This is a genomic window from Dactylosporangium sp. NPDC000521 (assembly GCF_042898305.1).
Lineage (GTDB): Bacteria > Actinomycetota > Actinomycetes > Mycobacteriales > Micromonosporaceae > Dactylosporangium.
This window is the reverse complement of the sequence record NZ_JBIAYW010000032.1, coordinates 1-92950: the sequence shown is the minus strand read 5'-3', so window position 1 is coordinate 92950 and position 92950 is coordinate 1. Positions and strand designations below refer to the sequence as shown.

The window sequence follows — 92950 nt, the reverse complement described above, 5'->3', positions numbered from 1 at the left end:
CCACCTATTTTTGTGCTTTTTGATTGTTTGTGCTTGGTTTTAATCCCTATTTATGGTCAACCCGGGGCCAAAAGGCCCGGGTTGGGGCCGCCTGCTTTTTCAAACCCGCGGGCGCCACGATCCAACAGGCCACTAGAGGGCCTGGTCGAGCCTCCGGAACGCCTCGTCGAAGCCGGCCAGATCGCGCCGGTCCATGCTGCGGGAACGGGCCTCGAACGCGCGCATCAGAGCCCGCTTGACCTGACCGAACACGAGCATGTCCGAGGAACTGAACAACGTGACCCGCACGCCCAGGTGGTGGCCCACCAGGTGCAGCGTCCGGGGTGTGAGCGCCCGCGACGTCGAGCCGACCATCGGCGGCGCGACGATCGCGGCGAACGCGAACAGAAACTCGCCGGCCGAATCGATCAACGGCCAGGCGACGAGCACCGCGAGGACAGCAAGAACTCCGAGCACCATGAGAACGATCCGGGCCGGATGCATCGAACCGCGGACGACGTGCACCCCCTGCACCTCGTCCAGCACGTACACCTGCGGCTCCGGCGACCAGAGGACGAAGATCTCCTCAGTGATCATCAGGTCGGGACCTCGGTAATACACCGTCGCTGACATTGCTCCCCCTCCCTCTTCGGGCAAGTCATCGCGGTCGTCCGTGCTGCGAGGCATTCAACGGGTCCCCATCCGCATGCGAATCGCCCGCGCAGTCAGAGTCGGCTGTCGATCACATTCCCGGCCCCCACCGGAGACTCTGGCCGTCCATCCGCCTCATCAGTATGGATGAGGCGTCTCACAGATCGCCAGACTTCAACCTGCCATATCGCAGATTGACGTACAACGAGTGGCCGTCAAGCAACCAGCTGCGTACGGACGGTTACAGAGAGATGTACCAGAGAACGACCCCGGAGGAGGGCGGGATCAAAGAGCCGGGCGGACGGCACGCACAGTCTTGCCGTCGTCGGCGACGGCGGAGACCCAGCCGCCGACCCGCCCCAGCCGCAGCAGGACGTCGGCCCGGGCCGGAAGGTCGGCGGTCTCGCCCGGCGTGGGCGGCCAGGCCTGCCGGGCCGCGTGGCCGGGCGTCAGCCACGGCACCAGGGTGGTGATCGGGTCCGCACCGTCGAGGGCGGCCCGCGCCGCGGCCAGGTCGGCGAGCACCGCGTCGAGCGCGTCCAGGACCGCCTCCGCATTGCCGCCGCACATGGCCGCGGTCAGCTCGGGGCGGGCGGCGGCGACCCGGGTGCCGTCGCGGAACGAGCCGGCGCCGAGCGTGCCCGCCAGCGGGTCGGTGCCGATCCGGGCCGCGACGGCGGCGGCGACCAGGTGCGGGACGTGGGAGATCGTCGCGACCGCTCGGTCGTGCTCCTCGGCGGTGGCCGGGACGACCCGGGCGCCGAGCCCGGTGACGAGCGCGGCGAGCTCGATCCAGTCACGCAGACCGGCGCCGTCCTCCTCCAGGCACAGCACCCAGGCGCAGCCGTCGAAGAGGCGCGGGTCCGCGGCGGTGAACCCGGAGGTCTCGCGGCCGGCCATGGGGTGACCGCCGATGAACGTTGCGAGGGACTGCCCGCCGGTGCGGAGCCGGTCGAGGGCGAGGTCGCGGACGGGGCCCTTGACGGAGGTGACGTCGGTGACGACGCCGACGTACGCCAGCGACGCCAGCTCGTCGAAGACACCCCCGACGGCTGGGAGCGGCACGGCGACGATCGCGAGGTCGGCGTCGCGGACGGCGTCGGCGACCGTGGCGGTGACGTGCCAGCGGGCGTCGGCGGGCGCCTGGGCCGCGGCGGTGCGGGCGGTCGCCCTGGTGGCGGGGTCGGCGTCGTAGCCGGTGGCACGGTGCCCACGCGCCGCGAGGGCGCGTAGGACCGATCCGCCGATCAGTCCGAGGCCGATCACCGCCACGTTCAACGTCGCATCGCGCACTGCGGAACTCTCGCACACCCGCCGATCACCCGTTCGGCTCGGGACGACCACCGAACAGTCTTAAGGCGAAGATTCAGGCCGATTTGGGCGGTTACAACCCGTTAGCGTGCTTGCATGCGACTTTTCCGGCAATTCGTGAGGACCGCCCTCGTGGCGGCGGCCGCCACGGCGGTCTACGGGCTCTCCGGCGGCGGCCAGGCGCACGCCGCAGTGGTCGAGAAGACCCCGCTGCTGTCACCGTCGTTCGACGGCACCGTCTGGGCCGTGGCCTACTCCTCCGACGGCGGGACCGTCTACGTCGGAGGATCGTTCAGCAAGGCGATCGTCAATGGAAAGAGCATCGCGCGGAGCCGGCTCGCGGCGATCAACACCCGCACCGGCGCGCTGCTGGACTGGGCCCCCGTCGCCGACAACACGGTCCGGGCACTGGCGGTCAACGGTAACTCTGTGTATGCGGCCGGTGACTTCTCGAAGGTCGCGGGAGTCAAGCGAGACTCGCTCGCCGAGCTCGACGCGACCACCGGCACGGTGAACGCGTTCAGCCACGAGGTGTCCGGCACGCCGGTCACGCTCGGGGTCGGCAGCGGCCGCCTGTACATCGGCGGCAAGTTCAGCACGATCGACACGACCAAACGGACCAACCTCGCCGCGTTCAGCCTCGCGACGGGCGAGCTCGACGCGGGTTGGGCGCCGACCACCGACGACAAGGTGGAGGCGCTCGCCGTGACGAGCAGCCGGGTGTACCTCGGCGGCTCCTTCCACAAGACCAACGGGGTCAGCAACGCCTTGCGGCTCACCGCGGTCGACTCGGTGGACGGCAAGCTGGACAAGACCTTCATGCCGCGGCCGTCGGCCATCGTGCTGGCGCTGGCGGTCGGCCCGGACGGCGTCTACGCGGGCATAGGTGGGCAGGGCGGACGTGCGGTCGCCTACACCACCGCCGGCAAGGCCAGGTGGACCCGGGTCTTCGACGGCGACGTCCAGGCGGTCACGGTGCTCGACGGCGTCGCGTACGTCGGCGGGCACTACGACAAGGCGTGCACCACGAGCAGCAACGGCGCGCAGGGCGCGTGCACCGACGGGTCGGTGTCGAGGGTGAAACTCGCCGCGATCGACGACCGCGGCAAGCTGCTCGACTGGGCGCCGCAGGGCAACGGCGTCGCAGGGGTGCGGGCCATGGCCGCCAACCAGGCGCTCGGCCAGGTCGTCGCCGGCGGCGAGTTCACCACCATCGGCGGCGTGACGCAGAAGCGGATCGCACTGTTCAACTGAAGTTCGAGACCAGACATCGGTAGGTCGCTGCGCAGCCCGGTCGTCCCTCTGGGACGGCCGGGCTAAGCTCTTTTTCGTGGCAGTGAACGAGTCGCCGTGGAGCTCGCCGGACGCGTCGCGCCCCGTGAGCCCGGCACCGGCGTTGCCCAGCAGCCCCGCGACCTCGGCACCCGGGTTGCCCAGCGGCCCCGCGACCTCGGCACCCGGGTTGCCCAGCGGCCCCGCGACCTCAGCACCCGGGTTGCCCAGTGGTGCCGGGGCCCCGGCACCAGGGCTGCCCAGCGGCCCCCGGCCGGTCGCGCCGGGGTTGCACAGCAGCTCCCATCCCGTCCCGCCGCCCCCGCACGGGGCGCCGGGCCTCACGGCCGGCCGGCCGTGGCCGGGCGCCAGTGGGCCGCCGGTCATCGGTCCCCCGCCGCGTCTGAACGCCGGCGGTCCGCCGGTCGTCGGCCCGCCACCGCGCCTGAGCGCCACCCGCCCGCTCACCCCCGCCGCGTCCTATGGCGCCTGGCAGGGCGTGCTGCGGCCGCCGCCGTTCGTGGTCACCCATGGGCCGCCCCGGCCCACGTACCGTGAGCCGCTGCCGGTCCGCAGCCCGATGGTCACCGCCGGCGCCGGCGCGGGGGCCGCCTGGATGCTGCTGTTCGGCCTGCTCGCCACGGGCGCCCGCGGCTACATCTGGCTGACGGTGATCGCCGGGGTGCTCGCCTGGGCAGCGTCGTTCATCCTTGCGAGGTTCGGCGACCGGGGTGTCGCCGTCGGTGTGGCGATCTCCAGCGGCATCGCCGTGGCGATCGCCGGCATCGTCGTGGCGTACCGGCTGGCGGGCGGCGACTGGGTCCTGTGGTGAGGCGCGGGCACCGCTGAGAAGCGTCGACCGAACACGTTCGGTAGCTGGCACAAGGACTTTTCCCGCACAGTCTTGACGTGGATTGCGGCGAGGATCACTCTCAGCAACATGGCTTTGAGGCTGCAGCGGCTCGATCCTGAGCGGCGTCGTCGGCGGCTCGCGCTGCTGGTCGAGCTCGCGGACGCGAAGGCGCTTCGCGAGCGGCTCCATCCACGCCGTCTCCGCGCCGACCGGATCCGCGAGCTCATCGCGAATCGCCGACGACTCGCCGACTAGCCCTGCGCCAACCGCCGATCTGCTCGAATAGTGTTCTCGGGTAACGACGAACACCGACCGGGGGGACCGTGTCGCACTTCGCTGCCGCTGTCACACGCGGCTCCAAGAGCTGGGCCGCGGCCGAGCTCGATCTCAGTGGCGTCGCCGACGTCGAGGAGGTCACCGAACGCCTACGCGACACCGACCCGGACGCGACGGTGTCACTGCTGTTCGTCGAGTCCGACGACGCGTATCTGGTGATCCTCCGCCTCGACGACGGCGAGGATCTGCGGATCTTCGGCTCCGACTCCATCTTCGCCACCGAGTCGCGCCTCGGCGCCATCCTCCTCGGCGACATCGAGGAGCAGCTGCCGGAGATCGTCGACGAGGAGGTCGACACCGACGAAGATGACGAGGAGCGGCCGTCGGCCGAGCCCGACATCGAGCCCGTCGGCGATCCCGAGCTCCTCGCCGACCTGGGGCTGCCCGGCGGGCGGCTGCTGGAGCTGTGCGCCCAGGAGGGCATGCTCCCGGCCGACCTCACCGCGGAGATCTGCCAGGCGATCGGTGCCGGCGACGAGATCGAAGAGCTGCGCGAGGCCTGAGGCGTTGCGCCAGCGCTGGGAGCCGGCGATGCGGCGGGCCCTGGCGGTCGCCGCGTCAGCCGGCGCCGACGTGCCGATCGGGGCGGTCGTCCTCGGCCCCGACGGCACGGAGCTCGGCGCCGCCCACAACGAGCGGGAGGCCACCGGCGACCCGACCGCGCACGCCGAGATCCTGGCGCTGCGCCGCGCCGCCGTGCGCCTCGGCGCCTGGCGGCTGGAGGACTGCGCCCTGGTGGTCACCGTCGAGCCGTGCACGATGTGCGCCGGCGCCCTCGTGCTCGCCAGGATCGGCACCGTGGTCTTCGGCGCGTGGGAGCCCAAGACCGGCGCCGTGGGCTCCCTGTGGGACGTCCTCCGCGACCGCCGCCAGACCCACCGTCCGGAGGTGTTGGCAGGTGTACTGGCAGCAGAGTCCGCGACCCTGCTCCGCACGTTCTTCCACGACCAACGCTGAGGGCTTCCACGACCAGCGCCGAGAGCTCCCACGACCAGCGCCGAGGGCTCCCACGGCCAACGCCAAGGCTCCCACGGCCAGCGCCGAGGGCTCCCACGGCCAGCGCCGCGCCGCCGCGAGCCGCTGCGCGTCCGGCGCCGGTGCGGACTTGGACAGGATGTAGACCAGCACGGTGCGGTAGAGCAGACCGATGTCGCCGCGCAGCTCGGAGAAGGTGCTGAGGCTGTCCACGTGGTGCGCCTCGATCGTGCGCACGCCGCTGCGCATGCCGAGCATCGTGGTCAGCGACGCGGTGCCGATGACGGGCGCCGCCAGGGCGACGACACCGACCACGAGAGCGTTGCGCGCGTTGAGGCCGCAGTCCGCCAGCAGGCCGGTGAGCCGTCCCCGCGGCACGGTCACCTGGATGCCGGCCCGACGCTGCATCGTGAGGAGCCTTCCGTCCGGCGGATATGACGGACGGATCGGCGACGACGCTCAGGAACTGAGCAAGGTGCTCGCGTGGGCGCGGGCGTCCTCGCTCCACGGCGCGGGGCGGAGCGTGCGCGGGTCGAGCTTCACGTTGACGCGCCGGCCCTCCGCGTGGACGGTCAGGCCGTCGGCGGACAGGATGCGGAAGCGGTAGACGGCGCTCGTCTCGCCGAGCGTCTCGATCCAGAAGTGGACGCCGATCTCGCCGGTGCCGCGGACGGGTGCCTTGTAGGAGATCGAATACTCCGCGACGGCGTGCATCACGTCCGACGTGGTCGGCCGGCCGCCGGCGTAGGAGTGGCCGCGATCGGCCCACCACTGCGACAGGGCCCGCTCCAGGAACACCGCGTAGCGGGCGTTGTGCACGATGCCCATCGCGTCGAGGTCGTCGAAGTGCACGACGAACGGGGCGACGTGGCCGGGCAGCACGGCAGCGGTCATTGCGATCCTCCAGGGACGGAATCCAGGTGCGGGACCAGGGCCAGGGCGCGCAGCCGCTCCAGGGCGGCCGTCCGCGCGTACGTGTAGATCTCCTCCGCCCGCAGCAGCCGCGACTCGTAGACCGCCGCGGTGCCCAGCGCGTTGAGCTCGAACGCGAGCCGCGGCGGGTGGACGTCGGCGGGCAGCTCGCCGAGCTCGACCGCCTCGGTGATCAGCCGCTCCAGCAGGGTGTGCCAGGCGGCGAGGGCGGCACTCAGCGCGTCGCGGACGCTGCCTGGCCGGACCGTGAACTCGAACTGCGCGTTGGTGAAGAAGCAGCCGCCGGGCAGCGCGCCGCCCGCCATGTCGGCGAGCCGGCTCTCCTGCAGTGCCCACAGCCGGCGGATGCCGCGCGGGGCCCGCAGCGCCGGTCGCACGACCACCTCGGTGAAGCGCTGCTCCGCGTGGGCGACGGCGGCGAGCTGCAGCTCCTCCTTCGTCGACCAGTGCGCGAACAGGCCCGACTTGCTGACTCCGGCCCGCTCCGCGAGCTGGCTGAACGAGAGCCCGTCGAGCCCGGACTCGGTCGCCAGGGCGACCGCGACGTCGAGGGTCGCGGTGCGGGCGCGTTCGCCGCGCGCCAGGCGGCCGTCGACGGTAGGCATGCCCCGACGGTACCAACTAAACGACCGACCGATCGGTTAGTTTGTGTGTGGGCAGGGTCACCGTGACGATGAGCCCCCCGCCGTCGCGGGGGCGCGCGTCGACCCGCCCGCCGTGCGCGACCGCGACCGAGCGCACGATCGACAGCCCCAGCCCCGTCCCCTGGGCGGAGCCGGTGCGCCCGCGCAGCCGCCGGAACGGCTCGAACAGCCGCGGCACCTCGTAGGCGGGGATCGCCGGGCCGGTGTTCTCCACCACGAGCTCGACCCGCGCGCCGGTCGTCCGGGTCCGGACCCACACCGCGCCGTCCGGCACGTTGTAGGCCACCGCGTTGTCGACGAGGTTCTGCACGATCCGCTCCACCAGCACGGGGTCACCGACCGTCACGGCGGGCTCCAGCTGGAGGTCGCCGGAGAGACCGGCCGTGACGTGCCGGGCGATCTCCGCCACGTCGACGGGCTCGTGCACGGTCAGCGCCTGTTCGGAGGCGACCAGGGTGAGCAGCCCGTCGATCAGCCGCTCGTGCCGCGCGTTGACCGCGAGCAGCGTCTCCCCGAGGTGTACGAGCTCCGGCGGGGGCGACGGACGGCCCAGCGCCACCTCGATCAGCGTGCGGTTGATGGTCAGCGGCGTGCGGAGCTCGTGCGACGCGCTCGCCACGAAGCGCCGCTGCCCGTCGAACGCGCCGTCGAGGCGCTCCAGCATCGAGTCGAACGTGTCCGCCAGCTCCTTGATCTCGTCGGCCGGCCCCTGCAGCGCGATCCGCTCGTGCAGGCTGCCGCCGGCCACCCGGCGTGCCGTCTCGGTGATCCGCCCGACCGGCCGCAGCGCCCGCTCCGCCATCAGCCAGCCGAACCCGACGCCGATCACCGTCACCACGCCGAGCGCGATCGCGCCCTGGGTGATCAGCGTGTCGAGGGTGTCCTGCTCGATCCGCGCCTGGCGGGCCTGCAACTGCGCGATGAACTGGTTGATCTCAACGTCGCCGAACTTGATCTCCGCCGGCAGGTCCGCGGCCGTGCCCGCGCCGCGCTGGTGGATGTTCTGCTTCACGAGGATGTACGTGACGCCGAGCAGGATCGCCCCACCGAGGAGGAAGAGCACGCCGTACAGGACGGTCAGCCGCGTCCTGATCCCGAGATTGCTCATCGGATCTGGTACCCCACGCCGGCCACCGTCTCGATCACCGGTGGGTCGCCGAGCTTGCGCCGCAGCGTCATCACCGTCACCCGCAGCACGTTGGTGAACGGGTCGATGTGCTCGTCCCAGGCGCGTTCGAGGAGCTGCTCGGCGCTGAGCACGGCGCCGCCGGCCCGCAGCAGCTCCTCCAGGACCGCGAACTCCTTGCGGGTCAGCGCCACGAAGTGCCCGGCGCGGAACACCTCCCGCCGGTTGGGGTCCAGGCGCAGGTCGCCGCGCTCCAGCACCGGCGGGGTCGCCGCCCTGGCCCGCCGGCCGAGCGCCCGGACCCGCGCGACCAGCTCGGCGAACGCGAACGGCTTGCCGAGGTAGTCGTCGGCGCCGAGCGACAGCCCGTCGACCCGGTCGAGGACGGCGGAGGCGGCCGTCAGCATCAGGATCCGGGTCTCCGGCAGCTCAGCGCTCACCCACCGGCAGACGTCGTCGCCGCCGACCGACGGCAGGTCCCGGTCGAGGATCAGCACGTCGTACTCGTTGACCCCGAGCCGCTCCAGCGCGCCGTCGCCGTCGTAGGCGACGTCGACCGCGAACGACTCCCGGCGCAGCCCCTCGGCGACCGCGTCGGCCAGCAGCTGCTCGTCCTCGACCACCAGTACCCGCACGCGATCCATGGTGCCCGTCCGCCGCATAAGCCCGGGATAAGCCCGTAGGTTCACGACCCGCTTATCGCGGAAGGCGTCTGCTGCTCGCATGAGACGAATCCTGCTGACGACGGCGCTGCTGCTGGCCGCCTGCTCGTCCACCACCGGCCCGTCCGTGGCCACGGCGGGCGGCGGCGCCGCCGCGTCCGCGTCGCCGTCCATCAGCCAGGCCGAGGCCAACCGGCAGTTCGCGCAGTGCATGCGGGAGCACGGCGTCGACGTGCCCGACCCGGGCCCTGACGGAAAGCTGGAGTTCGGCCCGGGCGTGGACCGCGCCAAGGTCACCGAGGCGATGCCGGCCTGCCAGCGGCTGCTGCCCAACGGCGGCACCCTGAGCGACCTCACGCCCGAGCAGCTCGAGCAGGCCCGCCGGTTCGCCGGATGCATGCGCGAGCACGGCATCGACATGCCCGACCCCGACCCCGCGACGGGCGTCGGCGACATGCTCGCACTCGCCGGCAAGCCCGGCTTCCAGGAGGCTGCCAACGCGTGCAAGGGGGTCGTGGGCCGGTGAGGCGCACCCTGCTGATCGCCCTGCCCGTCCTCGCGCTCGCCGGCGCCGGCGGGTGGGTGCTGCTCGACCGCGACCCGGCGCCGGCCGCGGACCGGCCCCCGGCGGCCACCACGAGGATCACCCGCGGGACGCTCACCGAGACCGAGGACGTCGACGGGACCCTCGACTTCGGCCCCGCGACCACCGTGGTCGGCCGGCTGCCCGGCATGGTCACCGGCCTGCCCGCGGAGGGGGCCGTCGTCGAGCGCGGCCAGCCGCTGCTGCGGGTCGACGGTCTGCCGGTGCTGCTCATGTACGACGCGGCGCCGCTGCACCGGTCGCTTCGTGCGGGCGACTCGGGCGCGGACGTCGCGGCGTTCGAGCGCAACCTCTCGGCCCTCGGGTACAAGGGGTTCACGGCCGACGACACCTACACGTCCTCGACGGCGTCGGCGGTGCGGGACTGGCAGAAGCGGCTCGGCCTGCCCGAGACCGGCGTCGTCGAGCTGGGCCGGGTCGTCATGGCGCCCGGGCCGGTCCGGGTCGGCGCCGTCAAGGCCCACCTCGGCGACGACGCCACCGGCCCGCTCCTGGAGTGGACCGGGCGGACCCGGCAGGTCACGGTCAGGCTCGACGTCACCAAGCAGCGCCTCGCCTCGGTCGGCGACCAGGCCACCGTCAAGCTGCCCGACGGCGCCACCGTGCCCGGGACCATCACCGCGATCGGCGCCGTCGCCACGGCACAGCCGGGGCCGCCGCCGGTCGTGACCGTCGACGTGACCGTGACGCTGCCGTCCCAGGATGCGCTCGGCGCCTACTCGTCGGCGCCCGTCGACGTCACGCTGGTCTCGCAGCGGCGCGACGGCGTGCTCATCGTGCCGGTGGGGGCGCTGGTCGCGCTCGCCGAGGGCGGCTACGGGCTGCAGATCGTCGACGGTGCCGCGATGCGCACGGTCGCCGTCACCACCGGACTGTTCGCCGGCGGCAGGGTCGAAATCTCGGGCCCCGACGTCCGCGAAGGGCTCACCGTCGGGACCGTCGGATGATCCGCCTGGAGGACGTGCGGAAGTCGTACACCGGCGGCATCACGGCACTGGACGGCGTGTCACTGTCCGTCGAGGCGGGCGAGATGCTCGCGATCGTGGGTCCGTCCGGCTCCGGGAAGTCGACGATGCTCAACCTCATCGGCACGCTGGACCGGCCGACCAGCGGCTCGGTCGTGATCGACGGCCTCGACGTCGGGACGCTCTCCGACGACCGGCTGTCACGGCTGCGCGCGACGACGATCGGCTTCGTCTTCCAGCAGTTCCACCTGGCGGCCGGCGTGCGCGCGGTCGACATCGTCGCCGACGGGCTGCTCTATGCCGGGGTCGGGCTCCCTGAGCGGCGCCGGCGGGCGTTGTCGTCGCTGGAGCGCGTCGGGCTCGGGCATCGGGTCACGCATCGGCCGCACGAGCTGTCCGGTGGCGAGCGGCAGCGGGTCGCCATCGCCCGGGCCGTCGTCGGCGGGCCGGCGCTGCTGCTGGCCGACGAGCCGACCGGCAACCTGGACTCGGCGGCCGGCGGCGCGATCCTGCGGCTGCTGCTCGACCTTCACGCGGACGGCACCACCGTCGTGGTGATCACCCACGACCTGGACATCGCGGCCGCCCTGCCCCGCCGGGTGCGGATGCGCGACGGGAGGATCCTGTGAGGCTCTCGTTCCTGAATGTCGTGCGCGCGGGCGCCGCCAGGCTCTCGTTCCTGGATGCTGTGCGCGTGGGCACCGCCGGGCTCCGGACGCGGCCGTTGCGGGTGGTGCTGTCGGCGCTGGGCATCGCGATCGGGATCGCGGCGATGGTGGCCGTGGTGGGGATCTCCACGTCGAGCCGGGCTTCGCTGGACCGGTCCCTGGATGCCCTGGGCACCAATCTCCTGACCGTCGGCCCGGGGAAGTCGTTCTTCGGCGAGGATTCGCACCTGCCGTCGACGGCGCCGGCGATGGTGTCCCGGATCGGGCCGGTGACCTCGGTGTCCTCCACCGGGCGGGTCGCGTCCGCGCGGGTGTACCGGACGGATCGCATCCCCGCCTCGTCGACGGGCGGCATCGCCGTCCTGGCGGCGTCACCTTCGCTGCCGTCCACCGTGGGCGCCTCGCTGGCCTCGGGCTCGTGGCTCGGCTCCGGCTCCGCGCCCGTGGTGGTGCTGGGCTCGCGGGCGGCGTCCCTGCTCGGCGTCGCCTCCCCCGGGCTGCGCGTGTGGCTGGGAGCGCGCTGGTTCACCGTCGTGGGGGTGCTGTCGCCGGTACCGCTGGCGCCCGCGCTGGACACGGCGGCGCTCATCAGCTGGTCGGCGGCCTCCCTGCTCGACTTCGACGGCTACCCGACCACGATCTACGCCCGCGCCCGCCCGGACGCCGTGACCGCGGTGGCGGCGGTCCTCGCCGCCACCGCGAACCCTTCGGCCCCCAACGAGGTGCAGGTCTCCCGGCCCTCCGACGCCCTGGCCGCCCGCGCCGCCGTGGACCGGGCGTTCACCGGGCTGCTGCTCGGCCTCGGCGCGGTGGCGCTGCTGGTCGGCGGGGTCGGCGTCGCCAACACGATGGTCATCTCCGTGCTGGAACGCCGGGCCGAGATCGGCCTGCGCCGGGCCCTGGGCGCCCGCCGCGGGCAGATCCGGCTGCAGTTCCTCACCGAGTCGCTGCTGCTGTCGCTGCTGGGCGGCCTGGGCGGCGCGCTGCTGGGCGTTCTGGTGACGCTCGGGTATGCCGTCGTGCGGTCGTGGCCCGCGGTGGTCCCGCTCTGGGCCGTCGGCGGCGGGCTGCTCGCCACGCTGGTCGTCGGCGGGCTGGCCGGGCTGTTTCCCGCGATGCGGGCCGCCCGGCTCTCGCCCACGCTCGCCCTGGTCTCGGCTACTTGACGATCGCCTCGAGGGCGATCTCGACCATCTGGCTGAACGTCTGCTCCCGCTCCTGCGCCGAGGTCCGCTCGCCCGTCTTGATGTGGTCGCTGACCGTCAGCAGCGTCAGCGCCTTCGCCTGGAACCGCGCGGCGATCGTGTACAGCGCCGCCGACTCCATCTCGACGGCCAGCACACCGTAGTCGGCGAGCTTGTCGTACAGGTCGGGCCGGTCCGTGTAGAACGCGTCGGCGGCCAGGATCGGCCCGACCCGCATGGTGATGCCCCTGGCCTCGGCCACGTCGACCGCCGAGCGCAGCAGCCCGAAGTCCGCGACCGGCGCGTAGTCGATCAGCCCGTCGAACCTGGCCCGGTTCATGTTCGAGTCGGTGCTCGACCCGATCGCCGCCACCACGTCCCGCAACCGCAGCGAATCGACCAGCGCCCCGCAGCTCCCCACCCTGATCAGCGACTTCACCCCGTAGTCGTTGATCAGCTCATGCGCGTAGATGCTGGCCGACGGCATCCCCATCCCGGACCCCTGAACGCTGACCCGCGTCCCCCGGAACATCCCCGTGTACCCGAACATGTTCCGCACCGTCGAGTAACACGATGCCCCCTCCAGGAACGTCTCGGCGATCCACTTGGCCCGCAGGGGGTCCCCCGGCATCAGGACAAGTTCGGCGATGTCGCCCGGCTCGGCGCCAATGTGCGTGCTCATGCCCCCGATCCTGCCAAACGGCCATCCCCCGCGCGGACGCGGATGGGCATCGGGTAGCCTTCTCGGCGGTGGCGTGTCCGAGTGGCCTAAGGAGCACGCCTCGAAAGCGTGTGAAGGTGCAAGCCTTCCCGGGGTTCGAATCCCCGCGCCACCGCACCTCGGCCAGCGCGAACGCCCGGCTCGTCCTCTCGGACGGCGCCGGGCGTTCGGCGTTCCAGTCTCATGTCGTCTCAGTTGCGGCGGATCGATCGCACACAGCGGGCGTCCACGCTCTGTACTGCAACCCGGCGCCTATCGCGCGTCCACCGGGGTCCAGGACAGCCGCACGGCCAGTCGAGAACTCCGTGATCTTGTTTGATCGAGGCCTGATCTCGCAGCAGGGGACACGTGGCACGACGACCTGCCGACATTCAGACGGCAGGACGTTCGAGCCGGACGAGGATCTCTTCACACTGGCCCGACTCGACGACCAGCCCGCCCACGAGGCCGGTCCCGCAGCCGACGCACCCGCCAACAACGAGCAGCTCGTGCTGAGCGTTCTCTCGGACACGGAGCTGTCGCGTATGGACATCGAGGAGCGCACAGGCTTGAAGGCTCATCAGGTGCTACGCGCGCTGCAGTCGCTGCGCGATCGCGGCTTGGTTCGCATGATCGGCCAGCCTCGATCACGAAGTGCGCGCTACATCGCAACGACGCCCAGTTGATGTTGCTGCGGTGGTGAGCATGGTGGCCAACCAGCGCCGATGGCCAGTCTCAGCGGCAGCAGGCTCCGCGCTTCACTACGCATAACCGCAATTCATCTCCCAGTTAAGTGGAGCAACCGACAAACAGAGCGGCCGGCGGTGGATGCGGCGCGCAGGCGCAGTCCTGCCGCGCGCAGCGCCGGCAGTGCGAGCGCAGCGAGCATTGGGGTGCGGGTGAGAATCCCCGCCGGGACCCGCCGCGAAGCGGTGGGGCGGAGACACAGCTGAGAATCCCCGCCGGGACCCGCTGCGGAGCAGTGGGGCGGAAGGACAGCTCAGGGGTGCCAGACGCGGGTGTCGGTGACGATGGCGGTGACCAGGGATGCGGGGGTTACGTCGAAGGCTGGGTTCACCGCGGGAGTGTCCGTGGGAGCGGCGGTGCCGACGACTTCGGACGGGCCGCGGTCCTCGATCTCCACGTCGGCGCCGGTGGGGGTGGAGGGGTCGACGGTGGATTCGGGGGCGACGCAGATGAAGGGGATGCCCGCGGCGCGGGCGCCCAGGGCGTGGGCGTAGCTGCCGACCTTGTTGACGACGTCGCCGTTGGCGCAGATGCGGTCGGCGCCGAGGATGACGGCGTCGATCTCGCCGCGGGACATGAGGAAGGGGCCGGCGGAGTCGACGGCCAGGCGGTGGGGGATGCCGGCCTGGGCGAGCTCCCAGGTGGTCAGGCGGGCGCCCTGCAGGAGAGGGCGGGTCTCGCTGGCGGTGACGCTCGCGAGGGTACCGCGGCGGTGGAGCTCGAAGGCGACGGCGAGGGCGGTGCCGCCGACGACGGTGGCCAGGGCGCCGGTGTTGCAGTGGGTCAGGAGGCGGGGGGACGGGCCGCAGAGGGAGGTGACCAGGTCGGCGCCGAGGCGGGCCATTTCGGTGGAGGAGTGGATCTCCTCATCGCGCACGCGCAAAGCCTCGGCCAGCACCGCGGGAAAGGACGGCAGGTGGGCGGCGGCACGGTCGACGCCGCGGGCGAGATTGACGGCGGTCGGGCGGGCGGTCGCCAAGCGGTGCACCAGGTCGCGCACGACCGCGGGGTCGGAGGACGAGGCCGCGGCCAGGGCGACGCCCATCGCGCCGGCGACGCCGAGGGCCGGCGCGCCGCGCACGGCGAGGCGTTTGATGGCATCGACCAGTTGATCCACAGTGGACAGACGGAGGTGGACCACAGAAGACGGCAGAAGGGTCTGGTCGATGATGACGACGGCGTCATCCGCCCAGTCGATCGTTCGCATGTCAACTCCCAACGGTCAAGAATTTCTGAAACGGCCTACACGAAACGTTGACGGGCGTACATTCGCGATTATGGGCACCGGATTGGCGCTCGCGACGGTTCTGGGGCTGATCACGGCCGGGCCGGTCGCGTTGATGAGAATTCCGACGAATTTGCAGCTGACGGTCACCGACTCGGCCCTGGTCATCGAGCCGCAGGGGCTGGACAGCTGGTGGACCGGGACAGGCAGGGTCGAGGTGCCGGTCGCGGAGATCGCCTCGATCAGAATCGTGCCGCGGTCGGAGGCACCGGTGGTGGCGAGAAGGCTGCGGCCGGGGGCGCTGCACATCGACGGGGTGATCACGGCGGGCGTGCACGACGGCACGTTCTGGGACGTGCGGGGCGGCGACCAGCTGCTGATGATCACCTGCCGGCCGGAGTCCCGGCACAAGGCGCTGGTGCTGCAGTTCGCCAACCCGTTCGCGACACTGACCAGGACGCGGACGGTGGTCGCGCACCGGCCGTCGAGGAGCACTACCTTCTAAGGCATGAGGGATCCGCTCGCAGATCTGCGGCGCATCGCGTTCCTGCTGGAGCGGGCCGGAGAGAAGACCTACCGGGTGCGCGCGTTCCGCGGCGCCGCGGCGACCCTGGCGAAGCTGCCGGAAGGTGAGCTGGCCGCGCGGGCGGGCAACGGCACGCTGAAGGATCTGCAGGGCGTCGGCGAGGTGACCGCCCGGTGCGTGGTCGAGTCGCTCGCCGGCGAGGAGCCGGTCTACCTGCGCCGCCTGGAGTCGACCGCGGGCCAGGACCTCGACGAGGCGACCGCCGCGATGCTGGCGGCGCTGCGCGGCGACTGCCACGCGCACTCGGACTGGTCCGACGGCGGGTCGCCGATCGATGAGATGGCCCTGGCGGCGGCCGCGATCGGGCATGAGTACCTGGTGCTCACCGACCACTCGCCGCGGCTGACGGTGGCCAGGGGGTTGTCGGCGGAGCGGCTCGCCGAGCAGCTCGACGTGGTCGCCGACCTCAACGCGGGCTTCGAAGGGCTGGGCATGTCCTTCAGGATCCTGACGGGCATCGAGGTGGACATCCTCGCCGACGGCTCGCTCGACCAGACCGACGAGCTGCTGGAGAGGCTCGACGTGGTGGTCGGCTCGGTGCACAGCAACCTGAAGGACGAGCCGGACGTGATGACCCGCCGGATGGTCACCGCTCTGGCCAACCCCCACCTGGACATTCTGGGCCACTGCACCGGACGGCTCATCACGGGCGGTCGTGGCACCCGGCCGGAGAGCCGGTTCCATCCGGAGCAGGTCTTCGAAAAGGCCGTCGAGCACGACAAGGCGATCGAGATCAACTCGCGGCCGGAGCGGCTCGACCCGCCGAAGCGGCTGCTGCGGGTCGCGCTCGAGATGGGCTGCAAGTTCTCGATCGACACCGACGCGCACGCGCCCGGGCAGCTCGACTGGCTGTCAAACGGCTGTGCGCGCGCCGTCGCCTGCGGGGTGCCGCTCGACCGGATCGTCAACACGCTTCCGGCCGCCGAGCTGAGAGAATGGACGAAGTCGCACAAATAGGCCCTGCGAGATGCCGACGCCGCACAGGACGATGACGCCGCCCACGGGCTGGTTCCAGGTCAGGTGCTCGTGCAGGACGACGACGCCGGCCACGGCGCCGACGAAGGGCGGCAGGTAGGTCACCATCGAGCCGGTCGTGATCCCGGCGGTCCGCACGACGTGGTTGTTCAGCGCGAACGCGATCCCGGTGCCGAACACGCCGAGCGCGACGACCGCCAGGTAGACCCGCGGTGAGTGCGACAGCGGCGACGGCGGCGCGCCGGCGATCAGCGGCGCCGCGACCAGCAGTTGCAGCGTCGACATGGCCAGCTGGCCGACGGACAGTTGCAGGGGCGACAGCTCGAAGTTCTTCATGAGCCAGCGCGTGTAGTTGAAGGCTATGCCGTAGCAGGTGACCGCGCCGAGGAGCATCAGCTGGCCGGCCAGCGACGAGCCGCCGACGCCGTTCCAGACGCCGAGGACCACCAGTACACCCACGAAACCGGCGAGCAGACCGAGGATCTGCCGCCGGGAGGGCCGCTCGGACCGCATCGCGACCAGGGTCACGACGAGTGTGGTGAGCGGGGCGGTGCCGTTCCAGATGCCGGCGAGGACCGACGGGACCCGCTGCTCCGCGTAGCCGAAGAGCGCGAAGGGCACCGTCGTGGCGACGGTCGAGTAGACGAACAGGTGGACCCAGAGGCGCAGCCCGCGCGGCAGGCGCAGCCCCCGGGCGAACAGGAAGATCAGCAGGGTGAGCGCACCGAGGAGGATGCGGTAGCCGGCGACGTAGACCGGCTCGAGCTCGACCAGCGCGTCCTTGATGAACATGAAGCTGGTGCCCCAGATCAGGGCGACGGCGAGGAACGCCGGCAGCCAGCGGGAAGCGTCAGGAGCAGGAGACGTCATGGGCCTTACTGTGCTCCCATCGAAAACAAAAAGTCGCGCGGATTTCGGACGTCTGGGCGCAGGCCAGTCCACCGGTTGCGAATTGGCCTCAACAAAGGCGACAGCGCAGGACGAAGTCCCGTAGGGTCGGCGCGTGGGATCTATCGATGACATCGCCAACAGCTATGTCGAGCAGTGGGCGCCCCTCGACCCGACCGGAGCGACCTTCGTCGGAGTGGCCGGGTATGACGACAGGTTGACCGACCTCTCGCCCGACGGATTCGCAGCCCTCGCCGACCTGGACCGGCGCACCCTGGCCGCCCTCGCGGCGCAGACGCCCGCCAGCGAGAGCGAGCGGGTGGCCAAGGAGGCCATGCAGGAGCGCCTGGGGCTCGCCCTGGAGCGGTTCGAGGCCGGCGACATGACCAGCGACATCAACGTCATCTCCAGCCCGCTGCACGGGGTGCGGAGCTCGTTCGACCTCATGGCGACCGACGGCGAGGAGGCCGCGACCAACGTCCGCGACCGCCTGGCCGAGGTGCCGGTCGCGCTGGAGCAATGGCAGCGCTCCCTGCTGCACGCCGCGCAGCAGGGGCACGTCGCGCCGGCCCGGCAGATCATCGAGGTCGCCAAGCAGTGTGACGTCTGGGTCGACCCGGAGGGTGACAACTTCTACCCGGACCTGGCCGCGAAGGTCGGCGCCGGCCAGAAGTCCGCGCTCGCCGAGGAGCTGGCGCGCAACGCGGCGGCCGCCCGCGCCGCGACCGTCGCGCACGCGGAGTTCCTGCGCCGCGAGCTGGCGCCGCTGGGCCGGGAGAAGGAGGCCGCCGGGCGCGAGCGCTACCAGCTCGCCTCCCGCTACTTCCTCGGCGCCACCGTCGACCTCGACGAGGCGTACGCGTGGGGCTTCGAGGAGCTCGCCCGCCTCGAGAGCGAGATGCGCACCGTCGCCGACAAGATCGTGCCCGGCGGCTCGGTCGACGACGCGGTCGCCGCGCTCGACGCCGACCCGGCCCGCACGATCCGCGGCAAGGAGGCGTTCCGCGACTGGATGCAGTCGCTCGCCGACTCGACCGTGAGCGAGCTGCACGGGCGGCACTTCGACATCCCCGAGCAGGTCCGGCAGATCGAGTGCATGCTGGCCCCGACGTCCGACGGCGGCATCTACTACACCGGGCCGAGCGAGGACTTCTCCCGCCCGGGCCGCATGTGGTGGGCGGTGCCGCAGGGCATCGATGAGTTCTCCACCTGGCGCGAGGTCACCACGGTCTACCACGAGGGCGTCCCCGGCCATCACCTGCAGATCGGGCAGACGTACGTGCGGGCCGAGCTGCTCAACCGGTGGCGCCGGATCCTGGCGTGGTCGTCCGGCCACGGCGAGGGCTGGGCCCTGTACGCGGAGCGGCTCATGGACGAGCTGGGCTACCTCGCCGACCCGGGCGACAAGCTCGGCATGCTCGACGGCCAGGCGTTCCGCGCCGTCCGCGTGATCATCGACATCGGCATGCACCTCGAACTGGAGATCCCCCGCGACAACCCGTTCGGCTTCGCGCCGGGCGAGCGGTGGACCCCGGAGCTGGGCTGGGAGTTCCTGCGCGCGCACTGCCGGGTCGAGGAGAAGAGCCTGCGCTTCGAGCTCAACCGCTACCTGGGCTGGCCCGGCCAGGCGCCGGCGTACAAGCTCGGCGAGCGTGCGTGGCTCGCCGCCCGCGACGACGCCCGGGCCCGCAAGGGCGCGGAATTCGACCTGCAGGCGTTCCACCGCGACGCGCTCAACCTCGGCTCGCTGGGCCTGGACCCGCTGCGGGCCGCGCTCGCGCGCCTGTAAACGTGGGCGCTCTCGACGGCATCCTCGTCGCGGACTTCTCCAGAGTCCTCGCCGGGCCGATCGCCACCATGACGCTCGGCGACCTCGGCGCCGACGTCGTCAAGGTGGAGCGGCCCGGCGCGGGCGACGACACCCGGTCGTGGGGGCCGCCGTTCGCCGCCGACGGGCGCTCGACCTACTTCCTGTCCGTCAACCGCAACAAACGCGGACTGGCGCTGGATCTGGGCACCGACGACGGCCGGCGACAGGCGCTCGAGTTGGCGTCGGCGGCGGATGTACTGGTGGAGAACTTCGCCCCCGGCACGATGGAGCGGTTCGGCCTGGGCTACGAGCAGATCGGCAATCCCCGGCTCGTCTACGCCAGCGTCACCGGCTTCGGCCGGCAGCACCACTCCCCCGGGTACGACTTCCTCGTGCAGGCGGTCGGCGGCCTGATGTCGATCACGGGCGACCCGGCGGGCGCGCCGACGAAGGTGGGCGTCGCGCTGGTGGACGTGCTCGCCGGCCAGCAGCTGACCGCGGGCGTCCTGGCGGCCCTCTACGCCCGGGAGCGGACCGGCCGGGGGCAGCGGGTCGAGGTGGACCTGCTGTCCAGCCTGCTCGCCGGGCTGGTCAACCAGGCCTCCGCCCACCTGAACGCCGGCGTGGTGCCGCAGCGGATGGGCAACCGGCACCCGAGCATCGCGCCCTACGAGACGCTCCGGGCGAGCGACGGCGACTTCGCGGTGGCGGTGGGCAACGACCGCCAGTTCGAGCGGCTCGCGGCGACGCTCGGCCTGGCCGGCGACGACCGCTTCGCCACGAACGCGGGGCGGGTCGCGCACCGCGAGGCCCTGCTGGCGGCCATCGAGGCGGTGACGGCGCACAAACCGAAGGCGCACTGGATCGATGAACTGGGCGCGAACGGCGTGCCGTGCGGGCCGGTGAACACGGTGGCGGAGGGCATCGCGCTCGCGGAGCGGCTGGGGCTCGCGCCGGTGGTGGAGGTCGGCGGTGCCAGGTCGGTGGCGTCCCCGATCAGGCTGTCGGAGACCCCGGTGACCTACCGTCTTCCACCACCGGCGCTGGCTGATGAGCCAGTTCAGGACGCGTAGGCGATGCTGAGGCCGGGCGCCCTGAGGACGTTCGACTGCACGTACACGAGCTCGATGTTGCAGTTGGTGTAGTACCCGGGCAGCGGGATCGGCGGCGGCGGGAACGACGGGGTGAAGGTCAGCGGCAGGATGCCCAGCACGTTGGCGGAGAACTTCGACGTGTAGAACTTCACGTTGCCCTCCACCGTCAGCGAGGTGCTCTTGGTGAGCAGCAGCTTCGGCGCGCCCGGGGTCCGCAGCTCGAACGGCTTGGACACCGAGTTCTTCATGCTGAACGCCAGCACCTTGACCTTGCTGCCGTCCTTCTTCGTCAGCTCCGCCACCCCGTCGTAGACAAGGCTGTCCATCGTCATCTGGTCGGTGATGAGGATGGACGGCGCCGACGCCACGAACGGCTGCCCGGCCGCGACCTGGGCCTTCTTGTCGTTCGGCGAGGCCGAGGCGCTCGGGCAGGGCGACTTCGAGGGCGACTTCGCGGCCGTCGAAGACGTCGCCGAAGACGTCGCCGAAGACGTCGCCGGCGCGGCGGGGGACGTGGTCGCCTCGACCTTCGCCGCGGCCGGGGCGGCGGTCTCCGACGGAGCGGCCTCGGCCTTCTTACCGCCGCCGAAGAGGTCGCCGAGCCAGTCGAGCAGGCCCTGCTTCTCCTCCTCGGTCTTGGTCGGCAACGGGCTCGGGCTCGGCGATGCCGGCGCGGGCGCCGACGTCGCGCCGCCGGCGGGCGCCGGTTGGCTGCCGGTGCTGGTGCTCGGCTTCACCGACGGCGAGGCGCAGGTCGCCGGCGCCGCGAACGCGGGTGTGGCGCCGTTGGTCGCGCCGTACAGCGCGGAGGCCGCGACGGTGCCGGTGAGCAGCAGCGCGAACAGCGGGATGCCGAGCCCGCGCCGCTTCGGCAGGTCGTCGTCGCCCGACGGCGGGCGCTCGTCGTCGGCGCTGCCGGCACCACCGAAAGAAGGCGCGCCGGCACTACCGAAGGACGGCGCGCCGGCACCACCGAAGGACGGCGCGCCGTGCAGCGGGCTGCGCTGCGAGATCGGCAGCGAGTCCGTCAGCACCCCCGACGAGTGCCGGGGAGCCGGCTGCTCCCGGGCCGGCTCGTCATGAGCGATGTCGTGACCGGCGTCGGTCGCCTTGCGCAGCGACGGGCGCTCGTAGCCGGTGGGCTCGTCCGGCTCGTCGGTGAGCAGGTCGTCGAGCTGCGCCGGCTCGTAGGTCGCCGTGTCGTCATCTTCAGCGGTGGTGGGCTCCGCGGGGGTCCCGGGCGACCAGGAGGCGGCCAGGCCGCCGCCCACGACGCCGAGGATCATGCCGAGGAAGAAGCCGCCCAGGTTGAGCCCGATGATCGAGTACAGCGCGGTGAGGGTGCCCAGGATGCCGTAGAACAGCCGCTGCGCCGGCGACAGCCAGGTCAGCAGCCCGCACAGGAGCAGTATCGCGGGGATGACGTAGGACAGGAAGCCCGTCGGTCCGAAGTGGACCTCCAGGGCGAGCTGCAGGTTTGCGCTGAGGAACAGTTCCAGCCCCGACAAGAGCAGGAACAACCCACCCCAGAAGGGACGCGAGTCGCGCCACTTGCTGAAGCCACCAGCACGATGCTTGACGTGCGAAGGGTGGGGAGTGGTCACGGAGCCCTCCAGCAATAGAGCACTAGTGCGGCGCTTGCGTCGCATGAGGGGCGCGGGGTGGGAACCCCCCGCCGGCCGCGGGCGCTAGCCCGTGGAGCTAGTGACTGCCTGACTACAAACAACTGGGCCCGCGGGTGTGACTCCGCGGGCCCAGGCGGTGGGACTAGAAGCACTCGAAGGGGGTGCCACCGGTGGAGAGGCTCAGGTCGAGACCGGTCAGCTTGAACGTGCCGGCCGTGGTCGACCAGGCGACCTGCTTCAGGTTGGTGATGGTGACGCTGTCCGCCTGCTGGGCGAAGCTGCCCTGCATGCCCTTGGCGTTCGGCCCACCCTTGCTCAGGTCCGACGCGTCGATGCCGATCTGGATGTTCTCGAACGTGGCGTCACCCTTGAGCGACGTCAGGTCGATCAGCAGATCGGTCGCCTCGGCCGGGGAGCCCGCGGCCTGACCGGCGTGGATCACCATGCTGACGGGCAGCCCGGGGACCTTCACCGACTGGCACAGGTTGTACAGCTTGGCCGACTTGATGCCCGAGACCGCGACGAAGTGGTTCTTCGGGTCGGCCGGGTTGGCGGGGTTGCCGCCCTTCTCCGTGGCGAGGCCGCCGTACTGGACGAAGCCGGTGCCCTCGAGCTTGTCGGCGGAGACCTTGAACTGCTGGCCGGAGACGCTGAACGACGCGGCGATCGCGCCGGTCGCCTGGCCGAAGACGATGGCGCCGGCGATGAAGGCGGAAGGCACGACGACGGTTGCGAAACGCTTCCATCGCGTGCGGCCCTTCACCGCGCTGCCCTGAGCTACGGACACGAGAAGCTCCTCTTGGGTCGCGGGGGTGCGTGCGGTGCTGCGCTCCTGTCACTGCGGGCGCTCGCACCGGTCTTGGTGTCTCGACGGCCCCTGCCGGCCCTGCGCGCGCAGGGGGTGGAACCGGGGGTTGGGGCGTGCGGACGATGTTGCCGCCTGCGCCGTGCGCGGACAAGGGCCGTAGTTACTCGCCGGTAACGGCTCAAGTCCAGAATTCCTACGTTCCGTAATCGGTTACCGGAGCGTTTCCGGCGCGTGACCGCGCTCCAAAGCGCGTAAAGACGGACAAAAATCGCCTGTGACGGTTACCACATGTGAGCAATCTTGCAAAAGGTCACGGTTTTATAACGACAAACCTCCGGGGTTCTCAATGTGCACATCGACTGACATGAGTTTTTCGTAGAACGGCTGAAATGCCGCATCTCGAAAAACTCGGCATTGCCGTTTGCGACTCACGGTGGTTAGTTAGCTCTGATAACTAACACGGTGGCCGCCATCCACCGTCACGGTTGTCTCCGCCATATCTCTGCCCGCGCGCGCGAAGGGTCGGCGCCCCCGTCGCGAGCGGTCTTCAGGAAGCGCGATCGGCGCGCGTCTTGCCTGGCTGGCACCCCCATCAGCCCAGGAAGGACACCCCGCAATGGCACCATCCGCCCGCCGGTGGAGAAGGCTGCTCACCGCGGCCACGCTCGCCGCCGGCAGCTCCGCCGTGGCCGCCTTCGTCCACGCCCCCGCCGCCTCGGCCATCCCCCTTCCCGCCTCCGACTACCAGCACGTCCAGCTGGCCCTCGGCAGCGCCGAGCTCGGCGAGCCGATGTCGCTGGCGGTGATGCCCGACCGCACGGTGATCCACACGGCCCGGGACGGCACAGTCCGCGTCACCGACGCCGCCGGCAACACCAAGGTCGCCGGCAAGCTGCCGGTCTACACCCACGACGAGGAGGGCCTGCAGGGCGTCGCCGTCGACCCCGGCTTCGCCTCCAACCGCTGGGTCTGGCTGTACTACTCGCCGACGCTGTCGACCCCCGCGGGTGACGCCCCGAAGACGGGCACCGCGGCCGACTTCGCACCGTGGCAGGGCCACCTCAACCTGTCCCGCTTCACCCTGAAGGCCGACAACACGCTGGACCTCGCCAGCGAGAAGATCGTCCTGACCGTCGGCAACGACCGCGGCCAGTGCTGCCACGTCGGCGGTGACATCGACTTCGACGCGGCCGGCAACCTGTACCTGACCACGGGCGACGACACCAACCCGTTCGAGTCGGCCTCCTACGCGCCGATCGACGAGGTGGCCAACCGCAACCCGCAGTTCGACGCGCAGCGCTCCTCGGCCAACACCAACGACCTGCGGGGCAAGGTCCTGCGGATCAAGCCGAACGCCGACGGCACCTATGCCATCCCGTCCGGCAACCTCTTCGCCCCCGGCACCGCGAAGACCCGTCCCGAGATCTACGCGATGGGCCTGCGCAACCCGTTCCGGATGACCGTCGACAAGCCGACCGGCATCGTCTACCTGGGCGACTACGGCCCGGACGCGGGCGCCGCCGACCCCAACCGCGGCCCCGGCGGTCAGGTCGAGTTCAACCGGATCACCGGCCCCGGCAACTATGGCTGGCCGTACTGCACCGGCACCAACACCACGGCGGAGACCTACAACGAGTGGAACTTCGCCACCAACACCACCGGGCCGAAGTTCAACTGCGCCGGCGGGCCCACCAACAACTCGTTCCGCAACACCGGCCTGACCACGCTGCCGGCGGCGAAGCCGAGCTGGATCCGCTACGGGTTCGACTCGACCCCGCCGGAGTTCGGCGGCGGCTCGGAGTCGCCGATGGGTGGCCCGGTGTACCGCTACAACGCCGGTCTCAACTCGGCGGTGAAGTTCCCGCAGACCCTCGACGGTCAGTTCTTCGCCGGCGAGTACGGCCGCCGCTGGATCAAGCCGATCAAGGTCAACGCCGACGGCTCCCCCGGTGAGATCTCCACGTTCCCGTGGGCCGGCACCCAGGTCATGGACATGGCGTTCGGCCCGGACGGCGCGCTGTACGTGCTGGACTACGGCACCGGCAGCAACAACCAGGCGCTGTACCGGGTGGAGTACATCGGCGGCGGCAACCGCGCCCCGACCGCGAAGATCGCCGCGTCGGTGACGTCCGGCCCCGCCCCGCTGACGGTGAACTTCTCCTCGTCCGGCAGCTCGGACCCGGAGGGCGGCGCGCTCACCTACGCCTGGGACTTCGACGGCAACGGCACCACCGACTCGACGGCCGCGAACCCCACGTACACCTACACCACCAACGGCACGAAGACCCCGACGCTGACGGTCAAGGACCCCCAGGGGCTCACGGGCTCGGCGAGCACCGTCATCACCGTCGGCAACACCGCGCCCAAGGTGACGCTGTCGACCCCGGCGGACGGCCAGCTGTTCAACTTCGGCGACACGGTGCCCTTCACGATCAGCGTCACCGATCCCGAGGACGGCACGATCAACTGCGCCAAGGTCAGCATGACCTACTCGCTGGGGCACGACAGCCACGCCCACCAGATCACCTCGAAGACCGGCTGCACCGGCTCGATCGCGGTGCCGGTGGACGGCGAGCACGACGCGTCGGCGAACATCTACGGCGTCTTCGACGCGGCGTACACCGACAACGGCGGCCTGACCACGCACGTCATCCGCACCCTGCAGCCGAAGCACCGGCAGGGTGAGCACTACAGCAGCCAGTCGGGCGTGCAGGTCGCCCCGCACGCCGCGGCCGAGGGTGGCAACACCGCCGGGTTCATCGAGAACGGCGACTGGATCGCCTTCACGCCGTACCTGCTGAACAACGCCACGCAGTTCACCGCGCGGGTGTCCTCGGCCGGGTCCGGCGGCACGATCGAGGTCCGGGCCGGCTCGCCGACCGGCACGCTGCTCGGCACCGCCACGGTCGCGCCGACCGGGGGCTGGGAGACGTTCGCGAACGTGACGGCGAACCTGGCCGCCGGTCCGGCCGCGGCCACCACGCTGTACCTGGTGTTCAAGGGCGGCACGGGCTACCTGTTCGACGTCGACGCGTTCACGTTCACGACCGGCACCGTCAGCACCGGGCCGACGGTCAGCCTCCGGTCGCTGACGAACAACCAGTACGTGACGGCGGCGAACGCGACCACCGCATTGATCGCCAACTCCGCGACGATCGGCACCGCGCAGCAGTTCGAGCTCGTCGACCTCGGCGGCGGCAAGGTGGCCCTGAAGTCGAAGGCGACCGGCCAGTTCGTCTGTGCGGAGAACGGCGGCGCGAACCCGCTCCTGGCCAACCGCGCGACGGCCGGGTCGTGGGAGACGTTCAACCTGATCCGCAACGCCGACGGCAGCGAGAGCCTGCAGGCGACGGTGAACAGCCTGTACGTCGCCGCGGAGAACAACGGCGCCGGCTCGCTCATCGCGAACCGGACGGCGATCGGCCCCTGGGAGAAGTTCGAACTCGTCGGGGCCTGACGATGTTGGGAAATGTTCGGTCCAACGCCGCCCTTGTGCGGGATATTGATGTGTGACTCTTGACACTTCTCGTTGGATCGTGAGGTTATGTGTTGGTCCGTGGGGACGTTCCTTGGCACTAGGGGCCCCCACGGATCAGCCTCGGCCGCCACCGGGGCTGACGCATACCTCAAGGAGACACTCGTATGAAGCTCTCCAGATGGTTCGCGCTCGCGCTGGCACCGTTGCTGGCCACGGCGGGCACCGTGGTCGCCACGGCCGCCCCCGCGAGCGCATGGACTCCGAAGACGCCTCCGATGACCACCCCGTGGACCAACTCGGTGCCCACGGCGAATCCGCTGCCGGAGTACCCGCGCCCGCAGCTGACCCGCACCGACTGGCTGAACCTCAACGGCATCTGGGACTTCGCGGTCACCGGCAGCGGCCAGACCAGCCCGCCCGGCACGTTCGGTGAGCAGATCCGCGTCCCGTTCCCGGTCGAGTCCGCGCTGTCCGGCATCCAGCGCAAGGTCACCGAGAACGACCGGCTCTGGTACCGCCGGACCTTCACCGTCCCGTCCGGCTGGGCCGGGCGCCAGGTCCAGCTCAACTTCGGCGCGGTCGACTTCCAGACCACCGTGTGGGTCAACGGCACGCAGGCCGGCGCCGCGCACAGCGGCGGCTACGACGCCTTCACCTACGACATCACCAGCCTGCTCAACGGCGGCACCAACACGATCGTCGTCGGCGTCTACGACCCCACCGACGCGGGCACCCAGGCGGTCGGCAAGCAGCGCCGCAACGACGTGCTCCCGCACGCGGGCGGCGGCATCTTCTACACCGGCGCCTCCGGCATCTGGCAGACGGTCTGGCTCGAGCCGACGCCGACAGCCCGGATCACCCGCGTCGACCTGGTGCCGAACCTGTCCAACAACACGCTGTCGGTCACCGTGCAGGGCGCCGGCCTGTCCGGACACACCGTGACCGCCACCGTCTCCTCCGGTGCCACCCAGGTCGGCACCGCCAACGGTGGGACGGGCACCGCGTTCAGCGTCCCGGTGCCGAACGCGCACCGCTGGTCGCCCAGCGATCCCTTCCTGTACAACGTGAAGATCGACCTGAAGAGCGGCTCGACGGTCGTGGACTCGGTCGGCAGCTACGCCGGCATGCGCTCGATCTCGGTCGGTAGCGTCAACGGCAAGCTGCGCATCCTGCTCAACGGCCAGTTCGTCTTCCAGTCCGGCACCCTGGACCAGGGCTACTGGCCCGACGGCATCTACACCGCGCCCACCGACGCCGCGCTGCGCTCGGACCTGCAGGCGCACAAGGACCTCGGCTTCAACATGGTGCGCAAGCACATCAAGGTCGAGCCGCAGCGCTGGTTCTACCACGCCGACCAGCTCGGCCTCCTGGTGTGGCAGGACATGCCGGCCATGCCGACCGGCAAGAACCCGACGACGGCCGCGCGGACCCAGTGGGAGGCCGAGTACCACCGCATCATCGACCAGCACCGCAGCTCGCCGTCGCTGGTCATGTGGGTCGACCAGAACGAGGGCTGGGGCCAGTACGACCAGGCCCGCATCGCCGACGACGTCAAGGCCTACGACCCGTCGCGGCTCGTCAACAACATGAGCGGGGTCAACTGCTGCGGCTCCGTCGACGGCGGCAACGGCGACGTGCTCGACAACCACATCTACGTCGGCCCCGGCTCCACCCTGCCGACCGCGACCCGCGCCGCGGTGCTCGGCGAGTTCGGCGGCCTGGGCCTTCGCGTTCCCGGTCACGAGTGGTCGCCGGGCAACGGGTTCAGCTACGAGGACCAGGGCAACGCCACGAACCTCAACAACCGCATCGTCGGCCTGTACGACCAGCTCCGCACCGGCGGCATGCCGGCGGGCCTGTCCGCGTCGGTCTACACCGAGATCACCGACGTGGAGAACGAGAGCAACGGCTTCCTCACCTACGACCGCCAGGTGATGAAGGTCGACGTGGCCCGGTTCCGGGCGGCGAACCAGGCGCTCATCAACGCCTCGACCAACCCGCCGCCGCCGGCCACGCTGCCGACCAACGTGTACCGGTCGTTCCGGGTCGTGACGCCGTGCTGCACCACCCGGTACATCAGGCACCAGAACAGCCTGGGCTACACCGAGGTGGTCGACGCCAACAGCAGCGCGCTGCTCAAGCAGGACGCGACCTGGCGGATCGTGCCCGGTCTCGCCGACGCGTCGTGCTACTCGTTCGAGTCGCGCAACTACCCCGGTCAGTACCTGCGGCACCAGGCGTACCGGGTGCGCAAGGACCCGAACGACAACTCGGCGCTCTTCAAGGCCGACGCCACCTGGTGCGCCCAGCAGGGCACGGGCGGGGTGCGGCTGACCGCCTGGAACTTCCCCGGCCAGTTCCTGCGGCACCGCAACTCGGAGCTGTGGCTGGCCACCCCGGGCGGCCCGAACGCGTGGGACGCGCCCGGGTCGTTCACCGAGGACACCACGTGGTCCGTGGAGAACCCCTGGGCTCCGTAGTGGTTCCTTGAAAGGGGGCGTCCTTCGCGGGCGCCCCCTTCGCTATGCCCGCATGACCGTGGCGATCGGGATCCGCGCGGCGCGGATCGCCGGGATCAGGCCGCCGAGCAGGCCGGCCACCAGGCCCGCGATGACGCCGGCGACCCCCGCCTGCCACGGGAACGTCATGTCCTGCAGCTGCGGTACCCGCGAGCCCAGCATCCCGGCGCCCACGTCGAGCGCCACGACCGCCAGGCCGATCGCGGCGGCCGCGGTCAGCAGACCGGTCAGCAGCGTCTCCGCCAGCACGATGCCCGCCAGCAGCGAGCGCGGCGTGCCGACCGCCCGGCGCAGCGCGAACTCCTCGACCCGCTCCCCCACGGTCGCCAGGCCGACGTTGAGGATGCCGGCGACGCCGATGAGCAGCACCAGGGCGGCCATGCCGAGGAAGATCCAGCGGATGATCGCCAGCTCGCCCGCGATGTCCTTGCGGGCGTTGATGGTCTCCACGTGCAGCATCTCCTGCGGCAGGCCGAGGCCGGTGAGCTTGCGGGTCACCAGCGCCTCGGTCTCCCCGGAGCCGGGCGCGAACAGCAGCTGCAGGCCCGGGCCGTACATCTGGTTCGCCGACGACTTCGGCATCCAGTTGCGCATCTCGTCGACCCGCACGTAGGCGGTCGGCTGGGGGTTGCCGTCGTCGACGACGCCGACGATGCGGGGCGTCGGGTTGGCGGTCGCGCCCTCGACCCGCATCTCCGCCGGGATTCGGTAGCGGCTGAAGCCCTTCGCCGCCTCCTTGTTGAGCACCAGGCGGGGCGAGTAGGAGGGGTCGCCGCCGAAGTCGAGCCAGTCGCCGCTGACCGGCCGGAACGGGCGGAACTGCCGGACGTCGCCGGTCAGGCCCTGCAGGACGACCTCGATCGCCTGCCCGCGGGGCGGCTGCGCCGCCTGCTCGATCGGGCGGCAGCCGTTCACCGGGTCGCAGTTCATCGGCATGGCCGGGCCGTAGTAGCCGCCCTCGGTGTTGTCGAACGGCGCGGCGCCCTGGTTGATCGGCAGCACGTTCGGCTCGCCGATGATCGCCTGGTAGCCCATAATGCCGACGACGCCGGGCTTGCCCGTGACGGTGGAGAGGGCGGCGTCCATCGCGTCGGGCATCGACGGCACGTACATCTGCCGGGTGCCGTCCTTGCCGACGTGCAGCTCCAGGTCGGCGAGGCGCAGGGTCTTCGCCGTCTCCGCGCCGGCCTGGACGGTCACGACGGCGAGGACGCCCAGGAACAGGCTGATCATGGACAGGAAGGTGCGCAGCTTGCGCGACCTGATGCCCTGCCCGCCGATGATGAGCGCCGACCGGAGCCGGCCCGACAGCCGGATCATGCCGTCACCTCCGTCGTGCCCCACCCGCTGCGGTCCGGTGCTGTGAGCACTTCCGTGGCGCTCCGGTCCGGTGCCGTCAGCACCCCGTTGCTCAGGGACAGCACGCGCTGCATCTTGGCCGCGTGGGCGTGGTCGTGCGTGACGAGGATCAGCCCGCAGCCGCGGTCGGTGGCGGCGCGCATGACCTCGATGACGAGGTTGCCGGTCTCGGTGTCCAGCGCGCCGGTCGGCTCGTCCGCCAGCAGCAGTTTCGGCTGCCGTACCAGGGCCCGGGCGACCGCGACCCGTTGCTGCTCACCGCCGGAGAGCTTGGCCGGGCGCTGCTTCGCCAGGTGCGCGATGCCGACCAGGTCGAGCGCCTCCAGCACGCGGGCGCGGCGGTGCCGGCGGGGCAGCCAGCCCTGCCCGTTGACCAGCGCCATCGCCACGTTCTGGGCGGCGGTCAGGTGCTTGAGCAGGAAGAACCGCTGGAAGACGAAGCCGAACTGGGCGCTGCGCAGGGCGGCGGCCTTCCGCTCGGGAATGCGGGCCAGGTCGCGGCCGTCCATGAAGTAGTGACCGTCGTCCGGCCGGTCGAAGAGCCCGATGAGGCTCAGCAGGGTGCTCTTGCCCGACCCGGACCGGCCGAGGATCGCGACGCTCTCGCCGCGCTCGACGGTCAGGTCGACGCCGTCGAGGATGACCCGGGGCTCCTGCTGGCCCTTCAGCGTCTTGGTGATGCCCACCATCTCGATGAGCGGGCTCATTTGCTGAACCCGGGCATCGGCTCCCCGCCGTTGTTCTTCGCGGCCGGCAGGTTCGGCCCGGGCACGGCGACCGTCTCGTCGCCGTTGAGGCCGCTCTTGATCTCGATGACCTTGCCGTCGCTGAGGCCGAGCGTCACCTCGCGGGTCTCCCGCGTCTGGTCGGCCTTGACGATGTCGACCTTCCCCTTGCCCTGCGAGCCGGCGACCGCCTCGACCGGCAGGACGAGCGCGTTCGCGGCGCGGGCGGTGATCACCTCGACCGTGGCGGCGGCGCCGTTGATCGCCTTGATGTCGGCCGGCGGCACGCAGACCAGCCGCATGCCCGTGGGCTCGGAAGGCTGCTGCTGCTGGCCGGTGACCCTCGGCTGCGGCACCGGCGCGGCCGACGGGTTGGGCGTCGGCGTGACGGGCTCCGGGATCGTACCCGCGGGCAGGGCGGCGAGCGTGCCGAGCACCGTGCAGGGGAACGGCCCCGGGCCGCTCTTGATCTGCGCCTGCACCGACTCGAGCTGGTCGGAGATCTGGTACGCCTGGGCGCCCTCGATGTCCGCGACCACGCCGTAGCCGGCCTGCTTCGCCGAGACCACCGGCATCCCGGCGGTCACCTTGGACCGGTCGTCGACGAGGCGGCCGCTGAAGACGGCGCCGGCCGGCACCTCGATGGGGGTGGCCTTGCCACCGGCCCAGATGTTGGCGACCTTGGTGGGCTTCGTCGGCGTGCTCGTCGACGCCTTCACGTCGAGGTAACGGATCTCGCCGTCGATCGGAGCGACCAGGCCGAACGTCGGGCTCAGCTGCACCTTGCCGGTCAGGCTCACCTTGTTGGTCAGGTCCTGCCGGGTCGGCTTCACCGTGGTCATCGTGACGCCCCGGTCGGCGAGTCCGGGAGTGCGCACCTCCTCCTGGCCAGATGCCGTGCAGGCGCCCAGTGCACTGATCGCACCGGCGGCGGCCACCGCGAAAAGGATTCGTCGCACCCGGGTTCACCCCCAGCAAGGATCGAAGTCCGGCAAAGGGTAGCGGTCGATCGGGTGAGGCGACGCCCCATCAAACGATTCATCAGGGTGAGGAAATGTACTCATCTCGACAGCACCGGGATGCAACCTCGGAGACGGGCAAAGCCGTCCCGCACCCGGTTGCCCGGGTGCGGGACGGCCTTTTCCTGCGGGTACGTCAGACCTTGTAGGTGAAGGTCGACGTCGTGGCAGCAGCGCTGGTGCCACCCTTGGTGATGACCTGGAGCTGGACCGGGCCCGCGGGGCGCGGCGGCAGGTACACCTTGAGCCTGGTGTCGGAGAGCTTGACGAACGAGACCGAGGCGCCGTTGGAGACGACCCGGTCGACGGCCACGAAGTTGGTGCCGGAGACCTCGACGGTCGTCCATACCTTGGTGCCGCCGGTGGACGGGGTCACCGCGGACACGGCCGGCGCGGGCGGCGCGACGTAGGTGAACGGCGCCGAGACGCCCTCGACGGTGCCGCCGACGGTGGTGACCCGCACGGTCGCCTGGCCCGCCGCGTGGACCGGCATCGTGACCTTCAGCTGGGTGTCGGAGACCCGCTGGTACAGAGCGGCCACCCCGCCGACGCTGACCGCCGTGACGCCGCCGAGGTTGGTGCCGGTGACGACCACCGGGGTGGGGAGGTAGGTCGGGCCGCTGGTCACGCTCAGCGAGACGATGGTCGGCGCGGGCGGGTTGACGATCGCGAGCTTGTCGGCGGCGACCGTGGCGCTGGTGCCGGACGGGGTCACGACCGTCACGTCGTAGATGCCGGTGACGAGCCTCGCGGGCACGGTGAAGGCGATCGTCGTCGGCGACATCACCCTCACGTTGGTGGCGGCGTTGGCGCCGATGCGCACCGCGGTCGCGCCGTCGAAGTTGGCGCCGGTGACCGTGAGGACGTCACCGCCGACGACGGAGGCGCTCGCGGCGCTGAGGCTCGTCACGACGGGCAGCGGCGGCTGGTACAGGAAACGCGCCTGCGAGTTCAGCGTGCTGGCGCCGGCGGCGTTGACGACGGTCACGTCGACGGTGCCCTTGGCGTGCGCGGGCGACGTGGCGACCAGGCTGGTGACGCCGTTCCTCTCGACCTTGCGGAACTGGGCCGCGGTCTCGCCGAACTTCACCGCCGTGGCGGTGCCCAGGTTGCCGCCGGTGATGGTGACCTCGGTGCCGCCGCTGATCGGCCCGCGGACCTGCGACAGCGTCGACACCGACGGCCGGGGCACGGTGACCTTCGACGGGGTGGTCACGCCGGAGACGGTGTACGCGGCCTGCACGTTGGTGTTGACGAACGCCCAGGCGAGGTGCGCGTCGCCGGAGGCGCCCCACGCGGTGCCCCACTGGTTGCGGATCCACACGCCCTCGGCGTCGTACGCGTACGCGGTGACCATGTGCCCACCGAGGTTGACGCCGCTGGTCGTCCTGTAGAGCGCGCCGCCGGTCAGGTACATGAAGTCCTTGAAGACCGGCATGCCGATCGCGACCGGCGAACCGGCGGCGATCGCCGTCTCGACCGCGATCTGCCCGGCGGTGCCCTGGCCCGAGCCGGTCCACAGGGTCGTCCACTTGGCGACCTTGTAGTTCTTGGCGTTCGCGATCTCCGCGGCGGTCGGCGGGACCGTGTAGTTGGTGGTGCCCTGCACGTAGTCGTCCTGGGTGTCGACGCCGTTGACGGTCGCCTCGGTCAGCGCCTTCTCCGGCGACAGGCCCGCGTTCGGCGCGCCACCCTTCTGCACCGACCGCATGTAGAGGTAGAGCGGCGCGTACGGGGCGCCGGTCCCGCCGTCACGCTTCGCGTAGTAGCCCATGATCGAGTGGGCGATGGTCCAGGCGACGCACGAGCCGATCTGGCCCTGGTCGCCGACCGCCGGCAGGTCGGCCTTCACGCTCGCGCTGTCCGGCAGGGCCTCGTACACGCCGATGGGGGACTTGGCGTTGACCCGGGTCGTCGGCTCGGCGAACCCGCCGACCTTGTGCGGCAGCGCGGCCGGGGTGGCTGCCGCGGCCGCCGCCGGGTTCACCGCCACCAGAGTGCCGCCAGCCGCCATCAGCAGGCCGAAGATGGTGCGTGCTCCAGGGTGTGCATCCGTGCTCCTCGAGGGTCGGTGACCGCGACGTGCGTGCCATCGGCCCCTCCCCCGGCGGCATGAGGCGTCGCCGCAAAGCCCGGCCGGTCGGTGTCCACCGGTCGGGTGACCCGGGCACGCGCACTACGCTCCGGGGTCATGCCGGTGATCCTGCTGCTCGCGGCGATGGGGGCCTTCCACGGCCTCAACCCCGGCATGGGCTGGTTGCTGGCGGTCGCCAACGGGGTGCAGGAGCGCAGCCGGGCCGCGGTGCTCCGGGCCCTCGTGCCGGTCGCGGCCGGGCACGCCGCCTCGATCTTCGTGGTCGCCGGCCTGGTCAGCGCCCTGCAGTCGGTGGTCGCGACCCGGGTCGTGGCGATCGGCGGCGGTCTCGTGCTCGTCGGCTTCGGGCTGTGGCGGGCGGTGTCGCGCCGGCACATCGGCGCGCCGGGCCTGCACCTGTCCGCCGCGCAGCTGGCCGGCTGGTCCTTTCTGATGTCGAGCGTGCACGGCGCCGGCCTGATGCTCGTGCCCGTGCTGGTCGCCGACCCGCCGTCAGGCCTCGGTCACGCCCACGCCGCGGCCCACGGTGATCCACTGTGGACGGGCTTCCTGGTCACCGGCGTGCACACCGCCGCCATGGTCACCGTCGCCGGCGTGATCGCACTCGTGGTCTACCAGACGGTGGGCCTGCGGATATCCCGGCTGGCCCGCGTCAACCTGGACACCGTCTGGGCGGTGGCACTGGTCGGCGCGGGCCTCGCGACGCTCGCCGCGTCCTACTAGCCGTCGGTGCCCTCGGCGACGCCGAGCACGGTGGCGGTCTCCACAGTGGACAGGTCCAGCAGGACCCGGCAGACGATCACGGCCCGCTGCGGCAGCGGCAGCCTCCGCAGCGCGGCGAGCGCGCCGGCGTGCGTGTCGGGCCCTTCCTTCACGCCGGCGACGGCGTCCGCGTCCGGATACGGCAGCGGGCGCTCCCGCCGGACCTTGCGCCACCAGGAGGTGGCCCAGTTGAGTCCGGCGCGGAACGCCCATCCACCCGGGTTGTCGTGGTCACGGACCCCGGCCCCAGTTGGCGTAGATCCGTGCCATCGCCTCGTCCGCGGCCTCGCGGGCCAGCTGCGGATCGCCGAGGGTGACGGCGAGCGCGCGGTGGAGCCGATCGGCTTCGAACCGGTAGAACGACTCGAAGTCGTCTCTCCTTGTCGCTGTCTGGCGTCCCCACAGCACACACACGCACGGGGGCGCCGACGCGTTCCCTAGCTCTTCAGATCTTTCAGCGCCGCCGCCACCGCGTCGGCGAGGGTCGTGGTGGGGCGGCCGATGAGCGTCGACAGGTCCGCGCTGACCACGTCGAGGCTACCGGCGGCGATCGACGTGTCGGCCGCGGCGAGCAGCCGCGCGAACCCCTCCGGCAGCCCGAACCCGATCAGCGCCTGCGCGTAGTCGTCGGCCGGCAGGTCCTGGTACGCGACCTTGGTGCCGGACTGCGCGGTGACCTCGGCGGCGAGCTCGGCGAGCGACATGGTGGCGTCGCCGCCGGTCTCGTAGATCTTCCCCTCGTGCCCCTCGCCGGTGAGCACCGCGACGGCACCGGCGGCGAAGTCCTCGCGGGTGGCGGCGGCGACCCGGCCCTCGCCCGCGGCGCCGAGGATCACGCCGTGCTGCAGCGCGGTGGCCAGGCCGGCCGTGTAGTTCTCGAAGTACCAGTTGTTGCGCAGGAAGGTGTACGGCAGCCCCGACGCGACGATGAGCTCCTCGGTGGCCTTGTGGTCGGGCGCGAGCGGGTTCACCGACGTGTCGGCCCTGGTGATGCTCGTGTAGACGATGTGGCCCACACCGCCCTTCACTGCGGCGTCGACGATGGCCCGGTGCTGCTCGAGCCGCCTCCCGGCGTCGCTGGCGGAGATGAACAGCAGCCGGTCGGCGCCCTCGAACGCCGGCACGAGCGTCTCCGGCTGGTCGTAGTCGGCCTTCCTGGCGTTGCCGCGCGCCTTGGTCGTGTCGCGGACCGCGGCGACCACGTCGGCGCCCTGCCGCTCGAGCCCTTCGACGACCAGGCGGCCCAGGTGGCCGGTGGCGCCGGTGACGGTGATGGTCATGAGAACTCCCTCGTCCTGGTTACTCTCTCACAGTAAGCACTAACTTCTAGAAAGTGCAAACCTTGGGTTACCGTTGTCTCATGTCGTACGAGGGGCTGGTCTTCGACGTCTTCGCCAGGAACTGCACGTCGCGACCCGTCATGGACACGGTCGCCGGCCGCTGGGGCATCCTGTCGATGGCGGCGCTGCTGGACGGCACGCACCGGTTCAATGAACTGCGCCGCCGCGTCGACGGCGTGAGCGAGAAGATGCTGTCGCAGACCCTCCACGCCCTCGAGCGCGACGGCCTGGTCCTGCGCACGGTGCAGAGCACGATCCCGCCCCGGGTCGAGTACAGCCTCACCGACACCGGCCGCCGGATCGCGACGAAGCTCATGGAGCTGATCGACCTCGTGGAGGCCGAGATGCCGGGGATCTCCGCCGCGCAGGCCCGCTACGACGCTCTCTAGGTTTGCCGGACCTCTCAGGTCCTTGCGTGGGCCTCGATCAGGTCCGCGACCCTCAGCAGCGGCGCGACCTGCCCGGGGATGTCGTCGGGCGCGCCGATCCGCCCCTGGAAGAACGTCAGCAGCTCGTTGCCCTCGACGCTCCAGTCCGGCAGCCGCCCGGCGACGTGCTCCGCCACGAGCTGGCCGCCGATCACCGCCCTGACCAGGCTCGGGTCGCTGGCGTTCACCCGGTACGCGCTGTCGAACGCCTCGTACCCGATCGCCGTCACCTTGTCCCCGAACAGCGTCCGCCACAGCTTCGACCCGCCGCCCCGCTTGTGCACGGCTACCGTCGGCCGCGGCATCCGCAGCCGCACCACCACCGCGACGTGATGGTGCGTGGTCGTCGTGGTCTGCGTCGTCCCGTTGGCATCCGTCGAGGTCGACGAGGTCGTGTACGAGTAGTCGGCGATGCTGACCGGGCGCCCGCCCACCGTCCCGAACAGCGCCAGCGACACGCCCCGCCGGTTCCTCCCCGGCATCCGCCGGCCCCAGTCGACCTGCGGCCTCGCCACGACCTGCCAGCCGTGCCGCTTCGCCCACACCCGTAGCGCCTCGACCCGCTCCCGCTCCCGCCGCGCCGACACCACCGCCACGACGACGATCAGCGCGATCGCCACCCCGAAACAGGCGACACCGCCGATGATGATCGCCGTGGAATCCATGCATCCACGCTAAAGTCCCGATGCGAGTTCCGCTCTCCGGCGCTACGCCGTTGCCGCGCTTGTCCGCTTCGCACGTCCCCGTCCGCTGAGGTTCTCCGCATGCACCTGTTCGAGTCCCTGATCGAGCCGGCGGCTGCCCTCACGGTGATCCCAGCAGCCGCCGCGACCCGATCCCACCGCTACGGCGGCCTGCCCGGCCTGCCCGACGGGACCGACTGGCCCACGTACGCCGGCACCCCCATGGTCCTGCTCGCCCGCCTCGACTGCGCCGACCTCGCGGCCCTGCTCTCCGAGACCTGGACCCTCCCCCGCACGGGCGAGCTGCTCTTCTTCCACGAGGAGCCCTTCACCACCGGCCCGCAGCAGCTCCCCTACCAGCACTCCTCGGCCACCGGCCGGTTCGGCGCCCCTTCCACCCCCGGCCAGTTGGGGGCCCTCTCCACAACCGCCGACCGGTTCGGCGAGCCCTCCACCACCGCCGACCGGTTCGGCGACTCCTCCGCTGCCGACCGGTTCGAGGACTCCTCCGCCACTGGCCGGTTCGGGGACTCCTCGGCTGCCGGCCGGTTCGGGGACCCACGGCCGTCGGCCCGCGAGGAGCCCTCCACCGCCGACCGGCTCGAGGACCCGCGGCTGCTCCTCAGGGACGGGTCCGCCGCGGACCGGTTCGCCGACGCCCACGACGACGGCTGCCGGGTCCTGCACGTCCCGGCCGGGCTGCCCCCGCGCCCCGCGCCGCCAGGCACCTGGGTCGTCCCGGCGCTGTGCCTGGCGGCGGACCGGGTGGGGTCCGTCCCGCCGTACGACGCGCCCGCCCTCGCCCACGTCTTCGCCCTTGACCCGGTCGCCGCGATGACCGCCCGCGAACGCGCCGAGGACACCGCCGGCAGGCCGCCCCGCCACCAGGTGCTCGGCTGGCAGCGGGACGCGTTCCTGCACCTGCCGGGCCTGCGCCCGCTCCTCCAACTGGAGGCCGAGCCGGGCACCGCCTGGGGCGAGGTCGTCAACGTCTCCTTCTGGCTCCCCGAAGCCGACCTCGCCGCCGGCCGCCTCACCGCCGCCCGCCGCTACCTCGAGGTCGCCTGACCCCGGCTCGCCACAGGCCGCCTTACCGCCCGCTGCCTCGAACTCCCGTCACCCCGACCGGCCGGCTTCGCTGTCACCCCACCGCAGGCGATCTCACCGCCCGCGATCTCGAGGTCCCATCACCGACCGACCGCGGGCGACCTCACCGCAGGCCGCCTCACCGCCCGTTGCCTCGAACTCCCGTCACCCCGACCGGCCGGCTTCGCTGTCACCCCACCGCAGGCGGCCTCACCGCCCGCGATCTCGAGGTCCCGTCACCGACCGACCGACCGCGAGCCGACGCCAGCCGACGCCAGCGCAGGCCGTCTCGCCTCCGCCCACCGCTGCCTCGAGGTCGCACAGCCCCGACCGGCCGGCTTCGCTGTCACCCCACCGCCAAGAGCGCCTCCAGTGCTTCCCCCGTCGCGGGGTGATCGGCGAGCAGCGCCTGCACGGCGGACGACCCCTGAGCCGCCGGGCCCGCGCCGGACGTACACCCCGGGACGGCGGACGTCGCGAGCTGTTCGAGGTCCGACCAGCCGGGGGCGTCACCCGGCACCCCGAGCAGATCGGCGACCCCGTCGGAGGTGGAAGGGTGCCCGGCGAGCAGCCGCATGACCGGCACGGCCGCGTCCCATCGCTCCGACCCGGGCCCGAACCCGTCTCCAGCTCCAGCTCCGGCTCCGGCTCCGGCGAGGCCACCGCCGCCGCCGTGCGCCGCGGCACCCGGGACGGGCGCGGCGGCGGTCCACGGTGGGACCCAGGTGTCGACGGCGGGCAGGGTGCCGGGGAACGTACGGCCGGCCTCGCGGATCAGGACGGGCACGAGCTCGCCCGCCTGGTCGCGCAGTGTTGTGATGAGCGTCGGGAGCCACGGCAGCAGGACCGGGTCGGGCAGGTGGGCGAACGCGTCCGACATCACCTCGACCACGAACGCGGCCAGCTTCGGCACCGGCTCCAGCGCCTGGACGAACCCGCTCAGGTACTGCGGGAACGTCGGCACCACGAGCGGGTTGCCCAGCAGGTCGGCACAGCGGGCCCGCAGGTCGGCCAGGGGCAGCAGGCCGAGCTGGTGCTGCGCGGCCCAGAGCAGCGCGACCTTCGCCGGCGACTCGGGGTGGGACTGCCTGACGGCGAGCTCCAGCTGGGCCCGGTCGCAGCCGAGCGACAGCGCCAGGCCCTCCATGGTGAAGAGGAACCCGAGCATCGCGCCGACCTGCCGGACCCCCGTCTCGTCGTCGACGAAGGCGGTCGGCAGGAGCGTGCAGTAGTGCGCGTAGCCGGCGGTGACGAACGACGCGCACCACGACGGCAGCTCCGGCTCGGTCGAGCGGTAGTGCGCGAGCAGCCGGCGGATGCGGCGCAGGACGTCGGGAGCGTCGTCGACGGTGCGCTCGGCGGAAAGCAGCTCGACGGCCCGCGCGCCGAGCTCGTCGGTGAACCTGCGGCTGCCGAGGAACAGGATCGAGTCCTCGACGGCGCGCAGGGCGACGGCCGCAGTCGCGTCGGGCGCGTACACGGACCGGCGGAGCCGGCGCTCCACGACCTGCTCGACGGTGACGCCCTCGTAGCCGAGTTCGATGATGTACCGCTGGTGCTTGCCGATCGAGAGGTCCCAGCTCTCCTGCACCGACCGCTCGCCGAGCCGCCGCGAGCCCATGATCGGCCGGACGGCGCCGTCGGGCAGCAGGTACCGCAGCATCCACAGCAGGTGCGAGCAGGGAACCAGCTCGGGCTGCCCGTTGAGGTCGAGCAGGGCCCGCTGCACCGTGTTCTTGCGCAGGTCGAGGCCGATCGGGGCGAGCCGGTCGTAGACGTCGCGAGCCAGCGGCGGCAGGGCCTCGTAGCCGACCTGGCCGATGCGGTCGCCGCCGAGCAGGATCTCGCAGAGCCGCCGCACGTCGCGCCGGCCCGGGACCACGTCCTTCTCGATGCAGGTGACGGCCGCGTCCTGGAAGTCGTACGGCGTGGGCCGGGCCCGGTTGCGCATGCCGGCGAGCAGGATCGACGTCTCGAAGACGGCGATCGCGTCGGCGGTGCTGGCGAGGTACCCGTTGCGCCGCGCCAGCCGGACGATGTCGACGGACCAGCCGAGCAGCTCCTCCTCGTCGAACCCGTGCAGGTCGGGCGGGCTGGCCAGGAACTGGGTCAGCTGGTCGGCGACGGGAGCCGCCTCGACCGGCGCGGCGGCGGGGCGGGCGGCCCGCTTCCGGCTGCCGCGCTGCCCCTCCAGCTGAAACGTGGTGAGCTTCGACCGGCTGACCGCCTTGGCCCAGGTCGCCGCCGCGATCGACACCGAGCCGGAGGCGAGCCCGAACTGGCCTTCGATCGCCGAGTGGCTGGACGGGATCAGCCCGTACAGCCACTTCGTCGCGGTGCGCGGGGTGATCTCGAACGGTGCCGCCTCCGGCCCGGTGCCGAACTGCTCGACCCGGCTGGCGGCATGGAAGGCACCGCACACGTACAGGCAGTCGGCCCGGTCGACGCCGGACGTGGCGAGATGCTCGCGCATGCGGGTCCACATGTAGCGCTCGCGGTCCTCGTCGACGGTGACCCGCTCGGTGTCGCTGGGCGCCAGCCGCCGGAAGAGGCTGCCGATCAGCACCATCACCTGCCGGTACGTGGCGTAGTCTGCGTCCACGAGCGGCTGCTCGACGTACTGGTCCCACCACTCCGACCAGTGCCGCACCTTGCCGTGGTGCAGCAGGTGCGTCTCCAGCTCGGCGAAGCGCGGCCGCAGGTCGCCGATCTCGATGCCGACCGCGTCGCCGTGCAGCGCGCCGGCGTCCTCGGCGTCCGACGCGTCGGCCTCGGACGGCGCGACGCCGGCCGACCCAGCGCCGGCCGACCCAGCGCCGGCCGACCCAGCGCCGGACGGCTCGGCGTCGGCGGGGGCGCCTTCGCCGGACGCGCCGGAGGTACGCGGCTGCCACTGGAAGACATGGTCGGTGGAGCGGTCGACCAGCACCAGCTCGACGCCGGGAGTGTCCAGCGCGTACGCGATCGCCTGGTACTCGGCCGACGCCTCCGTGATCGGCGCGATGACGCTGAGCGGCCCCCAGTCCTTGGGGAACGTGTCCAGCTCCGAGGCGAACGCCTGCAGCGCCACTGGCAGCCGGCAGTTGCGCAGCTCCGACAGCAGCGGTGCCAGGTCCTCGCACAGCTCCAGGTAGATCACCTTCGGCTGCTTCTCGCGCAGCCTGCGGACCATGGCGAGGGCGGACGCCGGCGAGTGGTGGCAGACCGGGAAGATCTCCAGCTCCTCGCGCAGCGCCCGGTCGACGTCGTCCACGATCCCGGAGAGGATCTCGGGCACGGCGCCGGGCGAGCCGGCGAACGCGGTCGCCGCCTCGACGAGCTGCTGCCGCAAGGCCCCGAACGGCTCACTCATGACAAGGTGGCGATCGCCTCGCGGCCGCCTTCGAGGAAGGCCGGCCAGTCCCCGCCGTCCTGCTTGCTGCGCGGCTCGACGACGCCGTGCCAGTACTTGTTGAGGATCGCGAGGTCCTCGGGGCTGCGGCGGGCGAGCGACCCGACGAGCGAACCGGCGAGGGTCTGCGCCCGCAGGGTCCGGTCGCCGAAGAACGTGCTGTGCAGGATCGCGTCCTCCAGCACGCCGATCTGCTCGGCGGTCGACAGCGCCGACTCGAGCTTCTCGTCGTCGCTCGTCGCCGACGCCGCCGCGGTCCGAAGGTCGGCGAAGCTCTGCAGCAGGATGTCGAGCAGGTTGGGCGGCACGTCGAGCTCGATCTGGTGCCGGCGCAGCAGCTCGGTGGTGCGGAACCGGACGATCTCCGCCTCGCTGCGCTTGTTGGTCACGACGGGGATGCGCACGAAGTTGAACCGGCGCTTCAGGGCGGACGACAGGTCGTTGACCCCGCGGTCCCGGCTGTTCGCGGTCGCGATGATCGAGAAGCCGGGCTGCGCGAACACGATGTTGTCGTCGTCGAGCTCGGGGATCGACACGTACTTCTCGGACAGGATCGAGATCAGCGCGTCCTGCACGTCGCTGGTGGAGCGGGTCAGCTCCTCGAACCGGCCGATGACGCCCCGCTCCATCGCCGTCATGATCGGTGACGGGATCATCGACGCCCGGGACTGGCCCTTGGCGATGACCATCGAGACGTTCCACGAGTACTTGATGTGGTCCTCGGTCGTGCCGGCGGTGCCCTGCACGACGAGCGTCGAGTTGCGGGAGATGGCCGCCGCGAGGAGCTCGGCGAGCCAGCTCTTGCCGGTGCCGGGGTCGCCGATGAGCAGCAGGCCGCGGTCGGACGCGAGCGTCACGATGCTGCGCTCGACGAAGCTGCGGTCGCCGAACCACTTCTGCGACACCTCACGGTCGAGGCCGTCCGCGCGCTCCGAGCCGAGCACGAACAGGCGGACCATCTTGGGGCTCAGCCGCCACGAGAACGGCTTCGGCCCGTCGTCGATCGACTCGAGCCAGTCGAGCTCTTCGGCATACTTGACCTCGGCGGGGGCGCGGAGCATGTCGGTCATGTCGGGTCTCCTATGCGAGGAAGTTCTTGAGTTCGGTGATGAGCTTGCGGATGTGGCCGGAGATCACGGGCGTGCCCATGTCCTTGAAGCGCTGCCGGAACCACGGGTTGACGCTCTGCTGACCGCCGCTGCTGACGGAGCCGATCGGGATGAACCTGACGCCGGAGCGGTGCACCGCCTGGATGCCTTCCAGCAGCGGCTGCGACCGGTCGAACTCGTAGAAGTCGGAGATCCAGACCATCACCGTGTTGCTCGGGTCCGCGATCTTCGGACGGGCCATCGCCATCGCGACCGGCCCGTCGTTGCCGCCGCCGAGCCGCGTGCGCAGCAGCACCTCGAACGGGTCGTGCACCCACGGCGTCAGGTCCAGCGCTCGGGTGTCATAGGCGATCAGGTGCACGTCGACCTTCGGCAGCCCCGCGAAGATCGACGCGAGGATGGTGCAGTTGACCATCGAGTCGACCATCGAACCGGACTGGTCGACCACGACGATGAGCCTCGCCGGAGTGGTGCGCTTCGCGGTCTGCCGGTAGAAGAGGCGGTCGACGTAGAGGCGCTCGTCGTCGGGGCTCCAGTTGGTCAGGTTCTTCCAGATGGTGCGCTCGAGGTCGAGGTTGCGATAGACCCGCTTCGGCGGCACCGACCGGTCGATCACGCCGGCGCTGCTCTGCTGCACCTGCGTGCGCAGCACCTCGGCGACCTCGTCGACGAACCTGCGGATCAGCGCCTTCGCGTTGGCGAGGGCGACGCCGGACAGGTTGCTCTTGTCGCGCAGCAGCTGCTCGATGAGCGACATGCTCGGCGTCAGCTGCTTGGCGAGCGCCGGGTTGGCCAGGACCTCCCGCAGGTGCATCCGCTTGACCAGGTCGCCTTCGAGCCCGCCGAGCACGCCCGCGAGCCCGCCGGCATTGGGCCTTCCGCGCAGCTCGCCGGGGTTCATGCCGAGCGCCCGCTCGAACCACCCGGCGTCGGCCTGCCAGTTGGCCAGCTGCCCGGCGCTCACGCTGCCGCTGCCGGTCGCGAACACGTTGATCAACAGCTTGGACACCAGCGCCGCCCGCCGCACCTCGTCCCCCGCCGAACCACCCGCCGCCGCGCCCGCCACACTCGGCGAGGCACCCGGCGCCGTCCCCGCCGGGGCGACCGGCGATGTGCCTGCCAAGCCACCCGGCGCCGTCCCCGCCGGGACGGCCGGCAACGTGCCTGCCAAGCCACCCGGCGCCGTCCCCGCCGGGACGGCCGGCAACGTGCCTGCCAAGCCACCCGGCGCCGTGCCCACCGGGACGGCCGGCAACGTGCCCGGCAACGCCTTTGGTGCAGTGCCCCCCGAAGCGCCCTCCCCGTCGCCCGCCGAGGCTTCCGGCGCAGTGGCCGCCGGGGTGCCCGACGACGCTCCTGGTGCAGCGCCCGCCGAAGCGCCCGAGGGCGAATCCGGCGCAGCGCCCGGACCGGCAGCCGCCGAAGCGCCCGAGGGCGAACCCGGCGCAGTGCTCACGGCAGCGGCCGGGGCGGTGGTCGGCGGCTGGGCGGGGTCGGCTGGGGTCATCAGGCCGTCGAAAGCGCCTGCCAGCTCGGGGTGGCGCTGGACCAGGTTGTCGACGGAGACGGCGGGGTCGAGCAGCGCCGGAGGGAGGCCGATGTCCTCGACGATGGCGACGCTCGCCGCCTCCAGTGCCTGCTGCTCGTCGGTCTGGAAGACCCGGGACAGCATCCGCCAGTAGAGGACCTGGCGACGGTTTTCGTCGCTCATCGGCGCAGCAACCTTCCGGCCCGCTCGCGCAGGACGGCGACCGCGTCGCCGGCCGCGGCGGCCGCCTTGACTACCTTCGGGTCGGTGGGTCCGAGGGCCCAGTCGGTGGTGTGGGTCGCCACGGGCTGGCGCTTGACCGTGGTGAGGACCGCGACCGGCTGCAGGGACCAACCATCGCCGTCCCAGCGCAGCAGGCCGATGCAGGCCTGCGAGGCGGCGACGAGCTGCGGGGTCAGCGGCCCGCACGACGGCAGCCGCGTCGTGTCGACGGCGATCGTCTGGTCTCCGAGCGTGAACGCGCTGCCGTCGGCCGCATAGCCCTCGACGAGCACGGGCTCGCCGATGCGGGCGGGGTGGCGCTCCAGCGGCGGCACCGCCGGTGCGACCGCGCCGGGCAGCAGCACCCGGGCGGTGGCGAACGGGTCCGCGGGCGGGCCGGCCTTGGCCCGCGCGTCGCTCCACACCAGGTCGCCGCTGTCGAGCAGCGGCAGGTCGGTGACGTCGAGGGTCAGCCGCTCCGCGAGCGCGCCGAGCAGCACCGGGTGCGCCGAGAACAGCCGCCACACGGCCGGCCCGACGATCGTGTCGACCTTCGGGGCGGCGACGCTGGTGCGCACGAGGCGCGGGGCGGCGCCGGGGGTCTCGAGGATGCCGTGCACCTGGACCTGCACGGCGGTCGCGTGCTCGTGCACGTCGGCGCCGAGCAGCAGGAGGCGGCCGCTGACCGGCTCGGACGCGGTGACCCGCCCGCCGTCCTGGGCCAGGAGCATCGCGCGGCTCCACAGGTCGCTCCATCGCCGCAGCGGCAGCCGGTCCATGGTGGCGATCGGGCTGCACGCGCGCAGCTCCGCGGCGAGCCCGTCGAGCAGCGTCGCGAGGCGGCGCAGCCGCGGCTCGGCGAGGGTCGCCGCGATGATCTGGCCCGCGGTGGTGACCAGGTCGTGGTCGACGCCGCGCCAGCCGGTGATGGCGAGCTCCCGCAGCCAGGAGCGGCTGCCCGCGAGCAGGTTGCCGGCGGCCCTGGTCTCGTCGTCGCCGGCGCGGGCGGGCCACTGCAGCCGGGTGCGGCCGAGCGCCGCGTCGGCCTGCGCGAGCAGCGCGTCGTGGACGGCGCCGAACAGCGCCGATCTGGCGCCGGCCAGGGCGAGCAGGTGCTCGTCGGAGATCGACCCGGCGGCGATCTTGTCGGCGGCCTCGGCGACCCTGTCGCGCAGCGGGCTGCCGGCGAACGCGTCGGCGAGGCCCGCGAACACAGTCGGGGACACCCTGGCGAGCCCGTCGGCGAGCGCGTGGTCGATGGAGCCGGCCAGGTCGAGGGCCTCGGGCACGCCCGGGGCGGGGTCGGCGAGCAGCCCGCCGAGCTGGGTCTCAAGCATCAGCGGGCCACCCGACCGGACGCGAGACAATACGAAGACAGCGTCATCGGGCCGCCCCGACCGACGGGAACCAGTGCAGCTCGGGCAGGGGCAGCGTCGTGTCGGGCAGCTCCAGATAGGCCAGGTGGCGCAGGAAGCTGCTGAACACGGTCGCCGCAGGCGACGGCTCGTGGTGCGCACGCAGCGCGCCGGCGAGGCTCGCGCCCGGCTCGGCATCGATGCGCAGATAGCGGGCGACCCGGTCGGCGCCATACTGCAGCACCGCCTCGTCGAGCAGCGCCTGCAGGTGCTTGCACGGATAGGACCCGCGCAGCCCGCCGCAGGGGCGGTTGTTGTTGGTGCTGCAGCTCAGGCCGTGGCTGCCGGCCCCGATCGAGGAGACATAGACCCGCTCCACGTCGGAGCCGCTCGACACGACTCCCTGCAACCGCCCGTCGGCCAGCTCGACGAACGGCACCTTGGCCAGCTTGCGGGGCTTCACCGGCGGGATGATGGGCGCTACCGAGCGCCGCTCAACGTCCACAGGCCATCGACCTCCAGCGTCGGACGATCCTTGACGCCGGTAGTTCTACAGCATCGGTACGACAAATTTTCCGACGGCGGCCTTCAGGCAGCTCGGGACGTCCTCAGCATGGTAAGGCCATTCATCTGGCTCGATGTTCGCGAGGAAGTTGGCGTAGATGACGGCGCCGAGCAGCGGGGCCACGGGCCGCAGCAGCGTCACCGCCCGTGACGGGTCGCAGCCGGGCACCGCGGCCTGCCACAGCGAGGACCACCGCGACAGCAGCGCCGCGGACGACTCGAGACCGTCGCACAGCCGGAGGATGTCGAACCCCGGATGCCCGAGGTAGGCGTCGCCCCAGTCCAGCACCGCCGGCGGTACATGAGCCGCAGAACGCACATTGCCGGGGTGGAAGTCACCGTGGACGAGCGTCTCCGGCACGCCGCACGCGGCCACGGCCGCCAGCCGCGCGGGCAGCGCGTCCAGGACCGCATCGAGCCCGTCGATCCGGTCGAGCCAGGGGGTGGCGGCCGCGGTGACCTGCTCCAGGAGCAGCCCGCCCCGGCGGTCGAGGATGCCGGGCAGCACCGGCTGGTCCCGCAGGAACCGCAGCTGGAGGTCGTGCAGCAGGTCGACCATCGGGAGCCGGTCGGCCTCGGGCGCGCCGAAGCGGTCCTCGCCGTCCAGGTGGGACAGGAGCTGGCGGCCCTCGTCGTCGGCGGCGAGCAGGGCCGGCGCGGCACCGGGCGCCACCGCGTTGAGCCAGCGCAGCACGGCCGTCTCACCGCGCAGGAACGGCGGCAGCTCCTTCAGCCACACGGTGCCGCCGCCGGTCTCCAGCCGCCACAGCGACGACAGGTTCCAGGTCTTCACCTGCACCGTGTCCGAAATTTCGGAAATATGCGATGAGGCCCACCCGATCGACCGGGCGGGCCCGCCCACCTCCGCATACGGCGCCCGCAACGGATGCGACGACAACAGGCCGGAGAACGGCAGCACGCCCGCGGGCGCGGCAGGCACGGACGCGAGATACGTGACCGACCCGCCGGGCTGCGACGGCAGCGACGTGGAGAGCAGCCGCAGCACGGTGACCGTCACCCCGAACCGCGCACGGGCGGCGGAGACCACCGAGGCGACCTCCGACCACCACGGGATCTCGACCTCGAACGGCGGCAACGCACCGAGCACGTCGCCGCCGGACGAGACGAGCACAAGGGAGACGGTCCTCATGTCAGAGCATGCTGGCGTGCGCGGCCACCAACCGCCATCCGGTTTCGTCGGCGAAGGCCCAGGTCCGCGTGTACCGCATCCGCGCCGCGAACGAGGTGCCCTTGAACGTGCCGGCGAGCTGCCCCAGGAAGCAGGTCACCCCGGTCCGGTCGTGCACCAGGACGATCAGGTCCTCCTCCTCGACCCTCGTGACCTGCTGCTCGCCGGAGCGGTGCAGGTGGAGGTCGTCGCCCTTGCCGTACAGCAGCCCGTCGGGGCCGGTGAAGACCAGGCGATCGTCGAGCACCTCGTCCAGCACCGCCACGTCGCTGGCAAGCTGCGCGGCCTGCAGGCGACGCTCGGCCGCCCGCAGTCCGTCTTCCGACAGAAGGGCCGTCACAGCGAGCGCGCCAGACGGTCCGCGACGAGCCGGGTGAAGCGCGCCGGATCGGCGAGTTCCCCGCCCTCGGCGAGCAGCGCCACCCCGTACAGCAGCTCCGCCGTCTCCACGAGACCTTCGTCGTCTGGTGCGGCCGAGAACGCCGACCGCAGCCCCGTGACCAGCGGATGCGTCGGGTTCAGCTCCAGGATCCGCTTGGTGCGCGGCAGCTCCTGCCCCATCGCGCGGTACATCTTCTCCAGCGTCGGCGTGATGTCGTGCTCGTCGCCGACGATGCAGGCCGCCGACGTGGTGAGCCGCGAGGACAGCCGGACGTCCTTCACGTCCTCCTGGAGCTTCTCGCCGAGGTACTTGAGCAGCGGCGCAAACTCCTCCTGCTGCTCGGCCGGCGTCTCCGTGGCGCCGAGGTCGACCTGCCCCTTGGCGATCGACTGCAGCGGCTTGCCGTCGAACTCGGTGATCCGCTCGACCCACACCTCGTCGACGGGGTCGGTGAGGATCAGCACCTCGTAGCCCTTGGCGAGGAACGCCTCCATGTGCGGCGAGTGCTCGACCATGGCCCGCGACTCGCCGGTCATGTAGTAGATGTCCTTCTGGTCCTCCTTCATCCGCGACACGTAGTCGCGCAGGGAGGTCAGCTCGCTGCCGGCGGTCGACGGCAGCAGGAGCAGGTCGAGCAGGGCGTCACGGTTGTCGGCGTCGTCGATCAGGCCCTCCTTGAGCGCCCGGCCGAACTCCTTCCAGAAGGTGCCGTACTTCTCCGCGGCGTTCTCCCGCAGCTCGGACAGCGTCGACAGCACCTTCTTGACGAGCCGCCGCCGCACCACCTGGATCTGCCGGTCCTGCTGCAGGATCTCACGGGAGATGTTGAGCGACAGGTCGTGCGCGTCGACGACGCCCTTGACGAAGCGCAGGTACTGCGGAGTCAGCGCCTCGCAGTCGTCCATGATGAAGACGCGCTTCACGTACAGCTGGACACCGCGCTTGCCGTCGCGGCTGAACAGGTCGAACGGCGCCCGTGACGGGATGAAGAGCAGGGCCTCGTACTCGAACGCCCCCTCCGCCTTCATGTGGATCGTCTCGAGCGGGTCGGTCCAGTCGTGCGAGACGTGCTTGTAGAACTCGTGGTACTCCTCGTCGCTGACCTCGCTGCGCGGGCGCGCCCAGAGGGCCTTCATCGAGTTCAGCGGCGTGTCGGAGTCGCCGAGGCGAATGGGCCAGGCGATGAAGTCCGAGTAGCGCTTGACGATCTCGCGGATCTTCCAGTCCGCGGCGTAGTCGTGCAGCTGGTCGTCGGGGTCCTCGGGCTTGAGGTGCAGCGTCACCGAGGTGCCCTGCGGCGCGTCGTCGACGGCCTCGATCTCGTACGTGCCCTCGCCGGCGGACTCCCATCGGGTGCCGCCCGTCTCGCCGGCCCGCCGGGTCACCAGCGTGACCTTGTCGGCGACCATGAACGTCGAATAGAACCCGACGCCGAACTGCCCGATCAGCTCCTGCTTCGCGGCCGCGTCCTTCGACTCGCGCATCTTGCGCAGCATCTCGGCCGTGCCCGACTTCGCGATCGTGCCGATCAGCTGGACGACGTCGTCGCGGGACATGCCGATCCCGTTGTCCCGGACGGTCAGCGTGCGGTCCTCGGCCGAGACCTCGAGAGAGATGTGCAGGTCGGAGGTGTCGGCCTCCAGATCCTTGTCGATCAGCGACTCGAGACGGAGCTTGTCCAGAGCATCCGATGCATTGGAGATCAATTCCCGCAGGAAGATGTCCTTGTTCGAGTAGATCGAGTGGACCATCAATTGCAGGAGCTGCCGCGTCTCGGCCTGAAACTCCAGCGTTTCGCTGCTCACCCGTAACCCCTTCCGTGAAGATGCCGCAGAAAAGAATACGTGGGCGCTCGGGTAGAAAGGTGACCATGCGGCAGTACCTGCTCAGCGTGATCGAACCCAGCGAGGGCGAGCCTCCGTCGCCGGCGGAGATGGCGGTGATCGACGCGGACGTGTCCGCGTTCGACCGGGAGGTGCGCGAGGCCGGCGTGTGGGTGTTCTCCGGCGGCCTCCTGCCGCCCTCGACGGCGACCGTGCTGCGGCCGGACCTCGTCAGCGACGGCCCGTTCGCCGAGGGCAAGGAGCATCTCGGCGGCTTCTGCGTCGTCGCCGTCGAGGACCGCGAGGCCGCCCTGGCGTGGGCGGACAAGTTGATGCGCGCCTCGCGGCTGCCGATCGAGGTCCGGCCCTTCCGTTGACCTCTGTGGAGCGGGTCTTCCGGGAGCAGTACGGCCGCGCCGTGGCCGTGCTGGTCCGGCTGCTCGGCGACATCGACCTCGCCGAGGAGGCCGTGCAGGAGGCGTTCGCCGCGGCCGTGACCCACTGGGCCGCGGAAGGACCGCCGCCGAGCCCGGCCGGCTGGATCATCACCGCCGCCCGCAACCGGGCGATCGACCGGCTGCGCCGGGAGGCCAAGCGCTCCGAGAAGCACCAGGAGGCGGCGCTGCTGCACGGTCCTCCGGAGGACGACGGGCCCGACCTGCTCCGGCTGATCTTCACCTGCTGCCATCCGGCACTGTCGATGGGCACCCAGGTGCCGCTGGCCCTCCGGCTGCTCGGCGGACTGTCCACAGTGGAGGTCGCGCAGGCGCTGCTCGTACCGGAGGCGACCATCGCACAACGCATCGTGCGGGCGAAACAGAAGATCCGCGACGCCGGCATCCCCTACCGGGTGCCGCCGGACGACGAGCTCCCCGCGCGGCTGCCGCCGGTCCTCGCCGTCATCTACCTGATCTTCAACGAGGGGTACACCGCCGGCTCCGGCGAACGGCTGGTCCGCGACGACCTGTGCGCGGAGGCGATCCGGCTCGGCCGCCTGCTGCACGAGCTGCTGCCGGAGGAGCCCGAGGTCACCGGGCTGCTCGCGTTGATGCTGCTCATCGAGGCGCGGCGACCCGCGCGCACCGGACCGGACGGGGAGCTCGTCCTGCTGCGCGACCAGGACCGTAGCCAGTGGGACGCCGGCCTCATCGCTGAAGGCCACAGGCTGGTCAGACGGTGCCTGGAGCTCGACCGGCCGGGTGTCTACCAGCTGCAGGCCGCGATCAACGCCGTCCACACCGACGGGCCCAGCACCGACTGGCTGCAGGTGTTGCGCCTGTACGACCAGCTGCTGCACCTGTCGCCCACACCGGTCGTGGCGCTCAACCGTGCGGTCGCCGTCGCCGAGGTGACCGGCCCGGAGGCGGCGCTGGCGCTGGTCGAGGCCCTGGACCTGCCGCGTTACCACGTGTTTCACACCGTGCGGGGCGACCTGCTGCACCGGCTCGGCCGCGCCGGCGAGGCGCGGGAGGCGTTCGCCCGGGCCGCCGCATTGGCCGGCAACGATGTACAGCGGTCATACCTTCTGACGCGTTGCACTTGAAGAACCGTGACAACCGGTGGCACGCTCGAATGGTGAACCACGCAGCCCTGGCCGAGATTCTCGCGATCACGTTCATGGTCGCCGTCCTCGCCCTTGCGATCGTCGCGGTCCCGGCACCGAAGCGGCGCGACGGCGGCGACATGCGCGGGATGAGCGCCGACCCACGCGCGTGGCGCGGCGTCTTCTACGTCAACCCGGACGACCCCGCGCTGTTCGTGCCGAAGCGGCAGGGCGTCGGGTGGACGCTCAACTTCGGTCACAAGTGGACGTGGCGGCTGGTCTGGCTGATGATCGGCTCGCTGGTGGCGTCCGTGGTGCTCAGCACTGCCCTGTCGCGGGACTGACGTCTCTCCTGTCAGCTACGGCGCCGGGCGCTCTCGTCGAGGCGGGCGGCCAGGGCGGTCACCTCGTCGCGCAGCGCCTCCGGGCGCCTGACCGTGAAGTCCCAGCCGAGGCCGGCCAGCATCCGCGCCATCCCGTCGAGACGCTCGGCGCGGCAGCTCAGCAGGACGCCGTCCGGATGCACGGCGAGCGTCCCGGCCGCCGGCGGGATCCGGCTCGCGGCGTCGGCGAGCTCCGCGCGTAGCACCACCTCCACCTCATGCCGGAACGGCACCGCCGCCAGTCCTCGCAGCACATGCGCCACGGCGTCGAAGTCGGGCGGCGGCTGGAAGTACACCTGCAGGCTCGTGATCGACCGGATCCGGTCCAGCCGGAGCGTGCGGACCTCGCCGCTGCGGTGGTCGTGCCCGGCGGTGTACCACCGTCCGTTGTGGACGACGACGCCATACGGGTCGAAGTCGCGCTCGGTCTCCTCCTCGCGCCACGACCGGTACGCCACCCGGACCCGCCGGTGCGCGCGGGTCGCCTCGCCGAGCGCGAGCAGCTGCTCGACCGGGGCTCTCTTGCCAGCGTGCGCGGTGGTGAAGCCGAGCGTCTCGCGGACCGCCTGCACCCGCTCGCGCAGCCTGGCCGGCAGGACCCGCTCGATCTTCGCCAGCGCCGCCGGCGCCTCCACACCCTGCCGGGCGGCGGTGAGCAGGCCGAACACCACCGACACCGCCTCGTCGTCGGTCAGCATCAGCGGCGGCAGCTTGTACCCGGGCAGCAGCCGGTAGCCGCCGTGCCGCCCGCGCTCCGCCTGCACCGGAACGCCGAGGTCGGCGAGGATGGTGACGTACCGGCGCACGGTGCGACCGTCGACCTCCAGCCGGCGGGCCAGCTCGGGGCCGGTCAGGCCGGGCTGCGTCTGGAGCAGCTCCAGCATCGCGAGCACGTTGCTCGTGGACATGTTCCCTCTGCCTTGTCAGGCGTGGTCTTCCTTATCAGGTCGTGTTCTTCTTTTTATCAGGGCGGGATCTGCCCGGATTTCGTCCTACGGTCGTGGCATGACGCACTTCATCCTTGTCCCCGGCATGTGGCTCGGCGGGTGGGCCTGGGACGCGGTCGCCGCGCCGCTGCGCTCCGCCGGCCACGACGTGACCGCGCTGAGCCTCGACCTTCGCGCGGGCGCCACCCTGGACGACCACATCTCGCAGGTCACCGCCGCCGTCGCGGATGCTGCGGAGGTGGTACTGGTGGGGCACAGCTACGGCGGGCTGCCCGTCCGCGGCGCGGCGGACCGCGTGGCTGTCTCACGGGTTGTCTATGTGGACAGCGGCCCTCTGCCGGATGGCGTCGCGCAGGCTGACATGTCCCCGCCGGCTTCTCCGGACGGCGTGTTCATCCCGCCGCCGTCGTTCGACCCCGCTGACGACCCGGTGCAGTTCGCCGGTCTCCATCCCGAGCAGTTCACCCGTGCCGTCCCACACCCGCTGGCCAGCGCGTTGTCGCCGCTGCGGCTCTCGTCCGCGGCGCAGCCGCCGACCGACCTGATCTGCTCGACGTTCGCCGTCGCCGATGTCCACCAGATGATCGACGGCAACCACCCCTTCTTCGCCGGCCTGGACCGCGGCGACTACCGGGTCCACGGGCTGCCGACCGGCCACTGGCCGATGCTCAGCCGCCCGGCGGACCTGGCCGCGCTGATTTTGTTTTCCGCAGGTCGGCACGGGGATTGACGGTGTGTGCGGCGATTTTTTGTCGGGGGGTGGGTGCAGACTGCAGGCATGGGTCCGGGGAGTCGTGGTCGTAGCCACAAGCGCAGGCACCGCCAGCAGTCTGTCCACCGCCGCACGCCGCACCGGCGCGCTCCTTCGACCGCGGCCGGCCCGCCGGGCCTCTTCGCCGCGGTCGTGGGTGACGTCGACCCCCTCCTGCGGCGCATCCTCGGCGGGCCGGCCGCCTTGGTCCCCGACGACGACCCGACCGACGCCGAGTTCGCGGGCGCCGCGTTCGTGTCGATGGCCGCTCTCACCATCGGCGACCCGATGGCCCACGTCACGGCCGGCAGCACCCTCGAGGCCGTCCTGCTCTCCGACGTCATCCCCAGCTTCGAGTGCGCCACCACCCCCATGGCTCCAGCCGTCGTCCTCGGCCTCGGCAGCGTCGCCGGCGGCCGGGTCGCCGCCGCGTCCGCCGCCGCGGTCGAGCGCATGGTCGCCGCCGGCGCCCACCGCCCCGTCTGGTCCCCCGAGCTCGCCGGCCCCCAGCGCGCGGGCGGCTGCCACCGCCTCGTCGCCGCCGACGGCACCACTGTCGGCCTCGGTTTCTCGGTCGCCCGCGCCGGCTGGACCCGCTCCGTCGAGTGCTATCTCGACCGCGAGGACGGCCGCCTCACCCGCACCTACCTCACGTTCCTCGTCGGCGTCGGCTCCCCCGCGCACGAGCAGCAGCTCGGCGTCCGCCGCCACCTCCACGAGGCGATCCGCGCCGTCCGCGAGGACGTCCCACCCGCCGCCTTCCGCGCCCTGGTCGAGGACGCCCTGCAGCGCAGCGACCTCCACGACAGGCACCGCCCCACCCCGCTGATCGACCCCTTCGTCTTCGCCGCCGACCCCCTCGCCTTCCCGATCGACGACGCCCCCGCCAGCCCTCTGGTCCGCACCGTCACCCCACTGCTGCGCGCCTGGATGCGTGGCCTCCCCCGCGAGATCCGCCGCCTCCAGTGACTTCGCTCCCTCCACCACAGACCCGCCCGCCCTTGTCCGGTCGCAGAAAGGAAGGCCTCCGCTGGACCGCAGACGCAGGACTTGGGCCAACGCCGCGGCGAGGCCATCGCCAGCTCCGTCCGCCTCCGCAGGCATCAACGCTTCGGCGAGCGTCTTCGCCATCGAACGCTCGCCGTCGGTCGATGCGTGCTCGTCGCGCACCAGCAGTTCGGGTGACGCCGAGGCGAGTTCCTCCCGCGGGGGCCGGCAGACGTCCGCGCTCTTGGGTGCGGTCATCGCATGATCTCTTCTTCGCGCGTTGGTCTGTTCGAAGGATCAAGCGGTGATGTGACCCCGCCGCCCGGGGTTGGATGGCCGTCACCGGACCGCGCTTCCCAGGTGGGGCTCCGGCAACCGCATCCAGGCGCGGGGCAGGGCGTTCGCTGCCTGCCACGCGTCCCGCAAGCTCGATCCGGCATCCTGCGCCCGGCCGCGGGTATGAGCGGTCTCCCACGCGTGCGCAGGCGCTGAGCCAGCACTCGTGACCGAGGCGGGGCTGCAGTGGCGGTTGGGAGTCGCGTCATCCGATCGCCACCGGGACGGGCAATCGCCGCGCCAGCACTGGCGCCGGGCACTGAACCGGCACCCACGCCCAGCCGCGCGGACAAAACCGATGGCGGCCACCCACACGTCCCGCAGGTTCGAGCCAGCACCGGCACCCGGGCCGCGGGAATGAGCGGTCTCCCACGCGTGCACAGGCGCTGAGCCAGCACTCGCGACCAGCCGCGCGGACAAACCGATGACGGCCACCCACACGTCCCGCAGGTTCGAGCCAGCACCCGCCCCTGGCCGCGAGTATGAGGGGTCTCCCACGCGTGCACAGGCGCTGAGCCAGCGCTCGTGACCGAGGCGGGGCTGCAGTGGCGGCTGGGAGTCGCGTCATCCGATCGCCACCGGGACCGGCAATCGCCGCACCCACGCGGGCACAGGGCACTGAACCAGCACCCACGCCCAGCCGCGCGGACGAACCGATGACGGCCGCCCATACGCCCGCGGATCCAAGCCAGCACCCGCGCCCGGCCGCGGGAATGAGCGGTCTCCCACGCATGCGCAGGCGCTGAACCGGCACTCGCGCGAGCCGGGGGGAGAAGGCGATCGCGGCTTTCCAGGAGTTCGAGCCGGTGCCCGCGTCCGGTCACAGGTCGGCCGCCGCGGTCGGGTCAGGGCTTCGGTTGTCACGTCGCTGGGGCCGACAGGCATTCGTCGCTGTCGTTGTGGGGGCGATCCGGTGGTCTCGGGCATGGTCGCGCGGGGCGTGGGTTGTTGATCGAAGGACGGTTCTGGTCATCCCGACGACCAGAACGGTCCTTTGATCACGACCTGTGGGGCACGGTGGGCCGGGTGCGGGCGTCCGCCGGGTTGCGGGGGCGCGCGACACTGGCAGGCGCGGGGGGTGGGCGGGACGTGAGGGATCGGCGGCAGTGGAAGAGTTGCACGAGGACGCGGCGAAGGTCGGCACCGTCGGGGAGCTTGCTCGGGTGCTGCGGGAGCTGCGGGTGCGGGAGTCGGGGCGGGCGGGGCAGCCGCAGTTGACGTACCGGCGGATCGCGGCGCGGACCGGGTGGTCGCACGGGATCGTCGGGGAGTATCTGGCCGGGCGGGTGCTGCCGCCGACGGATCGGTTCGACGAGCTGGCCAGGCTGCTCGGGGCCACGCCGGACGAGCAGCGGGTGCTGGCGTCGGCGCGGGACAGGGTGGAGGAGCTGCGGGCGGCGGGGGTGCACAGAGGCGAGGAGGCGCCGCGGCAGTTGCCGGCGGATCTGGTGATGTTCGCCGGGAGGACGGGGGAGCTCGCCCACCTCGACGGGCTGCTCGAGCGGCGCCGGCGGCCGATCGTGGTGTCGGGGACGGCGGGGGTCGGGAAGACGGCGCTCGCCGTACATTGGGCGCACCGCGTGACGAGCAGGTTTCCGGATGGTCAGCTGTTCCTGGACCTGCGTGGGTTCGGGCCGAGCAGTCGCGACCCGGTCAGCCCGTTCGACGCGCTCGGTGTCGCGCTGGGGTTGCTGGGGGTGCCGCCGGCGCAGGTGCCCGCGGACGCTGGGGCGCGGGCTCGGCGGTACCGGCAACTGCTGCGCGACAAGCAGATGCTGATCGTGCTGGACAACGTGTCGACGGCTGAGCAGGTGCGGCCGTTGCTGCCGGGCACGGGGGCGGCGCTCGCGCTGGTCACGAGCAGGGCGGACCTGACGGAGCTGATGGCGGCCGACGGCGCGTATCCGGTGACGCTCGGGCTGCTCGACGTCGGCGAGGCCAGGGCGCTGCTCGCGGGGCGGATCGGCGCGGCGCGGGCGGAGCGGGAGCCGGAGGCGGTCGACTCGATCGTCGCGGCGTGTGCGCGGCTGCCGCTGGCGCTGTCGGTCGTCGCGGCGCGGGCGGCGTTGCATCCGGACTTCGGTCTCGCCGCGATCGCCGCGGATCTGACCGGGGCGCACAGCCGGCTCGACGCGCTGCGGTCCGACGACCCGAAGGCCGACGTCGAGACGGTGTTCTCCTGGTCGTACCAGCGACTCAGCCCGGACGCGCAGCGGCTCTTCCGGCTGGGCGGGCTGCACCCCAGCCCGCAGCTGGGGATCTCGGCCGCCGCGGCGATCGCCGGGCTGTCGCGCGAGGCGGTCCTGCCGTTGCTGGCGGAGCTCGTGCGGGCGCAGCTGGTCATCGAGGGGCGGCCGGGGCGGTTCGGCGTGCATGACCTGCTGTGTGCGTACGCCGCCGATCTCACCCGCGTCGCCGACCCCGCCTCGGAGCGCGCCGCCGCGCGCAAGCGGCTGATCTCGCACTACGTCGAGGCGGCCACGGCCGCGGCCATGGCGCTCGATCCTTCGCGGGACCCCTCGGGGCTGCCGGCGCCGACCGTGCGGAAGGTGCCGGAAGGGGAGGCCGCGGCGTGGTTCGAGGAGGAGCGGACGGCGCTCATCGGCACCGTGCAGCTGGCTGTGGCGTGCGGGGCGGACCGGGAGGCGTGGCGGCTCGCCTGGGCGATGGCAGACCACCTCGACAGGAGCGGGCGCTGGGGCGACTGGATCGCCACGCAGCGGGCCGCGGTCGGCGCCGCCGAGCGGCTCGGTGACCGGGCGGCGCTCGCGCTGGCGCACCGCAGCCTGTCCGGCGGGTGCATCCGCAGCGGGCGGCACGAGGAGGCGCGGCGGCACCTGCGGGTGGCGTTCGACCTGTTCGTCGAGCTGGCCGACCACGCTGGGGCGGCCCGGTGCCAGCACGCGCTGGCCTGGTCGCTGGAGACGCAGGACCGGTTCGCGGAGGCGGTCGCGCACGACGAGCGGGCGCTGCAGCTGTTCGGGCTGGCGGACGACCCGGTCGGGCAGGCCCGGGCGTTGAACTCGGCGGGCTGGCACCGCGCCCGGCTCGGCCACCACGACGTGGCCCTCGAGTGCTGCGAGGAGGCGTTGGAGCTGCAACGGGCGCTCGGCGACGCGGCCGGGGTCGCGGCGACGCTGGACAGCCTCGGGTACATCCATCACCGCCTCGGCGACCATGACGGGGCGATCGAGCGGTATCAGGACGCGCTGCTGCGGTACGCGGAGCAGGGCGACCGGTTCAACGAGGCCGACACGTCGATCCGGCTCGGTGACACCTGGGCCGCCGCGGGCCGGTGGGACCAGGCGCGGCTGGCATGGACCCGCTCACTGAACACCTTGAACGTGCTCGCTCATCCCAAAGCGGCCGAGGTACGCAGCCGGCTGCAGCATCGCGGAGCGGGCCCGACGACGCTGTCGGGCCCGCTCCTCCCCATACCCGCGAACTAAGTCGAAACCGCTACGCCCACAGCGCCGGTACGTTCGGTGGCTCCCAGCCGACCTGCGAGGTGTGGCTCTGCAGGCAGCGGTAGGACCGGCCGCCGTAGGTGACGGTCGCGCCGGTCGCGTACACGGTGTTCGGCGCCCACGTCCCGCCCTGCGGCGGGTTCGTCGTGGCCGTCGCGGTCGGACCCGGGCCGCCACCCGAGGTCACAAGGGTCAGCCCGTACGCCTGGAGGATCTCGTTGACGGGCTGGTAGTACATGGTGCCGCCGGAGGTGCAGTTGCCCGAGCCGCCGGAGGTCACGCCCTGCGCCTGGGTGCCGGACAGCCACGAGCCGCCGGAGTCGCCCGGCTCGGCGCAGGCGTTCGTGCGCACGAGCCCGGTCACGGTGCCTTGTGAGTACGTGACGGACGCGTTCTTCTGCTGGATCGTGCCGCAGTGCCAGCCGGTGGTGGAGCCGGAGCGGCAGACGGAGGCGCCGACGGCCGCCTCGGTCGACCCGGCGACGGCGACGGTGCCGCCGCTGTAGTTGTTCACCAGGCCGCGCGGGGTGTTGCCGGCGTCGACCTGGACCCACGAGTAGTCGTTGCCGGGGAAGCTCGACCCGCGGAACGTGCCGCTCGGCTGGGTGGTGCGGGCCCCGGTGGTGCCGCAGTGGCCGGCGGAGACGAAGCCGCCGTTCACGGAGAAGCCGATCGAGCACCTGGTGCCGCTGCCGATGTAGTACGCGTTGCCGCCCACCACGTCGATGTACGGCTTCGGGTCCTCGCTGGTCGCCTCGACGCGGACCGCGGCCTGGTCGACGCCGGCGGCCGCCAGGAAGCCCTGCGCGCCGGACCCGAGGACGACGACGGTGTTGGTGGGCAGGTCCGCGTACCAGCCCTTGACGCTGCGCGGCGCGGCGGCGGAGTGCTTGTCGAGCTTGGCGACGATCGCGTCGAGCTGCGCCTCGCTGCGGCCGACCAGGGTCGGGGTCGCGCCGAGGTTGCGGACGCTCTGCTGCTGAGCGGGGTCGGTGATGCCGACGGCGACGGTCCTGCCGTCGGCGGTGACCCAGGTGCCGCCGTAGCGGGCGCCGAGGGTCGTGCGGAGGACCTGCTGGGTGGTCGCGGCGCGGCTGTCGAGGGTGAGCCGGTCGCGGGCCTGCGCCGGGGTGAGGTGCAGGTCGCGTTGCATCGCGCTGAAGACGGCGGGGGTCACGCCGGCCGGTGGCACCGCGGCGGCGTCAGCGGAGGCGAGGGCGTTGTGGGTGAGTACGCCGGTCGTGACCAGGGCGGCGGTCACGGTGACGGACAGCACCAGGGCAGTTCTGCGCATCGCAGTTCCTTCCCGGAAGTGCAGCGTTGGGGGTGCTTGGCGGTGGTGTCCGGCATCGGGACGGGGGAGGCTCCCGGCACCCCGATGCCGGAGATTGTGGGATGTGCGCAACTGGCTTGTTAACTCCAGTTACCGTCGTTGTTGCGTGAACGCTAGGACGCGCACAGGCGGCTGTCAATACACAGTTGATGTGGGAAGGTGACGCGGTGACGGAGGACGAGTCGCTCGGCGCGCGGATCAGGCGGTTGCGCCTCGAACGCGGGCTCACCCAGCGGGAGGTGGCGGAGCCGCGGTACACCCGCGCGTTCCTGGCCGCGATCGAGGGCGGCGTCCGCGTGCCGAACACCGAGACGCTCGCCCACATCGCGGGCGCGCTCGGTGTCGACGCCGACGACCTGCGCCACGGCCGCCCGGCGGACCTCGCCGGCACCCTCTCCGGCGTGCTCGTCGAAGCCCGCCGGGAGCTGTCCCGCGGTCGCACGGCCGAGGCGGCGGCGAAGGCCGACGAGGTCGCCGAGCTCGCGCGCCGGTACGCGCTGCCGGAGCTCCGGTGCCGCGCGGTCCACCTCGCCGGGGACGTCGCGCTGCACCGCGGCGACGTGGGTGCGGCGATCCAGCGGTACACCAGCGCGAAATCCCTGCTGGAGCAGCATGACGTCACGCTGCGTGCCGCGGTGGTCGCGCGGGAGGCCTACTGCCTGCAGATCACCGGTGCCACCGGCGAGGCGATCACGCTGCTCGAGGCCGAGCTGCGCGCCGTCCGTGCCGCGGCCGACCCCGATCCCGACGCGCAGGTCCGGTTGACGAGCGCGCTGGTGTACACGTTCCTGGAGCTGGACTGGCGGGAGCGGGCCCGCCGGCTGGAGCGGGAGGCGCTGCCGCTGCTGCCGCGGGTGCGCAACCGCGAGTGGCTCGCGCAGTTCAGCGTCACCGTCGCCCAGCTGCGCCGCGACCACGACCTCGCCGACACCGAGCGCCTGCTGGGCGAGGCGCTCGCGATCTACACCTCGCTCGGGCTCACCCGCGAGATCGGCATCTGCCAATGGGCGCACGGGTACGTGCTGCGCCGCGTCGGGCGGGTCGGCGAGGCCGCGGACCGCTTCGAGCAGGCCAGGGCGATCCTGCGCGAGGTCGGCGCCGTGCAGGACCTGGCCGGCGCGACCCTGGAGCTCGCGGAGGCCCGCCGGCTCGACGGCGACCTGGACGAGGCCGAGCGGCTCGCGGCCGAGGCCGCCGACATCTGCCGCCGCACCCTCCACCAGGAGTGCATGGCCGAGGCCGACCGCATCCTCGGCCGGATCGCGGGCGCCCGCTCCCCGGGGTCCCCGGTTGCGGACCAGCTGCTCAGTGCCGCCGCTGATCGTTACGAAGAGTCAGGGCTCGTTGCCGAACTTGTGACGACGAGCAGGTTGCTGGGCGAGCAGCGGCGGGCCGGGGGTAACGTCGAAGGCGCGGCGGAGAGCTTCCGGCGGGGGCTTCTCGCCGCGGCCCGCCTGCCTGAGGGCGGGTCGCTGTGAGTGGCGTTGTGTTCGAGGGCGGGTCGCTGTGAGCGGCGTTGTGTTCGAGGGCGGGTCGCTGTGACCGGCGTCGGTGAGCGGATTCAGGCGCTGCGCACCGGCAAAGGGCTGACGCAGCGCGACCTCGCCGAGCCCAACTACACCGCCGCCTATGTCTCATCCGTCGAAAACGGTCACCGCGTCCCGTCCAGCGACGCGCTCGCACACTTCGCCGCCCGTCTCCGCGTCGACGTCACGCAGCTCACCACCGGCCGCCACCCCGGCGACGCGCTGTCCATCGAGATCGATCTGCTTGAGGAGGTGCGGCCCCCGCTCTGGTACGAGCAGCTCGCCACCGACCCGACCGAGCCCGACACTCGCAGGGCGGCGGCGGAGGTCGTACTCGGCAGGCGTCGCCTGGCGGCCGGCGCGCCCGATGACGCCGTCGCGCACTTCGAGCGGGCCCGGCGGCTCGTCCCGCCGACGCTGGCCCATCTGCGGACTCCCGCGGTGGCCGGGCTCGCGCTGTGCGCACGGCTGCAGGGGGATCCGGGCTATGCCGCGTACCTGCTGACGGGCTTCCGCGACGAGCTGCACCGCTCCGGGCTGCCGGATCCGGCGTCGGTGCTGGCGGTGCACGCGCTGCTCGCGCTGTGCCAGCACGACCTGGGCGAGGACGCGGCACCGGCGGCGTCGATCGCGCTCGCACTGGCCGGCCCGGGCGCTGAAGCGGTGCCCGCGTTCCTGGCGACGGCCCGGACCCTGGCGGCGTCGAGCCATCTGCCTGAGGCGCGGGCGGCGCTGGCCGCGGCCGGGGCGGCGGTGCTGGAGTCGTGGCTGGCGGACGAGATCGCGGGCGCGTTCCGCATCCGCGCGCGGGCGCGGCTGTCGGCGGGCGATCTGGCGGGCGCGCTGGCCGACCTGACGGCGGCGCGGCAGCGGTCGACTGGGCCGGCGGCGCTGGACGCACTGGTGGATCTGGCCGAGGTGCACCGGGCACTGGGCGATCCGGCGACGGCCCGCGCCCTGCTGTCGGCAGCGGATCCTGTGCTCGTGCCGGAAGCGGATCCTCTGATCGCTTCCAGCACAGGCACTTCCGGCAACACTCGCAGCAGCACCGATCGGGGCGGCCTCGACGGGAGCGACGACGAAGGGCGCAGCGCGGACCGGATCAGCGGCAGCCAGGGCAGCGCGGACCGAATCAGCGGTGACCGGGGCGGCGACGGTGGGGGCAGCGGCGTGGCGGGCAGCGCGGATGACGGCAGCGGCGACCGGCGCAGCCCCGGCCAGAGCGGCCCCGGCCAGAGCGGCACCGGCCAGAGCGGCACCGGCCAGAGCGGCACCGGCCAAGGCAAAATCGGCCAAGGCACCGGGGATGACGACGGTGGCGGCAGGAGCAGGAGCGACCACGGCGACGCCAACGCCGGTCTCGAAGGGCCGCGTCATGACCACGCCGGTGGTGGCGGGTCGGTGGTCGAGGTGCGCCGGGCTCGTGCGCACCGGGTCCATGCCCTGCTCAGCCAGGACGCCGGCGATCTGGAGGCCGCCGAGCGGCATCTCCGCGCCGCGATCGCCATCCATCGCAGGACCGGGCCGCGGCGGGAGCTCGCCCAGCTCTCCCTCGACCTCGCCGACCTGCTGACCGCGATGCGCCGGCCCCAGGACGCCCTGACCGTGCTCGCCGACGGACTCACCGCCGTCGACACCCACACCGGATGACCACGCGGCCGCGACAAGCACGCAAACCGCGACAAGCACGCAAGCCGCGACAAGCACGCAGGCCGCGGCAAGTCAGGCGGGCCGCGCACGTCAGGCGGGCTGGGACAAAGTCAGGCCAGCCGCGCGGGGAACCCACCCGTCGCGATCGGCCCCCACGACTCGATCGTGATGCGCAGCAGCGACTTGCCCTGCTGGCGCATCGCTTCCCGGTACTCGTCCCAGTCGGGATGCTCGCCGGAGATGCACCGGAAGTACTCGACCAGCGGCTCCAGCGCCTCCGGCAGGTCCAGCACCTCGGCGACCCCGTCGACCTGGACCCAGGGGCCGTTCCACTCGTCGGAGAGCACGACGACCGAGACGCGGCTGTCGCGGCGGGCGTTGCGGACCTTGGCGCGCTCCGGATACGTCGAGACGACGATCCGCCCCTCCGCGTCGACACCGCTGGTGACCGGTGAGGCCTGCGGCCGCCCGTCCGCGCGAGCGGTGATGATCAATGCCCGGTGCCGGGTGCGGAGAAACTCGATCAGTCCGGAGCGGTCGACGTCGGTGTTCGTCGCGATGGTACGAGCCATGCCTCAACCCTAATCGCACCAAGGGTTGAAGGATTCTCGAACTGTGGTTAGGTCGGCTGGTGACCTCCGACGCACCTGGCTGGGACGCCATCGACGCCGCGCTCGACCGCCTCTACCCCGGCATCGAGCCCAAGCACTACGCCACGCTGCTGAAATGGTCGCTCGGCGGCCCGGATCCGCTGGACGGAATCAGTTTCTACGCCCGCGACACGCCGGTCCCGCACTGGCACATCGTCAGCTACGGCATGAGCGAGCTGTACTCGGCGCCGAACCCGGACGCGGAGTGGTCCGGCTGGGGCTATGAGTTCACGTTCCGGGTGCGTCGTCAGCCGGGCGACACCGAGCCGCCCGTCTGGGCCGCCAACTTCCTCCAGAATCTCGCCCGCTACAACTTCAGCAGCGGCAACGGTTTCGCGCCCAACCATCAGATGGACCTCAACGGGCCGATCGCGCTGGAGTACCAGACACCGATCCGCGCCATCTCCTTCGTCGAGGATCCGGAGCTCGGCGTCATCGACACCCCGTTCGGCAGAGTGCGGTTCCTGCAGGTGTTCGGCCTGACCCTGAGCGAATACGCGGCGACCCAGACCTGGAGCACCGAGGCCGTGCTCAAGCTCGCCGCGGGATACGCGCCGCTGTTCATCACCGATCTGGGCCGCACCTCGTTCACCGACATCCCCGCGTTCGCCGAGAGGGTCGCCGCCGGCCGCCGCCGCGACGGCTCCTCCACGAGCAGCCTGGCCGTCGCCGAGTTCGCCTGGCTGCCCGACGGCGACGGGTACCGTCTCGTCGTCGGCGCCCACGCGGTCGAGCGCATCGCCGCCATCCTCCGCGGCCGGCTGCGATTCGGCCGGACCCTCGTCGTCGACGGCCCCGACAGCAGCGTCGAGTTCTCGTCCGGCAGTTACGGCCTCGGCACCAACAGCGACGGCACCCTCTTGCGGATCGTCCTGACGGATGAGGCCCTCGACCACCTGACCGGCGTCCTCGTCCCCTTGGCCGGCGCGTCCCCCGTGCCCGAGGCCCCCGGCCTCATCGTCGACGTCCGCCCCACCCTCATCCGCGACAGCGACGGCAACGTCGTGGAGCGCATCGGCTGATCGCCGCCCGCCTCAGTCGCGCTCGTCAGGGTCGGCCATCGCGGCGGCCACCTGGCGTTCGGATTCGGTGCCGGTGGCGAGGGAGGCGCGGACGCCGGCGATGTCGGCCGGTGAACGGTTCTGGCTGAGCTTCCACTTGGCTTCGATGCGGGTGATGGCGACCTCGATGCCGACGATGGCGCGGAGCTGGCCTTCGATGAAGGGGCGCGGGGCGTCGTCGACCGACCAGGGGGACGGGCGGGCGGACTCGTGGCGGGTGGTGAGGCGGCGGACCAGGTCCTCGGTCCAGGCGGGGTCGTCGTGGGCGATGAGCGTGCCGTAGACGTGGGCGGTGATGTAGTTCCAGGTCGGCACCACCCGGCCGTGTTCGTGCTTCGTCGCGTAGGCCGAGGGTGAGACGTACGCGTCCGGGCCGCGGACGATGACCAGCGCCTCGGTGCCCGCGTGCTGCCACTGGGTGTTGTTGCGGGCCACGTGCCCGAGCAGGGCGCCGGCGCCGGGGTCGAACAGCAGCGGCAGGGTGGTCGCCACCATGTGCCGGCCGTCCCATGTGACCAGGTCGCTCGCGCCCTGCCGGGACAGCAGCTCGTGGACGGCCGCCTCGGACGGGGCGGCGAATTGCGAAGGCACGTACATGGGTCCAAGCCTAGATACCCTCAGCAGCCCCGCCAGATCACCGGTGCGGGGAGGCCGCCGGCGGTGGCGCTCCAGCCGGCGACCGTGTGACCGTCGCCGATGACGGTCGCGGCCGCGCCGCGGGTGCCGCCGGTGAGCATCGGCAGGGGGACCGCCACGCCGTCCCGCCAGAGCCCCGGCTCGTCCTTGCCGACGCGGCCGGCCAGCGTGCCGTCGGTGAACACCGACGCGGGCGCCACCCGGAACCCGTGGTCGAGCGCGCCGGTGCGCAGGTTCCAGCGCACGACGACGGTCCGGGCGGTGAGCTCCGCCTTGCCGTCCTCGCCGCCGCGGCTGGTGGAGGCGGTGCCGATCGCCCAGTCGCCGGTGAGCGCCTGGCCCTCGCCGCCGCGGTAGCCGGACGGCAGCGGGAGGGCGCTGCCACTGCCGGTCGCGGCCCAGCGGTACGGGTGCTCGCGGCTGCCGATGGTGCCGACCACCGTGCCGTCGTCGGCGATGCCGGCGGCGTAGGTGTCCTTGCCGCCCGCCTGCAGCAGCCTGGGCTTCCCCTGGCCGGCGGGCCAGACGACGGCGCGGGCGGACGGGTCCGGGGAGCCCGGGAAGTACGCGATGCCGGCGATCTCGCCGCGGGCGTTGACGGCGACGACGTCGGTGGTCGCCGCGCCGTCCGGGGCAGGCAGGTCGACCACGGCGCCGCCGCGGATGACGGCGGCGCGGCGGGCCTCCAGCAGGCCGCGGGTGCCGGCGACGAGCCCGGACGCGTTCACGGCGGTCGCGCGGAAGCCCGTCGGCAGCAGGCCGGGGGTGCCGTCGGTCCACAGGATCGTCACGGCGGGGGCCATGTCGTCGTCGGGGAAAGGGGTGCCGATGACGTACCGGCCGGTCGGGTCCGCCGTGCTGACGGAGCCGCCGGTGACGCCGACGGGCAGGGGCAGGGGCTGCACGACGCAGCCGTCGGGCGCGGCTCCCGTGATCGCCGGCACGGGCGGCCGGGCCACCGACGGCCGCATGACCACGGCGACGGCCGCCACCAGTACAAGAGCGGAAACCGCGGACAGCGCGGCCACCCGGCGCCGGTGGGAGCGGCGGGCACGGACCAGGACGTCCTCGGCGCACAGGCGCGAGGCGCTGGAGGTCCGCCTGGCGTAGTCGCGAAGCTGCTCGTCGATCATGACGCGCTCCAGGTGGTCGAGGGGATCGCGCGGCGCAGGGCGGCCAGCGCGTAGGCGGTGCGGCTCTTGACCGTGCCTTCGGAGCGGCCGATCAGCTGGGCGACCTCGGCGACCGGCAGGTCGCACAGGAACCGCAGGACGACGACGACCCGCTGGCGCTCCGGGAGGCGGTCGAGGGCCTGCCGGATCAGCAGCCGCTCGTCGACCCGCCCCTCGCCGCCGGCCACCGGGCCGTCGGGGGTGGTGTCCCGCAGCAGGACCCGCGACCAGGGGCGCCGCCGGTCGGCGAGGCACGCCCGGACGACCATGGTGTGCACGTACGCGTCGAGGTTCGACACGTCCGAGACGCGGTTCCAGCGGCGGTACAGCACCGTGAGCGCGTTCTGCACGGCGTCGTCGGCCCGGTCCCGGTCGCCGAGGATCAGGTAGGCGACGTGGTGCAGCCTCGGGATCCGTGACCGGACGTACTCGACGTACTCGTGTTCCTGCTCGGCGCGCAACGGTGACCTCCACAGCAGACCGGCGTTCACAGTGAAGATGCACGGCGGGCGGCACGGGGTTCAAAAGTCGTGTCGGCGCCGTGCCGGTCCCGTGTCAGCGGGCCCGCGCAGGGTAGCGGCATGACGGATCTGATGGTCGAGGCCGAGGGCCTCGTCAAGCGGTTCGGGGAGACGAGGGCGCTGCAGGGCGTCGACCTCGCCGTCCCCCGGGGCACCGTGCACGGCGTGCTCGGCCCCAACGGCGCGGGCAAGACCACCGCCGTGCGCATCCTGTCGACGCTGCTGCGTCCGGACGCCGGCAGCGCCCGGATCGGCGGCGCCGACGTCGTCCGCGACGCCCAGCGGGTGCGGTCGAGGATCGGGCTGACCGGCCAGTACGCGAGCGTCGACGAGGACCTGACCGGCCGGCAGAACCTGGTGCTGTTCGGCACGCTGCTGGACCTGCGCAAGCGGGCGGCGAAGGAGCGGGCCGCGGAGCTGCTGGAGTGGTTCGACCTGACCGAGGCGGCGGACCGGCCCGCGAGGACCTACTCGGGCGGCATGCGGAGAAGGCTCGACCTGGCCGCCAGCCTCGTCGGCCGGCCGGACGTGATCTTCCTGGACGAGCCGACGACCGGCCTGGACCCGTCGAAGCGCGAGGACATGTGGGGCGTCGTGCGCACCCTGGTCCGCGAGGGCTCGACGGTGCTGCTGACCACGCAGTACCTGGAGGAGGCCGAGGCCCTGGCGGACGAGATCACCGTCATCGACCACGGCCGGGTCATCGCCAACGACACGCCGGACCGGCTCAAGCGGATCGTCGGCGGGCAGACCCTCGAGGTGCGCCCCACGGACCCGGCCGACCTGGAGAAGACCGGGCTGATCCTGGCCGCGGTCGCCGCCAACCAGCAGGCCGCGGAGCAGACCCGCAAGGGCGTGCTGTCGGTGCCGGTCAGCGGCGACGAGGCGCTCACCGAGGCCGTCGCCCGGCTCGCCACGGCGGGGATCGCCGTCACCGAGCTCTCGATGCGCCTGCCCAGCCTCGACGAGGTCTTCTTCACCCTGACCGGCAAGCCCAAGGAAGAGGTCGCAGCATGACCGCCGTCACCGTCCTGCCGGAGCGCAAGAGCCTCCCAGCGCACAAGAGCCCGTTCCGGGGCGTACGCCATGCGCTGGAGCTCACGAAACGCAGCCTGATCAAGACCTGGCGGACCCCGGAGGCGCTGATCGACGTCACGGTCCAGCCCGCCCTGTTCATGGTCATCTTCGTGTACATCTTCGGTGGCGCGGTCGCCGGCGGCACGTACCAGTACCTGCAGTTCCTCATGCCGGGCATCCTGGCCCAGACCATCGCGATGGGCGCCATCTCGATCGGCGTCAACCTCAACAGCGATCTGGAGAAGGGCATCTTCGACCGGTTCCGGTCGCTGCCGATCGCCCGTTCCGCGCCGCTCATCGGCGCCGTGCTGGGCGACGTCGTCCGGTACGTCATCGTGAACATCTCGACGTTCGCGTTCGCCTACCTGATGGGCTTCCGGATTCACGCCAGTCCGCTGCACGCGGTCGCCGGCAGCCTGCTCGCGGTGCTGTTCGGCCTGTGCCTGAGCTGGGCGCTGGTCTTCGTCGCCATGCTGGTGCGCACGTCCGGCGCGGTGCAGGGCGTCGGTTTCCTGGTGATCATGCCGCTGACGTTCGCGTCGAACGTCTTCGTCGGCGTGGCGACGCTGCCCGGCTGGATGCAGGGGTTCGTGAAGGTCAACCCGCTGACGCACCTGGTCGAGTCGATGCGGGCGCTGTTCCTCGGCACCCCGGTCGGCGACCACGTGTGGTGGACGCTCGGCTGGTGCGCCGCCTTCGTCGCGGTGTTCATGCCGCTCGCGCTAGTGGCCTACCGCAAGAAGGTCTGACATGAGCGCGCGGATGCGGTCGGTGGCCTCGGTCACCGGCCGCTCGTGCCATCTCCAGGTGTCCTCGACGGCGCCCACGGCGGGTCCGCCGTCGGGGAACAGGTGCTCCGGGTTGCCGCCGACGCGCAGCCCGAGCGCCCACAGCTCACCGGACAGGCCGGCGGACCGGACACCGGCCAGCGCCGCCCCCGCGAGGGCCCAGGCCCCCAGGATCGGCACGTCGTGCGTGGACAGCGCCTCGTCCCACGCCAGCAGCAGCAGCTCGGCGGCCCGATCGGCGTCCTCCAGCCGCAGCCACAGGACGGCCACGGCGCTGCGGTACAGCACCCGCAGCTGCGGGACGCCCACCTCGATCGAGTCGATGACGGCCAGGACCCGCGTCATGTGCGCCCGCGCCGTGGAAGGGTCGCCGTGCGCCATCGCCAGCTGGGCGAGCACCAGTGACGCCAGCCCGGCGTCGTGCCGTCGGCTGTCGGTCGAGCCGGCCACCGCCCTGAGCCGCTCCGCCGCGGCCGCGTCGCCGCCGAACGCCGACCGCGCGTCGAGCATCACCCGGATCGAGCCGAGGTCGTCGCTGGCGCCGAGCAGGTCCATGTGCCGTTCGCTGCGCCGCAGCCACTCGTGCGCGCCCGGGCCGCCGCGGGCGCCGATGCTCTGCGCGGCGGTGCCCATCCCCCAGTGGTCGCCGACCTCCTCGAAGCACCGGTACGCGTTGGTCGCGTCGGCGACGGACTCGGCGAGCGCGCCCAGGTTCTCGTTGAGGGTGGCCCGGAAGTAGTAGCCGAAGCCGCGCACGTACGGGTCGGGGTCGGCGATGAGCGCGGTCGCGCCGGACCCCTGGTCGACGTCCGGCGTGGCGAGCCGCCGCACCATCGAGGCGAGCGTCCACGCCCGGTCCGAGATCTCCGCGCGCCGCGTGCTCAGGGCGCGCAGCGTCCGCAGCACCAGCGCGAAGAGGCGGGGGGTCTCCCGGACGAACGCGTTGAGCCCGGTGAACAGGCACAGCCAGGTGGCCCGCTCAACGTCCACCCGCTCCGGCGCGGAAGCGTCCACCCGTGCCGGCGCGGAAGCGTCCACCCGTGCCGGCGCGGAAGCGTCCGCCAGCGCCAGCGTGAAGCGGCGCCGGGCCGGCGGGTCGTCGGCCCGGAACACCCGCAGGGTCCACTCGACGACCTCCGCGTGCAGGCCGCGGACCGTCCACAGCTGGGCGAGGGGCAGCATCACGTCGACGGCCGCGGCGTCGTCCTCGCGCTCCAGCGCCCAGCGCAGCGCCGTGACGAGGTTGTCCTGCTCGGCCGAGCAGCGCCGGAGCGCCGCCAGCTGCGCCGGGGACACGAACTGCGCGGCGAGCCCGGCGGACTCGGCCGCCGCCCACCGGACCAGGCCCGCCATCGCCGCGTCGCGGGTGCCGGCGCCGGCGAGGCGCACCTCGCCGTATTCGCGGACCGTCTCCAGCATGCGGTACCGCGATGCACCGTCCTCGCCGGTGTCCAGGACCAGCAGCGACTGCTCGACCAGCGTCGCCAGCCCCCGGCGGACGTCCCGCGCGCCGGCCACGGCGCCCGCCAGGGCGGCGGTGAACGGCGCCGGGATCACCGCCAGCCGCTCCAGCAGCTCCCGGTCGGCGCCGCCGAGCAGCTCGCGGCTCCAGTCGACCAGCGCCCACAGGCTCGCGTGCCGGTCGGGCAGGCCGCGCAGCGCGGCGTCGAGCAGCCCGAAGCGGTCGGCGAGGCCGGCGAGGACGTCGTCGATCGGCATGTGCCGCAGCCGGGCCGCGGCGAGCTCCAGCGCGAGCGGCAGGTTGTCGAGCCGGTGGCACAGCTCCAGGGCCCGCTCCGGGTCGGCCGGCACGCCGCCACCGGCCCGGACCCGCGCGTCGAGGAGGTCGAGCGCGGCGCCGTCCGCCAGGGTGCCGAGCCGGTGCACGACCTCGCCGGGCAGGCTCAGCGGCGCCCGGCTGGTCGCGAGCACGGCGAGCTCCGGCGCCTCGGCCACCGCCGTCAGCTCCGCGGCGGCCCCGGCCGCACCGTCCAGGACGTGTTCGCAGTTGTCGAGAACCACAAGACCGTGCAGGTCCTGTACGGCCAGCCGAAGCCGCTCCCGCGAGCCCAGCCCCCGCCACTCCGCCTTGCCGGTGGCGTGATCCGCCGCACCGACCGCGGCGAGGACGGCGGGCAGGACGTCCGCGTCGGTGCGCAGGGCGGCCAGCTCCACCACGTGGACGGCCCGCCCTTCGGTCACGGCCCGCCGGGCGATCTCAGCGGCGAGCCGGGTCTTGCCGGCCCCACCGGCGGCGACCACGGTCACCAGCGGCGCGGACGCCAGGGCCGCGCGCACGGCGGTCACGTCGCCGTCGCGCCCGACCAGGGGCGTCACCGCCCGCCGCCAGCCCGCCGGCAGCGCCGTCCTCGGCTCCGGCCGCGGGGCGAGCTCCCCTCGGAGCAGCGCCACGTGCACCGACGCGACCGCCGCGGACAGGTCGGCGCCGTAGTCGTCGGCGAGGGCGGTGCGCAGGCGCTCCACGACGTCGAGGGCCTCGGCGTCCCGGCCCTGGGCGGCGAGCACCCGCACCAGCAGCACCGCCGACGGCTCGTGCGGCGGCTGGTGCGCGACGAGGCGGCGCAGGTCGGTCTCGTCCGCGGGCACGCCGGCGGCGAGGGCGGCCTCCGCGGCGAGCCCGGCGACGTCGGCGAGGAGCGCGGTCGAGCGTTCCGGAACCTCCGGGAACAGCGCCCGCGCCGCACGGGCCGCCTCGCTCGCCCGCTCGTGGTCGCCGGCGTCCAGCGCGCTCCGGCCGCGGTCCAGCAGCGACTTGGCGACGACGGCGTCGATCTCCACGGCGCCCGCGGGCAGGAGATACCCGCCGGCGGCCGCGGCGATCGGCAGCCCCAGCCGCCGGGCCCGGGAGATCAGCGCCTGCACCGCGCCGGGCGCGTCGTCGGGCGGGCCGGCGTCCCAGACGGTGTCGACGAGCGCGCCGACGGACACCGCCCGGCCGCGCGCCTCGACCAGCGCCCGCACCACCGCCGCCAGCCGTGCGCCCTTCACCGGCCGGCCGTCGACGGCCAGCTCCCCCAGCGTCGTGACGCGCATGGCTCGATCATGCCGGGGGTGCGGGCAGACGAACGCCCCGGGGGAGGGCCCCGGGGCGTTCGCCGCTAGGTGTTGCCGGCCCGCGTCTTAGACGTGGGTCCACCAGTTCCAGGTGCCGGAGTTCGGCGCGGACTGGACACGGTGCCAGACCTTGCCGTCACCGCCGACGACGAAGACCTCCATGACCCCGTCGGCCCTGGTGAAGGCGGTCGGGTTGCTGAAGATCAGGCCGCTGAGGTTGGTCCAGCCGGACCACTGGCTCGGGTCGGCGGCGTCGAGCTGCGTGTTCGAGTACAGGTTGTCGTCCGTACCCCGGATGAACACCGCGACGGTGCCGTCGGCGTTCTGCGCGGTCTCGATGTCACTCGCGTACATCCAGGTGCCGAGGCGGGTCCACCAGGCGAACGAGCCGTCGCCGTTCTGCAGCCGGGACCAGATCGCGTGGTCGCCGCCGATGGCGAAGACCGTGATCCGGCCGTTGGCGTTCTTGACCGCGACCGGGTCGCTGAAGATCAGGCCGCTGAGGTTGGTCCACGCACCCCAGGTGCCGTCGGCGGCCTGGACGGCGGTGTAGAGGTTGTTGTCGCCGCCACGGGCGAACATCTGCGTCAGGCCATCGCTGTTGGTGATGATCGGGCCGCGCATGGCACCGGCGGTGCCGGGAGCGGCGGCCTTGGTGGTGATCGTGGTGGAGGCCGCGGTGCTGTAGGCCGTCGCGCTGGCGTAGGCGACGACGGTGACGTCGTACGCGGTGCCGGCCGCCAGGCCGTTGATCGTGCAGGTGACCGCCGGGGCGACCGCGGTGCAGCTCAGGGTGCTGGCGCTGGCCGGGCCGGGCGCGGACGGGGTGGCGGTCGCGACGTAGTACACGACGTCGGCGCCACCGACGGGAGCGGCCGCGGTCCAGGCGATCGTCGCCGAGGTGTCGGAGACGTCATCGTCGGCCGGCGGGGTGACGACCGGCGGGGCCGGCTTCGGCACCACGGCCGGGGTGACCGTCGTGGGAGTGGAGGCGGCGCCGGTCGATGCCGTGCCGTTGGCGTTGATCGCCGTGACGCCCGTGGTGTAGGCGGTCCCGTTCGCCAGACCGGTGATCTTGCAGGTCAGCTTGTCGGTGATGCAGAACTTGACGACGCCGGCGGCGACCGCGGCCGCCCGGTACTTGGTGACGGCGGAGCCGGACGTGGGAGCGACCCAGCTCAGCGTGGCCTCGCCCTCGCCACCGGTCACGGTGACGTCAGTGGGGTTGTTCACCGTGCCCAGGATGTAGATGGGGCCGGAGTCCCCGGTTTCCGAGCTGAGCCCGTTCTTGGTGGCGGTCACCTTGAACTCGTACTCGAAGCCGGGCGCGACCGGGGTGCCACCACAGGTCGTCGCCATCGATCCGGCGGTGACGGGGCACGTGATGCCGGGAACGGCGACGCCCTCCTTGAACGCCTCGACTGTGTAGGTGACGCCCGCCGTCGGCGAAGCACCCCACGACACGGTGGGCACGCCGGCGGAGGTGGTGGCGGCGACCACGTCGACCGGCGCCTCGGGGCCGATGCCCGGCGCGACACCGATGCTGGCGCTGCTGGCCGCGGAGTTCGGGACCGAGTTGGCGCCGTTCGTCACGACCTTGAACGTGTACTCCGTGCCGTCGGTCAGGCCGGAGATCTTGCAGCTGTTGCTCAGCGCGTTGGTCGAGCTCGTGCACGTCTTGCCCGTCGTGACCCCACCGAGGTAGGCCGTCGCGGTGTAGTTGGCGACGGTGGACAGGGCGTTCGCCGCGCCGGTCCACACCACTTCGACCTCACCGGTCTTGCCCGTGGCGACCGGGGTGCCGATGGTGGGCGGGGCCAGCACGGGCGTCGTCACACCGGTCGCGGTGACGTCGGCGAGGCCCGTGGCACCCTGCGGGTCGACGGTGATCGTGTACGCCGTGCCGGCGATCAGACCCGTCAGCGTGCAGGAACCGCCGGCCTTCGCGTTGACATTGCAGGACTGGTCGGGCGCCGAGCCGACGTCCGGGCCGTCCGCGTTGACGATGAAGGCGGGGTTCGCGGTGACGTCCGTGGCGGCCGGATCGTCCGGGGTCACCGTGACGACCAGCGTCTCGTTGGGACCCAGCGCCGACACGGCGTCGACACTGCCCAGGGGCCCGGGCGCCGCCGAGGCGGGATGCTGGGCCACCAACAGGGAGCCCGCCGTCAGTGTCAGAACAGCCGCCGAGCCGAGCAGGCCGCGTCTGGGCCCTGCCCGGCGGTCGCGCGGTTTGCTCACGTGAATCATTGCGTCCAACCCCCCGTTGCGAGGCGCCAGCTACGGTGCCGACGCGCCATCTCCTAGCAATGTAGGGCGGTGTTGTACTTTTCGGAGGAAATTAGGTAATAAGGCCCTTTGACAGGTGGCCGCTACTGTTCGTGTGCTATTGGATACGTTCAGCTCACAACTGCGAGGCGCGAGGCGACTCCTGAAAACTCCCGTGGAGGATGTAGACATCGAAGGCGGCGCTCCGACGTACCAGGCGAGCGACGGAACGGCCGTCGCAGATCGCGAGGAGGCCCGATGAAGTACGTCATCCTGATCCACTCGAACCCGCAGCCCTGGGGCCACCCGACGAGCGACTACCTCGCGGCCCACCAGGCGCTGCCCGGCGCCGTCCGCGAGCGGCTGAACGCCGAGTTCGAGCAGGTGATGACCGAGCTGCAGGCCAACGGCGAGCTGCTCGGCGGCGAGGCGCTCGGCGATCCGGCGAACGCCCGGCTGTACCGGTGGCGCGACGGCGAGCCGCTCGCCAGCGACGGGCCGTACTCGGAGGCGAAGGAGCACCTCGCCGGGTTCTTCCTGATCGACGTCGACAGCCAGGCACGGGCCGAGGCGGTCGCCGCCCGGTTCTCCGGCCCGGACGAGACGGTGGAGCTGCGGCCGATGATGTGGCCGGGCGGCGACGACCAGTGACGGGTTCGATCCTCGGCGACGTGTGGCGCCAGGAGGCGCCGCACGTCCTCGGGGCGCTGCTGCGCAAGTACGGCGACCTCGGTGACTGCGAGGAGGCGCTGCAGGACGCCGCCGAGGCGGCCGCCGCCCGGTGGCCCGTCGACGGGGTGCCCGGCTCGCCGCGGGCATGGCTGATCACCGTGGCCTCACGGCGGCTGATCGACCGGGCCCGGGCCGACTCGGCCCGGACGCGGCGCGAGACGCTGGACGCGGCCCAGCGCCCGGCCACGACGGAGGAAGGCACCGTCCAGGACCATGACGACACGCTGCGGCTGTTCTTCCTCTGCTGCCATCCGGCACTGACGCGACCGACCCAGGTCGCGCTCTGCCTGCGGTCGGTGGCCGGCCTCGGCGTGGAGCAGATCGCGGCCGCGTACCTGGTGCCGGCCCGCACGATGACGCAGCGCCTCAGCCGTGCGCGGATCGCGCTGCGCCAGGCCGGTGCGCGGTTCGTCATGCCGTCGCAGGAGGATCTGCCCGACCGGGTGGCCGCGGTCATCGACGTGTGCCACCTGGTGTTCACCGAGGGGTACACGCGGACGTCGGGCGAGGCGCTGCTCGACGTGCAGCTCGCCGAGGAGGCGATCCGGCTCGTCCGGCAGCTGCACGCCGCGCTGCCCGACCACGCCGAGGTCGCCGGTGCGCTGGCCCTCATGCTGCTCACGCACGCCCGGTCCGCCGCCCGGGTCGACGCCGACGGCGACCTCGTGCCGCTCGCCGAGCAGGACCGGCTCCGCTGGCGGCACGACCTGATCACCGAGGGCGTCGAGCTGCTGGAGCGCACCCTGCCGCGCGGGCACGTGGGCCGGTTCCAGCTGCAGGCCGCGATCGCCGCCGTCCACGCCGGGGCCGTGACCTATGAGGAGACCGACTGGCTGCAGATCAGCGTCCTCTACGACATGCTGAGCAAGGTCGCGCCGGGCCCGGCCGTGACCCTGAACCACGCCGTCGCCGTCGCCATGGCGCACGGACCCGCGGCCGGCCTCGCCATGCTCGAACCGCTGCTGGACGACCCCGCCATGCGGCGCCATCACCGGTTGTACGCCGTGCGCGGCCACCTGCTCGACCTCGACGGCGACGCCGAGGCCGCCAAGGCGCAGTACCGGATCGCCGCCCGCCTGACCGCGAGCCTGCCGGAGCAGCGCTACCTCAACCGCAAGCTGGCCCGCTGAGCGGCGCAGGGTGCCGGTGGGCGAGCGCGTGCGACGGCGGTAACGGATGTGCGCGGCCGCCCCGCCGGACAGTAGGCTTGCGCAGGGTCGATGAAGAGGCCCCCCGCCGCTGGTGGGGGGCCTCTTCCATGCAGCTGCCGACGGAAGAGTGACGATCGTGGCGAGTGAGACAGACAACGACTGGGTCGACCGGTTCGCGGACGAGGTGATCGCGGCGTCGCAGCGACGCGCGCCCGGCAAGCCGGTGGTCTGCGCGTCCGGGCTCAGCCCCTCCGGCCCCGTCCACCTCGGCAACCTCCGCGAGGTGATGACCCCGCACCTGGTCGCCGACGAGATCCGGCGGCGCGGGCACGATGTGGTCCACATCATCTCGTGGGACGACTACGACCGCTTCCGGAAGGTGCCCGCGGGGATCGACCCCTCGTGGGCGGAGCACATCGGCAAGCCGCTGAGTGCCGTGCCGGCGCCGACGGGGAGCGAGCACGCGAACTGGGCGGAGCACTTCAAGGCCGCCATGATCGCGTCGCTGGCCGAGCTCGGCGTGGAGTACCGGGGGATCAGCCAGACGGAGATGTACACGTCCGGCGCCTACCGTGACCAGATCCTGCTCGCCATGCGCGAGCGCGCCCGGATCGACGCGGTCCTGGCGCGGTACCGGACGAAGAAGCCCGCCGCGGCGGCGGCAGCGACGGCGACGAGCGAGGCCGAGGCCGAGGCGGCGGAGGGCTCCGGTGCCGCGAGCGAGGACGACGGGACCGCCGCGACCGGGTACTACCCGTACAAGCCGTACTGCGGCGGCTGCGGCACCGACCTCACCACGGTCGTGTCCTACGACGACGACACCACCGAGCTGACATACACGTGCGTCTGTGGGTTCACCGAGACCGTGCTGCTGTCGGAGTTCAACCGCGGCAAGCTGGTGTGGAAGGTCGACTGGCCGATGCGCTGGGCGTACGAGGGAGTGATCTTCGAGCCGTCCGGCGTCGACCACTCCTCGCCCGGCTCGTCGTTCCAGGTCGGCGGGCAGATCGTCACCGAGGTGTTCGGCGGCGAGCAGCCGATCGGGCCGATGTACGCCTTCGTCGGCATCAGCGGCATGGCGAAGATGAGCAGCTCCCGCGGCGCGGTGCCGACGCCCGCCGACGCGTTGCAGATCATGGAGGCGCCGCTGCTGCGGTGGCTGTACGCCCGGCGCCGGCCCAACCAGTCGTTCCAGGTCGCGTTCGACCAGGAGATCCAGCGCATCTACGACGAGTGGGACGCGCTGGAGAAGCGCTTCACGGCCGGCACCGCGGTCCCCGCCGACCGCTCCGCCTACCTGCGGGCCTCCCGGACGGCGACGCTGGAGCTGCCCCGGACGCCGCGCACGGTGCCGTACCGGACGCTCGCCTCCATCGTCGACATCACCACCGGGCAGGCCGAGCAGACCCTGCGGATCCTGCGCGACCTCGACCCGGAGCAGCCGATCACGTCGCTGGACGAGGTCCGCCCGAGGCTCGACCGGGCGCAGCACTGGGTGAACACGCAGGTGCCGGCCGAGTCGCGGACCAAGGTGCTCGACGAGCCCGACAAGACGCTGCTCGACTCGCTGACCGCCGAGCAGCGCGAGTCGCTGCGCCTGCTGCTGGCCGGGCTCGACGACCACTGGTCGCTCGAGGGGCTGACCACCCTGCTCTACGGCGTGCCGAAGGTGATGGCCGGCCTCCCGCTGGACACCAAGCCGACCGCCGAGCTGAAGGTGGCCCAGCGCAGCTTCTTCGCGCTCCTGTACCACCTGCTGGTCGGCCGGGACACCGGGCCGCGCCTGCCCACCCTGCTGCTCGCCGTCGGCGCCGACCGCGTCCGGGCGCTGCTGTCCTGAGACGGACGTGGCCCGCCGGAACCCCGGCGGGCCACCATACCGGCGCGGCCGGATCGCACGGGATCATGACGTGGTCGCGGCCCGGCTGTACTGTGCGCGGATGCCCCGCGCGTCACGCACCGGTGGACGGGTTCACCGTGCCGTAGCCGCCGGCAGCTGCCAGCGCTGCTGCCTCGTGCCGTTGCAGCGGGTGATGTACGGCCTGCCGCCCCACTCCGTCAGGCACTGCTTCGAGGAGCGGGTGACCAGCGCGCCCCGGACCGCGTCCCACTGCTGCGCGACGGCGCCGGAGCAGGCGCCCAGCCGCAGGGAGGCGTCCAGGCAGCGGCCCGCCGTGCGCAGCGTGCCGTCAGCGACGACCGTCCAGGTCTGCGTCTGCGCGCCGGAGCAGCGGCGGAACCGCACGGACGCGTCCATGCAGAGCCCTCCGGGCCCGACCAGCGGCCCGGACGCCGCGCCAGGCGCGGCAGCGGCCAGCACGCCGGACACCGAGCCGGACTCCGCGCCTGATCCTGACCCTGAGCCTGACTCTGCGGCCGGCGCGGAGCCGAGGCCCGCCACGGGCGGCGCCGGGACGGCGGCCATGTGCGGCCGCCCGGACAGCGAGTAGTCCGCGGAGGGTGCGGAGGTCGCGGCGCGGTCGCCGGCCGTCAGTGCCACGGCGGTCGACCCGAGCGTCAGGAGCAGCACGGTCCACGCGAACGCGGGGTAGTGCCGCCCCGACTGGCGGTGCGACCGCCGCTCGGCCGGCGGCACCGGGTTCACGAGGGCCATCCAGGAATGCCGCGGTTGGTATTCCGGCGGTTCGGGGCGAGCCACCGCGGGCGCGTTGTTGAGGTGCGCCGCGGGCGGTATCTGATCGTTCGCGATGACTCTCACGTAGGGGCGGACCAGCAGCGGAGGCATACAGCGACGGTAGCGGCCATCAGTGGTGACCGATCCCGGCCGGACCGGGTGAAACAGGAGAATCACCCGGCGTCTCACCCTCTCGTTGGAGCGCTTTCACAAGCACGCTTCCGGCGGCCCGCAATTCCAATGCGCACGGAACGTCCGTATTTCGCGGGGCCGCGCCGTGGTTTCGCGGAAATCGGGTCCGTCGAGCCGTAGCGCACGGCGGATTTACACGGTAGAAACAACACTCTGGAGAGAGCGCTCTCACGCGGACGCCGATGCGCCGCTGGCTCCTCCGACACCCCATCCCACCGTGTACCTCACCCGCCCGCACGATCGAGAGGACGCACCCGTATGACGATCCAGTCCGAGCATTCCGTGAGGCGGTGGTCGAGCCGTCGCAACGTCGGCAGAGCGTTCGTGCTCAGCCTGGCGCTGACGACCGCCACCGCCTCGATGGGGACGGCGGCCGGCGCGACCCCGCCCGGGTCGCACGGCGGGTCGCAGGACCTGGGGCCCAACGTCACCGTGTTCGACCCGAGCACGCCGGTCAGCGAGATCCAGGCGAAGCTGGACGCGACCTACGCCAAGCAGGTCGACAACGAGATGGGCACCGCTCGGTACGCCTACTACTTCAAGCCCGGCACGTACGGCACGGCCGACCAGCCGCTGCAGTTCAAGGTCGGCTACTACACCGAGATCGCCGGCCTGGGCGCCAACCCGGGCGACGTCGTCATCAACGGCAAGGTCGAGGTGTACAACCGCTGCCTCGAGAACGGCGGCACCAGCAACTGCCTCGCGCTGGTCAACTTCTGGCGCACGCTGTCCAACCTGTCGATCAACGTCAACGGCAAGGGCCAGGACGGCTGCCGCGGCTCGGCCAACTTCTGGGCCGTGTCGCAGGCCGTCTCGCTGCGGCGCCTCAACGTCACCGGCGGCAACCTGTCGCTGATGGACTACTGCACCGCCGGCCCGCAGTACGCCAGCGGCGGCTTCATCGCCGACTCCAAGGCCGGGACGATCGTCAACGGCTCGCAGCAGCAGTGGCTGACCCGCAACAGCCAGGTCGACAACTGGTCCAACGGCGTGTGGAACCAGGTCTTCTCGGGCGTCGTCGGCGCCCCGGACGACTCGGCGTTCCCGAACCCGCCGTACACCACCCTGGCGCAGACCCCGATCAGCCGGGAGAAGCCGTACCTCTTCGTCGACGCCAAGGGCAAGTACAACGTCCGCGTCCCGTCGGCGCAGAAGAACACCAGCGGCACCTCCTGGGCGAACGGCGAGACGGCCGGCCGCACCATCCCGCTGTCGGACTTCTACGTCGCCAAGCCGGGCGACTCGATCGCCAAGATCAACCTGGCCCTGCTCGCCGGCAAGAACCTGCTGCTCACCCCCGGCATGTACGACGTCGGCCACAGCATCGAGGTCCGTTGGCCCAACCAGGTCGTCCTCGGCATCGGCCACGCCACGCTGACCGCGGTCAACGGCGCCACCCCGCTCGACGTCGCGGACGTCCCGGGCATCATCGTCGCGGGCGTCACCATCGACGCCGGCCTCAAGGAGTCGAAGGTCCTGCTGCGCGTCGGCAAGGAGCACGGCTGGGGCTTCAGCGACCCGAAGAACCCGACCACGCTGTCGGACGTGTACTTCCGCGTCGGCGGCCCGCACATCGGCAAGACCGACACCGCGCTCGAGGTCAACAGCGACAACGTGCTCATCGACCACACCTGGGTGTGGCGCGGCGACCACGGCGTCGAGGGCTTCACCGGCGGCGTCAACGGCGACAACCAGCGCTGGGTCACCAACACCGGCCGCTACGGCGCTGTCATCAACGGCAACAACGTGACCGCGACCGGCCTCTTCGTCGAGCACTTCCAGAAGTACAACACCGTCTGGAACGGCGAGCGTGGCACCACGATCCTGTACCAGAACGAGCTGCCGTACGACCCGCCGACGCAGGCCGACTGGATGAACGGCAGCGTCAAGGGCTACGCCGGTTACAAGGTCAACAACAAGGTGAAGACCCACAACCTGTACGGCGCGGGTGTGTACGTCTTCAACCAGAACAACCCGTCGATCCAGACCGAGAACGGCTTCGAGGCCCCGAACACCCCGGGCGTCAAGCTGCACCACATCATGACGGTCAACCTGAGCGCCGGCGTCATCAACCACGTCGTCAACGGCGTGGGCAACGCGGCCGACACCAGCATGATCGGCCAGCCGATCTACCTGGCGGACTACCCCGCCGCGTAACACCCCCAGCACCACCACCGGTGGGCTCATCGCGATCAGCGATGGGCCCACCGCTGTGTTTTCTGAAAGTTGCACCCGTCCCCGCTGGCCGCAGCGGCGCTCCCTTTACACCCCGCCGGGTGGCGTGGAACCATGCGGCGGCTACTGAGAGCGTTGACATCGCAGGCGGGAGGCCCGGTGGCCGAGACGGTGGCCGAGACGGCCGAGCTCGTCGCGGCGGCCCAGGCCGGCGACCGGGCGGCGCTGGAAGAGCTGACCGCCGCGCACCTGCCGCTGGTGTACAACGTGATCGGCCGCGCCCTGAACGGCCACGCCGACGTCGACGACCTCGTGCAGGAGACGATGGAGCGGGTCGTGCGCAACCTGCGCGGCCTGCGCGAGCCGGAGCGGTTCCGCTCGTGGGTCGTCGCCATCGCGTACCGCGAGATCCAGCTCCATCTGAGGAAGGCCGGCCGGCTGGGGTTCCTGCGCAGGCAGGAGGCGCTCACCGAGGTGCCCGACCCGGCCGGTGACTTCGCCGAGCGCACCGTCACCGAGCTGGTCCTCACCGGGCAGCGCCGCGAGCTGGTCGAGGCGACCCGCTGGCTCGACGACGGCGACCGGCACCTGCTCGCGCTGTGGTGGCACGAGGCGGCCGGCGACCTGACCCGCACCGAGCTCGCGACCGCGCTCGGCATCGGGCAGCCGCACGCCGCCGTCCGCCTGCAGCGCATGAAGGCGCAGCTCGAGACGGCCCGCGCGGTCGTCCGGGCCCTCGCAGCGAGCCCGCGCTGCGACGGCCTCGCGACCGCCGTCGAGGGCTGGAACGGCGTGGCCCGGCCGCTGTGGCGCAAGCGGCTGTCCCGGCACGTCCGCGAGTGCGCCGGCTGCGGCGGCCACCGGCGCGGGCTCATCCCGCCGGAGCGGCTGCTGCACGGGATCGGCGCGGTCGCCGTGCCGGCCGTGTTCACGAAGGCGTCGCTGCCCGGCACGTCCCTGCTCGGCTCCCTGCAGCAGCTGTTCCAGCACAAGGCCGCCGCGGTCGCGACCGTGGCCGTGGTGGCCGGCGGCGGCTTCGCGTACGCCGTGTACGAGACGCCGGCCGAGCACGAGACGCCGGCCGTGTCCGCGCCGCAGGCACCCGCCCCCGCGGCGACCTCCTCGGCACCGCCGGCCGCTCCCTCCACGGCGCCGCCCGCCCGGACCACCGGCGAGATCTTCGTGTCACCGTCCGGCGCGGACACCGGGGACGGCTCGATCGACCGCCCCCTGGCGACCCTGTCCGCGGCGGTCGCGCTGGTACGGCCAGGGCAGACCATCACGCTCCGCGGTGGCACCTACCGGCCGGTCGACCCGGTCACCATCACGACCAGCGGCACCGCCGAGCAGCGGATCACGCTCACCAACTACCGGGACGAGGCACCCGTGATCGACGCCTCGCGCATCCCGGCCGACAAGTGGGCGATCACCCAGCGGGCGGACTACTGGACCGTGCAGGGCCTGGAGATCAAGGGCTCCCGCAGCCACGCGTACGTCTGCCTCTCCTGCAAGCACGACGTCTTCCGCCGCCTGTCCGTCCACGACAACGTGGAGTCCGGCCTGACCCTGCGCGACGACGGGACCGTCGGCAACCAGGTCCTGGACAGCGACTTCTACCGCAACCGCAACCCCGCCGACCAGGGCCAGACGGGCATCGGCCTGGGCGTGAAGTTCGGCGACGGCGACGGCAACCTCATCCGCGGCTGCCGCGCCTTCGACAACGCCGACGACGGCTTCGACCTCGGCGACTTCCGCAGCCCCGTGACGCTGGAGTACAACTGGGCCTTCGGCAACGGCGTCAACCGCTGGGGCGTGCGCGACTGGCAGAGCAACGGCAACGGCTTCACGCTCGGCGGCGGCAGCCCACCCGCCGCGGCCGCGCACCAGCTGCGCCACAACGCCGCCTGGGACAACGTCCACCACGGCTTCACCGACAGCGGCAACCGCGCGGCCCTGCAGCTCACCAACAACACCGCCTTCCGCAACGGCGCCACCGGCTTCGCCGTGACCGACGCACCGGCGACCCTGCGCCGCTCCGTCTCGATCGACAACGAGACCGCGGTGCGCACCAACACCGCCGTGCGCTCCAGCCGCAACACCTGGGACGAGGGCACCTGGACGAGGTCGATGTTCCGCACCACGGACCCGGCCACCGCCGAATCCCTCCGCCCGCCCGGCGGCGCCCTCCCCTCGACCTCCTTCCTGACCACCGGCAACGGCATGGGCGCCTCCATGTCCGGCGGCGACTGACCCCGGCCGCCTCTCCGGCCGGACGGCCGGCCGTCCGGCGGCGTCAGCAGTGGATGTCCAGGTGCTCCTGGATCTGCTGGGCGAAGCCGTCGGCGGTGTCGAGCTGGTCGCGCGGCTACGAGGTGGTTGGTCAGCGTACGAACGTCCCGACCTGGGCACGGCGTCGCGGCGGTCCACCGCTCCGCTGCGCCGGCGACGCTCCCTCTATGCTCGCGCAGTGACTGTCGCCGCCACCGATTGCGTGTTCTGCGACATCGTCTCGGGCCGCGCCCCGGCGATCGTGATCTACGAGGACGAGCACGCGATCGCGTTCCCGCCCATCCGCCCGGCCGCCGTCGGCCACACGCTCGTCGTCCCGCGGCACCACCTCCGCGACTTCTGGGACGGCCCGCCCACCGAGGTGGCGCCGGTGGCGGCGGCGGCCGCGGTCGTCGGCTCGGCGATCCGGCGGGCGCTACGGCCCGAAGGGATGAACCTCATCAGCTCGGCCGGCGCCGCCGCCACCCAGTCTGTCTTCCACCTGCACCTGCACGTCATACCGCGCTGGGCGGACGACCACATGGGCCCGATCTGGCCGACCACCCCGCCGCGGGAAGCACCCTCACGGGAGCAGGTGGCCGCGCTGATCCGCGCCGAGCTGGCCGGTTCCTGACCAGGCGCGCCCCCGGCTCAGGCGGCGAACGCGGCCAGAACCACGAAGACCAGATCGACCAGGGCCACACCGCCATAGAACGCGACCAAGGTTGATGAGCCGACCGCGGCCGGCCAGAGGATCCGCGAGCGGTACCGCGTCGCGTTCATCGACAGCGGCTCCACGTCGTCCTCGGCGCGGCGGACCGCGTCGTAGAGCCGCCGGTACAGCCGCTCCTGGCGAAGCAGGAAGCCGTCGACGCCCCAGAACGCGATGAGCGGCAGCAGCGCACTCACGCCCACCAGCCAGCTCCCGCGCTCGGCCGACACGGCCAGCAGTGCGGTGGTCATGGTCACCAACCAGCCCTTGAGCAGGAACGACATGGTGCTCATGCGGTCGATGACGCCCTGCAGGAATTCCAGGTGCTTGATGTGCAGCGCTTCGGACGAGCCCGTCATCATGGTCATCCTTTCGGGTTGCCGGGTGGGCGGTTGTCACTCATCGAGCTGGCATCGATACTTTGCGAATGGAGGCTGAGCAGCGGTTCGGATCCGAACTCCGCCGGCTTCGCCACGAGTCCGGCTTCTCGCTGAGCGACCTGGCCGGACGGGTCCACTACAGCAAGAGCCACCTCAGCAAGGTGGAGAACGGCGACAAGACCCCGTCGGAGGCGCTTGCCCGGCAGTGCGACGCGGTGCTGCACGCCGGCGGCGCTCTGCTGCGCCTCGCCGTGCCGGCACCGGCGCGGACGGATAGGGGGCCTGCCGGCGCGGCGCCCGCACGGACCCGGGACGAGCGCTGGACGCTCACCCTCACCGACGGCGACGGGCGGCTGGCGGTCGGACCCGACGGCACGCCGGGCGAACTGGAGGTCAACCGCTGGGCGGTCCCCCATGCCGACCGGGCCGGACGGCTGCCCGAGGGCACCGTCGAGATGTTCGGCGTGATCCTCGGCGACCTGCGCAGGCTCGGCCAGTGGCAGCCGCCGGCGGTGGTCCTCCCCGGCGTGCTCGCACACGCGGCCACGCTGCGTTCGCTGGCCGGCCGGGTCACCCCCGCGGAGCGTCCGGCGGTGCTGGTCATGGCGTCCCGGTTCGCCGAGTACGCCGGCTGGTGCCTGCAGGAGGCGGGTGACGACCACGGCGCTTTGACGTGGACCGCCCGTGCCGCCCGACTTGCCCTCGACGCCGGCGACGATCAGTTCGCCGCGTACGCCGACGTGCGGCGAGCACTCGTCGCGCTCTACCACCATGATGCCGTCGAGACGGTTGCCCTGGCCCGGCGCGGCGCACAGGCCGCCGCCGACCACCGCATCCGCGGGCTCGCCGTGCAGCGGGAGGCGCAAGGCCACGCGCTCGGTGGCGACGAGAGCGCGTGCCATCGCGCCCTCGACCGCGCCGCGGAGCACCTGTCGCTCGCCGACGCGCCGGACGGCACCCCGGTCATCGGCACCTCCACGCTGACCGATCCCGTCGCGATGGTCCGCGGATGGTGCCTGTACGACCTCGGCCGTCCGGGAGCCGCCGCGGAGACGCTCGAGCGCGAGCTGGACAAGGTACCGCCGGGCGCCCTGCGGACACGGGTCCGGTTCGGCGCCCGGCTGGCCCTGGCATACGCCGATGCCGACGAGGTCGAGCAGGCATGCGCGACGGTGCTGCCGCTGCTCGGCCCGGCGGTCCACGTCGACTCCGCCACCGTGCGGGCGGACCTCGACCGGCTCAGCCGGGCGCTGCGCAGGCAGCACCAGGAGACCGCCGTGCGCGAGCTGTTGCCGCGATTGAACGCTGTGCTGCATACCGCCAGCATTGCTTGACGAAATCTCCGGCTGCAGGCGTTTCCCGTTGCCTGCCCGATGGGAGACAGGCAACGCCTTCTGTGCCCACCCACCGCTGCCCGACCGTAGGTGCATCCCAATCACCTAATGGTCGAGGAGGTGTTTCCTCATGGAGTCGCACGGCATCATCGTGGCCCTCGTCCACGCCCTGCTCGCCGCATTCGCCTTCTGACGTCAGCTCGCATGGCCGGGATCGTCCCGGCCATGCGACCACGCCAATCCGTATGCGTATCCCTGCCGGAGATTGCGGAACGCGAGATGCACTTCACCGAACCGATCGACATCGAGAACATTTTCCACCGCCGGCTCGTCGTCCACCATTCTCGGCGGCACACCGTCCACCCGGGACACCACCGACGGAACGGCAGCAGGATCGAACCGTACATTGACGTCGAGCGCTCGCACCGGAACCAGCGGCTGCATCACATAGTGCGGGACCATCGGCTGACCCGGCGGCAGGGTGAGCCGGATCGCGTAGTCGTGCGTCGCGCCGGCGTCGAAGCTGCGCGGCAACTGGATGAAGTAGATGAAGTGCTCGGGCGAGGGCTGCACCCGCTCCCGGATGTTGCCGCCGTAGAGCAGCTCCAGGTTCAGATCGTGGGCCACCCCGCCCGGTGTGCTGCGCGGCACGGTGAACCGGCAGAAGATCTCCTCGACACCGTCGCCGGTCATGACGATGCTGCGGTGCTCGGTGATCTCGGGCGCCGGGCCGTCGAGGCGCAGCAGCGCCCGGACCGCGGTGACCTGCCAGCGCTCGACGCCGCGATCGGAGCTGTCGCCGACCGCGCTGACCGCGGCCTTCTGGGCGAGCACCTGGAACGCGTGGTCGACCCGGCGCCGGGCGGTGCGCTCGTGACAGTGCAGTTGACCGGCCAGCCAGCGCTCACGGGCGGCCAGGTCGCGGTGATCGGCCGCGGGATGCAGCGCGAGCGCGGCCGCGACCGCCGGCCACGTGTCGTCCGCCTCGTCGCGCAGCAGTGCACCGAGCGTATCGGCGAGCTTGAGCCGCGCCGCCGCGCCGCTGTCGGAGTCGGTCACGCCGCACAGGTCGCGCAGCTGGTGACCGAGCTTGGCGGGAAAGCTGGGATGTCGCGTGGCGCGGCCTTTGCGCAATGCGCGCAGCTCGTTCAGCAGCAGGGGCAGGTCGGCGTGCACGGTCCACTCCTTGTCCGCTTCGGCGTTCTGGCCAGCGACTGGCCAGAAGATTGGCCACTCGTTGTCCACAATTCGGTGCAACATGTGATCCGACGTGGTCACACGGGGAGCCAAGCGTCGCACGTCTCATCCATCTGAGGGAATCCGTAAATATGATCCACCGCCACCTTTCCGTCCACCATTCGGTGGTCGTTCGACGAGTCGGGCCCCCCATCCCGAGACCCTGATATTCCCGTCCGGCAATGCAGGACCGCCGAAAAACGCTTGTTGGCGCCGGACTTCGGCTGCAAAGCTGTCGACGCGGTCCACACCGTGCCACAGCACCGAATCCTCCAAAGCTGCCACGCCGTGCGCGGGGATCCGTGACCTGACGCTGCCCGTCAGAGAATGAAAAGCCTTCACGCCGCACCGATATCCGCCGGCGCTGTTTCGCTGCGCCCGGACGCCCACCGGAAGGTGCACAAATGATCGACATCGTGGTCAACTACCGGACGGCGGACGAACCGCTGGCCGCACTGCTCATCGACCGGGCACTCGCCAAGCGCATCGGCGGCCGGGTCTTCCGCGACTACAGCTCGATCCGGCCCGGCCAGCGATATTCGTCGCGGATCTGGACCGCGATCGACCAGTGCCAGATCTTCGTGGCGGTCATCGGCAGCCGCTGGCTGGAGAAGGACGACGACGGCCGGCGCCGCATCGACGACCCCGCCGACTTCGTCCGCCGCGAGATCGCCAGGGCCCTCCAGCGGGGTATCCCGGTGGTGCCGGTGCTGATCGGCAAGGCGAGCCTGCCGAAGCAGGAGGACCTGCCGGAGGACCTGCGTGGGCTTCCGGCGCACCAGTACCGCTGCATCCGCATCCGCGGCGCCGAGCACGAGGTCGAGCGGCTCGCGGATGAACTGGTCGCGCTGCTGGACGACGACCCGTCGACCGGCGAGGAAACCGGCACCCCTGCCGCCGGGGCCCGGCCGAGCTCGACGGTGACGAACGTCTTCGAGGGCACCGTTCACGCCGAGGGCGCCGTGTTCGGCGTCGTCAACCACGGACGGTAGGTGCCGTATGCCCATCGAGACGACCACCGGCGAGGAAACGGACGCCGGCGTCACCGCCCAGGCCGGACCCGACGCCGCGGACCCGCCGGCGGATGCCGCCGCAGCGCCCCGTCCGCAGCCCGAGGAGCCGGTGCCCGGCGAGCAGGGCAAGGAGTCCACGGCGGAGAAGAGGCCGCCGCCCGAGGACAAGGCGAAGGAGGAGGCCCGCGTCTCCAACCAGGTGACCGACGCCGTCTGGGCCTTCTATCGCGGTCTCAGGGTCGAGGGCAACGTCACGTTCAACACCTTCAACGACACCGTCACCGCACCGGGCTCCACCTTCGGCGTGCGGGAAGGGGCCGGACCCCGCTCGGGCGGCCACCGCAAGGTGACCGGCCGGATCGGCGACGAGCAGGCCGCGGCCGCCGTCCGCCGATACGCGGCGCCACCCTGCTTCGGCGAGGCCCAGGCGAAGCTGCGCACGCACCACGTGATCGTCGTCGAGGGCCGCCCCGGGACAGGCCGGCGCTCCGGCGCGATCAACCTGCTGCGCGAGGTCACGCGAGAGCCGCTCGTGGTCCTGTCGCCGACGCTCTCGCTGCGCGAGCTGGCCGAGCGCGCCTACGACAGCGGCTTCGGCTATCTCATCCTCGACCACGTCTATGAGCAGCGGCGGGTCGACCTCGAGTTCACCTGGGCCAACGTGCAGGAGAACATCGAGCGGGCGGGCGCGTTTCTGGTGATCACCAACTCGTGCGTGGGGGGCACGGCCAGCAGCGCGGTGCCGCACATCGCCTGGGACCTGCCGCCGGCGGAGGCGGTGCTCCGGGCGCAACTGCGTCCGCGCGAGGATCTCGACACGATCGTGCACGACGTGCTCGCCGCGTTCGGCGACGACGCCGCGCTGACGAAGCTGGCGGCAGTCGCGCGCCTGATCCGCGACGACAACCTGTCGGTCGAGGAGGCGCTGAAGAAGCTCGACGAGAGCGCCCGCCGCCAGGTGCTCGAGTGGTTCGCCGGCCGGCCCGCCCACCGGGACGTCGTCGCCGCGGCCGCCCTGTGCTTCCTCGAAGGCACGGACATACGGACGTACGAGGTGCTGCTCGACGACCTGCACGAGGTGCTGGCCGGCCGCGTCTCCGGCAAGCGGGCCAAGGCGCAACTGCGCAAGCGGGACGCGGACATGTTCGGCGAGCGCGAGGCCCGGCTGCACGGCACCGGCCTGCTGCAGATGCGCAGCGAGACGTGGAATGGCGCACCGATCGAGATCGTCGCGTTCAAGGACGACGCCTACCGCCGATACGTGCTCGCGGAGCTCTGGCGCACGCAGACGAACCAGTTCTGGGACTCGGTCTGCGAGTGGCTCACCGAGGCGGCGGTCCGCCGGTTCGCGGAGAGTCACACCGCGGTGGCGAGCGGGCTTGCCTGGCTTGCCTACTCCAGCGTCAACGAGACGCAGCGGTGCTACCTGGAGCCCTGGTCGGCCGCGGAGGCCGGCTGGCCGGGCCAGGTCACCGCGGCGTACGCGCTGTGGTTCATGTGCCACCGGGACGAGCTGGCGTCCATCGCGCTGCAGACGGCGGTGCGCTGGGCCCGCAGCGGCGACAGCGACCAGCGGTGGACCGCGGCGTTCGCGCTGGGCGGCGAGCTCGGGATGTTCTTCCCCTCTGACGCCGTCAACCGGCTCTGGCAGCTCATGACCCAGGACGCCGACCTGTGGGTGATCGGCTGCGCGTCGATGGCGGCGCTGTTCGCCACGCTGAGCGACGACGAGGACGGCGACCCGGTGACCGTGCTCAACCTGCTGGACAAGAAGATGACCGACTTCGGCAGGGGCGCCGGACCGGCCGACCGCAAGGGCCCGATTCCCGCCGTGCAGCTCATGCGCCTGCGCACGCTGACGATGACCGCAGCCCTGTCGGTCGTGTCCGCCGGCAGCATCCGCACCGGCCGGCCGGCGGTCGCCGAGTACCTGGCCCGCAACCGGCAGCGCGTGGCGACAGGCGCCGAGCCCCCGGCCGGCGACCGGCGGCGCATGGCGATGATCGCCCGCATCTGGGCCGGTGTGCTGACGTTCCGCCCGCTGCGCTGGGAGGCGTTCTTCGCGCTGCGGCGGGCGCTGCACGCGCTGCGCGACATCGACAAGGACTACCTGGCAACGGCCCGTGACTTCGGCACCGCCCTCGCCGAGGCGCTGCCCGAGGCCGAGCGCCGGACGTTCAAGGACGCGTTCACGCAGGTCGACGAGCGGGCCCGGAAGGGGCGCAAGGAGCCGCTCGCCGAGGTGCTCGTCGCCTGCATCGAGGCCATCACGAGAAAGATCCACTCCGGAGGTGTTCGTTGAGTTCCGCTGTCTACCCGATTCTCGAGCGGCGGTCCTTGAGCCCGGCAGAGAAGGCCCGCTGGTTCGGCAGGAAGAGCCGCAAACTCGACGACCTTCCGCGCCCCGCCGCTCACCAATCGCTGGTGTACCTCGTGGCCGGCGACCTCATCGTCGACGACGGCCGGATGTCGACGGCCGACGAGCAGATCGTCAACGCCACCAACGTGAGCGTCGTGGACATGCGGCGCGACGCGCTCGTCGTGGTGCGCATCGACATCCCCTCGGCCGACGCCTCGTACTTCGAGGTGCTGGTGACGTTCCGCTGCACGGTGGACGATCCGGTGGCGGTGGTGGGCGGCGGGGTCAACGCGTCCGAGGCGCTGCAGGGGCATCTGAAGGCGCACCACCGGATCTTCGAGCTCGGCCTGGGGTACAAGCTGACCGAGGTCAACGAGGTGCGCCGGATGGTCAGCGCGCAGGTGCGGGCCTACCTGACGCACGTGCCGGCCCGGGTGTCGGGCATGCAGGTCCGGTTCGCCAACGTCGAGGTGAGCAGCCCGAAGGAGCTCATCGACTTCGAGGGCAACGTACGCAGCAAGACGTTCGCGAACAGGCTCGACCAGCAGGAGATGGAGTACCTGCAGCAGAAGGACGCCGGATCCGCGGCGCACAACCAGGCGATGGAGAGCGGCCGGCGGGACCACGAGATCGACCTCGACGGCCGGTCGCACCGGCACGACCTGCGCAAGACATCCGCGTCTGCCGCGCAGGAACTGGAGCTCGACGGCTGGTCGCACGCGCACGACCTGCGCAAGGCGTCCGCGGACGTCGAGCACGAGCTCGACGTGGTGCAACGACGCGGCGCGGTCGCCCGGAGCGAGTTCGACCGGAACGTGGAGATGCTCAACGGCGACCCGAAGCGGGCCCTGCTGGCCGCGTACGCCGCGGGTCAGCTCGACGCGCAGGGCCTGTCGGCGGGGCTGAAGGCGATCGACGACAGCCTCCGCGACCAGGCCGTCCAGGCGGCGCTGCAGGAGCGCGAGGAGAAGCTCGCGCTGCGGGCGGCGAACCTCGAGGAGCTGCGCGTCGAGCGCGGCTGGCAGCGCGAGGACAGCGACCGCGAGGCGGAGCTCAAACACCGCGAGGAGGTGCAGGCACGGGTCGACCGGCTGCGCCGCGAGAAGGAGAAGCGCGAGGACGAGCTGCGCAGGGAGCAGACCGAGCGGGACGACAAGCTCCGCAAGGAACAGATCGACCGGGACGACAAGCTCCGCGAGGAGCAGGCGAGCCGGGAGGACGCGCAGCGGCTCAACAGCATGCGCTTCGAGCTTCTGAAGCAGATGGCGGCCCAGGGCCACTTCAACACCACGGATCTCGGCGGTGGCAGCCTGTTCGCCGAGGTCATGCGCATGCCGCAGGCGGAGGTCGAACACCGGCACCAGGACGCGGTGGGCAATCGTGCCGCGGAGCAGCTCGAGAGCGGCGGGGTGCGTGAAGAAGATGAGTGAGACGGTACTGATCCGCTCGCAGGCCGACGAGGACACCGTCGAGCTGAAGCACGAGCCGTACCGGCCGGCGAAACCGACCCGGCGCGGCCCCGGATACCTGCTGCGCCAGATCGCGGGGGTCGACGAGACGATCCTCGACTGGGTGCCGGAGGAGCGTCATCGGTACAGCCGCCTCGGTGCGATCGTGCTCAACACCGGGCTGATGGCGGCGCTGTCGATGCTGGCCCTGCTCGGGTCGCACGACGTGCCGATCGCGGCGCTGGTGCCGGCGGCGCTGTTGTGGGGATACGTCATCCTCACGTTCGACCGGTGGCTGATCACCGATACGCACGGCTCCAGCGGGATGGGCACCGGGAAGTTCCTCGCCCGGCTCGCCATCTCGATCCTGATGGGGCTGGTCGTCGCCGAGCCGTTGCTGCTGTGGATGTTCAGCTCGGACGTGCACACCCAGATCGGCAAGGACCGCACCACGCTGCTGGACACCTACAGGAGCACCCTGAAACGGTGCAACCCGCTGTCCGGCGAGCCGCCGGCGGACGCGTCCGGCTGCACGAAGGAGTACGTCCTGAACGTCCCCGGATCGCCGAGACCGCTGCTGGACAGCAAGAAGGCGGCGGAGGACGAACGAGTCAAAATCAACGCGGCGATCGCCGACATCGACACCGAGATCAAGCGCCGGGAGGACCTCGCCCGTCAGGAATGCAACGGCACCTCGGGCCGGGGTCTGACGGGCCGGGTGGGCGAGGGCCCGAACTGCCGGCAACTGCGTGGCGAGACGGCCGAGTACATCGCGTCCAGCAACCGCCCCCAGCGGCAGGACGAGCTCAACGCGGTCAACACCAAGATCGCCGACATCGGCGCCCAGATCAGCACGGCGAGCCAGGGGTACGCCGAGGCGGTCAGCAAGGCGATCAAGGAGGCAGTCGACGCCAAGGAGGCGGCGCTGGAGACGCCCGGCCTCCTCGACCAGGTGCGCGCACTGAGCCAGCTCGCCGATCAGAACGTGTTCGTGCAGCTGCAGTCCTGGCTGCTGCGACTGCTGCTGGTGGTCCTCGACGCGCTGCCGGTGATCACCAAGAGGCTCAGCCGTCCGACAACTTACGACGGTCTGCTGTCCCGGCAGCTCACCATCAGCGACAAGCTCCACCACAAGACTCTGAAGAGCCGCAGCGACCAGGCGCTGGGGGACCTCGACGTGCAGATCCAGGAGACCGAGCACAACATCCGGGTGCGGCGGGAGCGCATCGAGGAGCAGGGCCGCGACGCCGAGGCGGACCGCCAGGCCACGCTCGACGCGCAGATCGAGGAGCTGGCCCGCCGGCTGCGGGGAGACAGCTAACTGGGGAGGGGGGTGGTGGGGGGGGGGGGGGGGGTCCCCCCCCCCCCCCCCCCCTTCCCCCCCCCCCCCGCCCCCCCGCGCGGCGCCCGGCCCCCCCCCACCCCCCCCCCCCCCCCAACCAAACAAGGCCACACCCCCCCACCCT

The 92950-nt window shown here is 72.0% G+C and carries 78 protein-coding genes, 1 tRNA gene and 1 pseudogene; 42 read left to right on the top strand and 38 right to left on the bottom strand.

The annotated features are described in order from the left end of the window. Positions 1-132 precede the first annotated feature (132 nt). Positions 133-576 carry a DUF6232 family protein gene (locus tag ACFY3L_RS49915; RefSeq protein WP_389341392.1) on the bottom strand — a complete coding sequence of 148 codons (444 nt, stop codon included), beginning with the start codon at positions 574-576 and terminating at the stop codon, positions 133-135. Between the two features lie 339 nt (positions 577-915). Further along, positions 916-1923, bottom strand: coding sequence for a prephenate dehydrogenase/arogenate dehydrogenase family protein (locus ACFY3L_RS49910; RefSeq protein WP_389341389.1), 1008 nt, complete (start codon positions 1921-1923; stop codon positions 916-918). Between the two features lie 114 nt (positions 1924-2037). Here ACFY3L_RS49910 and ACFY3L_RS49905 point away from each other — a divergent pair, with 114 nt between their 5' ends. From ACFY3L_RS49905 to ACFY3L_RS49885, 5 genes are all read left to right on the top strand, one after another. After that, positions 2038-3195, top strand: coding sequence for a hypothetical protein (locus ACFY3L_RS49905; protein ID WP_389341386.1), 1158 nt, complete (start codon positions 2038-2040; stop codon positions 3193-3195). 76 nt (positions 3196-3271) lie between these two features. Continuing rightward, positions 3272-4045 carry a hypothetical protein gene (locus ACFY3L_RS49900; protein WP_389341383.1) on the top strand — a complete coding sequence of 258 codons (774 nt, stop codon included), beginning with the start codon at positions 3272-3274 and terminating at the stop codon, positions 4043-4045. Positions 4046-4153: 108 nt separating this feature from the next. Further along, on the top strand, positions 4154-4321 hold the full coding sequence (locus ACFY3L_RS49895) for a hypothetical protein (RefSeq protein WP_389341380.1): 168 nt from the start codon (positions 4154-4156) through the stop codon (positions 4319-4321). A gap of 68 nt (positions 4322-4389) precedes the next feature. Then, positions 4390-4905, top strand: a complete 516-nt coding sequence (locus ACFY3L_RS49890; protein ID WP_389341377.1) for a tRNA adenosine deaminase-associated protein — start codon at positions 4390-4392, stop codon at positions 4903-4905. Between the two features lie 28 nt (positions 4906-4933). Continuing rightward, complete coding sequence (locus ACFY3L_RS49885) at positions 4934-5359, top strand: nucleoside deaminase (protein ID WP_389341374.1); 426 nt, start codon at positions 4934-4936, stop codon at positions 5357-5359. Between the two features lie 477 nt (positions 5360-5836). Here ACFY3L_RS49885 and ACFY3L_RS49880 read toward each other — a convergent pair whose 3' ends face one another. From ACFY3L_RS49880 to ACFY3L_RS49865, 4 genes are read right to left on the bottom strand one after another with little or no spacing between them, the layout of a single operon-like run. Next, the gene (locus tag ACFY3L_RS49880; protein WP_389341371.1) at positions 5837-6271 is read right to left on the bottom strand and encodes an acyl-CoA thioesterase; all 435 of its coding nucleotides are present in this window, start codon (positions 6269-6271) and stop codon (positions 5837-5839) included. Further along, positions 6268-6915, bottom strand: coding sequence for a TetR/AcrR family transcriptional regulator (locus ACFY3L_RS49875; RefSeq protein WP_389341368.1), 648 nt, complete (start codon positions 6913-6915; stop codon positions 6268-6270). The genes ACFY3L_RS49880 and ACFY3L_RS49875 overlap by 4 nt, the downstream gene beginning before the upstream one ends. A 16-nt stretch (positions 6916-6931) precedes the next feature. Further along, complete coding sequence (locus ACFY3L_RS49870) at positions 6932-8062, bottom strand: sensor histidine kinase (RefSeq protein WP_389341365.1); 1131 nt, start codon at positions 8060-8062, stop codon at positions 6932-6934. Next, positions 8059-8715, bottom strand: coding sequence for a response regulator transcription factor (locus tag ACFY3L_RS49865; protein WP_389341362.1), 657 nt, complete (start codon positions 8713-8715; stop codon positions 8059-8061). The genes ACFY3L_RS49870 and ACFY3L_RS49865 overlap by 4 nt, the downstream gene beginning before the upstream one ends. Positions 8716-8803: 88 nt before the next feature. Here ACFY3L_RS49865 and ACFY3L_RS49860 point away from each other — a divergent pair, with 88 nt between their 5' ends. The 4 genes from ACFY3L_RS49860 to ACFY3L_RS49845 are packed head-to-tail and all read left to right on the top strand — an operon-like array spanning position 8804 to position 12145. Next, positions 8804-9268: a hypothetical protein gene (locus ACFY3L_RS49860; RefSeq protein WP_389341359.1), complete on the top strand. Its 465-nt coding sequence runs from the start codon at positions 8804-8806 to the stop codon at positions 9266-9268. Further along, entirely contained in the window at positions 9265-10293 is a 1029-nt protein-coding gene (locus ACFY3L_RS49855) for a peptidoglycan-binding protein (protein ID WP_389341356.1), read from the top strand. Before ACFY3L_RS49860 ends, ACFY3L_RS49855 begins: the two co-directional genes overlap by 4 nt. Further along, positions 10290-10940, top strand: coding sequence for an ABC transporter ATP-binding protein (locus ACFY3L_RS49850; RefSeq protein ID WP_389341353.1), 651 nt, complete (start codon positions 10290-10292; stop codon positions 10938-10940). Before ACFY3L_RS49855 ends, ACFY3L_RS49850 begins: the two co-directional genes overlap by 4 nt. Beyond that, a complete protein-coding gene (locus tag ACFY3L_RS49845; RefSeq protein WP_389341350.1) occupies positions 10937-12145 on the top strand; it encodes an ABC transporter permease in 1209 nt (402 codons plus the stop codon). Before ACFY3L_RS49850 ends, ACFY3L_RS49845 begins: the two co-directional genes overlap by 4 nt. Here ACFY3L_RS49845 and deoD read toward each other — a convergent pair. Continuing rightward, on the bottom strand, positions 12138-12845 hold the full coding sequence (gene deoD, locus ACFY3L_RS49840; RefSeq protein WP_389341347.1) for a purine-nucleoside phosphorylase: 708 nt from the start codon (positions 12843-12845) through the stop codon (positions 12138-12140). The genes ACFY3L_RS49845 and deoD overlap by 8 nt on opposite strands. Positions 12846-12912: 67 nt before the next feature. On the opposite strand from deoD, the gene ACFY3L_RS49835 reads away from it, so the two are divergent. Both ACFY3L_RS49835 and ACFY3L_RS49830 read left to right on the top strand, forming a co-directional pair. After that, a tRNA-Ser gene (locus tag ACFY3L_RS49835) sits at positions 12913-12999 on the top strand. Positions 13000-13189: 190 nt separating this feature from the next. Then, positions 13190-13549, top strand: a complete 360-nt coding sequence (locus ACFY3L_RS49830) for a hypothetical protein (RefSeq protein ID WP_389341344.1) — start codon at positions 13190-13192, stop codon at positions 13547-13549. 314 nt (positions 13550-13863) lie between these two features. Here the strand turns inward: ACFY3L_RS49830 and mtnA are convergent, their stop codons facing one another. Next, complete coding sequence (mtnA, locus tag ACFY3L_RS49825) at positions 13864-14817, bottom strand: S-methyl-5-thioribose-1-phosphate isomerase (RefSeq protein WP_389341341.1); 954 nt, start codon at positions 14815-14817, stop codon at positions 13864-13866. A 70-nt stretch (positions 14818-14887) separates the two neighbouring features. Between mtnA and ACFY3L_RS49820 the strand changes: the two genes are divergently transcribed. Next, complete coding sequence (locus ACFY3L_RS49820; RefSeq protein ID WP_389341338.1) at positions 14888-15340, top strand: hypothetical protein; 453 nt, start codon at positions 14888-14890, stop codon at positions 15338-15340. A 3-nt stretch (positions 15341-15343) separates the two neighbouring features. Beyond that, entirely contained in the window at positions 15344-16378 is a 1035-nt protein-coding gene (locus ACFY3L_RS49815; protein WP_389341335.1) for a PHP domain-containing protein, read from the top strand. Here ACFY3L_RS49815 and ACFY3L_RS49810 read toward each other — a convergent pair. Continuing rightward, entirely contained in the window at positions 16274-17266 is a 993-nt protein-coding gene (locus ACFY3L_RS49810) for a DMT family transporter (RefSeq protein ID WP_389341332.1), read from the bottom strand. The genes ACFY3L_RS49815 and ACFY3L_RS49810 overlap by 105 nt on opposite strands. Before the next feature lie 133 nt (positions 17267-17399). Here ACFY3L_RS49810 and ACFY3L_RS49805 point away from each other — a divergent pair, with 133 nt between their 5' ends. After that, positions 17400-19073: a DUF885 domain-containing protein gene (locus ACFY3L_RS49805; protein ID WP_389341329.1), complete on the top strand. Its 1674-nt coding sequence runs from the start codon at positions 17400-17402 to the stop codon at positions 19071-19073. A gap of 2 nt (positions 19074-19075) precedes the next feature. After that, positions 19076-20167 carry a CaiB/BaiF CoA transferase family protein gene (locus ACFY3L_RS49800; protein ID WP_389341326.1) on the top strand — a complete coding sequence of 364 codons (1092 nt, stop codon included), beginning with the start codon at positions 19076-19078 and terminating at the stop codon, positions 20165-20167. Here the strand turns inward: ACFY3L_RS49800 and ACFY3L_RS49795 are convergent. After that, positions 20155-21792, bottom strand: coding sequence for a DUF6114 domain-containing protein (locus ACFY3L_RS49795; RefSeq protein ID WP_389341324.1), 1638 nt, complete (start codon positions 21790-21792; stop codon positions 20155-20157). The genes ACFY3L_RS49800 and ACFY3L_RS49795 overlap by 13 nt on opposite strands. 163 nt (positions 21793-21955) lie before the next feature. Beyond that, positions 21956-22600 (bottom strand): DUF6230 family protein, encoded by a 645-nt coding sequence (locus ACFY3L_RS49790; RefSeq protein ID WP_389341322.1) that lies wholly within the window; start codon positions 22598-22600, stop codon positions 21956-21958. 637 nt (positions 22601-23237) lie between these two features. On the opposite strand from ACFY3L_RS49790, the gene ACFY3L_RS49785 reads away from it, so the two are divergent. Together ACFY3L_RS49785 and ACFY3L_RS49780 are read left to right on the top strand one after the other, a co-directional pair. Beyond that, entirely contained in the window at positions 23238-26078 is a 2841-nt protein-coding gene (locus ACFY3L_RS49785; RefSeq protein ID WP_389341319.1) for a PQQ-dependent sugar dehydrogenase, read from the top strand. Positions 26079-26263: 185 nt separating this feature from the next. Beyond that, a complete protein-coding gene (locus ACFY3L_RS49780; protein ID WP_389341316.1) occupies positions 26264-28579 on the top strand; it encodes an AbfB domain-containing protein in 2316 nt (771 codons plus the stop codon). A 42-nt stretch (positions 28580-28621) separates the two neighbouring features. Here the strand turns inward: ACFY3L_RS49780 and ACFY3L_RS49775 are convergent, their stop codons facing one another. The 4 genes from ACFY3L_RS49775 to ACFY3L_RS49760 all read right to left on the bottom strand — a co-directional run bounded on the left by ACFY3L_RS49775 (position 28622) and on the right by ACFY3L_RS49760 (position 33735). Continuing rightward, the gene (locus tag ACFY3L_RS49775) at positions 28622-29938 is read right to left on the bottom strand and encodes an ABC transporter permease (RefSeq protein ID WP_389341313.1); all 1317 of its coding nucleotides are present in this window, start codon (positions 29936-29938) and stop codon (positions 28622-28624) included. Beyond that, on the bottom strand, positions 29935-30684 hold the full coding sequence (locus ACFY3L_RS49770; RefSeq protein WP_389341310.1) for an ABC transporter ATP-binding protein: 750 nt from the start codon (positions 30682-30684) through the stop codon (positions 29935-29937). Before ACFY3L_RS49770 ends, ACFY3L_RS49775 begins: the two co-directional genes overlap by 4 nt. Further along, entirely contained in the window at positions 30681-31661 is a 981-nt protein-coding gene (locus tag ACFY3L_RS49765; RefSeq protein ID WP_389341307.1) for an efflux RND transporter periplasmic adaptor subunit, read from the bottom strand. Before ACFY3L_RS49765 ends, ACFY3L_RS49770 begins: the two co-directional genes overlap by 4 nt. 196 nt (positions 31662-31857) lie before the next feature. Continuing rightward, a complete protein-coding gene (locus ACFY3L_RS49760; RefSeq protein ID WP_389341304.1) occupies positions 31858-33735 on the bottom strand; it encodes an IPT/TIG domain-containing protein in 1878 nt (625 codons plus the stop codon). A gap of 177 nt (positions 33736-33912) precedes the next feature. Between ACFY3L_RS49760 and ACFY3L_RS49755 the strand changes: the two genes are divergently transcribed. Then, positions 33913-34539, top strand: coding sequence for a hypothetical protein (locus tag ACFY3L_RS49755; RefSeq protein ID WP_389341301.1), 627 nt, complete (start codon positions 33913-33915; stop codon positions 34537-34539). Here ACFY3L_RS49755 and ACFY3L_RS49750 read toward each other — a convergent pair. From ACFY3L_RS49750 to ACFY3L_RS49740, 3 genes are all read right to left on the bottom strand, one after another. Then, complete coding sequence (locus tag ACFY3L_RS49750) at positions 34536-34691, bottom strand: sigma factor-like helix-turn-helix DNA-binding protein (RefSeq protein ID WP_389341298.1); 156 nt, start codon at positions 34689-34691, stop codon at positions 34536-34538. The two genes, ACFY3L_RS49755 and ACFY3L_RS49750, sit on opposite strands and share 4 nt — an antisense overlap. Before the next feature lie 118 nt (positions 34692-34809). Continuing rightward, complete coding sequence (locus ACFY3L_RS49745) at positions 34810-34986, bottom strand: hypothetical protein (protein WP_389341295.1); 177 nt, start codon at positions 34984-34986, stop codon at positions 34810-34812. A gap of 29 nt (positions 34987-35015) precedes the next feature. Then, on the bottom strand, positions 35016-35858 hold the full coding sequence (locus tag ACFY3L_RS49740; protein WP_389341292.1) for an SDR family oxidoreductase: 843 nt from the start codon (positions 35856-35858) through the stop codon (positions 35016-35018). A gap of 80 nt (positions 35859-35938) precedes the next feature. Here ACFY3L_RS49740 and ACFY3L_RS49735 point away from each other — a divergent pair, with 80 nt between their 5' ends. After that, positions 35939-36307 (top strand): winged helix-turn-helix transcriptional regulator, encoded by a 369-nt coding sequence (locus tag ACFY3L_RS49735; RefSeq protein ID WP_389341289.1) that lies wholly within the window; start codon positions 35939-35941, stop codon positions 36305-36307. Between the two features lie 14 nt (positions 36308-36321). Here ACFY3L_RS49735 and ACFY3L_RS49730 read toward each other — a convergent pair whose 3' ends face one another. Next, positions 36322-37011: a hypothetical protein gene (locus tag ACFY3L_RS49730; protein ID WP_389341286.1), complete on the bottom strand. Its 690-nt coding sequence runs from the start codon at positions 37009-37011 to the stop codon at positions 36322-36324. A gap of 99 nt (positions 37012-37110) precedes the next feature. Between ACFY3L_RS49730 and ACFY3L_RS49725 the strand changes: the two genes are divergently transcribed. Beyond that, complete coding sequence (locus ACFY3L_RS49725; protein ID WP_389341284.1) at positions 37111-38097, top strand: DUF1963 domain-containing protein; 987 nt, start codon at positions 37111-37113, stop codon at positions 38095-38097. Positions 38098-38461: 364 nt separating this feature from the next. On the opposite strand, the gene ACFY3L_RS49720 is transcribed toward ACFY3L_RS49725, so the two are convergent. The 8 genes and pseudogenes from ACFY3L_RS49720 to htpG form a co-directional block, all read right to left on the bottom strand. After that, positions 38462-41467, bottom strand: coding sequence for a DUF5682 family protein (locus ACFY3L_RS49720; protein ID WP_389341281.1), 3006 nt, complete (start codon positions 41465-41467; stop codon positions 38462-38464). Continuing rightward, positions 41464-42576, bottom strand: coding sequence for an AAA family ATPase (locus tag ACFY3L_RS49715; protein ID WP_389341278.1), 1113 nt, complete (start codon positions 42574-42576; stop codon positions 41464-41466). Before ACFY3L_RS49715 ends, ACFY3L_RS49720 begins: the two co-directional genes overlap by 4 nt. A 10-nt stretch (positions 42577-42586) precedes the next feature. After that, positions 42587-43645, bottom strand: a pseudogene (locus tag ACFY3L_RS49710) (VWA domain-containing protein); the annotation flags it as partial. 677 nt (positions 43646-44322) lie between these two features. Continuing rightward, positions 44323-45702, bottom strand: coding sequence for a hypothetical protein (locus ACFY3L_RS49705; RefSeq protein ID WP_389341275.1), 1380 nt, complete (start codon positions 45700-45702; stop codon positions 44323-44325). 43 nt (positions 45703-45745) lie between these two features. Then, entirely contained in the window at positions 45746-46192 is a 447-nt protein-coding gene (locus tag ACFY3L_RS49700; RefSeq protein WP_389341394.1) for a hypothetical protein, read from the bottom strand. Between the two features lie 78 nt (positions 46193-46270). Beyond that, on the bottom strand, positions 46271-47434 hold the full coding sequence (locus tag ACFY3L_RS49695; RefSeq protein ID WP_389341272.1) for a phosphotransferase family protein: 1164 nt from the start codon (positions 47432-47434) through the stop codon (positions 46271-46273). Position 47435: 1 nt separating this feature from the next. Next, positions 47436-47813: a nuclear transport factor 2 family protein gene (locus tag ACFY3L_RS49690; protein WP_389341269.1), complete on the bottom strand. Its 378-nt coding sequence runs from the start codon at positions 47811-47813 to the stop codon at positions 47436-47438. Then, entirely contained in the window at positions 47810-49660 is a 1851-nt protein-coding gene (htpG, locus tag ACFY3L_RS49685; protein ID WP_389341266.1) for a molecular chaperone HtpG, read from the bottom strand. Before htpG ends, ACFY3L_RS49690 begins: the two co-directional genes overlap by 4 nt. Positions 49661-49725: 65 nt before the next feature. On the opposite strand from htpG, the gene ACFY3L_RS49680 reads away from it, so the two are divergent. From ACFY3L_RS49680 to ACFY3L_RS49670, 3 genes are read left to right on the top strand one after another with little or no spacing between them, the layout of a single operon-like run. Continuing rightward, positions 49726-50055, top strand: a complete 330-nt coding sequence (locus tag ACFY3L_RS49680) for a YciI family protein (protein WP_389341263.1) — start codon at positions 49726-49728, stop codon at positions 50053-50055. Then, positions 50052-51221 carry an RNA polymerase sigma factor gene (locus tag ACFY3L_RS49675; protein WP_389341260.1) on the top strand — a complete coding sequence of 390 codons (1170 nt, stop codon included), beginning with the start codon at positions 50052-50054 and terminating at the stop codon, positions 51219-51221. Before ACFY3L_RS49680 ends, ACFY3L_RS49675 begins: the two co-directional genes overlap by 4 nt. A 32-nt stretch (positions 51222-51253) precedes the next feature. Next, complete coding sequence (locus tag ACFY3L_RS49670; protein WP_389341257.1) at positions 51254-51565, top strand: DUF5808 domain-containing protein; 312 nt, start codon at positions 51254-51256, stop codon at positions 51563-51565. Between the two features lie 11 nt (positions 51566-51576). On the opposite strand, the gene ACFY3L_RS49665 is transcribed toward ACFY3L_RS49670, so the two are convergent. Further along, positions 51577-52512: a helix-turn-helix transcriptional regulator gene (locus ACFY3L_RS49665; RefSeq protein ID WP_389341254.1), complete on the bottom strand. Its 936-nt coding sequence runs from the start codon at positions 52510-52512 to the stop codon at positions 51577-51579. Between the two features lie 97 nt (positions 52513-52609). On the opposite strand from ACFY3L_RS49665, the gene ACFY3L_RS49660 reads away from it, so the two are divergent. The 3 genes from ACFY3L_RS49660 (at position 52610) to ACFY3L_RS49650 (ending at position 58074) form a co-directional block, all read left to right on the top strand. After that, a complete protein-coding gene (locus ACFY3L_RS49660; protein ID WP_389341251.1) occupies positions 52610-53281 on the top strand; it encodes an alpha/beta hydrolase in 672 nt (223 codons plus the stop codon). A gap of 174 nt (positions 53282-53455) precedes the next feature. Continuing rightward, positions 53456-54271 (top strand): hypothetical protein, encoded by an 816-nt coding sequence (locus ACFY3L_RS49655; protein ID WP_389341248.1) that lies wholly within the window; start codon positions 53456-53458, stop codon positions 54269-54271. A 1460-nt stretch (positions 54272-55731) separates the two neighbouring features. Next, complete coding sequence (locus ACFY3L_RS49650) at positions 55732-58074, top strand: ATP-binding protein (protein WP_389341245.1); 2343 nt, start codon at positions 55732-55734, stop codon at positions 58072-58074. Between the two features lie 10 nt (positions 58075-58084). Here ACFY3L_RS49650 and ACFY3L_RS49645 read toward each other — a convergent pair whose 3' ends face one another. Further along, a complete protein-coding gene (locus ACFY3L_RS49645; protein WP_389341242.1) occupies positions 58085-59386 on the bottom strand; it encodes a carbohydrate-binding protein in 1302 nt (433 codons plus the stop codon). 206 nt (positions 59387-59592) lie between these two features. On the opposite strand from ACFY3L_RS49645, the gene ACFY3L_RS49640 reads away from it, so the two are divergent. Then, positions 59593-60903 carry a helix-turn-helix domain-containing protein gene (locus ACFY3L_RS49640; protein WP_389341239.1) on the top strand — a complete coding sequence of 437 codons (1311 nt, stop codon included), beginning with the start codon at positions 59593-59595 and terminating at the stop codon, positions 60901-60903. A gap of 60 nt (positions 60904-60963) precedes the next feature. Then, positions 60964-62601, top strand: coding sequence for a hypothetical protein (locus ACFY3L_RS49635; RefSeq protein ID WP_389341236.1), 1638 nt, complete (start codon positions 60964-60966; stop codon positions 62599-62601). Between the two features lie 110 nt (positions 62602-62711). Here the strand turns inward: ACFY3L_RS49635 and ACFY3L_RS49630 are convergent, their stop codons facing one another. After that, positions 62712-63173 (bottom strand): PPOX class F420-dependent oxidoreductase, encoded by a 462-nt coding sequence (locus ACFY3L_RS49630; RefSeq protein ID WP_389341233.1) that lies wholly within the window; start codon positions 63171-63173, stop codon positions 62712-62714. 59 nt (positions 63174-63232) lie between these two features. Between ACFY3L_RS49630 and ACFY3L_RS49625 the strand changes: the two genes are divergently transcribed. Further along, positions 63233-64273, top strand: a complete 1041-nt coding sequence (locus tag ACFY3L_RS49625; protein WP_389341230.1) for a suppressor of fused domain protein — start codon at positions 63233-63235, stop codon at positions 64271-64273. A gap of 12 nt (positions 64274-64285) precedes the next feature. Here the strand turns inward: ACFY3L_RS49625 and ACFY3L_RS49620 are convergent, their stop codons facing one another. The 3 genes from ACFY3L_RS49620 to ACFY3L_RS49610 are packed head-to-tail and all read right to left on the bottom strand — an operon-like array spanning position 64286 to position 66581. Beyond that, positions 64286-64909: an FMN-binding negative transcriptional regulator gene (locus ACFY3L_RS49620; protein ID WP_389341227.1), complete on the bottom strand. Its 624-nt coding sequence runs from the start codon at positions 64907-64909 to the stop codon at positions 64286-64288. A gap of 20 nt (positions 64910-64929) precedes the next feature. After that, positions 64930-66081: a hypothetical protein gene (locus ACFY3L_RS49615; protein ID WP_389341224.1), complete on the bottom strand. Its 1152-nt coding sequence runs from the start codon at positions 66079-66081 to the stop codon at positions 64930-64932. Beyond that, positions 66078-66581: a SigE family RNA polymerase sigma factor gene (locus ACFY3L_RS49610; RefSeq protein ID WP_389341221.1), complete on the bottom strand. Its 504-nt coding sequence runs from the start codon at positions 66579-66581 to the stop codon at positions 66078-66080. Before ACFY3L_RS49610 ends, ACFY3L_RS49615 begins: the two co-directional genes overlap by 4 nt. A 120-nt stretch (positions 66582-66701) precedes the next feature. On the opposite strand from ACFY3L_RS49610, the gene ACFY3L_RS49605 reads away from it, so the two are divergent. After that, positions 66702-67658 (top strand): ATP-binding cassette domain-containing protein, encoded by a 957-nt coding sequence (locus ACFY3L_RS49605; protein ID WP_389341218.1) that lies wholly within the window; start codon positions 66702-66704, stop codon positions 67656-67658. Then, entirely contained in the window at positions 67655-68467 is an 813-nt protein-coding gene (locus ACFY3L_RS49600) for an ABC transporter permease (RefSeq protein ID WP_389341215.1), read from the top strand. Before ACFY3L_RS49605 ends, ACFY3L_RS49600 begins: the two co-directional genes overlap by 4 nt. On the opposite strand, the gene ACFY3L_RS49595 is transcribed toward ACFY3L_RS49600, so the two are convergent. Together ACFY3L_RS49595 and ACFY3L_RS49590 are read right to left on the bottom strand one after the other, a co-directional pair. Then, the gene (locus ACFY3L_RS49595) at positions 68441-71560 is read right to left on the bottom strand and encodes a BTAD domain-containing putative transcriptional regulator (protein ID WP_389341212.1); all 3120 of its coding nucleotides are present in this window, start codon (positions 71558-71560) and stop codon (positions 68441-68443) included. The two genes, ACFY3L_RS49600 and ACFY3L_RS49595, sit on opposite strands and share 27 nt — an antisense overlap. An 87-nt stretch (positions 71561-71647) precedes the next feature. After that, complete coding sequence (locus ACFY3L_RS49590) at positions 71648-73678, bottom strand: fibronectin type III domain-containing protein (RefSeq protein WP_389341209.1); 2031 nt, start codon at positions 73676-73678, stop codon at positions 71648-71650. Between the two features lie 429 nt (positions 73679-74107). Here ACFY3L_RS49590 and ACFY3L_RS49585 point away from each other — a divergent pair, with 429 nt between their 5' ends. The 3 genes from ACFY3L_RS49585 to lysS all read left to right on the top strand — a co-directional run bounded on the left by ACFY3L_RS49585 (position 74108) and on the right by lysS (position 77572). After that, positions 74108-74500 carry a YciI family protein gene (locus ACFY3L_RS49585; protein ID WP_389341206.1) on the top strand — a complete coding sequence of 131 codons (393 nt, stop codon included), beginning with the start codon at positions 74108-74110 and terminating at the stop codon, positions 74498-74500. After that, positions 74497-75711, top strand: a complete 1215-nt coding sequence (locus ACFY3L_RS49580) for an RNA polymerase sigma factor (protein WP_389341203.1) — start codon at positions 74497-74499, stop codon at positions 75709-75711. Before ACFY3L_RS49585 ends, ACFY3L_RS49580 begins: the two co-directional genes overlap by 4 nt. 157 nt (positions 75712-75868) lie before the next feature. Further along, the gene (gene lysS, locus ACFY3L_RS49575; RefSeq protein WP_389341200.1) at positions 75869-77572 is read left to right on the top strand and encodes a lysine--tRNA ligase; all 1704 of its coding nucleotides are present in this window, start codon (positions 75869-75871) and stop codon (positions 77570-77572) included. Between the two features lie 132 nt (positions 77573-77704). On the opposite strand, the gene ACFY3L_RS49570 is transcribed toward lysS, so the two are convergent. Beyond that, positions 77705-78346, bottom strand: coding sequence for a ricin-type beta-trefoil lectin domain protein (locus tag ACFY3L_RS49570; protein WP_389341197.1), 642 nt, complete (start codon positions 78344-78346; stop codon positions 77705-77707). A gap of 471 nt (positions 78347-78817) precedes the next feature. Here ACFY3L_RS49570 and ACFY3L_RS49565 point away from each other — a divergent pair, with 471 nt between their 5' ends. The 3 genes from ACFY3L_RS49565 (at position 78818) to ACFY3L_RS49555 (ending at position 83636) form a co-directional block, all read left to right on the top strand. Beyond that, positions 78818-80716, top strand: a complete 1899-nt coding sequence (locus ACFY3L_RS49565) for an adenylyl cyclase (protein ID WP_389341194.1) — start codon at positions 78818-78820, stop codon at positions 80714-80716. Positions 80717-80893: 177 nt separating this feature from the next. After that, positions 80894-82984 carry a sigma-70 family RNA polymerase sigma factor gene (locus ACFY3L_RS49560; protein ID WP_389341191.1) on the top strand — a complete coding sequence of 697 codons (2091 nt, stop codon included), beginning with the start codon at positions 80894-80896 and terminating at the stop codon, positions 82982-82984. A 217-nt stretch (positions 82985-83201) separates the two neighbouring features. Next, entirely contained in the window at positions 83202-83636 is a 435-nt protein-coding gene (locus ACFY3L_RS49555) for an HIT family protein (protein WP_389341188.1), read from the top strand. Between the two features lie 17 nt (positions 83637-83653). On the opposite strand, the gene ACFY3L_RS49550 is transcribed toward ACFY3L_RS49555, so the two are convergent. Beyond that, entirely contained in the window at positions 83654-84073 is a 420-nt protein-coding gene (locus tag ACFY3L_RS49550; RefSeq protein WP_389341185.1) for a hypothetical protein, read from the bottom strand. Between the two features lie 68 nt (positions 84074-84141). Here ACFY3L_RS49550 and ACFY3L_RS49545 point away from each other — a divergent pair, with 68 nt between their 5' ends. After that, positions 84142-85428 (top strand): helix-turn-helix domain-containing protein, encoded by a 1287-nt coding sequence (locus ACFY3L_RS49545; protein ID WP_389341182.1) that lies wholly within the window; start codon positions 84142-84144, stop codon positions 85426-85428. 195 nt (positions 85429-85623) lie between these two features. Here the strand turns inward: ACFY3L_RS49545 and ACFY3L_RS49540 are convergent, their stop codons facing one another. Continuing rightward, complete coding sequence (locus ACFY3L_RS49540) at positions 85624-86706, bottom strand: hypothetical protein (protein ID WP_389341179.1); 1083 nt, start codon at positions 86704-86706, stop codon at positions 85624-85626. 362 nt (positions 86707-87068) lie between these two features. On the opposite strand from ACFY3L_RS49540, the gene ACFY3L_RS49535 reads away from it, so the two are divergent. From ACFY3L_RS49535 to ACFY3L_RS49520, 4 genes are read left to right on the top strand one after another with little or no spacing between them, the layout of a single operon-like run. Then, positions 87069-87656, top strand: a complete 588-nt coding sequence (locus ACFY3L_RS49535; protein ID WP_389341176.1) for a toll/interleukin-1 receptor domain-containing protein — start codon at positions 87069-87071, stop codon at positions 87654-87656. A 7-nt stretch (positions 87657-87663) separates the two neighbouring features. Next, a complete protein-coding gene (locus tag ACFY3L_RS49530; protein WP_389341173.1) occupies positions 87664-89979 on the top strand; it encodes a hypothetical protein in 2316 nt (771 codons plus the stop codon). Next, positions 89976-91466 carry a hypothetical protein gene (locus tag ACFY3L_RS49525; protein ID WP_389341170.1) on the top strand — a complete coding sequence of 497 codons (1491 nt, stop codon included), beginning with the start codon at positions 89976-89978 and terminating at the stop codon, positions 91464-91466. The genes ACFY3L_RS49530 and ACFY3L_RS49525 overlap by 4 nt, the downstream gene beginning before the upstream one ends. Next, a complete protein-coding gene (locus ACFY3L_RS49520) occupies positions 91459-92805 on the top strand; it encodes a DUF4407 domain-containing protein (RefSeq protein WP_389341167.1) in 1347 nt (448 codons plus the stop codon). The genes ACFY3L_RS49525 and ACFY3L_RS49520 overlap by 8 nt, the downstream gene beginning before the upstream one ends. Positions 92806-92950: the final 145 nt, after the last annotated feature.

Excerpts from the sequence above, each read along its gene's own strand:
- ACFY3L_RS49735 (WP_389341289.1), top strand. The coding sequence starts at position 35,939 with ATGTCGTACGAGGGGCTGGTCTTCGACGTCTTCGCCAGGAACTGCACG.
- ACFY3L_RS49740 (WP_389341292.1), bottom strand. The coding sequence starts at position 35,858 with ATGACCATCACCGTCACCGGCGCCACCGGCCACCTGGGCCGCCTGGTC.
- ACFY3L_RS49860 (WP_389341359.1), top strand. The coding sequence starts at position 8,804 with ATGAGACGAATCCTGCTGACGACGGCGCTGCTGCTGGCCGCCTGCTCG.
- ACFY3L_RS49905 (WP_389341386.1), top strand. The coding sequence starts at position 2,038 with ATGCGACTTTTCCGGCAATTCGTGAGGACCGCCCTCGTGGCGGCGGCC.
- ACFY3L_RS49780 (WP_389341316.1), top strand. The coding sequence starts at position 26,264 with ATGAAGCTCTCCAGATGGTTCGCGCTCGCGCTGGCACCGTTGCTGGCC.
- ACFY3L_RS49850 (WP_389341353.1), top strand. The coding sequence starts at position 10,290 with ATGATCCGCCTGGAGGACGTGCGGAAGTCGTACACCGGCGGCATCACG.
- ACFY3L_RS49775 (WP_389341313.1), bottom strand. The coding sequence starts at position 29,938 with ATGATCCGGCTGTCGGGCCGGCTCCGGTCGGCGCTCATCATCGGCGGG.
- ACFY3L_RS49785 (WP_389341319.1), top strand. The coding sequence starts at position 23,238 with ATGGCACCATCCGCCCGCCGGTGGAGAAGGCTGCTCACCGCGGCCACG.
- ACFY3L_RS49620 (WP_389341227.1), bottom strand. The coding sequence starts at position 64,909 with ATGTACGTGCCTTCGCAATTCGCCGCCCCGTCCGAGGCGGCCGTCCAC.
- ACFY3L_RS49695 (WP_389341272.1), bottom strand. The coding sequence starts at position 47,434 with ATGAGGACCGTCTCCCTTGTGCTCGTCTCGTCCGGCGGCGACGTGCTC.
- ACFY3L_RS49550 (WP_389341185.1), bottom strand. The coding sequence starts at position 84,073 with ATGACGGGCTCGTCCGAAGCGCTGCACATCAAGCACCTGGAATTCCTG.
- ACFY3L_RS49570 (WP_389341197.1), bottom strand. The coding sequence starts at position 78,346 with ATGGCCCTCGTGAACCCGGTGCCGCCGGCCGAGCGGCGGTCGCACCGC.
- ACFY3L_RS49885 (WP_389341374.1), top strand. The coding sequence starts at position 4,934 with ATGCGGCGGGCCCTGGCGGTCGCCGCGTCAGCCGGCGCCGACGTGCCG.
- ACFY3L_RS49880 (WP_389341371.1), bottom strand. The coding sequence starts at position 6,271 with ATGACCGCTGCCGTGCTGCCCGGCCACGTCGCCCCGTTCGTCGTGCAC.
- ACFY3L_RS49730 (WP_389341286.1), bottom strand. The coding sequence starts at position 37,011 with ATGGATTCCACGGCGATCATCATCGGCGGTGTCGCCTGTTTCGGGGTG.
- ACFY3L_RS49815 (WP_389341335.1), top strand. The coding sequence starts at position 15,344 with ATGAGGGATCCGCTCGCAGATCTGCGGCGCATCGCGTTCCTGCTGGAG.
- ACFY3L_RS49680 (WP_389341263.1), top strand. The coding sequence starts at position 49,726 with ATGCGGCAGTACCTGCTCAGCGTGATCGAACCCAGCGAGGGCGAGCCT.
- ACFY3L_RS49820 (WP_389341338.1), top strand. The coding sequence starts at position 14,888 with ATGGGCACCGGATTGGCGCTCGCGACGGTTCTGGGGCTGATCACGGCC.
- ACFY3L_RS49720 (WP_389341281.1), bottom strand. The coding sequence starts at position 41,467 with ATGAGTGAGCCGTTCGGGGCCTTGCGGCAGCAGCTCGTCGAGGCGGCG.
- ACFY3L_RS49875 (WP_389341368.1), bottom strand. The coding sequence starts at position 6,915 with ATGCCTACCGTCGACGGCCGCCTGGCGCGCGGCGAACGCGCCCGCACC.
- ACFY3L_RS49595 (WP_389341212.1), bottom strand. The coding sequence starts at position 71,560 with ATGCGCGTCACGACGCTGGGGGAGCTGGCCGTCGACGGCCGGCCGGTG.
- ACFY3L_RS49565 (WP_389341194.1), top strand. The coding sequence starts at position 78,818 with ATGACGATCCAGTCCGAGCATTCCGTGAGGCGGTGGTCGAGCCGTCGC.
- ACFY3L_RS49605 (WP_389341218.1), top strand. The coding sequence starts at position 66,702 with ATGACGGATCTGATGGTCGAGGCCGAGGGCCTCGTCAAGCGGTTCGGG.
- ACFY3L_RS49660 (WP_389341251.1), top strand. The coding sequence starts at position 52,610 with ATGACGCACTTCATCCTTGTCCCCGGCATGTGGCTCGGCGGGTGGGCC.
- ACFY3L_RS49705 (WP_389341275.1), bottom strand. The coding sequence starts at position 45,702 with ATGCTTGAGACCCAGCTCGGCGGGCTGCTCGCCGACCCCGCCCCGGGC.
- ACFY3L_RS49665 (WP_389341254.1), bottom strand. The coding sequence starts at position 52,512 with ATGTCCACGAGCAACGTGCTCGCGATGCTGGAGCTGCTCCAGACGCAG.
- ACFY3L_RS49615 (WP_389341224.1), bottom strand. The coding sequence starts at position 66,081 with ATGATCGACGAGCAGCTTCGCGACTACGCCAGGCGGACCTCCAGCGCC.
- ACFY3L_RS49725 (WP_389341284.1), top strand. The coding sequence starts at position 37,111 with ATGCACCTGTTCGAGTCCCTGATCGAGCCGGCGGCTGCCCTCACGGTG.
- ACFY3L_RS49810 (WP_389341332.1), bottom strand. The coding sequence starts at position 17,266 with ATGACGTCTCCTGCTCCTGACGCTTCCCGCTGGCTGCCGGCGTTCCTC.
- ACFY3L_RS49915 (WP_389341392.1), bottom strand. The coding sequence starts at position 576 with ATGATCACTGAGGAGATCTTCGTCCTCTGGTCGCCGGAGCCGCAGGTG.
- deoD (WP_389341347.1), bottom strand. The coding sequence starts at position 12,845 with ATGAGCACGCACATTGGCGCCGAGCCGGGCGACATCGCCGAACTTGTC.
- ACFY3L_RS49870 (WP_389341365.1), bottom strand. The coding sequence starts at position 8,062 with ATGAGCAATCTCGGGATCAGGACGCGGCTGACCGTCCTGTACGGCGTG.
- ACFY3L_RS49630 (WP_389341233.1), bottom strand. The coding sequence starts at position 63,173 with ATGGCTCGTACCATCGCGACGAACACCGACGTCGACCGCTCCGGACTG.
- ACFY3L_RS49645 (WP_389341242.1), bottom strand. The coding sequence starts at position 59,386 with ATGCGCAGAACTGCCCTGGTGCTGTCCGTCACCGTGACCGCCGCCCTG.
- ACFY3L_RS49585 (WP_389341206.1), top strand. The coding sequence starts at position 74,108 with ATGAAGTACGTCATCCTGATCCACTCGAACCCGCAGCCCTGGGGCCAC.
- ACFY3L_RS49755 (WP_389341301.1), top strand. The coding sequence starts at position 33,913 with ATGCCGGTGATCCTGCTGCTCGCGGCGATGGGGGCCTTCCACGGCCTC.
- ACFY3L_RS49520 (WP_389341167.1), top strand. The coding sequence starts at position 91,459 with ATGAGTGAGACGGTACTGATCCGCTCGCAGGCCGACGAGGACACCGTC.
- ACFY3L_RS49530 (WP_389341173.1), top strand. The coding sequence starts at position 87,664 with ATGCCCATCGAGACGACCACCGGCGAGGAAACGGACGCCGGCGTCACC.
- ACFY3L_RS49545 (WP_389341182.1), top strand. The coding sequence starts at position 84,142 with ATGGAGGCTGAGCAGCGGTTCGGATCCGAACTCCGCCGGCTTCGCCAC.
- ACFY3L_RS49770 (WP_389341310.1), bottom strand. The coding sequence starts at position 30,684 with ATGAGCCCGCTCATCGAGATGGTGGGCATCACCAAGACGCTGAAGGGC.
- ACFY3L_RS49600 (WP_389341215.1), top strand. The coding sequence starts at position 67,655 with ATGACCGCCGTCACCGTCCTGCCGGAGCGCAAGAGCCTCCCAGCGCAC.
- ACFY3L_RS49715 (WP_389341278.1), bottom strand. The coding sequence starts at position 42,576 with ATGACCGACATGCTCCGCGCCCCCGCCGAGGTCAAGTATGCCGAAGAG.
- ACFY3L_RS49760 (WP_389341304.1), bottom strand. The coding sequence starts at position 33,735 with ATGGCGGCTGGCGGCACTCTGGTGGCGGTGAACCCGGCGGCGGCCGCG.
- ACFY3L_RS49535 (WP_389341176.1), top strand. The coding sequence starts at position 87,069 with ATGATCGACATCGTGGTCAACTACCGGACGGCGGACGAACCGCTGGCC.
- mtnA (WP_389341341.1), bottom strand. The coding sequence starts at position 14,817 with ATGCGAACGATCGACTGGGCGGATGACGCCGTCGTCATCATCGACCAG.
- ACFY3L_RS49895 (WP_389341380.1), top strand. The coding sequence starts at position 4,154 with ATGGCTTTGAGGCTGCAGCGGCTCGATCCTGAGCGGCGTCGTCGGCGG.